Raw genomic sequence first — 113,185 nt, forward strand, 5'->3', positions numbered from 1 at the left:
CTGACCGGCGCCCTGCTCGACCGGCTGACACACCACGTCCACATTCTCGAGATGAATGGTGACAGCTTCCGTCTCGCCAGCAGCCGCAAGCGCCAGAAGGACAAGGGGGAGGATAAATGACCTAAGAACGGGCGGCCATCGGCAGCGGGAAATCGGCTTCCGCTCCGCTCCAGCCGCTTCCCCGCTGCCGATGCTGCCCAGCCTCAACCTTGGGGCTTTTTGTTCAAACCAACTGGCCCCATTTTAAACCGGTGCCTGGCCCGTTTTTATCCCGGCGTTGACACCGCGGCGCCGTTCCCGCCAATCCTGCGCCGCAAAGATGGGAGGAAGGTCGCAGCCATCCAGCGCTGGCCGACCCTCGCCCACGGCTGAATCCGGTCGGGCGTCCCACAGAGAGGAGGCATTATGTTCGAGCCGTTTCCCGGCAATTACATCTGGAGTCTGTCCGTCAACATCGCCTTGTCGATGGGAGGCGAGATCGGTGAGATCGATATCGCCAACCGCAAGGTCGCAGAGGCGGCCAAACAAGGGGCCGACCACGGCACAAAAGCCTTCTTCGAAGCCTGGCGCGACATGGCCGAGAAGGTCGCGGCGCTGGGCGAGGAGGATGAGGCCAATGGCAGGCCGCTGTCCGCCTCGCGGAAATATGCCCGCGCGGTTGCCTATTATATCGTCTGCGAGCGGATGCAGGATCGCGACCATGCGCCGCGCAAGGAAGCCTATCGCCGAATGCTGGAATTGCGCGACCGGATGATCGCCACCGGCGGGCTCAACTGCGAGGTCGTCTCCTTTTCCTATGAGGGCAGGACATTGTCGGGCCTATTCGTGCGCGCCGGAGGGGTGGACGGGCCCGCCCCCTGCATGATCCACTGCAACGGGCTCGATAGCATCAAGGAGATGCTCTACCTGTCCGAAACCGCCCAGGAGATGAGCCGCCGTGGCATTGCCAGCCTGCTCATCGACCAGCCCGGCGTGGGTGAGGCGCTGCGGCTCGAGGGCCTGACCGCGATCCACGACAGCGAGCGCTGGGCCGGAGCCGCGATCGATTATCTGGAGACCCGCCGCGAGGTCGATGCACGGCGGATCGGGATCGTCGGCATCTCGCTTGGCGGCTATTTCGCGCCGCGCGCCGCCGCTTTCGAGCCCCGGCTGTCGCTTTGCGTATCGTGGGGCGGCAACCACGACTGGGGCGAGATTCAGCGGCGGCGGATGCGCCGGGAAGGCGATCACCCCGTTCCGCATTACTGGAACCATGTATTGTGGGTCTGGGGTCAGCCCGATGTCGACAGTTTCATGAAATATGCCGAGAATGTCTGCCTCGACGGCGTTGTCGAAAAGATCCGTGCGCCCTATCTTGTCACCCACGGCGCCGGTGACCGCCAAATCCCGTTGGAATTCGCGCATAAGTCGCACGACCAGGCGGTGAACAGCGCGCACCGCGAGCTTCGCATCTTCACTGAGCGCGAGGGTGGCGTCGAGCATGTCGCCGCCGACAATATGGAGCCGTCGCGCAGCTTCATCTGCGATTGGGTGCGCGAGCAGTTCGCCGCCGGCGCGCGCAGTTGACGGTCGGCGATTAATGCTGCGCCTTCATCATATGAGCGAGTCCACCTGCTCGCAGCGGGTGAGGCTGGCGCTCGCCGAGAAACGCTTGGACTGGGAGAGCGTGCTCGTGCCGCCTGGCGGACTACGCGACCAGGCCTATCTTGCGCTGAATCCTGCGGGCGTCGTCCCCACCCTAATCCATCAGGACCATGTCCTCGTCGAGTCCCGCATAATCTGCGAATATCTCGAAGAGGCATTCCCGGCAGAACCGCTAATGCCGCTGCGCGCGTTCGAGCGCTATCGGGTTCGGCGCTGGACGAAACTGTTCGACGACAAACTTCATCTCGCGATCTTCGTGCTGAGCTTCGTCTGCTGGATGCGTGCGCGCTATCTCGCCCTACCCGACGCCCTGCGTGCTTCCGCGCTGCCTGGCATGACCGATCCGGTGAAGCGCCGGATCGCGGAAAATCTGCTCGAACGGGGATGGGATGCCGAGATACTCCGGGTGGCGCTGCGACAGCTCGTCAGCACGGCCGACGCACTGGAGACCGCATTGGCGGAGTCGCGCTGGCTGGGCGGTGATCACTTTTCCCTGGCGGATGTCGATCTGCTCACTGTCATCCAGCGGCTTGACGAACTGGGCGCGGGATCGCTGCTCGACGAGCGCGCGGCTGTCGCGGGTTGGCTGGACCGCAGTCGCCACCGGCTTTCCTTCGCGCTCGCCTTCGACACGTGGCGAAACGAGGAAACCGCCCGGCGCCATAGCCTGCTCGCCAACGAGGCCGCCGAGCGGTTCGCCGGCCTCATCGCGTCGCTCTGAGCACAACCGAACACAATATTCGCCAGACCGATCTTGCCCATCAGAACATGCAATTTGCCGCGCTCCGGCTCAGCCAATTACGGTCTGTTTCCATCAGCCAGATATAGGAGAAACCCATGATCACCGGACATGCGGGCCTGGTGCTGGGCGTTGCGGACATCCAGGAAGCTCGGCGCTTCGTCGACGATTTCGGCTTGCCGCTCCGGCACGCCGATGCGGAGACGGTAAGCTTTGAACTCGAGGAGGGCTCGACCGTCTTTCTGCGCCATCAGGACGATCCGTTACTGCCGCCGCCGCTGGGCGCGGCCGCCAGCGGGGTGCGCGAGATCATCTGGGGCGTCGACACGCGCGAGGCGCTCAACGCGCTCGCGGCCTCGATCAGCCAGGACGTCGCCGTTACCCGGGATGCGGACGGCAGCTTCGGCTTCGTCGATCCCAGCGGCATCGCCACGCGGCTCCGGCTGTTCCATCGCAAACCGGTGCTGAACGCGCCCGAACCGCTCAACGCGCCCGATGCGGTTCGGCGGCTCGGCAAACATCGCCGCTGGCGCAAGCGCTGTTATCCCAAGGTGATCCAGCATGTCGTCTATGTCGTGGATGACGCATTGGAGGCCGCCCGCTTCTACATCCACCGGTTGGGCTTCAAACTGTCCGACATTTCTGACGGTGTCGGCTATTTCCTGCGCGCGCCCGGAATCAGCGAGCATCACTCGATCTTCTTTTTGCAAAAAGGGGCCGTCCCCGGCGCCGACAGCCCGCGGCCCGATCATGTCTCCTTCGGCGTCGAGGATATCGACGAGATGATGGTCGGCGCGAATTATATGGATCGGCGCGGCTGGAAGAAATCCATGGGGCCCGGCCGCCACCGCATAGGATCCGCGCTTTTCTACTATTTCCACACGCCGTTCGGCATCGAGTTCGAATATGACACGGACAATGATCATCTCGACGAACATTGGCAGCCGCTGATCTGGGAACCGCGCTTCGGAATGCTCGCCTGGATAGCCGGCGACATGCCGCCCTTCTGGCGTCAGGAACCCGACTGGAACGTGCGCTATGTGCCAGCCGATCACCCCGTCTTCGTCCCTTATGAAACGGTCGCGCCCGCGTCCGATGCGCAGGGCTAGGCCGCATGAGCCGGAAATCGCGAATATTGATAGTGGGCGCGGGCATTGGCGGCCTGACTGCCGGTATCGCCCTGCTCCGCAATGGGGCCGAGATCGAGATCATCGAGAAGAAGGCGGACAATATCGTTTACGGCGTGGGGTTGAGCCAGCCCGGCAACGCGTTGCGCAGCCTGAAGTCGATCGGCCTGCTCGATCAATGCTACGCCGAGGGACTCGGCGCCGACTTCACCGAATGGTTGCGCGGCGACGGCGCGCTGATCGCCAGGACGCCGAGCCTGCGGCTCGCCGATCCGGATCGCCCCGCTTACAATAATATCGGCCGTCCCGCCCTGCAGCGCATCCTGCTGGCCGAACTCCGGCAGCTGGGCGCCGAACCCCGGCTCGGAGCCACCGCCGACGTCATCCAGACGGCCGGCGACGGCGTCGACGTCACCTTCAATGATGGGCGCGAGGCGCGCTACGACCTCGTGCTTGGCGTCGACGGCTTGCGCTCGCAGACCCGGCGTATGCTGTTCGGCGATGCTTTCGAGCCCGTCTATACCGGCCATGCGGTATGGCGCGTGCCGATGGAGCGGCCTTCCGGCATCGACTGCAACATGATCTTCTTCGGCACGGGCAAGAAGGCCGGGCTGATCCCGTTGAGCGGAAGCACCATGTATTTCTGGGTCGTCGTGAATGCGCCGGCTAACGAGCGCCTGCCGAGGGATCAGTTCCTGCCGCTGGCCCGGCGCGCCTTCAGTGGCTTTGGCGGCATTGTGGAGGATGTGGCGAGCACGCTGACCAGCCCCGATCGAATCGTATATTCGCCGATCGAGGAAGTTCGAATGCCGCTACCCTGGAGCATGGGCCGCACCGTCCTGATCGGCGATGCGGCGCACGCATCAGGCCCGCATCTCGGCCAGGGCGCGGCGATGGCCATGGAGGACGCCGTGCTGGCCGGTGAGATGTTCCATGACGCGGCTTCCCTACCGGAGGCGATCGCCGCCTTCCAGCAGCGGCGCTATCCCCGCGCCCGGTTCATTCAGGATCAGACGCGTCTGATGGGCGAGCGCGGACAGATGCAGGGCCGCGTCAGATGCTATGTGCGTAACCATTTCATCTTGCCCCGGGTGCTCCCGCGCGCGGCGGATGCCGTCGAGCGGATGATTGCTGAAAACCCCTGATCGGAAAGCCGGCGGACGTGCAGGGCGGCGGGCTCCATACCCCGACTTTCGGACCTCGCGACCCCGCCTGGTTTCAACGGAGAAGCGTACGATGATCCCGACAGTGGATGTGAACCTATATTCGCCCGACACGCTGGCCTATCCCTACGAAGCCTATCGGACGATCCGCGACGCGGGGCCGGTATGCCGGCTGGCGGGAAGCGATCTGCTGGCGATCGGCCGCCATGCCGACCTGCGCACCGCGTTGGCCGACTGGCAAAGCTTCAGTTCCGGCTCGGGCGTGGCGATGAACGCGCCGATGAACGCAGCGCTGCGTGGCACCATCCTGGGGGCCGATCCGCCCGAACATCAGCGTCTTCGCGACATCGTCGGACGGCCACTGACCCCAGCCCGGCTGGGTGCGTTGCGCCAGAGGATCTACCGCACCGCCGAGCAGCGCGTTGACGAGCTTGTGGCGCGAGGCACCTTCTGCGCAGCCACCGACCTCGCCCATTACCTGCCTATAACAGTCGTTTCGGAGCTGGTCGGGCTTCCGGAGGAAGGCCGTCAGCGCATGCTGGACTGGGCGGCCTCCGCCTTCGACGCCATGGCCCCGCTCGAAGCGGGCCGTTTCGAGGCAGCGATGCCCGTCATCGGAGACATGATCCGCTATGTGCGCGATCCCGCGCTGCCCGCCCGTCTGGTGGCGGACGGCTGGGCGGCCCAGCTCTATGCCGCGGTCGACGCCGGCGAGATCGACAAGCCCTTTTTCGAAAGCCTGATCCAGGCCTATCTCGCGCCATCGCTCGATACGACGATCTTCGCGACGTCCAACCTCATCTGGCTGTTTGCGCACCATCCCGACCAGTGGCAAAAGCTCCGCGAGCGCCCCGCCCTTATCCCGCGCGCGATCAACGAAGCGCTTCGGCTGGAAAGTCCCGCCTCGGGCTTTTCCCGTCTGGTCTCGCGCCCGGTCCGGGTCGATGGGATAGACGTTCCCGAAGGGAGCCGTGTGGTCATGCTATTCGCCTCGGGTAATCGTGACGAGCGGCGCTATCAGGATCCCGACCGGTTCGATATCGAGCGGGACAGTTCGGACCACCTGGCTTTCGGCCATGCGCTCCACCGGTGCGTCGGGATGAACCTGGCGCTACTCGAGATGACCGCGCTGCTGTCGGCCATGCTGCCCCGGGTTTCGGAGATCACACTGAACAGCGAGCGCCGCGCTGACAACGCCGTACTGCGCGGCTTCGCCGAGTTGAACATCACGGTCCGCTAAACCCCGTGGGGAGGGGCAAAGACTATAGCCAGTGGTGATCGCTTTAACAAAGCCGCCATCTTTTATCGATCCGCTACGGGCTTAGACCGACACGCGAGGCACCTCGCGCTCCTCCCAAAACGCCAAGAGGATATTATGACTGATTTCGATGTGTGCATCATCGGCTTCGGCCCCACCGGAGCGGTCGCGGCTGCCCGTCTCGCCGATGCCGGGCACAAGGTCGCGGTCGTCGATCGGCTGACCGATGTCTACGACAGGCCGCGTGCTATCGCGCTCGATCATGAGATCATGCGCCTGTTTCAGAATATGGGCGTAATCGAGGATATCCTGCCCCATGTGGCCGAATATCCTGCGTCTGAATATCGGGGCGTTGACGGCCGGATCATCAAGCGGCTGGATGCGGCCCCGCCGCCCTATCCCCAGGGTTGGGCACCCAACTATTCCTTCACCCAGCCGCCGGTCGAGAAGCGCCTGCGCGATCGAGCGGCCAGCGCTGGCGCTACGCTGTTGCTCGGCCATGAATTGATAGCGCTTACCGAGGGAAGCGATCATATTGAAGTGGAGCTGCGAGATAGCGACGGCGCGCCAGTCAAGCTGGATGCGCGCTATGTCATCGGTGCCGATGGAGCGAACAGCACCGTCCGGCGGTTGTCCGGCCTGACGCTGGAGGATCTCGATTTCGACGAACCCTGGCTGGTCGTTGACGTGAAGGTGAACGAGGACACCTTAGCTGGCCTTCCCTCCGTCAATGTCCAATATTGCGAACCGGCCCGACCAGCTACCTATGTGGTGGGGCCAGGCGCCCACCGGCGCTGGGAGATCATGCTCAACGAGGATGAGGACCCAACGGCGGTAATGGAGCCGGAGCGCGTATGGGAATTGCTGTCGCGTTGGGTGAACCCGGCCACCGCGACCTTATGGCGCAGCGCCACCTATCGATTCCATGCCGTGGTCGCGCCCGAATGGCGGAAGGGCCACATCATTCTGGCCGGCGATGCCGCACATCAGCAGCCCCCCTTCCTGGGTCAGGGCATGTGTCAGGGGCTTCGCGATGCCGACAACCTCGCCTGGAAACTCAATCTGGTGCTGCGCGGATTGGCGCCTGACACACTCCTCGACAGCTATGGCCAGGAGCGTCGTGATCATGTCACGCGCCTGATCTCTATCATCAAGACCTTGGGCCGTTTCGTCTGTGAGCGCGATATCGAACAAGCGTGCCGCCGTGATGAGATGCTTATCGCCGAAATGGGCGGCGGAGTGGTGACAACCTTCCGCCAGGACATCATGCCGAAACTGGAGACCGGCTTTATCGCTTCCGGAGCAAATTCAGGTCGTGGAACCTTGTTCCCTCAGCCGCGGATCGTCGATGGCAAGCTGCTCGATCAAACACTCACCCCCGGCTTCCGCCTGATAGTGTTAGGGGATGCCGCTCAGCTCCCATCCATTGCTCCTGCAGCGCTGCCCGGCATAACCATTGCTCGGATCAGCGGCGCGAAGAGCCAAGTGTTTGAAGAACCTGAAGCGCGTCTTTTCGTTGAGACAGATAATGTCGCTTCCTCTTGGTTCGAGCGCCACAACGCCGTGGCGGCGCTTCTTCGACCTGACAATTACGTGTACGGAACGGTGTCCGATATAACCTTGGTCCCCACGCTGCTAAAGGAATGCTCCGTCGCACTGTCCAGAGCCTGAAATGCGGCCGATACGGGTTGACGGCCTGAGCGGGCGAACCACCTAAAGCAGCATCCTTAAAAGCCAGATTTTTAAGCGCGTCGTTGCCCATCGATGGCAATTTGACCATCGGTAAGGCTAGTTAAGGTCGGGCGAGCAGTTAAAACCTCCGCTCACTCCGCACAGCTCTTGAAAGCGCCGTACGTTTGCGATCGGCCCGACGAAGACCACCTTCCCAAACGTCGCTACTGGGACCCGGCTTGACGAGTCCGCTGTGGCCAACCGTTTTCCCGAAGCGGACAGTCCGCTCCCGGCCGAGGAGCCGACATATATAGATCCTTATGCCGATGCTCGCTTTGGCCAAGTCTGTCGCCAATTCGGACAGTCCGGACTGTCCCCGATAGCGGACATCGCTCTCCTCCTTCGGCTGACCCACAAACTCTGTCCGCTCGAAGGCCACCGTTGACCGCCTAAGATCACTCATCAGGAAGCACGGCAGTCGCGATTGTCATGTCTGCCCGCTGATTGAATCACGTGCGGGCGGAGCCTCGCATGTCACCTACCAAAGTTCTCGTCGGACAGATTTTGGTCGTCTTCATTCTAGCTTTGCTGGGTGTCTGGACCGCAACGCAGTGGACAGCAGCCTCGTTCGCTTATCAACCCGAACTCGGCAAGCCGTGGACAACCATCGGAGCTTATCCGCTCTATTACCCATGGGCGTTATTCAGCTGGTGGTACCACTTCGAAGCATACGCCCCGCTCGTTTTCGACCAAGCCGGGTTTATTGCCGCCACCAGTGGTTTAGTTGCCTATGGCGCTGCAATCGCCGGATCGGTCTGGCGGGCACGGCAGAACGCCTCGGTCACCACCTACGGGTCGGCTCGCTGGGCCAATACGGTTGAGATCGAGGGCGCAGGCCTGACAGCCGATAAAGGCGTCTATCTCGGCCGAACCGAACGTCATTATCTCCGCCATGACGGCCCTGAACACGTCATGGCGTTCGCGCCCACGCGGAGCGGAAAAGGCGTCGGCCTTGTCGTTCCAAGCTTGCTTGGCTGGATGGGCTCGGTCGTTGTCCACGACATCAAAGGCGAGAACTGGCAGCTGACCGCCGGATGGCGCGCGCATTTCTCGCATAGCCTGCTGTTCAACCCCACCGATCCGCGATCGGCACGCTATAATCCGCTATTGGAGGTTCGCCGGGGCGCACAGGAAGTCCGCGACGTCCAGAATATCGCCGACATCTTGGTCGATCCCGAAGGCGCGCTCGACCGGCGCAACCACTGGGAAAAGACCAGCCACTCGCTGCTGGTCGGCGCCATCCTCCACATCCTCTACGCCGACGAGGACAAGACGCTCGCGCGGGTAGCCGCCTTCCTGTCCGATCCGAAGCGCCCGTTCGTCGCGACGCTACGGGCGATGATGACGACTAATCATCTGGGCTCGACCGAAACGCCCATGGTCCATCCGGTCGTCGCATCAGCAGCACGCGAGCTTCTCAATAAGTCCGAGAACGAGCGCTCGGGCGTGCTTTCGACCGCGATGTCGTTCCTGGGCCTCTATCGCGACCCGACCGTCGCCGCCGTGACGGCGGCCTGCGACTGGCGGATCGCCGACCTCGTCGAGGGCCGGCATCCCATCTCGCTCTATCTGGTAGTACCGCCGTCCGACATCAGCCGCACCAAGCCGCTGATCCGCCTGATCCTCAACCAGATCGGCCGCCGCCTCACCGAGCAGCTCCACGCCGAGGGCGCGCCCGGCCGCCATAAATTGCTGCTGATGCTTGACGAGTTTCCGGCGCTGGGGCGGCTCGACTTCTTCGAGACGAGCCTCGCCTTCCTCGCCGGCTATGGCGTCCGCGCCTTCCTGATCGCCCAAAGCCTCAACCAGATCGAGAAGGCCTATGGCGAGCACAACTCGATCCTCGACAACTGCCATATCCGCGTCGCCTTCGCGACCAACGACGAGCGGACCGCGAAGCGCCTGTCCGATGCGCTCGGCACTGCGACCGAACAGCGGTCCATGCGCAACTATGCCGGCCACCGGCTGGCTCCCTGGCTCGCCCATGTCATGGTGAGCCGCCAAGAGACGGCACGCGCGCTACTGACGCCGGGCGAGATCATGCAGCTGCCGCCCGTGGACGAGATCATCCTCGTCTCCGGTCACCCGCCGATCCGCGCGAAGAAGCTGCGCTATTTCGAGGACCGGAGCTTCACCGGCCGTGTCCTGCCGCCGCCCGCCCTCGCTTCGAACGGTTATCCCGATCGGCCGCCGACCCGGTCCGACGACTGGACCGGCATGGTCCGAGCCGCCGACCCGCGGCTCGCTCCGACCGCAGCCGACGAAGATGCAGCGGAGGCCGGCGGCCTCGAACAGGCCCCGCACCCGGCACATGAGATTGAGCTGCCTGCGCCGGAGCAGGTGCAGAGCGCCGACCCGCTCGGGCTTAATGAAGACGAGCCGGATGCCGCGATCGACAAGCGCGCGATGGATCAGGCGCGGGCACTGGGCACGGCGCGCAGCATCTACGCGATGGATGCCGGCACCACGCATCCCGGCAATCTCGAGCTGGACCTCTGACCGTGGTCGAGCGCGTCCGCTACCAGCTCTTCCTGCCAAAGCCGCTCAGCGATCGGTTGGAGGCGCTCGCCGCGAAGCCCGGGGCGACCAAGTCCGCGATCCTCACCGACGCGCTGACCGCCTGGCTCAATCGTCGCGGCGCGTCCGAGCTCGAAGAGCGCTTCGCGATCCGGCTCGACCGGCTGACCAACGCGATCGGGCGGGTCGAGCGCGACGGCCATGTCGTGCTCGAAACGCTGGCGCTATTCATCCGCTTCGAGCTTTCGATCCAGGCGCCGCTGGCGGAGAATGATCAGGCAGGCCGGGCTGTCGCCCGGCAGCGCTTCGAAGCCTTCGTCCAGCAGGTCGGACGGCAGGTTGCCGCCGGCAAGCGGACGCTCGGGCCCGAGGAGGGCGACCGGTGAACCCCGGCTTCTCTGCCGATCGCCGCCGCGCGATGCTCCGAACCGCCATGGGGCCCGCGATCGCGGACGCACTCGCCGATCCGCTCGTCACCGAGATCATGGTCAATCCCGACGGGGCTTTGCGGCTCGACCGGCTGGGAGAAGGTCGGATCGATACCGGCACCAAACTCGACGCCGCGACAACCGAGCGGATCATCCGCCTCGTCGCAAGCCAAGCAGGCGGCGAGGTTTTGCCGGACATACCGATCGTTTCAACCGAGCTGCCCGCCCATGTCGACGGCGGCGCCGGAGAGCGCTTCGAAGGCCTCCTGCCGCCGATTTCGACCGGGCCCTGTTTCTCGATTCGGAAGCCCGCGGGCCGCCTCTACAAGCTCGACGACTACGTTGCTGACGGGCTGATGGCCCCGGTCGCGGCAGACCAATTGCGCGCCGCCGTCGTCCAGCGGTCGAACATCTTGATCGCCGGCGGCACCAGCTCGGGGAAGACGACGCTCGCGAATGCGCTGCTCGCCGAACTGGCGTGGATCGACGCGCGGGTCATCCTCATCGAGGATACGCGCGAGCTACAGAGCCCGGCGCCCGATACGGTAGCGCTGCGCACCCGCCCCGGCAGCGTCTCGATGCGCGATCTGGTGCGGTCGACCCTGCGCCTGCGCCCCGATCGCATCATTGTCGGCGAAGTTCGCGGGCCGGAAGCGCTCGACATGCTCAAGGCGTGGAACACCGGCCATCCGGGCGGGATCGCGACTATCCATGCCAACAGCGCGACCGCTGCCCTCTACCGGGTCGAGCAGCTGATTCAGGAAGCGGTGCTCACCGTCCCGCGCGCGCTTGTGACCGAAGCGATCGACATCGTCGTCTTCATCGCGGGCCGCGGCGCCGACCGGCGAGTCGCCAGCGTCGCCCGCGTGATCGGTGTCGATCCCGATACCGGCGCCTACGCCCTCACCGAACTTCTTCCCCCAACCCAAGGAGACTGACCATGCGCGCCATCGCGATCATTCGCCCACTCATAGCGGCTCCGCTGCTCACGATCGCCGCGGCGGCGCATGCCGCCGGCTCAGGTATGCCTTGGGAAGAGCCGCTCGAACAGGTGCTCGAGTCCGTTCAGGGTCCGGTGGCCAAGATCATGGCGGTGATCATCATCATCGTCACCGGGCTGACCCTGGCGTTCGGGGAAACGGCAGGCGGCTTCCGCCGCCTCATCCAGATCATCTTCGGCCTCTCGATCGCCTTTGCCGCGTCGAGCTTCTTCCTGTCCTTCTTCAGCTTCGGCGGTGGGGCGCTGGTCGCGTGACCGACGCTACGCCCCATCTCGAAGGCTTCGAAGTGCCGATCCACGGATCACTCGGCAGCCCGATCCTGCTGGGCGGGGCGCCGCGCGGCGTCGCCATCATCAACGGCACGCTGGCGGCGGCGATTGGGCTCGGCCTCCAGCAATGGTTGCCCGGCCTGATCCTCTGGCTCGCCGGTCACAGCCTCGCCGTCATGGCGACGCGCCGCGATCCCGACTTCCTGCCCGTGCTGCTCCGGCATCTTCGCCAGAAAGCCTATCTCTCATGCTGAACCTTCGCGAATATCGCGGCACGGCCGACAGGCTCGCCGATCATCTCCCATGGGCCGCGCTGGTGGCGCCCGGCGTCATGCTCAACAAGGATGGCAGCTTCCAGCGCAGCTTCGCCTTTCGCGGGCCCGACCTCGAATCCTCGACCGAGGCCGAGCTGATCTCGATCTGTGCGCGGGCGAACAACGTGCTGAAGCGCTTCGGCACGGGCTGGGCCATGTTCTTCGATGCCGAGCGCCGCGAAGCGCCCGGCTATCCTGACAGCAGCTTTCCCGATGCCGCGAGCTGGCTGGTCGATGCCGAGCGCCGCGCCGGCTTCGAGGCCGAGGGCGTCCATTTTGAGAGCCGCTACCACCTGACTCTCGTCTGGCTGCCGCCGGCCGACAACAGCGAGACCGCCAGTCGCTCGCTGATCGACCGACCCGAGACCGAAGCCGGACGGGATTGGCGGGGCGCCCTGCAGCAATTCATCAGCGAGACGGCGCGCGTCTTCGACCTGCTCGCCAGCTTCCTGCCCGAGATGGCGGCGCTCGATGACGCCAAAACGCTGACCTTCCTGCACGATGCCATTTCCGACCGGCGCCATCCGATCGCCGTTCCGGCAACGCCTATCTATCTCGACGCGCTGCTCACCGATGCCGCCCTGACCGGCGGGCTCGAGCCGCGCTTGGGCGAACTTCATCTTCGTACGCTGACCGTGCGGGGCTTCCCCAGCCTCAGCCGCCCCGGCCTGCTCGACGCGCTCAATCACCAGGACTTCGCCTATCGCTGGTCGACGCGCTTCATTGCGCTCGACAAGGTTGATGCCACCAAGGCGCTGACCTCGCTGCGCCGGCAATGGTTCAACAAGCGCAAGTCGGTCGCGACCCTGTTGCGCGAGGTGCTCTACAACCAGCCCGCCCTGCTGCTCGACAGCGATGCCGACAACAAGGTCGTCGATGCCGACCAGGCCTTGCAGGCGCTCGGCGGCGATCATGTCGCCTTTGGCTATCTGACGATGACGATCACCGTCACCGATCGCGATCGGGACGCCGTCGAGGATAAGGTCCGGCGGGTCGAGCGCATCATCAACGGCCTTGGCTTCACCACCATCCGCGAGACCGTGAACGCGGTCGAAGCCTGGCTGTCGTCGCTGCCGGGACACGTATATGCCAATGTCCGGCAGCCGCTCGTCCACACGCTGAACCTCGCCCACCTAATGCCGCTGGCCGCGGTCTGGGCGGGGCCAAAGCGCAACAAGCATCTCGACGGACCGCCACTGCTCCTGGCGAAGACCGCTGGGGCAACGCCGTTCCGCTTGTCGACCCATTTCGGTGACGTCGGCCATATGATGGCGGTCGGTCCCACTGGCGCCGGCAAATCAGTATTGCTGGCGCTCATCGCGTTCCAGTTCCGGCGCTATCCCGGCGCCCAGATCTTCATCTTCGACAAGGGCTGGTCGGCCCGTGCGGCGGTGCTGGCGATGGGCGGCCGGCATCATGCGCTTGGAAGCGACGAGGTTGGGCGATCGCTCGCCTTCCAACCGCTGCGGGATATCGACGACGAGACCCAACGCAGCTGGGCAGCCGACTGGATCGCGGCTCTGTTCGAGCATGAACGGCTGATCGTCACGCCAGACATCAAATCTGCGCTTTGGACTGCCTTGTGCAGTCTCGCGTCGGCGCCACCCGAGGAGCGATCGCTCACGGGCCTGTCGTTGCTCCTGCCCACCAACGCACTGCGGCAGGCGCTGGCCCCCTATACGCTCGACGGACCGCACGGCCGGTTGCTCGATGCGGCCGAGGCACCTCTTTCGTTCGGGGACATCCAGTGCTTCGAGACCGAGGCGTTGATGGCGCAGCCCGCGGTGGTTGCCCCCGTGCTGAGTTATCTCTTCCACCGGCTCGAGGCGCGCTTCACTGGGCGACCAACGCTGCTGATCCTCGACGAGGCCTGGATCTTTCTCGACCATCCGCTGTTCGCGGCCCGGATCCGCGAATGGCTGAAGGTGCTGCGCAAGAAGAATGTCGCGGTGCTCTTCGCCACCCAGAGCCTGGCCGACATCTCCGCCTCATCCATCGCGCCAGCGATCATCGAGAGCTGCCCGCAACGCATATTGCTACCGAACGACCGCGCGATCGAGCCGCAGAGCAGGGAAGCCTATGCGCGCTTCGGGCTCAACAGCCGCCAGATCGACTTAATCGCGCGGGCGACGCCCAAACGGCACTACTACCTCCAGTCAGCTCGCGGGAACCGCCTGTTCGAGCTTGGGCTCGGACCCATCGCGCTCGCGCTCTGCGCCGCGAGTGATCCCGCCAGCCAGAAGCTGATCGACGCCATCCTCGACGAGCACGGCACCGCCGATTTCGCGCGCCGCTTCATCGACGCCGTCGGTCCCTATTGGGCCGCGCCGCTGCTCGATGACTTCCCATCCACCCCCGCCCCCCAAGAAGGAGATGTCCAGTGAACCGTCGCCGCATCATCATCGCCGCGCTCGCCAGCGCCGCTGCCGCCGGGACCGTCGCCGCCGTCGTGCTAGTGCCCGACACACCCGCCCGGGCCCAGCTCTCGGTCTTTGATCCTAGCAACTATGCCCAAAACATCCTGACCGCTGCGCGCACGCTACAGCAGGTCAACCAGCAGATCCGGCAGCTCCAGAACGAAGCCGACATGCTGACCAACATGGGCAAGAACCTGTCGAAGATCGACTTCCCGCAGCTGAACGCCCTCAAGCAGAAGCTCGCCGAGATTGATCGACTGATGGGGCAGGCCCAGGGCATCGACTTCAAAGTCGATCAGCTCGACGAGCGCTTTTCCCAGCTCTTCCCGCGCGACTTCGCCTCGGCGCTTCGCGGTGACCGCCGAATCGTCGATGCCCGCGCGCGGCTCGATGCGAGCTATGAGGCCTTCCGCCACACAATGGCGGTCCAGAACCGTGTGGTCGAGAATGTCCGCGACGATGCCCAGACCCTCGCTGAGATCGTCGATCGCAGCCAGGGCGCCGAGGGCTCGCTCCAGGCGCAGCAGGCGACCAACCAGCTGCTCGCGCTGACCGCCAAGCAGCAATTCCAGGTCCAGCAGATGATGGCCGCGCAGTTCCGCAGCGACGCGCTCGAACAGGCGCGCCGCGCCACGCAGGCGGCCGAGGCGCGCGCGGCCACCAAAAAGTTCCTCGGCTCCGGATCAGCCTACCCCCCGCCCGAATAGCCCCCCGCGGGCCGGTTAGGCCCTGATCCGGTCAGCGGTGACGGTTCGCCTCCCGTCACTGCCGTCGCGGGGCGCGGGCCCGCTCCCCGCTCGCGCCCCGCGACACCCTTCGAAGGACAGCCCAGTTGCAAGATCTCAGCGTCATCGACCGCTTTCTCCAAGCGTTCATCACCTACATCGACAGCGGCTTTGGCCTGCTTGGTTCCGATGTCGGCTTCCTGACGTCGACGCTTATCGCCATCGACATCACGCTAGCGGGGCTGTTCTGGGCACTCGGCGGCGAAGACAATGTCATTGGCCGGTTCCTGCGCAAGATCCTCTACGTCGGCGCGTTCGCGTTCATCCTTAACAGCTTCTCGACGCTGGCCGACATCATCTTCCGGTCCTTCGCGCAGGCGGGCCTCACCGCAGGCGGCGGGACGCTCTCGGCGGATGACCTGCTGAAACCTGGCCGGCTCGCTGGTGTCGGCTTCTCGGCCGCCTGGCCGCTGCTCGATCAGGCCAGCGACATGGTCGGCATCACGACCTTCTTCGATAATTTCCTGACGATCATGATCCTGCTGTTCGCCTGGATCATCGTCATCATCGCCTTCTTCATCCTCGCCGTGCAGATGTTCGTAACGATCGTCGAGTTCAAGCTGACGACGCTCGCCGGCTTCATCCTGGTACCCTTCTCGCTGTGGAATCGGACTGCCTTCCTCGCTGAGCGCGTGCTCGGCAATGTGGTGAGTTCCGGCATTAAGGTGATGGTGTTGGCCGTCATTGTCGGGATCGGCTCCAACTTCTTCGGCGAACTCCGTGACGCACTGCAGGGTCAGGAGCCCGACATCGGTCAGGCGATGAGCCTGGTGCTCGCTTCGCTCTCACTCTTTGGCCTCGGCATCTTCGGGCCCGCGATCGCGAGTGGTCTGGTCTCCGGCGCCCCCCAACTTGGAGCAGGCGCCGCGCTCGGTACGGTTGTCGGCGCGGGTAGCATCGTCGGGCTCGGTGGCGCGGCGGCAATCGGCGCCGCCCGCGGCATCGGCGGCGGGGCCGCGGATGCGGTTCGCGCTGGAACTTCGATGGGCACTGCGGCATCGACCGCCTACGGGCTCGGGCAGGCTGCGGCGGAAACCCCGTCGGTGGCGGCCGGTCTCGGTGGTGTCGCCCGGGCCGCTGGCAACGCCGTTCGGGCTCGGGCCTCGACAGTCCTCGGAGTCGATGAAGCCCGGGCCGCTGGCGCGGACAGTGGCCGCCGCGCCTTCGCAGGATCCGATGGCACTTCACCTGCATCGACTGGCGCCGATCGCGCGCCGGCTTGGGCGCAGGCACTGCGCTCGGAATCCAACGCCCGCCATCGCCGCCAACTCGCGGTCCATTCGCTGAGCCAGGGCGATCGCGGCGGCGGCTCCGCCAATCCCGACATCAAGGAAAGGAACGACTGACATGCTCTTCAAGCGTGCTGTGCAGCGCTATGGCCGAACGCCGCCGCCTGAAACACCCTACGCCCGCGCGGGCAAGGTCTGGGACGACCGCATAGGATCTGCGCGAGCCCAGGCTAGCAACTGGCGCTTCATGGCGATTGCGAGCCTCGGCCTAGCCGGGGGTCTGGCTGGGACGCTCGCCTGGCAGGCGACACAAAGCCGCGTTGTGCCCTACGTCGTCGAGGTCGACGCGCTCGGCGAAGCCCGAGCCGTTCGCCCGGCCGATGTCGAATATCGGCCGGGCGATCCTCAGATTGCGTGGCATCTCGGACGCTTCATCACTAATATCCGCTCGGTGTCGCTCGACCCCGTGCTGATGCGACGGGGATGGCTCGAAGCCTACGATTTCGCCACCAAGCGCGGCGCCGTCTTCCTCGGGGACTATGCGCGCGGCGCCAATCCCTTCGGGAAGATCGGCGAGAAGACCGTGTCGGTCACGATCACCAGCGTGGTGCGCGCGTCCGATCAATCCTTCCAGGTGAAATGGGTCGAGACCGCATATGAGCGCGGCAGCGAGGCCAGCTCGAGCCGGTGGACCGCGATCCTGACGGTCGTCACCAAGCCGCCGGCAACGGCCGACGTGCTCCGCCGAAACCCGCTCGGCATCTATGTTGATGCGATCGACTGGAGCCGGGAGCTTGAGACGTCCCTGCCGCAGCCGCGGCGACCTGTCGTACCACCCGCGAACATCCCGTCCGGATCGCCGCTGGATCCGACGCTCGCCGAGACGCCACCCCATATTCCTCAGGAGTTCGGAGCATGAAAAAGCTGTGTTTCATTGCCGCAAGCCTACTTGCAGCGCAGCCAGCCCTAGCCCTGCCATCGACCGGATCAGCTGTCCTGCAGGTGAGCAGCGCCATGCGTGCCGCAACGGTCGAACCGGCGCGGCAGGGCTACGTCAACGCCCTGCAGGTCTACGCATTCTCGGACGGCGCGATCTATCAGGTCTATACCGCGCCGGGCTCGATCACCGACATCGCGCTCCAGCCCGGCGAAGCGCTGATCGCCGTCGCCAGTGGAGACACCGTGCGCTGGGTGATCGGTGACACGACCAGCGGAACCGCTGAAACCAAGCGGGTGCATATCCTCGCAAAGCCAATATCGGCAGGGCTGAGCACCACGCTCGTCATCACGACTGATAGGCGGGCCTACCATCTTCGGCTGTCGAGCACCGCTATTTCGACGATGGCCGGGATCCGATGGTCCTACCCTCAGGACGAATTGCTGGCGCTGAAGCGCGCCGCCGTTGCGGCCGAGGCGGCGGCACCGATCGCGACCGGGCTGCAGATCGACCAGCTCAACTTCAATTATGCGATCAGCGGCGACAAGCCGAACTGGCGGCCGTTGCGCGCCTTCGACGATGGTCGGCAGACCTATATCGAGTTCCCGGCTTCGCTCGGTACCGGCGATGCGCCACCGCTGTTCGCGACCGGAGCAGACGGATCGGTCGAGCTGGTGAACTATCGCCAGCGCGGCCGCTTCTACATCGTCGACAGGATCCTCGACCGTGCAGAGCTTCGCTTCGGCCTCAGGAAGCAGCAGATCGTGCGCATCAGCCGCTATGCTGACGGGCGAGGTGGGGCGTGACGGGCGAGGCCACCCCGATGCCCGCGCCGAAGGTAGATCCTGAGACCTTGGTGCTTCGCAGTCGGCCGCCGCGCGCGATCCGCTTCCGTCGGGGGCTGATCGTCGGCGTCGCCGCGCTTGGTTCGGCGAGCCTGATCGGGCTGACCTGGGCAGCGCTAAAGCCGCAATTCCTCACGACCGCAGTGCAGGAAAGCGAGCTGTCCGCGCCGAGTCACCAAGCATCGGCTGATGCCCTCGCGGCGTTGCCTAACAACTATGGCGATGTGCCGAAGCTCGGGCCGCCGCTGCCAGGCGACCTTGGCCGGCCCATCCTGCGGGCCGAGCGCCGCGGTGATCTTGAAACAGCGTCATCGGTTCGGCAGCGGGAGGACAGTGAGCGGCAGGCCTATGCCGACGCCCTCAAGGCGGCTCGGCAGTCGCCGGTGCTGGTGCAGGCCGCCGGAGTGGCGACGGGCGCGCGCGGTGGCGACGCCGCAATAAGCATTCCGAGCTTGCGCGGTTCGGACGCGCTGCCGACCGCGGCTTCAGCTTTGGGCGAGCCGCTCGAAGGCCGCTCCGATGGGCGAGGTGCAATCAATCCGCACCGTCTGCTCCCGCCGTCATCGCCGTACATCCTGTCCGCCGGCAGTGTCATTGCAGCGAGCTTGTTAACGGCGCTCAATTCGGACGTGCCGGGCATTGTGGTCGCCCAGGTGACCCAGCCGGTATACGACAGCGCGACCGGAAGGCTGCTGCTCGTGCCGCAAGGTTCGCGGCTAATCGGGCGCTACGACGAAAAGCTGTCCTTCGGCGCGAATCGTCTCGCCATTGGCTGGCAGCGCTTGATTCTGCCTGATGGAAGCTCGCTCAGCCTCGACGATATGCCGGGAACCGACGCGGGCGGAACGGCCGGCCTCACCGATCAAGTGGATCGTCACATGGGTGCTCTCGTCAGCGCTGTGACTCTATCTACGGCGCTCAGCGTCGGCAGCGAGCTCGCGCTCGGCGGCGATGGGCGTCTGATCGATGCCATCCGGCAGGGATCGCAGCAGAGCGTCAACCGCGCTGGAGATCTGCTGGTGGGCAAGCAGCTGGACGTCCGGCCCTCGATCGTCGTCCGGCCAGGCGCAACTGTCCGCCTGCTCGTCCAACGCGACCTCATGCTGTCGCAGTGGAAAGGAAATGCACAATGACCGAGCTGAAACTCGCAAGGCTCCCGGATCGAAACCCCGTCAAGCTCGCGATCGCAGTCATGCCGGATCTGCACTCAGCCCTTCTCGACTATGCAGCGATCTACGCAGAACGATATGGCCAGCAGGAAGCACTGCCCGAGCTCATTCCGGCGATGCTCGAAACATTTATTGCCAGCGATCGCGGCTTCGCGAAGGCGCGCGAAGCCATGCGTTCAGACCAGTCTCGAAAATAAGGTCGACCGATGCCCAAATTGACGGAAACACCCGCAGGCGCCCCGTCTCCGTTCAGATCGAACGAGGAGGCCGCCCGCTACCTACGTCTCTCACCGCGAACCTTGGAAAAATATCGGGTTAGCGGCGAAGGACCGCGCTTTCGCAAGCTCGGCAGGAGGGTGGTCTACTCGGTGGTCGACCTCGAATCCTGGGCGGCGGCACGGGCTTGCTCATCTACCGCAACGCCGGCCGATTGAGCGGTCAGGCGGCAAGCGGGGACTGTTCGTCCGCGTAAAGCCACAGGATAGTATCATCGCCTTGCGCCGATCGCGTCGGAACACCGGGCTTGTTAGCCACGTGATCGCGCGCAGTCGGTCGTTCCAGATCGACCATACCCGCATCGGTTCTACCGCTGGACAACCACGCCAGCGTTTCGTTCCGCCGCTCCCCCGGCCCATTGGCAACCGCATTCAACATCAAATCCGATATCTTTTCCTGCTGGCGGCGAAGATGATCCGACATGATAACAGAGACCGTGATATACTCCTCGTTCACGCCGGGGAGCGCGTGGTTCATCAAAATCTTGGCATCGAGCGACGGTACTCGCGCAGCCTGAGCACAAGTCCGGAAGGTTTGCCGCAGATCATTGCCCCACTTACTAAGGATCGAACGGTCTTCCTGCGTTTCCTCGATATGACCCGATTTGCTAGCTGCCGCAAAAATCCAGGTTTCTGCCTGTTCTGGATATAGCCGGCGCGAGATCCTTATCGTGCGGATGAGGCAGCGGATCATCGCAGGCGACAGGACAATATCGAATGCCCGGTCGGCGCCGCCCTTGGGCATCGGAATGTGTAGCAAGCGACGATGCCAATTAATATGTTCAAGCGCCGAGCATTTGAGGGCGCCCGGACGGCAGCCCGAAAGCGCCGAGAAAAGATGGAATTCGCGCCGTACGGGATTCTCCAGGGCAACGAGCTCATCGAACCACTGAGGCAGCTGCCTCGGTCCCATCCCGGTCTTGCGACGGTGTTCCCGGTTCCAATCGACGGCATCGACCGGATTGCCGACCGGCAGGCTCCGGTCCTTTTTACGCGCGTGGTTATAGATCGCCCGTAGAGTCCTCATGGCGCCGTTGGCACCGTAGGGTCCATTCTCTTCGGTCAGCCGGTCATGGCGGCGAGCCACCATATCCGGATCATTGGAAAGCACCTTGATGGAGGTCTGCTTCCAGTCAGCGAAATACCGGTTCAGGTGGGTTTCGTAACCGGAGATGGTCCGCGGCGACCGGCTCTTGCGTTCGAGCGCGATCTTGAACCGCTCCCAAGCCTCCCACAGCGTCACCCCATCTTTGCGGGCCTCGACGGGGTCCTCGCCACGATCGACTGCCCGCTTGTCGGCTGCCGAGGTGATCTTGCTGTCGGAAATTCCCACCAGCGCTTTGCGAGCCTTAGTGCGTGCCTCACTGGCACTAACCTGGGGGGCTGAGCCAACCCGCACGCGTACCGTCTTACGGTGATCGCCCACGATGGTGTCCTGCTGGACACAGTAGGATTTGCGGCGCTTTCCGACGAGGACGAAGAAGTTGGTGACCTCGCTGTCACGGACAATGTAGCTCCCGCTATCGGCCAGTGGCAGCCGGCGCACGACATCATCGGTAAGCTTTATTCGATTAGCGCGCATCGTCGTCTCCAAGTCCGCAGACCCGTTCAGAAAACAATCTGAAAGGCCAAAAAGAACGGTTATTGAACGGTGGACTAGTCGAGGACATGGCACACCGATCAGCTACGATGAGATTATATGGCGACCTACTCACCCCACCAAATCAATGATTTAGGGGTAAAGGGATCGTGTCCGAGGGAAGCTCAGAGAAGCCTGTCGGACTCGCGTGGGCAGCTACGAATCTGAGGGTCGGACGTTCGAATCGTTCCGGGCGCGCCAAGTTCTTCCCGATATCGAGACATCCCAATTACTTAGATATCCCCGCGCGAGTTCGACATTTGGATGCGCTTGCTCGGCAAGGTGGGGGCAGCGTGCTGTGGCTGCTCCGCGCCAATGCCTGGGCCGACGCCAATCTGCTACGCGAAGCCAAGAGCCGGGGCGTCGATCCGGCCCGCGTCATTTTCGCCAACCCGATGCCGCATGAGTTGCACCTGGCCCGGCCGAAGCAGGCCGACCTGGTCCTCGACACCTTCAACGTCGACGCACACACCACCGCCACCGATGCGCTCTGGGGTGGGGTTGCCAGTCGTCACGCGGCCGGGGCGGCGGTTCGCCGCACGGGTGGGCTTCAGCTTGCTGACGGCGCTCGGCGTGCCGGAACTGGTGGCGCAATGTGATGCGGATTGTGAGGCATTTCACTTGATACTCGCCACCGATCCCAAACGGCCGGTCGCGGGCTGGGAGAAGGATCGCAGGTAATCGACCAACAGCGCCCTTGTTCGATACAGCGCGGTCGACGCGGCATTTCGAGGCCGTCTATCGGGCGCCTGTCAGCATCAGCTCAACGGACTGGCTCCCGCCGATATCGAAATCGAGTAGCTGGCGGGGCTATCTTGCTGTCCCCGCGCACGCTTACGCAGCTTCAGTCCGCGCTTCTGCGGGCGGAGGGGGAGGCTCCGCGCCTCCATGTCGCCCGGCCATTCGGGTGACCCGATCGGACGGCCGATGCCTTCGGCCTTGCGCAGGGCGGCATAGGTGAAGGCCTCGTCGAACGTCTCGCCGAGGAAGGCCGCGAAGTCGCCGACACGGCCGAGCGCGGGGGCGACGGTGACGAAGCGGCTGTCCCGGCCGGTGAGGTGCGCGCGTACACGTGACCAAGGCCAGTTCTCGGGGCGCTGTACCAGCCGGGCACGCACCGGATCAGTCGCTTTACCTCGGCCCCGTCGCCGATAAAGCGATCGCATTTCGGGATCGCTTTCGACCTCACCGCAGTAGCACGTCGGGCGCAGGCTCAGGGTGCGTCGCAACGGCCGGCGGAGCAATGACCCGCGCTTTCGGGACCTCTGCGGGTCCGCGACAGCGACAGCGAAGCCTTGCCCTTTCCGGCCGCTTCCACCCATAAGGGCGGCGGCCGCTCAATGGCGGTCGAGTAAAAATATGGATTATCCAGACGAATGACCGATGCGAGCTCAGTCGCCCTGATTCTCGCGCTTCCTTTCCTGGGCAGCCTGATCTCGGCCTTCCTGCCGGCCCGCGCGCGCAACTGGGCGGCGGGGCTCGCGGGCTCGGTCGCCCTGTTGGCGGCGGGGCTGCTGGCCGGCTTCTATTCCGAGATCTCGGCCGGTCGGGTTGTCCGCCATGCCGAGCCCTGGCTGCCCTCGCTCGGGCTGGACCTCACGCTCAGGATCAGCGGCTTCTCATGGCTGTTCGCCATGCTCATCGTCGGCATCGGCGCGCTGGTGGTGCTTTATGCCCGCTATTATATGTCGCCGCAGGATCCGGTTCCCCGGTTTTTCTCCTTCCTGCTGGCCTTCATGGGATCGATGCTGGGGATCGTTCTGTCCGGCAATCTCATCCAGATCATCTTCTTCTGGGAGCTGACCAGCCTCTTCTCCTTCCTGCTGATCGGCTATTGGCACCATAACCAGAGCGCGCGTGACGGCGCCCGGATCGCACTGATCGTCACGGGAACGGGCGGCGTGTGCATGCTGGTCGGCTTCCTGCTGCTCGGCAGGATTGCCGGCAGCTACGATATCGACCAGGTGCTGATGGCGGGGGACCTGATCCGCGGCCACCATCTCTATCTGCCGATGCTGATCCTCATCCTGATCGGCGCGTTCACGAAAAGTGCGCAATTCCCGTTCCACTTCTGGTTGCCGCACGCCATGGCGGCACCGACGCCGGTGTCGGCCTATCTGCATTCGGCCACGATGGTCAAAGCCGGCATCTTCATCCTCATCCTCCTCTGGCCCGTCCTCGCGGGCACGGAAAGCTGGTACCTGATCGTGGCGACGACCGGCCTGGCGACGCTTCTGGTCGGCGCCTGGGCGGCGATCTTCCAGCATGATCTTAAGGGTCTGCTGGCCTATTCGACGATCAGCCATCTCGGCCTCATCACCCTGCTCCTGGGCCTTGGCAGCCCGCTTGGCGCGGTGGCGGCGATCTTCCACACCCTGAACCACGCGACGTTCAAGGCGTCGCTGTTCATGGCGGCCGGCATCATCGACCACGAGACTGGAACCCGGGACCTGCGCCGGCTGAGCGGGCTCGCGCGCTTCATGCCGATCACCGCCACGCTCGCGATGGTCGCCGCCGCCGCGATGGCCGGCGTGCCGCTGCTCAACGGCTTCCTGTCGAAGGAAATGTTTCTCGCCGAAGCGCTGGAGGTGCACAGCGGCACCATTCTCGACCAGCTCCTGCCGGTGCTGGCGACGCTCGCCAGCATGTTCAGCGTGCTCTACTCGCTGCGCTTCATTCACCAGGCCTTCTTCGGACCGCCACCGGCCGACCTGCCACGCAACCCGGCCGAAGCGCCACCCTGGATGCGCCTGCCGATCGAAATCCTCGTGGTCCTCTGTCTGCTGGTCGGGATCATTCCGGCGGTGACCATCGGCCCCCTGCTGGACATCGCCGCGCGCTCGATCCTGCGCGACAGGACGCCTCTCTACGATCTCGCCGTCTGGCATGGCTTCAGCATGCCGCTGTTGATGAGCGCGATCGCGCTGGTGGGGGGCGTCCTGCTCTACGGGCTGCTCGGCGCGCGGCTGAACCGCACCGCGATATCCCCGCTCATCGGATGGATCAAAGGCCGGCGGACGTTCGAAACCGTGCTGGCAGCCACGATCCAGGGAGCGCGCAAGCTCTACGGCCTGGTCGGCACGCGACGGCTTCAGGTCCAGCTGCGCCTGTTGATCGTCACCGCCATCGTGGCCGGCGCGCTCCCCTTCATCAATCTCGGCTACAGCCTCGGATCACTTCCCGGCACGGTGATCGACCCTGTGTTCGCCGTCCTCTGGGGCCTGGGCGGCGTCGCCGCGATATGCGCGGCGGTCCGCGCGAAGTTTCACCGCCTGGCTGCGCTGATCATGGTCGGCATCGCAGGCCTGGCCACCTGCATAAGCTTCATCTGGCTGTCGGCGCCCGACCTCGGGCTGACCCAGCTGCTCGTCGAGACGGTGACGCTGGTCCTGTTGCTGCTTGGACTGCGCTGGCTCCCGCTGAGATCGCGGCACATTCCGGCCGATATCGGCACACCCTTCAGCGTCGGCTTCAGGCGGGGCGGCGATCTCCTCCTGGCGATATGCGGCGGCGCCGGTGCGGCCGCGATCGCCTATGCGATCATGACCCGCCCGGCGCCCGAGGGTATCTCCCGCTTCTTCATGGAACAGGCCTATCCCGGCGGCGGCGGCGCCAATGTCGTCAACGTCATTCTGGTCGATTTCCGCGGGTTCGACACGCTTGGCGAGATTACCGTGCTTTCGATCGTCGCGTTGACCGTGTTCACCCTGCTCAGGCGTTTCAGGCCCGCCGCGGAAAGCACGCAGATACCGGACCAGCAGAAGGTTCAGAACGCCTCCGATGGCGCGCGCGAAGGGAGCCAGCACGGCGACACCGCCAAACATTATCTCCTCGTGCCCCGGGTCATCATGGAGTGGCTGTTTCCGGTCATCCTGACCTGTGCTCTCTATCTGCTCGTGCGCGGCCATGACCTGCCCGGCGGCGGCTTTGCCGCGGGGCTCACGGCCTCGATCGCGATTATCCTGCTCTACATGGCCAACGGCACGCGCTGGGTGGAAGCCCGGCTCAACGTCCATCCGGTCCGCTGGATCAGCGTTGGCCTGCTCCTCGCCGCCACGACCGGCATGGCTGCCTGGCTGTTCGGCTTCCCCTTCCTGTCGACCTATTTCAGCTATTTCACGCTGCCGATCATCGGCGATGTCCCGATCGCCAGCGCGCTGCTGTTCGATATCGGCGTCTTCGCCGTCGTGGTGGGCACGACGGTGCTCATCCTCATCGCATTCGCGCACCAGTCGATCCGCACACCGAGAGCGGCCCCCAAGCCCGATGCCGTCGCTCCCGATCACGATATCGGGCAGATCGTCTGATGGAGGCCGTACTCGCACTGGGCATCGGCGTCCTGACGGCTTCCGGACTCTGGCTGCTGTTCCGCCCCCGCACCTTCCAGGTCGTGCTGGGATTGTCGCTGCTCTCCTATGCGGTCAACCTGTTCATCCTCGCCGCCGGGCGCCTGCGCAGCGATGCTCCGCCGATCGTCGGCAAGGGCGCCGTCGATCCCGCGCTCTACGCGGATCCGATCCCGCAGGCGTTGATCCTGACCGCCATCGTCATCTCCTTCGCCACCACGGCGCTGCTGCTCGTGGTGCTGCTCGCCGCCCGCGGGTTGACCGGCACCGACCATGTCGACGGCGAGGATGACGAGCGATGAACGGCTGGATGCACCATCTGATCGTGGCGCCGATCCTTCTTCCGATCGTGGTCAGCGCGCTGATGCTGGCCTTCGACGAACGGCGGCGGACGCTGAAGCGGGCGCTCAGCCTGGGCGCCACCGCTGCGCTGATCATCATCGCCGGACTGCTGCTCTGGCAGGCGGACGGGCGCCTCGATACCGGTATCGCGCGGCCACGGGCCTATCTGGTGGGCGACTGGCCGGCGCCGTTCGGGATCGTCCTGGTCGCCGACAGGCTGTCCGCCCTCATGCTGCTCCTCACCAGCGTCCTCGGCTTCACCGCACTCTTCTACTCGCTGGCCCGGTGGGACAGGTCCGGGCCACGCTTCCATGCCCTGTTCCTGCTGCTGTTCGCCGGACTGAACGGCGCCTTCCTGACCGGGGACATCTTCAACCTGTTCGTATTCTTCGAAGTGCTGCTGGCCGCTTCCTATGGCCTCATCCTGCACGGTGCGGGCGCGGAACGGACCAAGGCGAGCCTCCATTACATCACGATCAACATCGTCACCTCGCTGCTGTTTCTGATCGGCGTGGCGATGATCTACGCGGTGACCGGGACGCTCAACATGGCGGACCTCGCCAGCCGCGTCCCCGCCGTCCCGGCGGCAGACCTCATGCTGCTCGAAGCGGGCGCAGCGATCCTGGGCATCGCCTTCCTCGTCAAGTCCGGCACCTGGCCGCTCAGCTTCTGGCTGCCCCGCACCTATGCCGCCGCGGCCCCGCCCGTCGCGGCGGTGTTCGCGATCATGACGAAGGTCGGCATCTACATCGTCCTGCGACTGTCCTCGCTGCTGTTCGGCGCCACCTCGGGAAGTGCGGCCGATTTCACCGACCAGTGGCTGATCTGGTCCGGCTTCGCGACGATGCTGTTCGGCATCCTGGGAATATTGGCGACCAGAACCCTCTCCCGGGTCGCGGGCCATTATGTGCTGGTTTCCTCCGGCACGCTGCTCGCGGCGATTGGTATCGGCGGCGCCGCGCTGACGGCGGCGCTGATCTTCTACCTCGTCAGTTCGACGCTCGCGGTCGGCGCGCTGTACCTGATCATCGAGCCGGTGGAGCGCAATGCCGATGAGGATGACATGATCGCCGGCATCGCCGAGCCGGTGTTTGACGACGAATATACCGGCGCGGTCGAGGAGGAGGACAACGAGATCGGTATCGTCATCCCGGGCACCATCGCCGTGCTCGGGGGCGGCTTCATCTTCTGCACATTGCTGCTGGCCGGGCTGCCCCCGCTGTCGGGCTTCATCGCCAAGTTCGCCCTGATAGACGCGCTGTTCCGCGCCGATGCCATCGGGCCGACCGCCTGGATCCTGATCGGTCTCGTCATTCTGTCCGGTCTCGCCACGATGATCGCCCTGACGCGGGCAGGCATAGACCTGATATGGACCCCGGCCGAGGATTCGCCGGCCCGGCTCAGCGTGATCGAGGTCGTGCCGATCGGGATCCTGCTCTCCGTCTGCCTCGCGCTGATGATCTGGTCGGGGCCGCTCTTCCGCTACATGAAGGCGACCGCCGACGTGCTGAGCGATCCCGCAGTCTATATCGACGCCGTGAGGACGGCGCCTCGATCGGGCGGAAGCCCGGGATGAGGCGGCTCCTTCCCTTTCCGCTGCTCACCGCAGCGCTGTTCATCATGTGGATGCTGCTCTCCGGCTTTTCGCCGGGGCATATCCTGCTGGGCGCGGGCATCGCGCTGCTTGTGACAAGGGTCATGCTCTCGCTGGCACCGGAGCCGCCCCGCATCCGCTTCGGGCGGGCGTTCTGGAAGCTCGCGGGTATGGTGGTCGCCGATATCGTGCGGTCGAACATCGCCGTCGTCAGGATCGTCCTTTTCAACCCGGCCGCGCGGAAGTCGGGCTTCATCCAGCTGCCGACCGATCTGCGCAACCGATACGCGCTGGCGACACTGGCCATTATCATCACCGCGACGCCCGGCACATTGTGGCTGCAGCACGACCCCCGCCACGGCCGCATCCTCATCCATGTGCTGGATCTGGTCGACGAGGCAGCCTGGATCGAACTGATCAAGAATCGCTACGAGAAATTGCTGATGGAAATCTTCGAATGACCCAATTCCTGCTCGCAATGGCGATCACCACGTCACAGGTCATCCTCGGCGTCGCGATGGCTGGCGCCGCATTCCGGATTCTGAGCGGGCCGCGTGCGCAGGACCGGGTGCTGGGCCTCGACGCGCTGTACCTGGCGGGAATGCTGCTGCTGCTCACCTATGGCATCCAGACCGGACGCACCCTGTTCTTCGAAGCAGCGCTCGTCATTGCCCTGGTCGGCTTCGCCGGCACCGTTGCTCTCGCGAAGTTCCTCATGCGCGGAGAGGTGATCGAATGAGCCAGGCACCCGACCTGCCGGCCTGGGCCGCCCTGATCGTCGGGATTTTCGTTCTGCTCGGGGCATCGATCACCCTGATCGGGGTGATCGGACTGATCAGGCTCGGCAGCTTCTATGACAGGGTTCACCCCCCGACCCTGGGCCCGACCCTGGGGACGGCCTGCATCCTCGTCTCGTCGATAACCTGCTTCTCGGTGCTGCAGTCCCGGCCTGTCGTCCACGAGATCCTGATCGCGGTATTCGTGACGCTGACGACCCCCGTCACGCTCATGCTCCTCGCTCGCGCCGCTCTATATCGGGACCGCCGAGAGGATGTGCCGGACGTACCTCGCGATTAGGTCGGCAATGTCGGCGCGATGACGGAACAGCAGGAGAGCTAGGCCATCAGCGTGTTCCACATCATCCGTTCCAGCAACTCGCGATATTCCTGGGCGGGCATCAAACTACGCCGTTTGTAATGCCAGATGCCGTACAGAGTCAGTTGCTGCATGGAGAAGAATATCACGTTGAGCTCGCCATCGGTGACGGTGGGACGGAGAAGCTTCAGCATGGCCCCGCAGCGAGCCCTGTACTCCCGCTGCATGGCTACGATCTTCTCGCGAGCGGCGTCGGAAAGATGCGCCACCTGGCTTACAGACAGGATGTGGGATTGGCCGGAGGGTCCAAACAGATAATCGAGACGGACCTTCAAAAGCTGCCTGAGCTTTTCCTCCGGGGCCAGCGTCTCGTCATCGTCGATCGCCACGAGTTGGCCAAGTCCATACGCCATCGAATTGACGCAAATCGTATCCAGGATTTCCTGCTTGCTGGAAAAATGCCGATACAGGGCGGGGCCGGTAAGGCCTGCCTGCTTCAAGATGCTTTCGATGCCCGTCTCTTTATAACCTTGCTCGGCAAAGATCTTCGCCGCGATTTCCAGCAATTCCGCCTGACGTGACGCCGTCTTTTTTCGCTTTCGCACGTTCTCAGCCAAATTCTTCCTCCAGGCATCCCGATGCAATATCGTCGGCCATATGGCGCGATCCGACGCGAAAGCTCAACATCCCCGGCGCCGCGTCGGAAAGCGGCCTCACTCCTCTCCGATACCGGCATATTCGGCGCGACCGCTCGTCAGGGCCAGGACGCCCCGCCCGGCATTGAAGCGCGGCCACTTCGTAGGTGCACAATCCGTGCAAAGCCATGCCGCCTCGCCCCGGCCGGCCTTGCATGTCACGTCACGACATTCCACGCCACCCCCTCATCATCCATGAACACCAAATAACTATATACCAATCCATGCAACCGCAGCTTTTGGCCACATCTCCAAAACCTGCCGGAAGTGGCACCTGAAACTCCGTCTGTCAGGCGATATCACTGATATGATGCAGTCCGTCCCGGAAATTCTTGATTCTCGCACACCGCCCGTGAATAACAATAACGGTCAATAACTTTTGGCTGCTCGCCAAATTTTATCTGAATCCCAAGATCGCGAGGACAGTTTGAACATAGACACTCCGAGTTCCGCCCCGGCGACGCTGATCGATCTGCTGACGACGCGCGCCTCCGCCATCAAGCTGGTGGAGCCTGGGCCATCCGAGGAACAGCTTGCCTCGATCCTGAAGGCAGCGGTCAGTGCGGCCGACCATGGACGGCTTCGGCCGTGGCGCTTCGTCGTGATCCGGGGCGACGGACGAAGGCGGTTCGGCGACCTGCTCGCCAGAGTGCAGCAGGACGCCGACCCGGCGGCGTCCGAAACGCAACTCGAGAGCGCACGGGCGAAGGCCATGCGCGCACCCGTCATCATAGCCTTGCTCTGCGAAGCCGACCCCGCGAGCAAGGTACCCGTGATCGAGCAGCAATTTGCCGCGGCGGCAGCGGGGGCCCATCTCATGCTGTCGGCAAAGGCGCTCGGCTTCGGCTCGAACTGGAAGACCGGATCGGCCGCCTATCATCCCATCGTTCGCGAAGGCCTGGGCTGCGGCAGGGACGGCTCCATCATCGGATTCTTCTATATCGGCACCGAACCCAAGCCTTCACCGCTGGCCCGCGCGCCGATCGAGTCGGTCGTCCGGCATTGGTCCGACTGAGGGGCTGCCCGACGGGTCGGAACTCCCACGCCGGCCGCTGCGCGTCCGCTCCGGCTCGCGATGATGTCAGGCGGGAAGGTTCCGGCCCGGCGCGGCGGCATAGTGCCTCGCCAATACGGCGCAGACGACGAGCTGGATCTGGTGAAACAGCATCAACGGCAGCAGGATCAGGCTCAGCTGCGGCCCTGGGAACAGCAGGCTCGCGATCGGCAATCCGCTCGCCAGCGACTTCTTCGATCCACAGAACTGCAGGACGATCTCATCCTCGATCGACAGCGACATGAGCCGCCGGCCGATGAAGCGGGTGAGGAGAAGCACGACGCCGAGCAGCACGGTCAGCAGGACGAGCAGGATCACCAGGTCGACGGCTGCCACCTCGCCCCAGACATTCTGCACCATGCCCTTCGAGAAGGCGACGTAGATGATCAGCAGGATCGAGCCACGATCCGCATATCCCAGCACGCGCTTGTGACGCTGTATCCAACCACTCAGCCAGGGACGAAGAAGCTGCCCCATCAGAAACGGCGCCAGCAGCTGCAGCGTGATGTCGCGGAAGACATCGAAGGACAGCACCACGCCACTGGACTGAAGGAGCCACCCCACGAGCAGCGGACTGAGGAAGACACCCAGGAAATTGGACAGCGAAGCCGCGCACAACGCCGCCGCGACATTGCCGTGGGCGATGGACGTGAACGCGATCGATGACTGTACCGTGGACGGCATCAGGCAAAGCAGCACCACGCCGGCCAGCAGCGTCGGCGGCAGCAGCCCCGACGCCAGATGGCTGGTACCCAGTCCGAGAATGGGGAACAGGGCGAAAGTGCATAGCAGGACCGCGAGATGCAGCCGCCAGTGAACGAGGCCGGCCAGCGCTGCCTGAGGCGAAAGCCGCGTGCCATAGAGGAAGAACAGGAAGCCGATCGCAACATCCGCCGTCGTCGCCGCGATAGCCGCCCCCTGACCATGGACGGGCAGGACGGCCGCGAGCGCGATCATCAGCAGCATCAGGCCGACATAGGGATCGAAGAATTGCAGGATCTTTTTCATGACTTCAGATCGCGCAGAACCCTGCAATTGTAAATCCGGATAACCGTGATTACTGTTATCGCATATGGAAATATCCCGCCCCATGCTCGACCCTTCATGGCTGAAGAGCTTCGCCGCCGTCGCCCGCACGCTCAGCTTCACTGCGGCGGCGGCGAGCCTGAATCTGCGGCAATCGACGGTGAGCGAGCATGTACGCAAGCTCGAAGCCGCCGTCGGCGCACGCCTCTTCATCAGGGACACGCATTCGGTCAGGCTCACCGCCGATGGCGAGGCCATGCTCGGCTTCGCCGGTTCGATCCTCGACGCCAATGAACGGGCATTGCGCCATTTCGCGAAGGCGGACCTGAGCGGATCGGTCCGGCTCGGCGTAACCGAGGACGTCGTTCTCGCCGGATTGCCGGAACTGTTGCGACGATTCACCGCCGATCATCCCCGCATCGCCCTGGAGCTGGTCGTCGAGTTGAGCGAGACGGTGCGCGAGAAGCTCGAGCTCGGGATGCTTGATCTCGCCTTCATCAAGCGAGCGGCCGGCGACACCACCGGCGATCTGGTTTGGCGGGAGCCGCTTGTCTGGATCGCCGCCCCCGATTTCGTCCTGGACGGCAAGGCGCCCATTCCCCTCATCGTCCTGTCTCCACCAGCGATCACCCGTACGGCGGCCCTGGCGGCACTCGAGAATATCGGCGGCAGCTGGCACATCGTCTGCACCAGCGGAACCCAGAGCGGCGTCCACGCCACCGTCGCGGCCGGCCTGGGCGTCGCTCCCCATGCCCGGTCGCTCGTTCCGCCAGGCCTCAAGGAGGTCCATTCGCCGGACCTCCCGGCGCTCGGCGATGTCGAGTTCGTCGTGCTCGCGGGCCGGCAGGGACGCCGGGGTCCGGCGCTCGCGCTGGTCGAGGCGATCAAGACGCACGGCTCGCTGCTCCGCCGGCGAAATTTCCGGAACTGATCGGTGACGGATTTCGCCTTCTTCGGCTCGCCTGCATTTCCCTCCATCGAGCAACGGGAAAACGCCGTTGAACGACTTCGCCGTCTTGCTTCCTGACCCGCGGCTATTGGGGGCGGCCGGCTTCCCGTAACGGCCAGGGCTCAGCCGCGACTATTTCACAAATTTGGCGAAATCGGGCCGACGCTTCTCCACGAAGGCATTGCGTCCCTCCATGGCCTCATCGGTATCGTAGTAGAGCGCCAGGGCGGAGGACGCGAACGCCTCCACGCCGCGGAACTTCTCGGATGCCATGTTGAAAGACTGCTTGGCGAGCTTGATGGCGGTCGGGCTGAGCTGGGCAATTTCCCTTGCCCAGGCGCGCGCCTCCTCGATCAGCCTTTCCTGGGGGACGACGGCATTGACCAACCCCATTTCACGCGCCTCGGCCGCGCTGTACTGGCGACACAGGAACCAGATTTCGCGCGCCTTCTTTTCGCCCACCAACTGGGCGAGATAGCCCGTACCGAAGCCGGCATCGACGCTGCCGACCTTCGGGCCGATCTGGCCGAACCGCGCCTGATCCGAGGCGATCGTCAGGTCGCAGATCACATGCAGGACATGGCCCCCGCCGATCGCATAGCCATTCACCGCCGCGATCACCGGCTTGGGAATGTCGCGGATCACCGAATGCAGCGCCTCGATATCTATGCCCAGGTCCGAACGCGCCTCGCGCTGGCCCGCATAGCCGCCATGCTCCCGTCTGGACTGGTCGCCGCCCGCGCAAAACGCCTTGTCGCCGGCGCCGGTGAGGATGACGCTGCGCACCGACCGATCGGACCAGGCGAGCATGAACGCCTGGGTCAGTTCATGCACGGTGTGTCCCGTGAAGGCGTTGAGCACCTTCGGACGGTTGATCGTGATCGTCGCGAAGCTTTCGGACACTTCATAGATGATGTCGTCGAAGTTCATCAATCGTTATCCGTCGTGATGAGTTGGTTGCGAATGACGAACCGCTGGATCTTGCCGCTGGCGGTACGGGGCAGATCGTCAGCCACCGTCAGATATTCGGGCCAATATTGCTTGGTCACGCCCAGTGCCTCGAGATGACGGACCACCTCCTTCAAGCTTATTTCCTGCCCCGGGACGCGTGGCACGAGCACCGCGTGGCAACGTTCGCCCAGCCGGGCGTCGGGAACACCGACGATCGCCACCTCCTTCACTGCAGGGATGTCGCGGATGAGGTTCTCGATCTCGATGATGGGAATATTCTCGCCACCGCGAATCACGATGTCCTTGGAGCGCCCGACGATCCGGACGTAGCCCTCCTCGTCGATCTCGCCGATGTCGCCGGTGTTGAACCAGCCATCCTGAAACGAAGCGGCGTAAAGCTCGTCGTTCATGAACAACCCGACATGCTGGCCGGTGGCGCGAAGCTGGAGGTGGCCTGACGTACAAAGCGGCAGGGGGTCGCCCGCACCGTCGACCACGCGTACCTCCACCCCGTCGACGGGCTTGCCCGCGCTCGATGCGCGCCTCTCGGGGCTGTCGGTGAAGCGGCCGATCGTGGTGATCCCGGCCTCGGTCATGCCCCAGCTGGGAATCAGCTGCGCACCTAGCAACCGGCTGGTCCTCCCGACCAGCTTGGGCGGGATCGGCGCGCCGCCGCACACGAAGCAGCGAAACGACGAGGTATCATATGTGATCCGCTCGGCCGCATCGCAGGCATCCTCGGCAAAGGAAGCCGTGCCCATCGTCCAGGTCACCCGCTCGCGCTCGATGATGCGCAGCATCTCTTCCGGGTTCCACATATCCTGGAACACCATCCTGCACCCGCAGATCAGGGGCATCTCCAGGCCGAAATAGAAGCCGGTCGCATGCCCCAGCGGCGAGGACATGAGGACCACGTCCCGGCTACTCATCCCCATCGCGCCGAACGAGTTGGCCGTCGCCCGGTAGATCGAGTTGAAGCTGTGGAGGATGGCCTTCGGCTCGCCCGTTGTCCCCGAGCTGAACAGGATTGCCTCGACATCGTCGGGATGCGGCCGGAGCCGATCCAGGTCCGTGCGCGCGGCTTTCTGGACGGTGACGCCCGCCAGCTGGCTTTCCAGCGACAGCCCGGGTTCGTCATCGTCGATCAGGATCAGATGTTCGAGCGTTGCGAGCTCATCCCGCAACTCGGCCAGCATCTTGCCCGGCTCCGTCCTTGGCGTTCGCTTCAGCGCGATGCAGACGCGGCTTTTCGTCCGCTCCAGCATGAAGCGGACCTCGCGCCTGCCATAGATCGGCATGATCGCGTTCGAGATCGCCCCGATCCGGATGGTCGCCAGATGGGCAATGGCGAATTCCCAGCGATTGGGAAGTTGAAAGGATACGAACTCCCTCGGTCTGACCCCGAGCTCGATGAGCCTCAGCGCCAGCCTGTCGACCAGTTCGGCCATCCTGCCATAGGTGAGGGTCGCGGGTTCCGGCCTGCCGGCCAGATAGCTGACCAGCGCGATGTCATCCGGCCGGCTGCCGGCGAGGTCCAGAAAGTCGTCCAGGGTCGTCGAAGCCCGCCCTTCGCGCTTCGGATAGTTACGCGCCTTGATGGCCGTCATCGCATCCATTTGGCGGCTTTCATTGACAGGAGCGGGAGGGACGGTCGATCCGCCCCGCGGCCTCCCATCCTTCGCACCGGGCTCCAATGATCCGGACAGTTCAGACATGAGCGGTGCCGGCATTGCCGACCCTCTCCGCTTCCGCATCCTTTACCAGGCCGCCGACCTGATCGAGCTTCATCCGGCGCTTTTCGAGATTGGGCCGCACCCCGAAGCGCGCCGCCAGATCGAGACGAAGGCGGCCCCACAGCAGCTTGTTGCGGACATACCATTTGCCGTCGATCTTGACGTCGTCGTCATGCTCCTCTTGCAGCGCGACGATCTCGCCCCAGAAATCGACTTCCTCCTGGGGCGGCGTGAAGACCCGGTTGACGATATCGATATAGGTGGGTTCAGGGCTGCACAACGATCCGAAATAGCCGATCTGGCGGTTCTGGATCAGGAAGCTCTCCAGCCCCTCCAGATCGTCCATCGCGTTCCAGTTGCTGCAGACCGGCCACTGCATTCCTGCTGACCGGGCATCGAGAACGATCTTCTGGCGGATATACAGGGTCTCGGTACACTCGCGGGTCCACTGATAGCCGATCGACCGTGCCGGGTCGCCGTTCGTGTTCGTGCCCGAAATCATATATTCGACGCGGTCGGACGCGCTGGCGATTTCGTACGCGACCCGGTGTCCGTTCGCCGTCTCGAGCAAGGGCAGGATGCAGATGGCACCCTGCCGCAGGCCCGCGCGCGCCTCCATCAGGTTCAGCAGATAATCGCACTTCCGGAGGTCCTCGTCATTGCGGACCTTTGGAACCATCACGCCATAGAGATTGGGCGATACGATCGCTTCCAGATCGTCCAGAAACGCCGGATCGTCGACCGTGCTGGTCCGCACGAAGGTCGGCTTCTCCTTGCCGCGCTCATCGATGACCTGGCGGATATTGCTGCGCGCGATATCCTTGAAGCGGGCCGGGCAATGATCTTCCAGTTCATGGGTGACCGCATCCGCCTTGCTCAGATAGGCCGTCCGCAGCTCGTCGATGTCATTCCCTTCCTTGAGGTTCAGACATATCGACCTCAGAGGGCGGCGGTTTCTAGCCATGCCGGTTCGTCCACTTCATCACCACTCGGTTCCCGTCTGGCGGCGGTACGCCTCCACCTGTTCAAGCGTCCGGAAGACCACCGCCCTTCCCCTGGTATAATCCTCGCGCAGGGGCAGGATGGGGACCGTCACCTCGGCCTTGCCACTTGCGACCGCCTCCACTTCCTTCCGGAAGTCCCGATCGAAATTGGCCTGGTCACGCTCGTCCTCGAAAGTCGGGACCATTCCCGACCGGTTGTCGAACATGAAGAAGACGGTCGCCCCTTCCAAACCGAAGACGAGATTACCGCTGACCTCGTTCGGCGGGGAGACATAGAAATCACCGGCCGACATCCACCTGTCGTCGTGCATGACGGTGCCCGACAGCACCACCATCATCGTGGTGGTATCGAACGAGCGCCTGCCCGCCACCCGATCGCCGATTTCCCGATCCGCCTTGATGGCGATGCCGACTGGCGAGTCGGGGCTGTGCGACTTTCCGATGAAGATGCACCGGGACCAGAGGCCTCCCGTCCGCACCCAGCTGTCGTCGATCTCGTTGAACCTCGCGATATCCACCGATCGCCGATCTGACATTATCCTCTCCTGAAATTCCGGGTGCGAACTGCGTTGACGCCTGTCTGCGGCCTAGAAGCCGTACAGGTCGGCGGCGGTCTGGTAGACGATCTTGTCCCGGACGGCGGTGTCGACACCGGCGAACATGTCGTCACACATCTGGCGGGAGTTCGGATAGGTGCTGATGCCATGCGGGAAATCGGTCTGGAACATCAGCGTGTCGGTTCCGAGTAGGTCATGCGTGCGGATGGCGACCGTGTCGCGCAGGAAAGTAAGCTTGATGTTACGCTTGAAATAATCGCTGGGCTTTTCCGGAATGCGACCTTCGAAGTCCTTCACCGCGACATTCTGATAACGCAGCCACTCGAAGTCTGCACGTTCGAGAACATGCGTCGCCCAGCCTGCTTCGTTCTCCGCCGAGATGAACTTGAGCTTCGGATGACGTACGAACACGCCGCCGAAGATCATGTTCAGCATGGGTCGTACGAAGACCTCGTATTTGAGTGGCGACTTGGTCGGGTTGCGCCCGCCCGATACCTGGATAAGGCTGGTCTTCTTGTTCCGCTCGCGCGCGGTGCCGGCATGGATGTTGATCGACATGTCGTTGGCGACCGCGGCCTCCCACAGCACGTCCATCCCGCGTTCATGATATTGGGGCACACCCTCGCCCGCGACAGTCGGGATCATGATGCCGACATGTCCGAGCTTCTTGGCCCGCTCCAGTTCCTCGACCGCGAGCGCCGGATCGTCGTTCGCGAGCATCGCAATGCCCTTGAACCGGTTCGGGTGAGCGCTGCAGAAGTCGGCGAGCCAGTCATTATAGGCGCGGAGCAAGGCCCATTTGAACTCGGCGTCATCGATTCCATAGAAGCCCAGCCCGAAGGTGGGATACATCACCTCGCCCCAGATCGTGTCGCGATCGATCTCCTTGATCCTGGCATCGGGATCATAGGCCGATGGAGGGATGTCCTCCTCCCACCGTCCGGTCTGGCGAACCTCGCTGTTGCCGCGGAAAACGCCGGCCGCGGTACCGATCGGCGGCATCTCGATATCCTCGCAGACGAGCTTGTCGCCATCGTCGCCATGGAGCAGGCGGGGCGCGCGGTCGCGGAACTTCGCCGGCAGGCGCTCCTGCCACAGGAACCAGGGCTCGATCACATGGGAGTCGGATGAAATGATCTTGTAATCGCTGCTCATAACTTTCCTTCCATTGGTCTGCGGTGGTCTGCGGCCCCTGTCGGCCAGCTCATACCGCTTTGAATATTTGGCCCGGACACGGTCGCGGAGGCGTGCTTCGCCTCAGTCCCGCGTCGCGCGCGAGGCGCCGGCTTCACCGGTCCAGCACATTCCCATGAACCTCGTTCCAGTAAGCCATCTCTTCCGGTTCGTCGTAGACGGGCCGGGCGCCGTGATGATCGCCGAAAATCTCGAGGAATATGCAGCCCTCGCCGGTGACGGTCGCGTCGCCATAGTTGGTATCCGCCGGCACGATCTTCGCCTGGCCAGGGCGCAGCCATATCCCGTCCATGTACATGCCGCCCTCGACGACGAGATTGATCGCGTCGCACGAATGGGAATGTCGCCCACGCAAAGGATCTCCCGGGCCGCTGTTCAGCCATATGATCGCCGCAACCGGCGCATCCTGGTCCCCGTCCGGTCCGAGCGAGATGGTGCATGTGCGGGCGTTCAGTCCCCGCTTGGACCATTTCAGGTGCGGGTCGCGGACATTGGAATAGAACCCGCGACCCTCTTGCTTGGCTTTGACGATGTCGCTCACCCCGACCTCTCCGGTTGTTAATCATTATGTTCGCAATCGTTCCGCGAATCAATGCCTGCTCTTCATACATGGCTTGGCACCATCTGGGATACCAGGTGCGATGAAATTACAAATATGATCCACCCTCAATTGGCTTTTCGCTTCCCTATTTTCAGTACAAATTACTGATTTTATCTGATAAAATTTGGAAGAATAGGAATTTGGAATGAGATATGGCTGCCTCCGCCGGATTCCTAGGAGCAGCTGATGGCCACCTTTCCCCGATCACCACCCCGACGGAGTTCACCATTATGTTATTGGATATTTACACCCTGTGAGTCGTTCTTACCATGTCCCGTCAGACCGTTCGGATATGCGCTCCAGACGGTTCGGATTGCCGAGAAGGGAGAACAGACGCGAACGCCGCAGGTCATCGAGCCTGCTCTTCGTGCATTCGTCGAATTTCAGGTACAATCTGGACTGGCCGACAGGATTGCTGGCGTGCCCAAGGGCGAAGCGAACGCTCCCGAGCGGACTCAATGCCGGTCATGTCATCGCCGACAAGGCCTGCGACACTTACGCGATCCTCGATGTCGTCGAGGCCTCCAGCACTCGGCCGATCATTCCACAGCGCGTCGGCATGCCGCGAAAACGTGCGTCGGTGGAGGCGCGAAGCGCTTCCTCTACCGATCCTGCTCCAGCCTCGATGCTACGAAGGTCGAGCCAGCTGGCTCCGATAGAAGCCGTCATTGTTGCGAGCTTCGGCCATCTGCGGTGCGTGATCGAGCAAGCCGCCGTCCACCTGTAACAGCTGGGCAGTGATGTAGAAGGCGTCGTCCGAAGCCAGGAAGGCGACCGCCTTCGCGATGTCCTCGGGTACGCCGAGCCGCGGCAGCATGCAATGTTCGGCGAGGTTCTTCAGCGAGTGCGCCGCCGTTCGCGCGACGGCGTCCTCGCCCAGATGGATGCCGGGCAGCACAGCGTTGCAGCGGATATTCTGCTTGCCATATTGGGTGGCGATGTACTTGGTCAGCACGTTCACGCCGCCCTTCGACGCCGCGTAGGCGTTGGACATCAGATAGCCGGCCACGGAAGCTGCGGACGAAATGTTGATGATCGAGCCACCGCCCCGCTCGATGAGGTGCGGAATGGTGAATTTGCTCGTGAGAAAGACGCTCCTGAGGTTGACGTTCATGGTGCGGTCCCACAGCGCCGGGTCAAGGTCCGCGAGCTGGATCTGATGTTCCTGGCCGAGCAGGCCGGCGTTGTTGACCAGCACGTCGATCCCCCCCTTCTCCCTGACCGTAAAGGCCGCCAGGTCGCGAACCTGCTCCTCCTGGGTAACGTCGGTCACATGGGCGATCGCGTCGCCGCCGCTCGCGGCGATTTCGTCGCACCGCCGCTCGACCCCCGCCGCATCGATGTCGGACAGCACCAGTTCCGCACCGCGCTCGGCCAGCAGCTTCGCCATGCAGCCGCCCAGATTGCCGGCGGCACCCGTCACGATGATCACTTTTCCAGATAGGTTGGTCATGCTGTGTCTCTCCTCGATTGATGAAGCCGCGACCACGCGGCCGATATTGGTCTTTGAATATTGGCCGGTGAGCCGGGCCGATCCCCGCCAGGCCGAAGCATCCCGGAAGGGCTGGAGGCGTCTCGCCCCCTGTCCCAACACCGTCACGCGGCTAGCTCACCGCCTTTTTCAGGAGCTCGACGAAACGCTCGCAATCATTCTCGATCCGGTCGATCGGCGCTCCGATGCCGATGGCGAAGGGCGGCTCATCCACCAATGTGCCGATCGGCACGGCGACGACGCCCGCACCGGGCGTTGCCGATCCCTTGGTGACGAAATAGCCAAGCCTGCGCCCCTCGTTCACACCGTCGAGAACCTGGGCCTCCGAGAGCAGCGGGCTGCCCTCTTCGCGTTCCGCGTTCAGCCGGCGGACGATCGCACGGATCTCGCGATCCGTCTTGCTGGACAACAGTGACCGCCCGATCGCGGTGGTGCATATCGGCCGCCGCGCGCCCTGCTTCATATGGAAGCGCACCGGGTTGGTCGCGGGCAGGACCTTCGCGTAAACAGCCTCCAGCTTGTGCATGGCGCCCAGAATGATCATGTCACCTGTGGCCGCGCTCAAGCTGCGCATCGCCTGCGTCGGGTTTCGCCCGCCATCGGTTTCCTCGACCAGCCATGCGCCGAGCAGTGCGATACGAATGGTCGGCCGGAACCTGCGATTATACGCGTCGTAGGTCAGATATCCGAGCGACGCGAGCGAACGAAGCAGGACGGAAGTGCTCGACTGCGGATAGCCAAGCGCCTGCCGCACCTCGTCGGCGGATGCCGCGCTCTGCCGCTCCGCAAAATATTCGAGAACCTCGAACACTCTCGCTGCTGATTTGACAACGTTGTCCATGGTCCTGTTCCACTAAGCCAGCAATCAGATGCCGACCGCTATTGGCCGGGGATCAAACCCGCCATAGCGGTCCGTTCCAGAATACCCTTGGCATCCTGATCGAGATCGAGATCACCGATGTGAAGCGCAACGTAGGTGATCTCCATGAGTACAGCGTAGATGGTCGCCAGAAGCTCGCGCGTGGAGGTCTGCGGCCGGATCTGCGCGAGGCACCTGAGCCACTCCGACAGGCTTATCTCGCTGGCAGTGTCGATCTGCCGGGCGGCCGCGGGAGACAGATATTTATATTCGGCCAAGGTGATCGGGGCCTGCGCGCCCCACGCGCCGAAAGCGAAATTTATCCGCACCCTCACCAGTTTCCGCAAAGTGGCATGGGGATCGCCATGATGGTGGTCGATCGACTCCTGTATGGCCTGCAACCGCATCTCCATGCCGGTCAGGCAAAGCTGGTCGAGAATATCCTGTTTGCTGTCGAATATCCTGTAGAGTGCCGGGCCGGTCGTCCCCGCGGCCTCGGCGATCTCGTCAATGGACGTGGCGGAATAGCCCTTGGTCAGGAAGAAGCGGGCGGCAATGAGCAGAAGCTTCTCGCGCCGATCGAGGCCCGGCTCCCTGCCGGCTTCGGCGTCCAATGGTTTCAGAGTGTTGCGCGGCACGGCATGGAACCTCGATGGACGGCATGGCAGGATCGCCGGTTATACGGCCATAAACGCACTCGGTAATCCGCTTTCGTTCGCATCACGCGCACTCGATCGTCAGCCTCGGCGGCGCGGCGCCCCGGCGACACGGGTGGGCGAGGCGGCCGATCCACCGCTATGCCCGCCTCTCTGAGGACGCTATTCCGCCTGCACCGAGCGCTCGAGCTCCCTCATGGTGACGCGCGGATATTTGAGAACCGAGCGCATGAAGCGCGTCATGGCGCGATCCGACGGCACCATGAGGAGGTCCTCGAGCCGCATATTGTTCAGGATCGGGGTGTCCTCGTCGAGGATCTGGGTGTGCATCGCCGCCTGCCGGTCGAGGAACTCCACGGCTCCCGCTTCCTTGGTCGTGATGATGGTCAGGAAAAACCGGGTCCCCAAACGCACCGAAGGGACGCTCGCGGCGATATACCATTTGAGCCGCCCGCCCTGATCGCCCTTGGTGCGCAGCGAATTCACGCCATAGACATAGATTTCCAGGCGCAGCCCGCCGGCCGCCTTGTCGCCCATGTCGGCCTCCCACGACATGCGGCGCCGATAGGGATCGATTTCCTCGACTTCGGAATTGGTGATGTTGACCTTGTGGAGGAACCGCAGGTGCACGATGTCGAAGACGTTCGTCGTGGACATCCAGGGCTCGGATACCAGCTTGTCGCTGAGCTGCACCTCGTAGGAGCGCGCGACGTGCTTTTCCTCGTCGAAATCCTCGAAGGTCTGGAGCTCGTAAAGGGGCGCCTTTCCGAAGAAGACCCAGATCAGCCCGAATTGCTCCCGCGAAGGGAAATGAAACAGATTGGCGCGCCTCGGAATCTCGTCGCCCGCGGGTATATGCTTGCACCGGCCGTCATCGCCATAGGTCCAATGGTGGAACGGGCAGCGAATGCCGTTGCCGACGACCTCGCCTCCCACGCTCAGGTCCGCGCCCATATGCTTGCAGAAGGCCGACATCGCCCTGATCACGCCGTCGTCCCCGCGATAGAGGACGATCCGGCCGTCGCCGATCTCGCAGCCCAGGACCTTGCCCTCCGGCACGCTCGACGACAGGGCCACGGGATACCAGCACTGATGTGCGCCAGGGCCTAAATTCCACACCGGTTCCCGCCCCGCAGAATCTTCGGCCGGGTCAGCCACCGCAGGCACAGCCATTTCCCTCTCCCTCAACCAGCCACATGGGGAACCACGCGCCGGCGTTACCGCCATGCCCCGCCAGTCCAATTTATGTTATTCAACGTTTTCAGATTTGCAACAGATATATCCGGAGAATATACTATATAAATACAGCTATTTAATCTGTTAACGTCAAAATGGTTTATTATCGTTATCGTATTTCTCGAATCGGCGGCCAGTAGGAGCCAAGCGGGTGCATGTACGGCATCGGCTAAAGCGAGCGACCAATGATCATCCGGCAGATTTCCGAGGAACCCCCGAAAATGCGACGGACCCGGCTGTCGACGTACAGGCGCGAAATGGGATATTCGGTCATGTAGCCATAACCGCCGAACAGCTGGAGGCACTTGTCCATGACCTTGCTGTTGTTCTCGGTGGCCCACAGCTTGATCATGGCCGCCTCCTCGACCGTCAGCGTGCCGTCCTCGATCTTGGCGAGGCACTGGTCGTGGAATGCCCAGCCGAGCGCCAGGCTCGTCTTGATATCCGCCAGGGTGAACTGGCTGTTCTGGAAATCGATGATGCGCTGTCCGAAGGCCTGCCGCTCCTTGGCATAATCGACGGTAAGCTCGAACGCCCGCTGGCTTTCCCCCAACGCGCGCGAGGCGATCGTCAGCCGCTCGCGCGGGAGTTCCTCCATCATGATCGCGAAGCCGCACCCCTCTTCCCCCAGCAGATTGCCGGCGGGAACACGGACATCGCTGAAGAACAGCTCCGACGTATCGGCCGATTTCTGCCCAATCTTGTCGAGGTTACGGCCACGCTGAAACCCGGGCCGGTCGGCCTCGACGAGGATCAGGCTGATTCCCTTGGCGCCCTTGGCCGGATCGGTCTTGCAGGCCAGCACGACGAAATCGCAATTCTGGCCATTGGTGATGAAGGTCTTCTGGCCATTGATGACATACTCCCCTCCTTCGCGGCGGGCTGTCGTCCGGAGCGCCTTGAGGTCGCTGCCGCAGCTCGGCTCCGTCATGCCGAGCGCACCGATCGCGTCGCCGGAAACCATGGGCGGCAACCACCGCCGCTTCAGCTCCTCAGATGCGTGCTTCAGAAGATAATAGGCGACGATATCCGACTGCATGAAGATGCCGAGGCTCGACGCGCCGATGCCATAGCCGCCCTCTTCCGACAAAATTATGTTGTAGAAGAAATCGGCGCCCGGGCCGCCATATTCCTCCGGAATGCCGCAACAGAGCAGCCCTTGAGCACCGGCTTTCTTCCAGAAGGCGCGCGGGACGATGCCGTCCTGCTCCCACTGCGTGATGTTGCTCTCTACTTCCTCCCGGAAGAAGCGCCTCGCGCTGTCGCGGAACATCTCATGATCGCTGCTGTAAATCTTACGGTCGTGCATATGTGTCACCTGACCCGGGGAAAAGGGGCTCGCGTCGCCATGTCGATGAAAAAAGGCCATGAGGGTGCGCGACGATCTCGCGCGTCCCGCGCCATCCCGAATATCGTCGTCGCGCTCAATTGCGGTGCCGCTTGCGGAATTCGCTCACCCGCAGGCCTTCGCCATCCGGCGGGCCGACGACGATATTGGTCTTGCCGATCCGCTCGAACAGTTCGGCGTGCCGGATCGCGTGATAGGGATCGCGTGCCCAGACCGATGTGGCGCCGATGCCATCGAACCGAATGATATAGGACATCTCACTGATCCTCCGAAGGATCGCCACTGGAAGCCGATTGCCGCCCCAGGGCGCCGGTGAAGTTTCCGCGCCGCTTTTCCAACACCGCGGCGACCGCTTCGAGGTGGTCTGGCTGCTGGTGCAGGGCCGCCTGCATCGCCGTGGCCTCGTCGAGTCCCCGGCCGAAACTCGCCTCATCCATCCTGCGCAGGAGCTGCTTGGTGCCGCGCAGCGCATTGGGCGGAAGCGCGGCGATCCGCTCCGCCACCTGCATCGCCGTCTCCATCAGCCGGCCTTCCTCCGCGAGGACGTTCACGAGCCCCCAGTCGAGCGCCTTGCGCGCGGCAACGGGCTCGGCCGTCAGCATCATCTCCTTCGCGCGCGCATGACCGATGACGCGCGGAAGGAACCATGCCCCGCCGTCGCCGGACACCAGCCCGACGCGCACGAAGCTCTCGGCAAAGGAAGCGTCCGGTGCGGCGACGCGGATGTCGCACATCGCGGCGAGGTCGCATCCGGCCCCGATGGCATGGCCATGGACGGCCGCGATCGTGACGACGTCGAGGTCGTAGAACGCCCGCGGGATCTGCTGGATGCCCTCCCGGTACCAGGCCTCGAGCTGCGACTGGGTCAACTCCTGGCCGACCGTCAGATCGCGAAGCTCATGCAGGTTGCCGCCCGAACAGAAGCTCTCGCCGGCGCCGACAATGACGACGCAGCTTACAGAGCTGTCGGCGTCCGCCTTCCTGGCACCGGCGACCAATGCCTCGACCACATCACCCGACAGGGCATTTCGCATCTCGGGACGGTTCAGCGTCAAGGTGACGATGCGTCCGGATCGTTCGTACAGTACAGCTGTCACCCCAGGCCTCCGTCGGCGATACGCGGCCAGAGCCGGCCGGGGCCGGCAAGCGCCGCCTGCCCCAGCATATTGGCCCAGAAGCTTTCGCCTCCGAAATCCTCCCGCCATCGCCACAGCCGGCGCGTCAGGCGCGCCAGCCCATATTCATCGGTGTAGCCAATGGCGCCATGCACCTGATGCGCATGTTCCGCGACGATCCCCGCCGCGACACCCGCGCGATATTTCGCCGCCGCGGTCGTCGTCAGGTCCGGCGCCGCTCCCCTGCGGACGCTCAGTATCGCCGCATCGACGATGCCGGTGGCCGCAGCCGCTTCGGCCCCCATTTCGGAGAGGAGATGCTGGATCGCCTGATTTTTCGACAAGGGGCGCCCGAACTGCTCGCGCTGCCCCGCGAATGCGATGGTCATGGCCAGCACTGCCTCGATCGCGCCGCAGATCTGCGCTGCCCGCGCCAGGGCCGCGAATGCCAGCCCTCCATCGGCCTGCATCTCCCCCTCGGCGACAGGCGCATCACGGAGCCGCGGCACCGAGATCAGCGCATCCTTGCCGATGCTCGTAAGAGCACAACCCTGCCAGGGCCCGCGGTGGAGCGAAACCGATCGATCGCGGATGCAGACGACATGCTCCACGACATCGCCGAAGGCGACGCCGCGCTGCCAACCGTCGATGAAGATGCCCATCCGCCCCGACGGCACCGGCAAGCCGGCCTCGCTCAGCAACCAGGCAGCCGCCAACGTGTCCGCCAGCGGCACCGCAGCGGCATGCGCGCCGGCCAGCCAGATCAGCCCGAAGCCCTCCTCGGGCGCCATGTCGAAGCCGCCATCGGCTTCGCCGGCCCACAGCCGGGTCAGGCCATTCTCCTCCAACGCCCTCCAGAGCGCATCGGGCGCATCCGCGAAATCGGACAGGATCCGCGTCGCCGTTTGTTCGAGCAGCACGTCCATCAGCGCGCACCCAACTGGCGAGCGATGACACCCCGCAAAATCTCCGTCGTTCCACCACGCAGGGAATGCGACGGAAGACGCAATTGGGTCTCGTCCCTAAGCGAAAGCAGATCGGCAGGAATTTCCGTTTCGGGCTTCGAGGCGATGGCGTCGCGGATCGCCGAGAAGAGGCGCTTTTCGAAGGCATTGCCCAGTTGCTTGACGATGACGGCCTCGGTGCCGGGATCCTCGCCGTTCTGGAGGCGCAGGGCTATGCCGCGCGACATGGCGCGCAAGGCCACCAGCCGCGCGATCAGATCGCCCAGGACGATCGGCGAGATTCGATCGCGGATGGTGTCCAGCGCCGCTTCGAGCATGATGAAAGTCGTCAGGAAACGCTCGGGCCCCGAACGCTCCATCGCCAGCTCCCCCATGCATTGCGCCCATCCTTCACCCTCGGCGCCGAGCAGCGCGTCGGCGGGAAGTTCGACGCCGTCAAAGACGACTTCGTTGAAATGGACCGCTCCGGCGATATCGCGGATGCCGGACACATCGACCCCGGGCCGCGACAACTCGACCAGGAATTGGGAAAGGCCGACGTGGCGGTTCCTGCCTTCGGGCGGCGAGGTTCGCGCAAGGACGATCATGTAACGGGCGATGTGCGCTCCGGTCGACCAGATCTTCCTCCCCTGCAGCACCCAGCCGCCCTGCGTGCTCGTCGCCTTCGTCTGGATCGCCGCAAGATCGGACCCCGCTTGGGGTTCGCTCATGCCCACACTGAAATAGCATTCCCCCGACGCTATCTGCGGCAGGATCGAAAGCTTCTGCTCCTCGGTTCCATATCTGAGGATCTGCCCGGCGGACTGGCGGTCGGCGATCCAGTGCGCCGCAACCGGCGCACCGGCAGCAAGCAACTCTTCGGTCACCACGAAACGGTCGAGCGCTGGCCGCCCATGTCCGCCATAGGCCTTCGGCCACGTCATGCCGATCCAGCCCTCGCGGCCCAGCTTGCGACTGAACTCGGGTGAAGCGCGACTGACCCAGCAATCGGCACCGGGGACAAAGCCTCCGATCTCCCGTTCCCGCTCCAGGAAAGCACGAACACGACCTCGCAAAGCGCCCTCGGCGGCCGGTTCCGCCACCATCGGAAAATGGAAGCGCCTCATCCCCTTCCACCCTCGGCGAAAGGGAAATTCCCTGCCCGCACACCGTTCCAAATGTTAGTGAACGTTTTCATTATGTGTTCGCACATAAATGTAGACCCTATGGGGTGCAAACATATTTTTATTATCGATCGTTCAGAACGATCATGAAGACGCAGGGAAGACGTCGTTTGCCAATTACCCCACGCTGGAAAATGGCTGCGGGGCACGCGCTTGGCCGCATCCGCACAGCATCGACCGCCATCTGGCCGATCATGCCCTTGCGGCCCGCGTCCAAGAATATGTTGATGATCGAGCCGCTCTCCAACGGCCCGTCGCGGGCATGGCGCGCACGGTGTGCGAATTTTCGACGTCCCAGGGCCCGGCCAGACACGAAATGCCGATGCAAAATCGAGCAATTGGACAGCCAGATATTGCCTGCTATTTTATCTCTCGCTCCACTCCGCCGACAGCCGGCCTCACATCGGCCGGACGAATATTTCGCGGGGGCCGCGCTCCTTGGGTACACCGACGATGTCGGGCTCCACGCCCGGATCGGACAGGAGCAGCCCGGGGAATCTCTCTATCGCGGCCTGCACCGAGATCCGTGCCGTCATCCGCGCGAGAGAAGCGCCGATGCAATGGTGGATGCCATAGCCGAATGCCATCATGTCGCGGCTGTCGATGTTGCGCCGGATATCGAAGCGCAGGGGATTCTCGAACCGTCCGGGATCATAGCCGGGCGCGGAGCAGATCACGTGGATCGGCATGCCCTCGAACAGGTGCAGCCCTTCGAAATCGAAATCGCCCGTCGCGTAGCGGAGCGCGGTGTAGACGCTGGGGCTCATCCGCAGCGATTCCACAATCGCGCCTTCGACGAGCGACGGGTCCCCCAATAGCAGGTCCCGCTGATCGGGATGCCGGCACAGCAGGTAGAGTGTCCAGGCGGTGTAGTTGATAATGCCGCCGATGCCCGCCGAGTACAGCACCATCAGCGTCGCGAACAGTTGTTCGGTGGTGATGCGGCCTTCGACGTCGTGGGCGGCGATGATCGCACTGGCGAGATCCTCGCCGGGCGCGGCGCGGCGCTTCTCGATCAGGTCCGCGCAATAGCTCCGCGCGGCCTCCCACGCCGCCTCATATTCGGCGACATGCTCCGGTCCCGGATCCAGCGTCGAAAAAGCGGCCTTCTGCGCATCGGAAAGGCGCGTGAAGATCGACCACTCGCCCTCGGGAAAGCCGAACAGCAGTTCGAACAGGACATGTACCGACAAGGGGTGGGCATAATCGGCGACAAGGTCGAACGGCCTGCCCTCCCGCTGCAACGCATCAAGCTGCGTCGCGACGAAGGAGCGGACGCCCGCCTCGACCGAGGCCAGCTTGCGCGGCGAGAAGGCCGGCGCCATGAGGCGGCGGAGATTGGCGTGATCGGGCGGATCGTTGTCGGTCACCACCGGCAGCGAGTTGTAGTAATAGAAGCCGCCCGTCCCGCCCCAGGGGCGCTTGCGGCTCGAAAATCTCGCGGGTTCGGACAAGACGATCTTCACGTCCTCGTGCCGCGAGACGACGGCCTGCGGGACGCCACCCGCCTCGATATAGAAGGGCGATCGCTGCGCGAGATCGACAAAGCAACGCCCGGGGCTGCGCTTGACCGCTCCATATAGGTCGATATCGACCAGCTTCGCGCGATCGATTACCGGAATGTCCACCATCGCCAACCCCTGATCAGAAACTCTCGAATTGAGCATTACCCACCTGCGCCGATCGGCAGCCGATCAGCGATCAGGTCTGGCGGTTCGGCGTCGTCACGATGATCCCGTCGAGTTCCTCGGTCAGCTCGATCTGGCAGCTCAACCGGCTCGTCGGCAGCCGTTCGGCAACCGTGCCGTCGAGAAGCTCGTCCTCATGCTGGGACATCGGCGGCAGTTTGGTCGACCATTGCGCGTCGATGTAGACATGGCAGGTCGCGCAATTGCAGAAGCCGCCACATTCGGCCTCGATCTCGGGAACGCCATGCCCGGTCGCGGCATGCATCAGCGTATCGCCGATACTTCCCTCGACCTCGGTCCGGGCCCCGTCACTATGCTGGAAAATAACCTTCGGCATCCGATACCAACCTCACATCGCAGACATTCTCGAAGTCGCATAAGCCCGGCGCTCATGGATTTTCCCGGCGCCGCCCGCCGATCGCTGCCGGTGCGTTTCCTGCCTGGATGAAGGGTCATAGCCGAAGAGACTCTGGCGGCATGGGGAAAAAAACGCCAAAGCCATCGAAATTTTCTCAAGCAACAGGATATCGCGGGCACCGATTAAAGCTGGTCGCCACAGCCATGACGATAAGCAATTCCGGCATGCGATATTGTCCCTCCATCAATCCTGATCCTGAATTATCCTGGCACGGGGAAGCAGCACTACTGGCCATGATGAAGGTAAACCGATGTTCGCTCTGATTTCTTCGATCCGCGTTGCTCCGGAAGATGCGGCGACGCTGGAACAGGCGTTCGCCAAGGTCGCCGCTCATGTTCGCGCCAATGAACCCGGTACCCTGGCATATTACATGGCGCATGCCGACCGCGCGGGAGCCTATCGCGTGATCGAGGTCTATCGCGACGAGGAGGCGTTCAGCGACCATAAGGCCTCCGATGCCTTCCAGGATTTCCGCCCCCGGCTGGGCGCGATGCTGCTGGGCGCGCCAGAGGTGGAGAAGATGGACGTCGCCGTCTGAACGGCCCGGCGCCAACGAAATCAGGGCGATTCAGGCGGAAATCTCGAACGAAGGGGCGACCGCCGTTGCGCAGTCGATGAACTGGCGGACCACCAGGCTTTTGTCGTCCTTCCTTCGCAACAGGCACACCGGAAAGCCGCTTGAGTCGATCGGCCGATAGACAACCCCCGGCGTCCCCAGCATCGCGACGCTTTCCGGCAGGATCGAGACGCCCATGCCCGATCCGACCATGGAGATGGCGGTCTGCCAGCCATGGACTTCGACGACATTCGGCACGAAACCCGCCTGTTCGCAAAGCCGCAATGTCCGCGTCAGATATTCCGAAGCGCGATCCCGTGGAAACAGCACGAACTGCTCTTCGGCCAGTTCGGCGAGACTGAACGGAGCGGAAGGGCTTGCCATGTCGTGCCCTTCCGGCAGCACCGCGACGAAGCGCTCGATCATCAGGGTCACCGCTTCGAGATCGGCCATGATCTGCGGCCCCCGCACAAGCGCGACGTCGATCTGCTCGGCGAGCAGCGCTCCGCGCATCTGTCCCGGCAGAAGCTCGATCAGTTCGATCTGGGTATCGCGGTGCTCCGAACGGAAACTCCGGACGATCGCGGGCAATATCCGCAGCGATGTCGTGGCGGTGAAGCCGACCGCGATGCGGCTGGCGCCCTCCATCGCCAGATGGTCTATCCGATCGAGCCCGATCGCCAGTTGAACCAGCAGCGTACGCGCGGTTTCGAGCAGTTCCGCGCCGATCGGCGTGAGGGACACCTTGCGCGTGCTGCGGTGGAAAAGCTCATGGCCGACCGCGGCTTCCAGCCGCTTGATCTGCTGGCTGAGAGGCGGCTGGGCGATGCCGAGCCTGTGCGCCGCATGGCCGAAATGCAGTTCTTCGGCCAACATCATGAAGGCGTAGAGCTGCCGAAGTTCGATCGGAGGGGGCGGCTTGAGGGGTTCGATGGGTGCCTCCTCGGTTCAGCTCTGACGATCGCGCACCGGGTTCTCCCGGGCGTGCCAGGGAGGGGGCGAAAACAGCTTGGCGCCCAAGGGGCGGGGCCCGCCCTTTCCCGCGCAGCGATCCGCTGGTCTGGCGGCATCCGCCATCTCGCCCAAGCTCCTCGATCCCACCGTTGTTCAGCGGATCGTATCGGTGCGCCCATTTACCGTCCACCGATATGTGCTCTCGCTCCATCGGCGTGGGATGCACCTCGCGGTATTTCGCAGGACAATGCGCACCGAGACGAGAACAGAATCCGTTTCACCTTTTAATTCTGAATAATGGAATGTTATTCGTTTTTCAGTCAGCATATGGATGGAAAGCGGGGCAATGACCAATCTCACCGGAAAAACGGCCTTCATTACCGGTGCGGGCATCGGAATCGGCCGCGCGGCGGCCCTGCTGTTCGCCGAAAGGGGCGCGCGCGTGATCATCGCCGATGTCGACACGAACAATGGCGGCGAGACCGAAGCCCTGATACGCGATGCCGGCGGCGACGCCCTGTTCATCCCGACCGACGTTTCCGATGAAGCCAGCGTGCAACAGGCCCTCGATCTCACCATGGCGCGCCACGGCCGGCTGGACATCCTCTACAATAATGCGGGCGGCTCATCCTCGCGCGACGGCAAAGTCACCGATGTATCGATCGACGAGTTCTGGCGGACGATGCGCGTCGACCTGTTCGGAACCTTCCTGTGCTGCCGCCTCGCCATCCCGCACATGATCGCCGACGGCGGCGGAGCGATCGTGAACACCACCTCGACGGTGGCGCTGCGCGGGATCGCGAACACCGATGCCTATACCTGCGCCAAGGGCGGCGTGCTGGCGCTGACCCAGTCGATGGCGGTCAACTATGCCGATGACAATATCAGGGTGAACGCGATCGCGCCCGGCGGCATCCGCACCGAACGGGTGCTCAAGAAGCTGGAGGCCGTCCCGCATCTCGCCCAGGGCAAGAGCGGGCACCTGCTCGGCCTCGGCACCTCGCGCGATCCTGCTGCGGCGGCGCTATTCCTGGCCTCTGACGATGCCGCCTATATCACCGGGATCGTCCTCGCGGTGGATGGCGGATGGACGACCGTGGGCCCCGCGATCTGATCCGCGACAGGAAGCGGGCGATCAGATCGCCGGCTGGGGGCACTTCGGCGTCACGCGCACCGGCATCCGCTTATAGCCGGGGAACTGGTGCGAGGCGACGCGCTCGACCGGCCCGACCAGTTCGATATCCTCCACATGATCAAGGAAGGCCTGCACGATGCGCCGGATCTGCAGCCGCGCGACCACCGCACCCAGGCAGAAATGGTCGCCGCCGCCAAAGCCCAGGTGCAGATTGGGCTGTCGCCCCAGGTCGAACCTGTCGGGATCGGGGAAGGCGCTCTCATCCCGATTGGCCGATCCGTTCCACAACACCACCCAGTCGCCTTCGCGAATATCCTTGCCGCCCAGGCTGGTATCCGCGGTGGCGGTGCGCAACACATGGGTGACGGGGCTTACCCAGCGCACGAACTCATCGGGCAGCGTCTCGATCAGGCCGGGATTCGCGCGCAACCGCTGCATCTCTTCGGGCTGGGACATAAGCTCATATATGCCGCCGGCGATCGTGTTGCGCGTCGTCTCCTGCCCCGCCGCGACGAACATGAAGCCGTTATAGCCGATCTCATTGTCGGTGAACGGAACGCCGTCGATCTCGACCCGGCCGAGGATGCTGAGCAGGTCCGTACCGCCCTTGCCCCGGCGCTGCTTCACCAGATCGAGTATATAGTCGAAAATGGTGCGTAGCGCCTTGGTCCGCATCTCCAGCGCGCTGCCGCCGCCATAGTCCGCATCGGCCGGGGCGATCCCCATATTGGCCATGCGGAACAGCATCGGCCAGTCCTCGCGCGGAATCTCCATGATCTCGAAGATCACCGCGGCCGGCAGTCGCGCCGCTATATCGTCGACGAAGTTGCACTCGCCGAAACGGATGAGATCGCCGATCAGGTCGGTCGCCAGCGACTGGACGAACCCATCAAGTTCGGCCACTGCCTTCGGCAGAAAGCGATCGTGCAGTGCGCGTCGCATCTTGTTGTGCCGTGGCGGGTCGTTCGACGGCAGCATCGCGCCCTCCATCGCGAGCTTCAGGCTCGGCGACCGTTCCGGATCGGCGAATTCCGCACTCAGCGGCAGCGTCGCGCCCGAACGCTGCGCGCTGAACAAATTGGGCTCCAGATAGACCTTGCGCACATCGCGATATCGCGTGACCGACCAGAAACCCCGATCGTATCGCGTCCGCGTCCAGTGGACGGGGTCCTCCGTCCGCAATCGCCGCCACAGCGCATGCGTATCGCCGGTGGCGAAGAAAGCCGGATCGGTCAGATGAAAATCCAGGTCCGAGATCGACTCCGCCATTGCCACATTCCTTTGCCTTTTCCATCTCGATCATATCGCCGATCGATTAAAATTCGAAATCAGTCGATATCGAACAAGATATTAATCTTATACTAGAAACATCACTTCAGCATTCATCTATATGCACGAGGATTTTTCTAAATCTGCATGAGAGAATTTGATGATCAATATCTGATAAAGTGGCTTGAACGTCTTCCCAACAACATGATGATACCGGATCGAAAACAAGAATTGTCGCAGCGGAGCGAGATTGTCTCCGCAAAGCGCAGAGAATCTCGGATTTCGGAGGGGAACCCAGATGAGAAATAAGCGCACCCACCTCTATTCGCGTGCCATATGCCTGGCGACGATAGCCGCGCTCGCGCCGGTCATGCCGGCCATCGCGGCCGAAGAAACCGGCGCTGCGACCACGGGCGGGCTGGAGGAGATCGTCGTCACCGCCCAGCGGCGCAGCGAGAACCTTCAGGAAGTTCCGATCTCGGTGACGGCGGTTTCCGAATCCATGCTCACATCGGCCGGCATCCAGGGCACGGCCGGCCTGCAACAGTTGACCCCGGGCCTGGTCACCTATCAGGTTGCCGCGGCCTTCCTGCCTTATATTCGCGGCATCGGCTCGTCGCTGTCGCAAAATGGCTTCGACAGTTCGATCGCGATCTACATCGACGGCATCTACCAGGCGAACAAGGCGTCCAACATCTTCGACCTCAACAGCATCGAGCGGATCGAGGTGCTGAAGGGGCCGCAGGGCACGCTGTTCGGCCGCAACGCCACCGGCGGTGCGATCAACGTCATCACCAAGGATCCCGGCCAGCGCGCGGAATTCAGGATCGAGGCGGGCTACGGCCGTTTCGACGAGAGGCGGCTGCGGGCCTATGCCAGCGCGCCGATCACCGAGACGCTGGGCGCGAATGTCGGCATCGCGCTCCGCAAGGACGACGGCTATGTCAAGGATCGCGCCCTCGGCCGCAACATCGCCATAACCGATCGTTTCGCACTGTCGGCCAAGATGCGCTGGTCACCGAGCGACAGGTTCGATGCGCGGCTGTCCTTCCTGTACAACGATGACTCGGACAACTCGTCGCTTTCGGTCCACGTGCTGCCGGGCACGCTGTCCACCGCCGCGTCGCGCGGCATCCCCACCACCTCGAACAATTATGAATCCCGCCTCAGCGGCGTGCCGACAATCACCAACAAATCACACGGCATCACCCTCAACATGCGATATGATGCGGGCTTCGCCGATCTGGTCTCGATCAGCGGCTATCGCAAGGGCCGGGCCCTTTCCTTCTCCGACGGCGATCTGTCCCCGGCCAATCTCGCCTATTCGGCCGCGCCGCAGAGCGGCCGGCAGGCTTCCCAGGAATTGCAGCTCGTCTCGAACAAGGGCGGCCCGCTGCAGTGGATCACCGGGCTCTACTATATCTGGGACAATCAGGGCTATGCGAACAACGCCAACCAGCGCGGCCTGAACAGCGCCAGCAACGTGCCGCCGCCGCCGGTGACGCCGGCTGATCTGCTCGTGCCGGGCGCGTCGGTGGTCGGTTTCACGACGCGGGCCACCACACGCAGCAAGGCCGCCTTCGCCCAGGCATCCTATCACCTGACCGACGCCGACCAGATCACCGTCGGCCTGCGCTACAGCCATGAGAGCAAGGCGCTGAAGGGCATCCAGTACCGGCGGACCGGCGTGGCGGGCGTGGGTGGTGCCCCGGCATCCTTCCTCGACACGCAGCTCGCGGCGGTCGATACGTCCAAGAGCTTCTCGCGCGTGACGTGGCGCGCCGCCTATGATCATCAGTTCAACGATGATCTGATGGGCTACATCAGCTACAATCGGGGCTTCAAGAGCGGCGGCTTCAACCCCACCGTGGTCAATGCCAACCCTCCGGCCGTCGATCCCGAAACGCTGGACGCCTATGAGATCGGCCTCAAGAGCGAGTTCTTCGACCGCAGGCTCCGCTTCAACATCGCGGCATTCTATTATGATTATCGGGATATCCAGGTGCAGCTCATTTCCGCTGCCAACAGCCTGACGACCACCGAAAATGCCGGTGCTGCCGAGACCTACGGCCTCGATATCGACCTCGAAGCGGTGCCGAGCGACGTGCTCAAGATCCGCGCCGGCCTCAACCTGCTGCACTCGAAATACACCAAATATCCGGCCGCCTCGGTCTTCGTACCGCGCGTCGTCGCGGGAACCAGCACGCCCACCGGCGGCAATGTGCAGGTCGGCCTCAACGCGAAGGGCTTCGACACCGTCTTCGCGCCGAAGATCACCGCCAATATCGGCTTCGATTATGACATCCCGGTCGGCAACTCGCGGATCACCCTGTCCGGGTCGGCCTATTACAACGATGGCTATGATGTGTCGCCCGGCGGGATAAACGCCCATGTCGAGGCGTTTGAGACGGTCAACGGCTCGATCACCTATTACGGCCCCGATGACCGCTATTTCGTGCGGCTATGGGGTGAGAACCTCACCAAGGACGTCCATCCCATCTATCTGTCGCCCCAGTCGCTTGCCTATCAGGTCGCGAACAACCGGCCCATCAGCTACGGGGTAACCGTTGGATTTTCCTTGAACTGAATGATGATTTTCTCAGAAATTGAGGCTGTCCAGATGATTACGCTTGATCCATCCAAGATTCGGGATGTCGATATCTATGGATCGATCAAGCAGCAGCCTTATGAATATTATGTGAAATGGGCCACGGAGCCGCCCTTCTACATCATGGTGGAGGGCGCTCCGCAGCTGGTGTGCACGCGGATGGCCGACACCCGCGCGGTGCTGGAAGATCATGCCCGCTTCTCCAGCGTGAAGCGGCCCTATCCAGGCACCCAGGGCTTCTACTTTTTCAATTCGATGCCCAGCGTCACCGATTCCGATCCGCCCACCCATACGAGGCGGCGGCGGCTGATGGCGCCGGCCTTCTCGCCGCGCAAGCTGGTCGAGCTCGAACAGAGCGTTGCCGCCCAGGTCGATCGCGTGCTGGACGAGGTCGATGCGATCGACGGCCCGTTCGACGCCGTGTCGGACTTCGCCGTGCCGATCGCCATGCACACCCTGCTCGGCCAGGTCTGCGACATTCCGTCCGAGGACTGGCCGATTTTTACCGGGCTGATCTCCGCCCAGCGCGCCGCCTTCAGCCAGTTGGAAGGCAATGCCGCGGAGAAGCATGCCTATCACGCGGCATGGGATCGCGCCTGGCGCTATTGCGAAGACGCGATCGCGCGCCGCCGGGCCGCGCCTACCGACGATCTGGTGAGCAACATGATCCAGGCCCAGGAGCGGGGCAGCGAGCTCACCGCGGAGGAATTGTTCGCCACGCTGGTCATCCTCTATTCGGCGGGTATCGGCGGGCTGATCAACTATCCCGCCTGGACGCTGTGGCGGCTGGGCCGGCATCCCGACCAGCTTGCCCTGCTCCGGCAGGACCCGGCACTGATCGCGGGCACCATCACCGAATCGCTGCGCATGGACCCCTCATCCTATGCGTCGCTGCGGTATGCGGCCGGCGACTTCGAGTTCGAGGGCGCGCAGGTGACCGAGGGGATGCCCGTGCACACGCTGAGCGCGAGCGGCAATTACGATCCAGAGCGTTTCCCGGACCCGCTGCGCTTCGACATCACCCGGCCCACCGACTGGAAGACGCTCACCAGCTTCGGCCATGGCGTCCACCACTGCATCGGCAATGGCCTCGCCCGCATGGTCACCCGCACCGCCGTCGCGAGGATCGTCCAGCGCTATCCGGGACTGCGGCTGGAGACACCGGACTTCGTGCCACGGGTCGAGGGCGTGCTGAAGCAGCGTGCCCCGGTTTCCGTGCCCATGCTGCTTCGCTGACGGTGGCCGACCTGTTCCACATCGGCCTGACGGTCGGCGATATCGGGCGATCGATCCGCTTCTACGTCGATGTCGCCGGGCTGAAGGAAGCGACGCCGGTGGACCATGCCAGCGCGGCATTCGATCGGCTGACCGACAATCCGGGTTCGCGGCTGCTGTCGGTGATGCTGTCGGGCAACGGCTTCCTGCTGCAGCTCAACCAGTATCTCAGCGGCGGTGGGGAGCGGCTCGATCTGCGCCACAACAATATCGGAAGCCCACATCTGGCATTCTTCGTGCCCGATGTGGACGCACGATATACCGAACTGAAGCAGCGCCACGACGTCACGATCACGTCGCCCCTGATCGACAATGCCAGCGGCACGCTGCGCAGCTTCTACGTCGCCGATCCCGACGGCGTCCCGGTCGAGTTCCTGCAGCGCCTTCGCGAGGTCGACTATCATGCCAGAGTGATCGAATGAGCAGCAGCCCACGGCGCCGCACCGCACTGATTACCGGCGGGAGCCGTGGCATCGGCCAGGCGATCGCGACGAGGCTCGCGATCGATCATGATCTGGTGATCGGCTATCGCACACGGAGCGACACCGCCGAGGAGACCGCCGCGACCTGCCGGTCGCTGGGTGCGCAGGCGATGATCCATGTCTGCGACATCACTGATCCTGCATCTCTGGCGCAGTTGGCCGATGTCGCCATCGATCGCTTCGGGCGGATCGATAGCCTGGTCACCAATGCCGCGACCGGGCTGCATTGGCCGATCAGCGTCTCGGGCTGGCAGCAGGTCCACGACGCCGTACAGGTCATCGCCGGCAGCCTCGCCGAACTGGTCTCGCGGCTGGCGCCCCATATGGAGCAGGGCGGCCGCATCGTCGCGATCAGCGGGCTCGACAGCAGGCTCGCGGTCGCCGACCATGGCCTGATCGGCGCCGGCAAGGCCGCGATCGAGGCGATGATCCGCAATCTGGCGATGGAGCTGGGCCCGCGCGGGATCACCGCCAATGCGGTCATTCCCGGCGCGACCCGCACCGAATCGCTCGAACGCGCGCTCGAACGCAAGCCGGGATCCGAACAGCCGCTGATCGACTGCATTCCGGCCGGCCGTCTCGCCACCCCTGCCGATGTCGCGCATGTGGTCGCGTTCCTGTGCTCGGCCGGCGCAGCTTATGTGAACGGCACCTCCATCCTCGTCGATGGCGGCTTCAGCGCGGGCAATTTCTGGACCCGCCATCAACGGACGTCGCTCGAAAAGGGCGGCTGGTCCGCCAGACCCCTGGGACAATGAGAGCACACCATGGCATCCGATCATGATCTTATCCCGGCGCTGCTTGCCGCCCAGTCGAAGGGAGACTGGGACGCGATGTTCGCCGTGATGCATGAGGATGGCGTCTTCGAGCTGCCCTTTCTCAAGCAGCGCTTCGAAGGCCGCGCCGAGATCGAACAGCGCATGGCCCCGTCGATAGACCGCATGATCGGCCTCACCTTCTCGGATATCGAGGTGCGCGACATGGCCGAGCCCGGCTGGATGATCGCCCATTTCAAGGGGAATGCGACAGTCCGCCCGACCGGGCGCCCCTATCGGCAGACCTATGTCGGGATATTCCGGGTCGTCGACGGCAAGATCGCGCTTTTCCAGGAATATTTCGACACGCTGGAACTCGCCATCGCCTGCGCGCGGGTCGAGCCCGTGGCATGAGCGGGGCGCCGGAGCTTGCAGGACGCACCGCGCTCGTCGTCGGCGGAGGGTCGGGAATAGGCAGGGCCAGCGCGCTGGCGCTGGCTCGGCACGGCGCCGCCATCGCCGTGGCCGATCTGGACCTTGCCGCGGCGGCGGCCGTCGCCGCGGAGATAGAGGCGACCGGCGCCTCCGCCTGCGCCCTGCCGGTCGACGTCACCGACCTCGCCTCGGTCGAGGAGGCACATCGTACCGCCATGACCCGGCTGGGCCCGGTCGATATCCTGATCAACAGCGCCGGCGCGAACGAGCGCGGCAACAGCGGACATGCGGTGGCCGAGATCGATCTGGAACGCTGGGACGCGATACTCCGGCTGAACCTCTACGGCACCCTGCATTGCTGCCGCGTGGCCGCCCGATCCATGATTGGGCGCGGATGGGGCCGGATCGTCAATATCGGCTCGGCGGCGGGCTATCGGCTCGAAGCCGGCGGGGGTGCCTATGCCGTGTCCAAGGCCGCCATCCCCGCCCTCACAAAGATTCTCGCGAAGGAGGTTGGGCGGCACGGCGTGACGGCGAATGTGGTCGTGCCCTTCTTCACCGACACGCCGATGCTGCGCCGCCGCTTTCCGGACCGGCAATCGATGGACGCCGCGCTGCAATCCGGGGCCCTCGCCAGCCCGATGGGCGTGGTGCTCGACGCCGAGGATCAGGCGGCGGCGGTGCTGTATCTCTGCCTTGAATCCGGCCGCTACGTCACCGGCCAGTCGATCCACGTCAATGGCGGCTCATGGATGCCCTGAGCCCGAAGGCCGCCCGACGACCATCATGTGAAAGGAGTTCCCCATGCAGTGTCGACATGATCTGGTGATCAGGGGCGGCACGATCGCGGACGGATCGGGCGGCGCGCTGTTCGAGGCCGACGTCGCGGTGCAGGGCGGCCGCATCGTCGAGATCGGGCGGGTGGCCGGGACGGGCGCCGAGGAGATCGACGCCAAGGGCCTGCTCGTCACCCCCGGCTTCGTCGACATCCACACCCATTATGACGGCCAGATCACCTGGGAGGACAGGCTGGCCTCCTCCTCGCTGCACGGCGTCACGACGATCCTCGCCGGGAACTGCGGCGTGGGATTCGCGCCGTGCCGGCCCGATCACCGCGACCTGCTGGTGAAGGTGATGGAGGGTGTCGAGGACATACCCGAAATCGTCATGACCGAGGGGCTTCCCTGGAACTGGGAAAGCTTTCCCGAATATCTGGACAGCCTGGAGAGCCGCAGGAGCGATATCGATTTCGCCGTGCAGGTTCCCCATTCGGCGGTTCGTGTCTTCGTGATGGGGAAACGCGGCGCCGATCTGGAGCCGCCGACCCATGACGATCTCGCCCAGATGCGCAGGATCGTCACCGAGGGGATTCGCGCGGGCGCGCTGGGGGTGTCGACCTCGCGCTGCCTCAGCCACCGGACCCGCGCCGGCGCGCTCGCGCCGAGCGTGCTGACCGAGGAGGAGGAACTCATCGCGCTCGCCCATGGCCTGCGCGATGCCGGGGCCGGCGTGTTCCAGATCATTCCCCGCACGGCGGCCGACGATACCGATCCGGTGCAGGAAATGGCGATGATGCGCCGCCTGATGGTCGCATCGGGCAGGCCGCTGTCGTTCACCCTGCTGCACAAGAGCGAACGTCCGCAGCAGCTGAATATCATCCTGGGCGAACTGGAGGCGATCCGGGCCGAAGGGCTGCCGATGCTGGCCCAGGTCTGCCCGCGTCCGCTCGGCGTGTTGTTCGGCCTCGATCTGTCCTTCCATCCATTTCGCTTCCGGCCCAGCTACGCGGCGATCGAGCATCTGCCGTTGGCCGAGCGCGTCGCGGCGATGCGCGATCCGGCGCTCCGCGCCCGGCTGCTGGCCGAACGACCGGAGCACAGCAACCCGGCCTTCGTGCGCATCACCGGCGCGATCGACACTCTGTGCGAGCTCGGCGATCCTCCGAATTACGAGCCCGGCCCCGAAGACACGCTCGCCGCCCGCGCCCGGACCATGGGGATCAGCGCGGCCGAACTCGCCTATGACATATTGATCTCGGACGGCGGCACCAAACTCCTGCTCTGGCCGGCCGCCAACTATGTCGGGCACAGCCTCGACGAGGTCCGTCCGCTGCTCACGCGCAATGATACGCTGATCGCGCTGGGCGATGGCGGCGCGCATTACGGCATGATCTGCGACAGCAGCTACACCACCACGCTGCTGGCCTATTGGACCCGCGATCGTGGCCGCGACCTGATCGCCCTGCCCCAGGCCGTGAAGTCGCTGTCGCACGACACCGCCCGCGCGGTCGGCCTCAGTGATCGCGGCCGCATCGCCGTCGGCCTGAGGGGCGATCTCAACCTGATCGACTATGATCGGCTCGGGCTCCAGCTTCCGTACATCCGCCGCGACCTTCCAGCGGGCGGCCGCCGCCTGCACCAGGGCGCGACCGGATATCGGGCGACGATCGTCAACGGCGTGCCGGCCTATCGCGATGGAGCGGCAACCGGCGCCCTGCCCGGCCGACTGATCCGCGGCCCGCGCTGAGATCGAAAGGCGCGTTCGTCAGGCTCGCCTGCGCGGATCGTCGTTGGGCAAGCTCCAGGCCGCCAGGCCGCAGACGATGCAGATCAACAGGATGAACAGGAAGCCCAGCCGGAAGCTCAGCACCGACGGGACCGGCGCATCCATGCCCGCCGCCTGCTGGTTCGCGGTGGCGAGGAGCAGCATCACGAGCTGCGCCCCGATCGCCGAGAAGGCGGCGCGGAACACGGTGGACAGGCCGGTGATCTCCCCCGCCCGCTCGGGCGGGGAGGCCGCCAGCAGGATATTGGGTATCGCGACATAGCATACCAGATAGCCGGCACCTTCCAGCAGCATCCCCACCATCACCACGGGCAACCGATCGTGGAAGAACAGGATCAGCGTCCAGCCGGTGGCTGCCATGACCGCCCCGCTCAACAGGCCGAACCGCCCGCCGCGCCGCGCGATGACCCGCCCGCACCAGGCGCTGGACAACACGCCCACCAGCCGCACCGGCATCAGCAGCGATCCGGCCACCCCCGCCGCCAGGCCGAAGCCGACCGCGGCGCCCTTCTGCTGAAGCAGCATCGCCATGATGAGCGTGTGCTGGGTCATGCCCGCGCCCACCATCGCCATGCAGAAATAGGCGGTGGCGATACGCCGGTCGGCCAGCGCGCGGAGGTGGATCAGCGGATAGGCCTGCCGCAGTTGGTGGCGCGCCCAATAGCCGAGCAGCAGCAGCGATCCCGCCAGCATCGCCAGCACCAGGGGATCGCCCCATCCCCGGTCCTTGCCCAGGGTCAGCGCGAGCAGGAAGCCGGTGATGGCCGGCACGAACAGCACGCCCTGCACCATGTCGACCCGGTTGGCCTGGCCGGTGGCGCTCGCTCTCCTCGGCACCCAGGCCCAGACGACAGCCGCGCTCAGGACTGCCCACGCCCCGCTGGCGACGAAGATGCTGTTCCAGCCGGCCGTGTCGACCAGCAGACCGCCCACCGCCAGGCCGATGGCGGCGGATCCGGTCGCCGCCGCCAATACGATGCCCACCGTCATCGGCACGCGATCGGCTGGCATGTTCTGGCGGATCAAGGCCAGGCAGAGCGGCAGGATCGCACCACTGGCGCCCTGCAGCGCGGCACCGACGACGATGCCGATCAGGTTCCGCGACAAGGCACTGATGCTGGATCCCGCGATCGTGATCGTCAGCACGATCAGGAGCAGCCGGCGATGCCCGTAAAGGTCGCCGAGCCGGCCGCACAGCGCCGCCGCCGCCGCCGAGACCAGCAGGCATGCGGTGATGATCCACCCCACGCCCGCCGGATCATGGAAGACGCGGGTCAGCGACGGCAGCGCCGTATAGACCATCGTCACTTCCAGCGAACTGCAGATCTCGGCGATGACGAGCGCGACGATGAACAGCCGGCTGGTCGCCGGGCTCATGGCGGGCGCGGTCACCTGCCGATCGTCACGCTATAGGTATCGCGGCCGGATCGCAGCATCGTCCCGGCTAGTTCCCCGTTCGGCACGCCGTCGCGTGCCACCTCGCGACCGTTGACCAGCACATGGCTGACGCCGATCGGATCGCAATAGAGGCGGTTCCCGCCGGCCGGCAGGTCGAAGCGCATGCTGGTCGGCCCGCACCCGATTCTGTCGGGATCGAAGATGACGATGTCGGCGAACGCGCCCTCGCGCAGACAGCCCCTGTCACGGATGCCGATCAACTCGGCCGGCACCTGCGTCAGGCGATGGACCGCTTCTTCCAGTGAGAGCAGCTTGCGGCGACGCACCCCTTCGCCCAGCACCTTCGACGAGAAGGCGAAGGTATCGATCATGTCGAGATGCGCCCCCGCGTCGGAAGCGCCGATCACCACCCGGTCGTCGGTCCACACCTCGCCCCGCATCGCCCAGCTCGCATCGTCGTCGGCGATCGAGCGGAGCAGGAAATTGGTACGCAACTCATCGGCCAGGGCAACGTCGAGTATCGCGTCGAGGGGCGAAACCCCGCGCTCCGCCGCGACCTCGCCGATCATCCTTCCGAGCCAGCGGCGGTTCTCCTCGCTGAACACCTCGACGATCTCATAATCCTGCCACTGCGCATATTTGCGCGCATGGCCCGCCTGCCCGGCCGCGCGCTCCCCGATCCGGCGGCGGACCTCGGGATCGGCGAAGGCCCTGCACCGATCGTCGAGCGGCAGGCGGAAATATTCCGCGATCCCCTCGACCGAATCGATCAGCACGCCGCCCAGCATGTTGAGCCGGAGGTGCGGCGCATCGGCCATCACCAGGCCCACCACGCGCGCGCCGCGCGCCGCCGCATAATCGGACGCCGCGATCTGCGAGCGGTGGATTTCGGGCGCATGGGCGTTGGGGATGATCGCGTTCCAGTTGAGCGGCCGCTGCGCGGCGAGCGACAGGCGCGTCAGCAGATCATAGGTCTGCTCACCGAAGAGACCCGGGATCGGCAGGAATTCCAGCGTGGTCCCGGGGAATTCCGAAACCACGCTCGCCAGCGCGATCAGCTCTTCCTCGGCGGCGTGGCGCGAAGGCACGGGCTGGCCCTCCGCGTCGAGATGCGTCGTCGATATCGTCGATGAGAAACCCAGTCCGCCGGCCCGTATCGAAGCGCGCAACAGCTCCTGCATCGCCGCGATCTCGTCGGCGCTGGCATGATGGCCGATCGCGCGCTCGCCCATCACGGTACGGCGCAGCGCCGAATGGCCGACCATGAAGCCGGTGTTGATCGCCAGCGTGCCGTCCAGCCGGTCGAGATATTCGCCGAAGCCGGTCCAATCCATCGGCACCGCCGCGCGCAGGCTTTCGAGCGGCATGCCCTCGACCCGGGCGAGCATCCGCACCAGATAATCGGCATCTTCGGGCCGGCCGCTCAACGGTGCGATGGTGAAGCCGCAATTTCCGCCAATCACGGTGGTGACGCCATGGTTGATCGACGGGGTGACCAGCGGGTCCCAGAAGACCTGCGCGTCATAATGGGTATGCACGTCGACGAAGCCGGGTGCCACGATCTGGCCGCCCGCGTCGATCTCGCGCCGGGCAGGCCCGTCGACGTCGCCGATCCCCACGATCCGCTCCCCGCTGATCGCGACCGCGCCGCTCCTGGCGGGAGCGCCCGTCCCGTCGACGATGCGTCCATTCCGGATGATGATATCGTACATGTCGCTGCCTCTGTCAGGCCTGGCTCATATAGCCGCCGTCGACCGGGATGATCGCCCCGGTGATGAAATCGGATGCCGCCGAAGCCAGGAAGACGGCGATGCCGCCAAAGTCCTCCGGCCTGCCCAGCCGCCGTGCCGGGGTACGGGCGACGACGCGGTCGTGCAGGTCGGGCCGCTCGCGCATCGCGGCGGTCGTAAGCGCGGTTGCGACATAACCCGGCAGGATCGCGTTGACCTGGATATTGTCGACCGCCCAGGACACCGCGAGCGCCTTGGTCAGCTGGCCGATGCCCCCCTTGCTCGCGCCATAGGCCGCGGCCACGGCACTGCCGAACAGCGTGGTGATCGAACCGACATTGATGATCTTGCCCCCGCCACGGCGGCACATTTCCGGATAGGCGCGCTGGCTGAGCAGGAAGGCGCCGGTCAGATTGACGTCCATGATCTGCCGCCATTCGTCCAGCGAGAGGTCCTGGGGCGGCTTGCCGATCGACATGCCCGCATTGTTGACGAGGATGTCGATCCCGCCGCAGCCCGCGACGACGGCGTCCAGCGCGGCGGCGCAGGAATCAGGATCGGCTGTGTCCAGTTGCTGATAGCGGGCCCCGCCGCCTATCAGCGCCGCTGCCGCCTCCCCCCTCGCGCGGTCGCGGCCGGCGATCGCGACCGTGGCGCCCGCGCCCGCCATGGCCTGAGCCATCGCGAAGCCGATCCCCGAGCCTCCGCCCGTGACCAGCGCAACCTTTCCGGACAGATCGAATTCAGCCACATCCCGCTCCGTTCAGATACCCGGCGTGGGCCGCGGCGCATCGGCGGGCGCCCCTTCGCCGGACAGGTTGAGCAGCAGCGCCAGCAGCGCATAGACGCCGCTCACCGCCGCCAGATCGACCAGCTGCTCCTCATTCAGATGGCGGCGCGCCTCGGCCAGCGTCTCGGGCCGCACCCGATGTTCGTCCAGCAGCTCGCGGCACAGCGCATGGACCGCCGCTTCGTCTTCCGCCATGTTCTCCGGGAAACGCCCTTCGTGGATGGCGGCCGTGACGGCCGGCGCCAGGCCGGCGTCATGGGCGATCCTCTCATGCGCCCACCACTCATAGTCCTGGTCCCAGAAGCGCGCCTGGATCAGTATCGCGAGTTCCTTCAGCCGTGCAGGCAGGGTCGACCGGGTCGCGAAATAGCTGATCAGCGGACGGAGCCGCAGCCCCATGGCGGGGCTTCGCAACAGCAGCGGAATGGGGCCGCCCGCATAGCCTCCGGACGCACGGAGCAGCTGATCCGCCAGCGCCCGCTGGTCGGCATTGTCGGGATCGAGCGGAACGGGCGGAAAAGCCTGCGATGCCATCAACGGATCCATGCAACCCTCCCTGACGCGACCGCCCTGGAGGCCCAACCTCCGGTCGGAACGATCCTAGAGGGTGCTCATGGTCTGCAAATGCGAGATTTACTGCTTTCGACATGACGGAATATCATCGGCGCGATTTCAAATTATAGGCGGCCGTCTCTGGCTATTTGTCGCTGACTTGCACGACATCTGCTATGCCATTGCGATCAACGTGAATGAGACCCTCATCCCGTGCCGATGAACTCTGGTCGATGCGGCCATTCATTCTCCTGAAGAACAGCTATATTTTATTTTTTACGCCTACCGAAAGATCGGGGCCGGCTATATCAGGGAGAGGAAAGGGGCGGACGATGTCGTTAGTCATGCCGGAGCCGGACGCCAGCGTCCTCGCGCGCCGCGCGGATATCGTCCGGGCGTTGCGCTCGATCGTCCCCGGGGAAGCGGTGATCGACGATCCGGACGGCCTGCGCCCCTATGAATCCGACGGACTGACCGCCTATCGCCAGCCACCGATGGTCGTCGTGCTGCCGGAGACGACGGAGCAGGTGTCGAGGATCCTCGCCTGGTGCCATGCCGAGGGCGTGAAGATCGTGCCGCGCGGTTCCGGCACATCATTGTCGGGCGGCGCGCTGCCGCTGGCGGATGCTGTGCTGGTCGGCATGGCCAGGTTCAACCGCGTGCTCGATATCGATTATGAGGACCGGCTGGCCGTGGTCCAGCCCGGTGTCACCAATCTCGCCGTCACCCGCGCGGTCGAGGATCGCGGCTTCTATTACGCGCCCGACCCGTCCAGCCAGATCGCCTGCTCGATCGGCGGCAATGTCGCGGAGAATTCCGGCGGTGTGCACTGCCTGAAATACGGGCTGACCACCAACAATGTGCTTGGCGTCGAGATCGTGCTGATGGACGGCGAGGTCGTCCGCCTCGGCGGCCGCCAGCTCGATCCCGCCGGGCTCGACCTGCTCGGCGTCGTGGTCGGCTCCGAGGGACTGCTCGGCATCGTCACGGAAGTGACGGTCCGCATCCTGCCCCGGCCGGAGGGGGCTCGCGCGCTGCTGATCGGCTTCCCCACCGTCGAGGGTGCCGGGCTATGCGTCGCCGATGTGATCGCCGCCGGCATCATCCCGGCCGGCATGGAGATGATGGACCGGCCCGCCATCCATGCCGCTGAGGCTTTCGTCCAGGTGGGCTATCCGCTGGATGTCGAGGCGCTGCTGATCGTCGAACTGGATGGTGTTGCCGCCGAATGCGACCATCTGATCGACGAGGTCGCCGCCATCGCCCGCGCCAACGGGTCGACCACCCTGCGCCTTTCCGCCGACGATGACGAGCGCATGGGCTTCTGGGCGGGCCGCAAGGCCGCCTTTCCCGCAGTCGGCCGCCTGTCGCCCGATTATTATTGCATGGACGGAACGATCCCGCGCCGCCGCCTGCCCGACGTGCTGGAGAAGATGCGCGAACTGTCAGATCATTATGGTCTGGGCGTCGCCAATGTCTTCCATGCGGGCGACGGCAATCTCCATCCGCTGATCATGTACGATGCGAACATTCCCGGCCAGCTCGAGCGCGCCGAGGCCTTTGGCAACGACATATTGCGGCAGTGCGTCGCGGTCGGCGGCGTGCTTACCGGCGAGCATGGCGTCGGCGTCGAGAAGCGCGACCTGATGCCCGAGATGTTCTCGGAGACCGACCTCAAGCAGCAGCAGCGCCTCAAATGCGCCTTCGATCCGAAGCTGCTGCTCAATCCCGGCAAGGTCTTCCCGACATTGCACCGCTGCGCGGAACTCGGGCGCATGCATGTCCATCATGGCGCACTGCCCTTTCCGGACCTGCCGCGCTTCTGATGGCCACGCCGCTTCCCATCCGTCCGGCCTCCGCCGAAGAACTGGTCGATGTCGTCCTGACGGCGCAGCGCGATGGCCGCACCCTGGCGATCGGCGGCGGGCTCAGCAAGGCCGGGACCGGCCGGCCGGCGCGCGATGCGACGCCGCTCGACATGGGCGGCTTCGCCGGCATCGTCGATTATGATCCCGCCGAACTGGTGCTGACGGTGGGCGCCGGAACGCCGCTGTCGCAGATCGAGGCGCTGGTACGTGCCGAGGGGCAGATGCTCGCCTTCGATCCCTTCGATCATGGTCCCGTCTTCGGCCAGCCTGCTGGAAGCGCGACGATCGGCGGCGTGGTAGCGGCGGGCGTCGCCGGGTCGCGGCGGCTGTCCGCCGGGGCAGTGCGCGATCACCTGCTCGGCTTCCGCGCGGCCTCGGGCCGGGGCGAGATGCTGCTGGCTGGCGCGCGGGTGGTGAAGAACGTCACCGGCTATGATCTGCCCAAGCTCGCGGCGGGCAGCTGGGGCCGGCTGTTCGCGATGACCGAGCTGACGCTCAAGGTGCTGCCGCGTCCTCCGGTCAGCGCGACGCGCGCCGTCACCGGCCTCGATGCCCGGCAGGCTGTGGCGGCGATGGCCGCGGCGATGGGCTCGCAGGCCGAGGTCGCGGCGGCGGCCCATATCCCCGCCGCCCGACAGGGCGACATCGCCCTGACCCTGCTCCAGGTCCAGGGCTTCGCTCCGTCGGTGCAGGCGCGATGCGCGATCCTCGACAGGGCGCTCGCCCCGCACGGCCCGGTCGAGGCGCTCGGCGATAGCGACGCCGATGCCCTCTGGGCCAGCCTGCGCACGCTTGCGCCGCTGGCCCGCGATCGTCCCCTGTGGCGTGTCAACGTGGCCCCCAGCCAGGGCCCCGCGATCGTCGCCGCCCTCGAACCGCACGGCGCGTCCTGGCTGTTCGACTGGGCCGGCGGGCTGGTCTGGCTGGCCTTTGATGGCGATCCCGCCCTCGTCCGCGCCGCCGCCGAGGCCGCCGGCGGACACGCCACGCTGGTCCGGGCGCCGGCGGCGCTGCGCGAGGCGGTGGCCACCCTGCATCCCGCCGCCCCGGGCGTGGCCGCGCTGGAGGCGCGCATCCGCCGCGCCTTCGATCCGATGGGCGTGTTCGAGACCGGCCGTTTTGGAGAGCGCCCATGAAGACCGAGTTCACGGCCGAGGCGCTGGCCGATCCGGCGATGGCCAGTTCCGAGGCGGTGATCCGCAAATGCGTCCATTGCGGCTTCTGCACCGCGACCTGCCCCACCTATGTACTGCTCGGCGACGAACTGGATTCCCCGCGCGGCCGCATCTACCTGATCAAGGACATGCTCGAGCGGGAGCGGGAGCCGACCCCCGAGATCGTCAAGCATGTCGATCGCTGCCTCTCCTGCCTGTCGTGCATGACGACCTGCCCGTCGGGCGTGAACTACATGCATCTGGTCGATCATGCCCGCGCCTATATCCAGGACCGCTACCGCCGCCCGCTGCGGGAGCGGCTGATCCGCGGCCTGCTCGCGCTCGTCCTTCCCCATCCGCGCCGCTTCCGCGCGGCGCTCGGCCTCGCCCGCCTGGCCCGGCCCGCCGAGCCGTTGCTGCGGCGGATCGCAGCACTCCGTCCGCTCGCCGCGATGCTCGCCCTCGCGCCGGCGCGCGTGCCGCCGCGTGCCGAACGCCGCGACGCCCTCGTCGCCGGATCGAAGGGGCGCGTCGCCATGCTGCGGGGCTGCGCCGAGCCGGTGCTGCGTCCCGAGTTCGGCAGCGCCGCGATCCGCCTGCTCAACCGCGCCGGCTATGACGTGCTGTTCGCGCCCGGCGAAGCGTGCTGCGGCGCGCTGGTCCACCATATGGGGCGCGAGCATGACGGCCTCGCCCATGCCCGGCGCAACGTCGATGCCTGGCAGCGGCTGATCGACGATGGCGGCCTTGCCGCGATCCTGGTGACGGCATCGGGCTGCGGCACCACGATCAAGGATTATGGCTTCATGCTGCGCAACGATCCCGCTTATGCCGAAAAGGCGGCGGCGGTCTCGGCGCTCGCCAGGGACATCACCGAATTCCTGCAGGATGCGGAGCTTCCCGCCGGGGACGGCCGCGGCCTCACCGTCGCCTATCATGCCGCCTGCTCGCTGCAGCACGGCCAGAAGGTGACCGAGGCGCCAAAGCGGCTGCTCGCCCAGGCCGGCTACATCGTCCGCACCCCGATCGAGGCGCATCTGTGCTGCGGGTCGGCGGGCACCTACAACATCCTCCAGCCTGAAATCGCGGGGCAGCTCGGCGACCGCAAGGCCGCGAACATCGAGCGGCTCGGCGCGGATGTCATCGCCACCGGCAATATCGGCTGCGCCACCCAGATCGGCGCCCGCACCGCGCTGCCCATCGTCCACACGGTCGAGCTGCTCGACTGGGCGACCGGCGGCCCGGCGCCCGCCGCCCTTTCTTCCCTCCCCAGGACAGGAACGCAAAAAAAATGGCTTACATCACGCTTGAACAGGCAAATGCGATCATCACCGGCGCCTTCGCGAAGGGCGCGGAACTCGGGCTGAAACCCCTGGGCATCGCCGTGCTCGACGCCGGGGGGCATCTGATCGCCTTCCAGCGCCAGGACGGCACCTCGACGCTGCGCCCGCAGATCGCCACGGCCAAGGCATCGGGTGCCCTGGCGCTCGGCATATCGAGCCGCAAGATCGCCGACATGGCGGCCGAAAGGCCCAGCTTCGTCGCCTCGCTCGGGCCGATCGCATCGCATGGCGTCCTGCCGGCGGCAGGCGGCGTCATCGTGGTCGGCGCGGACGGCCGGGCGATCGGCGCGGTCGGCGTCACTGGCGACACCTCGGACAATGACGAGCTCTGCGCCCTCGCCGGCATCTCCGCCGCCGCGCTGACCGCCCAGGCCTAAGATCAGAAGGTCGCCGGCCCGGGCATAATGGAAGCCCCCGCTCGGTCCAACGGAGCGAAATTGCTCTAGGCGCCCGATCCGTCGGCGGCGGAATTGATTGCGATTTGCGACATTGCCTGCTGAAAGACTTGGGAAGGACGGGGGAAATCATCCCCATCCTTTCCAGCCATCTTCGACGGGCTTCGCATGATCACCTCCGCCGCCCGCGCCGCCGATCGTCACGTCATGATCGTCGGCGCGGGCTTTTCCGGCACCCTCCAGGCGATCAACCTGCTGCGCCACGAAGGCCCGCACGCGACGCTGATCGAGCGGCAGCCCCATGCCGGACGCGGCATCGCCTATTCGGCGGCGCATCCCGATCATCTGCTCAACGTGCGTGCCGGCAATATGAGCGCGCTGCCCGACGATCCCGATCATTTCCTGCGCTGGCTCGCCCGGCACCGGCCCGAGCTGGGCGGCTTCGTGCCGCGCATCGTCTATGGCGATTATCTGGCCGATCTGCTGCGCGCCGCGATGGAACGGGCCGAGGGCCGCCTTACCCTGATCCGGGGCGAAGCGGTCGACGCCGAACGGAGCGGCGGCGGCTATGCGGTGACGCTGGACGACGGGCGTCGCCTCGCTGCGGATACGCTGGTCCTCGCGCCGGGCAACCTGCCCCCGCACGAGCCGCCGGCGCTCGCCGGTGCCGGGCTCGATCCCGACCTCTACGCGCCCGATCCGTGGAGCGGCAACGTCGCCGACGGGCTGGCGGCCGACGACAGGGTGCTGATCGTCGGCACCGGACTGACCATGGTGGACGTCGCGCTGCTGCTCGACGCGCGCGGCTTCCGGGGCAGGATCATCGCCATGTCCCGGCGCGGCCTGCTGCCTCACGCCCATGCCGACCAGACGATGGGCGCGCCTCTGCAACAGCGCCCGCCGCTCCGGCCATCGGAACTGCTGCGATCGGTGCGGGCAAGGACGGGGGCAACCGGCTGGCGGCCGGCTGTCGATGCGCTCAGGCCCTTCACCCAGGATCTCTGGCTCGGCGCCGATGCCGAGGGCCGCCGCCGCTTCCTGCGCCATCTGCGCCCCTGGTGGGATATCCACCGCCATCGGCTGGCACCGCGCGTCGCCGAGCGGATCGCCGCGATGCGCGCCGATGGAAGGCTCGACATCGTCGCCGGCAAGCTGGCGGGCGCCGATGTGCGCGATGGCCAGGTCGACATCAGCTGGCGTCCACGCGGCGCGGATACGCTGCGGACATTGCGGGTCCGGCGGATCGTCAATGCCAGCGGACCGCAGGGTGATCTGGCCCGAACCGGCGAACCGCTGCTGCGCCGCCTGCTCGAACGCGGCCTGATCCGCCCCGATGCCCTGCATCTTGGCATCGACGTCAATCCGCAGTCGGAAGCGATCGGCGCCTCCGGCCAGGCCGATTCCGGCCTGCTGGTCATCGGCCCGATGACGCGCGGCACCTTCTGGGAGATTGTCGCCGTGCCCGACATCCGCGTCCAGACCTGGTCGGTCGCGCGGCGCCTGTCGAACGCGCACTGGGTCGAAGGCGAAGGGCTCTAGCCGGGAAGCGCCGCCAACGGGCCAGCCTGACGACAATCGTCCTGACCTGGATCAAGTCGGCGCAACATGCGGGAACCGGGGCGATCGGCTGCGGTTCAGCATGGGCGGCCTCACGCCGCCAGCGAAAAGCCGGATGATGCCCGGGTCAGGATGCAGATGCGCGCTAACGATCTCGAATATTACCGCCGGCGACTGGTCGAGGAGCTTGAGCGGTCGTTCGACGCGGAGAGCGAGGTGGCGCGCACCGCGCATCGGACGCTGGCCGAACTGTATCGCGCCCGGCTGAACGAGCCGGCGCCGACGGGATATCGTGCCATGTCGGCGCGGGTCCGGGCGGCCTAGCCCGTGGCCGAGCCGTTCGCCTACCGCCACGACGATATCGAGCTTGTCGGCGAACTCCACCGCCCCGATCCCGGCGCGCATGGCCGCCCAGTCCTGGTCGTCCATGAGGCGGACGGGATCGGCGGCAATGTCCGCCGCCGCTGCGCGATGCTGGCCGGGCTCGGCTATGTCGCGGCGGCGGCCGATCTCCATGGCGACGGCCGCGTTCTCGGCGACGATGAGATCGGCCCCGCGATGGACCGTTTCCGCGGCGATCCACCGCTGCTGCGCGGCCGCATCGCCGCCGCGCTCGACGCGCTGGTCGCGACGACAGGCGCGCCGCCGGAACGGATCGCCGCGATCGGCTATTGCTTCGGCGGTTTCGCAGTGCTCGAACTCGCCCGGTCGGGCGCGCCGATCGGTGCCGTGGCGAGCTTCCACGGCCTGCTCACCACCAACGCACCAGCCGCGCCCGGCGCCATCCGCGCCCGGATATTCGCCAGCACCGGCGCCCTCGATCCGCTCGTCCCGCCCGACCATGTCGGGGCCTTCCAGGCGGAGATGATGGCGGCCCGGGCGGACTGGCAGCTGATCGTCCATGGCCGCGCGCTGCACAGCTTCACCAACAGCGGCGTCGATGCGCTCGGCGATCCGCGCATGGCCTATGATCCGGCGGCCGACCGGCAGAGCTGGGCCGCGCTGCTGGAATTCCTGGCCGACGGCACGGACGCCGCGCGGGCATGAGCAAGTGAGTACGGAAAGTCTACAACCGAGGAGTTCAGCATGGGCCGCACATCGGACGACGATTTCCTCCCCGAGGAGAATGACGAGCAGCGCGATGGCGATCAGGCGCAGGACGTGGCCGACGATGCGCTGACCTTGCCGGCCGATCCCTATGAGGAGAGCGAACATGGCGGTTCGTCGGATCCCGCGTCGCTGATCCCCGCCGACACGCCGGACCTCGTCGATACGATGAACCAGATGGTCCGCTCGGGCCGGATCGACAATGGCGCCTTCGCCGGCGAACCGATGCACGACGATGAAGAGGATATCCGCGGCATCACCGATCAGGACGACGACGACCTCACGGGATCATGATCGGCGCCGGTCCGGGCTCCCGCTCAGGCGAAGACCTGTTTTGGAATATGCGTGATCCGGCAGGCGAGATCGGCTTCGCCCGACGCGACGATATAATGGCCGGGCGCGCTCCCCCCCTCGTCGCCGTCGGCGATGCCGGTCGTGAACACCACGTCGCGGACATAGAGCTGATGCTCGATCGGGCGGGTGAGGTCGGCCGAGGCTTCGAGCAGCGGCCGGTGCTCGGTCGCGATGGTCCGCGAGGGGTCGTCCCGGTCGAGAATCGACCAGTAGGTTCGATATATGCCGACGATCTCCTTGGGCTCCACTCCATGCCACAGGCTCAGCCAGCCGCGATCGGTCAGGATCGGCGGGGTGCCTCCGCCGATCCGCGCGGTGGCGACGGTATTGGCGTGGGGGCGGATGCCGGGCGCGGGCCAGGGCTTCCAATGCCGGGCGTCGGGTGAGGTTGCCAGGTTGATCGACGGCCCCGCGCGCCATTCGCTGCCGGGCGGATAGGCGAAATAAAGGTCCCCCAGCGGCCGGGTCTGGGCCCAATATTGCCCGCCGACCAGCCCCTCGAAGATCAGCATGTCCTTGTTCTGGTGATCCAGCACGATGTCGGCGAAGCGCCAGTCGAGGCCATCGGACGATGTGTAGAGCGTGGTCGAATGGCGCTCGGGGCTGACCGAGCAGGTCGTCATCAGCCATTGGTCGCCCACCCGGCTGATCCGCGCATCCTCCACACCATAGCATTGGAAGCTCGCTGTCGGCGCGATCGCCCGGTCATAATGCACCTCCTCGATCCGCAGCCCGTCGGGCGACAGTTCGACCGGCAGCAGCCAGGACAGCGAGGTCAGCGCCATGATCCGCCAGCCGCCGCCGCGTAGCAGGAATTTGCGGGGATCGGCGGTGTCGGCCAGATCGAGCGGCCAGGCGTCGAGCCGATACTGTCCGCTGCCCCGCGCCGCGACATGGCCCGCCGGCGGATTGCCCTCGGCTTCCCAGCGGATCGCATGGACCCGCCCGTCGCGGATCGGCTCGCGCAGGGCCTCGGCGATCCGCACCATCGCCAGCAGGTTGCCGTTCGGCAGCCGCGTCAGCCCGGGGTTGAAGGCGCCGAGGATATAGGTTTCGGCATCGAGATGCCCGGCCAGCGGCGAGCGGGCGAGATCGACATCGTCGGGTGCGAATATCAGCCGGTCGACTGGATAGCTGCTCATCATCGATCCGGTCCGCTGTCTGGCGTCGCGCCTATGGTGTCGAGCATCATCGTCATCCCCTGATCTGCCCGGCGACAACCTGCGGCCTGGAGCGATGTTCCCCGCTGCGCCCAGAACGCGAAGCCCTTAACCCATGTTAAAATACTGATTTTATTGGCTTCGCTTTCCGAAACGACCGGAACTGCCTTGGGTTTCACGGGGTTGGGGCTCGGATTTCAAAGGAGGTTCCGGTGAGCGAAAGGCATGACGCCACGCCGCGCGACGATGCGCCCTTGTCCACGTCCAAGGATTCCGATGCCGCCGAAGCGGCCGGCGAGACGATCGTCGATGCCAGGGGATCGTCCCTGATCGGCCGTACCGTCACGATCAACCGGCCGCGCGCCGAACTGTTCGCCTATTGGCGCGATTTCTCCAACCTGCCCCGCTTCATGGACAATATCGTCAGGATCGACATCCTCGACGAATGCCGATCGCACTGGGTGATCAAGGCCCCCGGCGGCCGGACGGTCGAATGGGACTCGGTCGTCACCGAGGAGGCAGATGGCGAATATATCGCCTGGGCATCGGCCGAAGGGGCGGATGTCCCCAACAGCGGCCGGATCGACTTCCGCGACGCCAGCGGCGGGCGCGGCACAGTCGTCACCGCGACGATCCTCTACGATCCGCCGGCCGGCATGGTCGGCAGGCTGATCGCCAAGATGTTCCAGCGCGAGCCGGCGATCCAGGCGCGCCGGGATCTGCGCCGCTTCAAGCAGTTGATGGAAACCGGCGAGATCGCCACCGCCGCGCGCACGCGCGCCGAACTGGAGGAGGAGAAGGACTGATGCGCGCACTCACCTGGCACGGCAAGCATGACGTGCGCGTCGATACGGTGGACGATCCCGAGATTCTCAATCCGCGCGATGCGATCATCCGCATCACCTCGACCGCGATCTGCGGCTCGGACCTGCATCTTTACGACGGCTACATCCCGACCATGCAGAAGGGCGACATCCTCGGCCATGAGTTCATGGGCGAGGTGGTCGAGACCGGCTCCGCCTCGACGCTGAAGAAAGGGCAGCGCGTCGTCGTCCCCTTCACCATCTCCTGCGGCGGCTGCTTCCATTGCGGCAAGCATCAATATTCGGCCTGCGACAACGGCAATCCGGCCGACAACCAGGACATCGCCATGGAGCTGTACGGCCAGCCCATGTCCGGCCTGTTCGGCTACAGCCATATGACCGGCGGCTATGCCGGCGGCCAGGCCGAATATGTGCGCGTGCCCTTCTCCGATGTCGGCCCGATCGTGATCCCCGACGGCATCGAGGATGACAAGGTGCTGTTCCTCTCCGATATCCTGCCTACCGGCTGGATGGCGGCGGAGAATGCCGACATCGAGCCCGGCGACACGGTGGCCGTCTGGGGCTGCGGGCCGGTCGGCCTGTTCGCGGTGCAGTCGGCCTTCCTGATGGGCGCCGAGCGGGTGATCGCGATCGATCATTTCCCCCACCGGCTGGAGCTGGCGCGGCGGTTCGGCGCGGAGACGGTCAATTTCGAGGAGAGCAAGACCTATGAGGCGCTGATGGAGATGACCGGCGGGATCGGGCCCGACGCGGTGATCGACGCTGTCGGCCTCGAGGCGCACGGCTTCTTCGTCGACAATGTGATCGACCAGATCAAGGCCTCGACCTTCCTCGGCACCGACCGTCCCCACGCGATCCGCCAGGCGATCATCGCTTGCCGCAAGGGCGGCCGGGTGTCGATGCCCGCCGTCTATGGGGGGTTCGTCGACAAATTCCCGCTGGGCGCCTTCATGCAGAAGGGGCTGACGCTCAAGACCGGCCAGACCCATGTCCAGCACTATATGCCCGGACTGCTCAACGCGATCCTTGAGGACAAGATCGATACCACCTTCCTGATCAGCCACCGCATGCCGCTGGAGCAGGCCGCCGAGGGCTACAGGATGTTCCACGACAAGCAGGATGAAGTGACCAAGATCGTGCTGAAGCCCGGCATGACGACGACCCATTGAGGAGAGGAAGATGGCTGGCAGACTGGCACTCGTCACCGGCGCCTCGACCGGCATCGGTTTCGAACTGGCGAGCGTCGCGGCCGAGCAGGGCTATGACCTGCTGGTCGCAGCGGACGAGCCGCTGATCGAAGCCGCGGCGCGGGACTTCCGCCGTCACGGTGTCGAGGTGAACGCGGTCCAGGCCGATCTCGCGACGATCGAGGGCGTCGATACCCTCCTCGCCGCGGCGAGCGGGCGCGCGATCGAGATATTATGTGCCAATGCCGGGCGCGGGCTCGGGCGCGCCTTCATCGACCAGGACGTCGCCGAATGGCGCCGGGTGATCGACACCAATGTCACCGGCACCGTCTATCTGCTGCAGAAGGTTCTGCGCGACATGGTGGCGCGCGGCGAGGGCCGGATCCTCGTTACCGGCTCGATCGCCGGCTATATGCCCGGCAGCTTCAACGCGGTGTACAACGGCACCAAGGCCTTCATCGACAATTTCACCGACGCGATCCGCAACGAGATCAGGGAGAGCAAGGGCGTCACCATCACCACGCTGATGCCCGGCCCGACCGAAACCGAGTTCTTCGAGCGCGCCGACCTGATGGACACCAAGGTTGGCCAGCAGGAGAAGGACGACGCCGGCAAGGTCGCCCGCGACGGCTGGGACGCGATGATGAAGGGCGAGAAGCACATCGTCTCGGGCTGGAAGAACAAAATCCAGAAGACGATCGCGAACGTCACCCCCGCATCGGCTCTGGCCGAGATGCATCGGGGCATGACGGAGCCCGGAACGGCGCGCGACGCCTGAGGGCGCTTCCGCCCCGGGCGATCCCGCTCTAAGGCGGGCCGATGACCGCCGCGCTCTTCTTCGCTCCCGACGCCTATGTCCTTGATGGCAACCAGATCATGGGTCGCCGCGTCGCCGGCGCGGTGTTCCTGCGGGCCGTGGTCGAAGGGCGCGGGGACGACCCGGTCGTCGGCTATTCGATCGGCCAGCAGAACATGGACTCCTTCCGGCAGGCGGTGCGGTCGATCGACCCGGCGGCACCTACCGAATGGATCCGGACCGGGCGCCACGATCTGCTTGCCGAGCGCGGCACGCTGCACCGCGCCGATCCAGCGATCTGCGCGGAGGCTCGGCTGCGCCTGCGGACGGGATCCGCCAGCTTCAGCCTGACCGGCGTCACCCACACGCTATCGACCTCCGGCACGCTGGACCTGATTGCCTCCTACCTGTCCGAGCCGGTGATGCCATGGGACGCGCTGATCTGCACCTCGGCGGTGGCGGTGGACGTGGTGCGCGCCACCTTCGACGAAGCGGCCGCCTATCTGCGCTGGCGCTTCGGCGGCGACCTGCGCCTCACCCTTCCGCAACTGCCCGTCATTCCGCTGGGCGTGCACGGCGCCGACTGGGCGGTCTCCGATGCGGCCCGGCAGGCGGCCCGCCAGCGCCTCGTCATCGCGGAAGACGAGGTGGCCGTGCTGTTCTCGGGCCGGCTTTCCTATGCCGCCAAGGCCCATCCCTTCCAGATGTTCGAGGCGCTGCGCGCCGCCGCCGATCGCAGTGACCGGCCGGTGCGGCTCCTGCTCGCCGGGCAGTTCTTCAACAAGGGGATCGGGGAGGATTTCCTCAGCACCGCGCGGACCTACTGCCCCAATGTCCGCTGCCAGCATGTCGATGGCGAGGATGCCGGTCTCTATGCCGCCGCCTATGCCGGGGCAGACATCTTCCTCTCGCTCGCCGACAATATCCAGGAGACCTTCGGCATCACCCCCGTCGAGGCGATGGCCGCCGGCCTGCCGGTGGTGGTCAGCGACTGGAACGGCTATCGCGACACGGTGCGCGACGGGATTGACGGTTTTCGCATCCCCAGCCGGGCGCCAGCCCCCGGCGCCGGCGACAATGTCGCCCATGGCTATGAGATATTGGGCAATTACGACGTCTATTCGTCCCGCACCAGCACGACCGTCTCGGTCGACATGGCGGTCCTCGTCGAACGGCTGGTGACGCTGATCGGCGATCCCGAGCTGCGGCGGCGCATGGGGGCCGCTGGGCGGCAGCGCGTCGCCACCGAGTTCGACTGGCGGGTGATCTATCCGCGCTATCGCGAGCTGTGGGAAGAGCTTGGCCGCATCCGCACCCATCAATCCGCCCAGGCGGAGACGGCGGCGTGGCTTGCCAGCGCCCCGCACGCCCACCACGCTCATGACGATCCGTTCCGGCGCTTCGCCAGCTACCCCACCCGCTTCCTTTCGACCGATACCGTGCTGGGCGCGGCGCCCGGTGCCGGGCGCGCTGCCTATGAGGCACTGACCGGGCGGCCGATCTTCGCCCCCTGGCGGATCGCGCCAGACCTTGCCGAACGCATCATCGCGGCGGCCGGGAAAGGCCCCGCCTCCATCGCCGACATCGCCCGCCAGGTAGGGCTGGCGCCCGAGGCCGCGATCGAGCCGATCGCCCGGCTCGTGAAGATGAACCTGCTGCTGCCTGAAGAAGACTGAGCCGTCAGGCGGCGGGCCGCACCGGCTTCACCGCCTGGAGCTGGAACTGCAGTTCGCGGACGACGCCCCAGTCGGTCTCGGCGCGGCGGCGCACCTCCTCCTTGGTCATCCGCCCCTCGTTCATCGCGACGATATAGGCCTGGTCGTAGGACTGCACCGCCTGCTTCAATTCGAAGTCGACGTCCATCAGATAGGCCAGCATCGTGTAATTGGCCCGCGCCGCGATCCACTCGTCATTCTGCCGCTTCGACATCATCCGGAAGGTCAGCGGCGTGAAGGCGCGGACATGGGTCGGATCGGACCAATAGGTCTCGTGGCGATAATGCGGGACGTGGATCTCCAATATGCCGCCGGGGCTCAGGATGCGGTGCAGGTTGCGCATGATCCGCGCGAACACGTCGAAATCCTTGCCGACATGTTCCAGCACATGCTTCATCAGCACATAGTCGAAACGATCGTCCTCGAACGGCCAGTCGGGCTGCTCGACGTCCAGCAGCAGGTCCGGATTGCATTCGGGGAAGCTGTCCGCGTTGACGAAATCCGGGCGGATGTCGAAGCCGCAGCCGAGATTGAGCTTGCGGATGGCTGGATCGATCATGTGCGGCGTTCCCCTGCGTGGCGGCCATCGCTAGAGGGCGCGTGCGCGACGGGCAAGACCCGCCGGGGTGTGGATCAGGCGGCGCGCAGCTGGCCGACGATGCGTTCCAGCTCGGCATCGAGCCGCCGCGCATGGTCGCGGACCTGGGCGCCGATCGATCGAGTGCCGTCGGCGCTGTCGCGCAGCGCCGCGATCGAGCGGACGATGGTCTCGACCGATTCATGGGTGTCGTCGGCATGGCGGCCGACAAGCTGGCTCGCCTCCAGGATCGCCGCCGCGGTCGACTGCTGCTGCACCACCGCGGTCGCCGTGCTGGTCACCGTCTGGTTGAGATTCTGGAGCAGGCCATGGACCTTGTCGACGAGCGACGTCGTCGCATGGGCGGCCTGTCCGACGCCCGCGACGCGGTCGTGGATATCGCTGGTGGTGCGGTGAGTCTGCGAGGCGAGGCCCTTCACCTCGCTCGCCACCACCGCGAAGCCGCGCCCGGCCTCGCCCGCGCGCGCCGCCTCGATCGTCGCGTTGAGCGCGAGCAGGTTGGTCTGCGCGGCGATCGCCTCGATCAGCCGGGCGGCCGCGCCGATCGAATCGATCTGGTTCAGCAGATCGCCATTGGCGCCGGTCGCCGCCTGCGATTCGGCATCGGCCAGCCGCATCGCCTCGGCCATCCGGCCCGATTGTTCGTGGATATGGCGGGTCGCCTGCTCGAGCTCCTGGAGGTTGCCCTCGATCTGCTGGAGCGCGGAGGCGGAGGCCGCGCTGCGGGTCTGCGCGAGTTCGGATGCCCGCCGCTGGGTCTCGACCGCATCGAGTGTGACGGCGGCGCTCCGGTCGAGTTCGTCGGCGCTTGCCACCAGCCGTTCGATCATGGTTCCGATCGAGGCGGCCAACCCATCCGCGACGGTCTGCGAATAGGCGCTGCGCTGGCGGGCCCGTTCGGCCTGCTGCTCGGCCTCGTCCTGCGCCATCGCCTGGATCCGGCGATGGGCCTCTTCGGCCCGGACCAGCGCCTCCTCGGCACTGCGGCGAGCCGCATCGGTCTCGGCCAGCGCGGCCTCGCGCTCGAGCTGGCGGCTGTCGGCGAGCCGACGCTGTTCACGGAGTGCAACCTGCGCCGCGCGGATCGAGCGGATCAGCCAGGCGGAAAGCAGCCCGAACAGGAGGCCGGCCAGCAGGATCGGCGCGGCAAGATCGGTGATCGCGCGCGCGCCAGCGCTCTGCATCTTCCATGCGACATGCCCGATCGGCTTGCCCGACGCATCGGGCACCGGCATCGTCTCCGCGTCATCGACATGCGCCGCCCCGCCATGCCAGCGCATGCCATCGAGCCCGAAGCCCTGCTGCCATTGTGCGATCAGCTTCGCGTCGATCGGCCGGACGATGACGACATAGCGCAACGCGCCCGTGGGCGCCGGCCCGGCAGCGTTGAAAGGCAGCACGGCGGTTGCCGTGAACAGCGCCGGCATACCGTGAAGATAGCCCGCCGTGGCGACGGTGCGCGCCGCGTTGGCATCATAGCCATGGTCGGGAAGCTGGCGGAGAAGCTGCGCGACGGCGCGCGGCGCGTCCGCTTCGATACGCGGGCCGAAGCGCGCATCGGGCCGCGCCGCATAGAGGGTGCGGCCATCGCCGTCGATCACATAGACCGGAATGGTCCCATAATAGTTGGTCGCAAGCCAGGCATGATCGGGGGTGCCGTAGATGTGGGTGACGGCATCGTCCCAATGGCCATATTCTCCGGCGGTCTCGATCAGCCGGGCGCGCTCATGGCCGATCGCGTTGCGCACCATCTGCCGCTTCTCGGCCGCGACATTGGCGTCGATCCGCAGTACCAGCGAGCCGATCAGCCCCGCCGTGGTCAGCAGGGCGAGCAACGCCAGCGCCAGCAATGCGCCAAGACCCGAACCGGCCTTGCCGAGCCGGCCGATGCGCGCCTTCAGCCTGTCTGCGGTCAGCGAGGTCATGGAAACCGCCATGACGCGTCATGGTAATCATCGGGTTAACCATGCGACCAAAAGCCCGCCGATCAGACCATCGTCTTATAGACCATACCAGTGATGGTCGCGGTCGCGCGGCCGGTAATGGGGCGCGCGCTTCTCCAGGAAGGCGGCCAGCGCCTCCTTGGCATCGGGATGGCCGCTCATCCGTTCGGTCGCCCCCTGCTCGTGCCGATAGCCCTGGCGCAGCTCCATCGTCTCGACCCGGTCGAGCGTGCGCTTGGCGACCCGGACCGCGGTGGGGCTGAACGCGGCGATCCGCTCGGCCAGCCGCGTCGCCTCCGCCATCAGCCGATCGGCCTCGACGATCGTCACCGCAGCGCCCGCCGCCGCGAATTCGGCACCCGACAGCGGCTCTCCGGTGAAGAACATCCGCCGCACCAGCGGCTGCGGCGCGATCCGGGCAAGATGGCGGGCGCCGCCCATCACCCCCACGGTCAGCTCGGGCAGGCCGAAGCGCGAATCGGGCGTCGCGACGACGAAGTCGCACGATGCCGCAAGCGCGATCCCGGCCCCCAGCGCCGCGCCGTGGATCGCGCCGATCACCGGCACCGGGCAGTCGGTGATGGCGAAGAAGGTCTCGCGCACCCGCCACATCCGCTCGGCGGCGTTGCCGGGCGTCATCGTCCTGAACTCGTCGAGATCGTTGCCCGCGCAGAAATGCCGCCCCTCGGCGCTCAGCACCACCGCGCGGACATTGCCGCCGATCCGGTCGATATCGCCGAACAGATCCGCCAGCTCGCGATACATCGCGTCGTTCACGGCGTTGGCCGGGCCGCGCGCCATCACCACATGGGCGACGCCGCTCTCCGCCAGCCGCACCCTGAGAAACTCCATCCTTCCCTCCTCGCCGGCGGCGATGCGCGCCCGTCGAAGCAAGGCTAGGCCCGGGGCCGGCAATTTGGGATGAGCGGAAAGAGCAGGTTTTGCTGCCGCCCGTCCGCATCGGGCTGTGCTGGGGATCCTCGGGAAGGAAAATGGTCGGGGCGACAGGATTCGAACCTGCGACCCCTTGACCCCCAGTCAAGTGCGCTACCAGGCTGCGCCACGCCCCGACCAAGGCTGCGCGCTTTAGGGGGCTCTTCGCCGCTTGGCAAGCGCCCGGTTGCCTCCAATATGCGTAACGTGATAGGCGCGCGCCACTTCATGGCCTGAAACGGCCTAGCTCTTTTTCCGGGATGCCAGACGAATGTTCGCTTCTCCTGCTTATGCCCAGGCTGCCGGCGCAGCGCCCGCAGGTGGCGGTGGTGCCGCGATGCTGATGCAGTTCGCCCCGCTCGTCTTCATCTTCGTGATCTTCTATTTCCTGCTGATCCGTCCGCAGCAGAAGCGGATGAAGGAGCATCGCCGGGCGATCGACGCGGTCCAGAAGAACGACCAGATCGTCACCGCGGGCGGCCTTGTCGCCAAGGTGACCAAGGTCGAGGAGCATGAGGTCGAGGCCGAGATCGCCCCCAATGTCCGGGTGAAGGTGGTCAAGGGCACGATCGCCGAAATCCGCCGGGCGGGCGCCGGCAAGCCCGCCAACGACTGATCCCCATGCTCGATTTTCCGCGCTGGAAGGTCCTGTCGATCGTCATTTCGCTGGCGATCGGCGTCCTGCTGTCGGTTCCCAGCTTCATCCCCGAATCGGTCACCGCGCGCTGGGGGCTGACCGGCCTGCCGCGCGTCAACCTCGGCCTCGATCTGTCGGGCGGCAGCCATCTTATGCTGGAGGCCGACACCGCCGACCTCGCCAAGCAGAATGTCGAGCGGATGGAGGAGCTGGTCCGCACCGAGATGCGCCGCGCCAGCCCGCCGATCGCGATCGGCGACATCTCGACGACCGGCGGCCGCCTTTCCTTCTTCGTGCGCGACAGCGGCCAGATCGACGCGGCGGTCGAGCGGATTCGCACCCTCACCCAGCCTTCGGGCATGTCGGGCCAGCGCGACTGGAACGTCGCCGTGGTCGATTCCACCCGGATCGTGCTGACGCCGACCGATGCCGGCACCAAGGCGTCCGTCGACAGCGCGATGGAGGTCGCGAAGGAAGTCGTCCGCAAGCGCATCGACGAGATGGGCACCCGCGAGCCGAACATCGTCCGCCAGGGCAGCGAGCGCATCCTGGTCCAGGTGCCCGGCCTCCAGGATCCCGCCGCGCTCAAGGCGCTGATCGGCCGCACCGCCAAGCTCGAGTTCAAGCTGGTCGACCTGACCGCCGATCCCGCCGAGGTGGCGCGTGGCCGCGCGCCGGTGGGCAGCGAGGTCGTGCCCTATCCCGACAATCCCGGCGGGGTTCCCTTCATCGCGGTGAAGCGCCGCGCGATGCTGACCGGCGACGAGCTGGTCAACGCTCAGCTCAGCTATAACAGCCAGACCAACGAGCCTGTCGTCTCGATCACCTTCAACAGCGACGGCGGCCGCAAGTTCGCGCGGGTGACGCAGGAAAACGTCAACAAGCCCTTCGCGATGATCCTCGACGGCAAGGTGCTGTCGGCCCCGAACATCAACGAGCCGATCCTGGGCGGCCAAGCGCAGATTTCCGGCCGCTTCACCACCGACAGCGCCACCCAGCTCGCCATCGCGCTGCGCTCGGGCAAGCTGCCGGTCGCGCTCAAGGTGGTCGAGGAACGCACCGTCGGGCCGGAACTGGGCGCCGATTCGATCCGCGCCGGCACCCTCGCCAGCGCGATCGCGGTCCTCGCGGTCGTGCTGTTCATGCTGGTGACCTATGGCCGCTTCGGCATCTATGCCAACCTCGCCGTGATCATCAACGTGTTCGTCATCATCGGCGTGATGGCGCTGCTCAACGCGACGCTCACTTTGCCCGGCATCGCCGGCTTCGTGCTCACCATCGGCGCGGCGGTCGACGCCAACGTGCTGATCAACGAGCGCATGCGCGAGGAGCTACGCCGTGGCCGCTCGATCACCCAGGCGGTGGAGCATGGCTATAAGGAAGCCAGCCGCACCATCTTCGAGGCGAACGTCACCCATGCCATCGCGGGCGGCATCATGTTCCTGCTGGGCTCGGCCCAGGTGAAGGGCTTCGCGGTCGTGCTGCTGATCGGCATCGCCACCTCGGTCTTCACCGCCGTGGTCTTCACCCGCATGCTGGTTTCGCAGTGGCTGCGTCGCAACCGGCCCACCCACATCAATATCTGATCGGAACGGCCCCATGCGCCTGCTGAAACTCGTTCCCGACCATACCAATATCGGTTTCGTCCGGATCCGCTTCATCTGCTTCCTGGTGACCGCGCTGCTCACGCTCGCGGCGCTGGGCGCCACGGCGACCCGCGGCCTCAATCTCGGCGTCGATTTCGTCGGCGGCCTGATGATCGAGGCGCAGTTCCCCGAGGCGCCGCCGCTCGACAGGATGCGCAGCACCATCGACGGGCTCGGCGTGGGCACCAGCTCGCTCCAGCAGTTCGGCGATCCCCGCACCGTTTCGATCCGCCTGCCGGTCGAGGAAGGCGCGGACCAGGGCGCCACCAACGCGGTGGTCGGCAAGGTCTCGGCGGCGCTCAAGGAGCAGTTTCCGGGCGTCCGCTTCACCCGCACCGACACTGTCTCGGGCAAGGTCTCGGGCGAACTGATCCGCAACGGCGTGCTGGCGGTGGTCCTCGCGGTGCTCGGCATCGCGATCTTCTCCTGGCTGCGCTACGAATGGCAGTTCGGCGTCTCCACCTTCGTCGCGATCGTCCACGACGTGATCATGACGCTGGGCTTCTTCGCGGTCACCCAGATGGAGTTCGACCTGAACATCGTCGCCGCGGTGCTGACGATCGTTGGCTACTCGATCAACGACAAGATGGTGATCGACGACCGTATCCGGGAGAATATGCGCAAATTCCGGCAGATGGACATGAAGGCGCTGATCGACCTCTCGGTCAACGAGACGCTGCCGCGCACCGTCATGACCTCGATCACCGTCGGCCTGGCGCTGCTGTCGCTGCTGCTGTTCGGCGGCCATGTGCTGCGCGGCTTCTCGGCGGCGATGCTGCTTGGCGTCGTGGTCGGCACCTATTCGTCGATCTACGTCTCCTCGTCGCTGCTGATCAGCCTCGGCCTCGAGCCGGCCAAGTTCGGGGAGAGGGCCAAGACCGCCCGTCCCGAGGCCGAACGGATCGGCCCAAAGAGCTAGGGCATGGTCAGCTTTGACCGGGAGGAGGCGCCGGCCGGCCCGGTGATCCGCGGTTTCGCCGGCAACGCCTTCCGCATCCAGGACCGGATCGTCCCCGGCGGCCTCTGGCTGACCCCGGACGATGCCCGCGACTGGACGCCGCCCGCGCTGGAGGCGCTTACCGCCGACCATCTCGCCGGGCTGCTGTCGATTCAGCCGCCGCCCGAATTCCTGCTGCTCGGCACCGGCCCGTCGATGCGCCGCCCCTCCCCCGCCTTCGCAGCGGCGGTCGAGGCGCTGGGCTTCGGGATCGAACCGATGGACAGCCGCACCGCCGCCCGCGCCTGGAACGTGCTGCGCGGCGAGGACCGCTGGATCGTCGCCGCGCTGATGCCGCTGTAAAGCATCGTCGCCCCGGCGGAGGCCGGGGCCGTCAGAACCTCTTGCGGCCCCGGCCTCCGCCGGGGCGACCGCTATCCGACCAACCCCCGCAGGTGCGCGTACAGCGCCTCTGTATTCCGCTCCCAGGTGAAGCGCTTCGTCGCCTCTGCCACCTCCGCCTGCGGCCTCGGATCGGCCAGCACCGCCCGTATCCCTCCGGCGATCGCCCCCGGCGTCCGCTCCACCAGCCGTCCCGCCGCCGGCCGGTCGACCAGCTCGCGCGCGCCGCCGACGTCGCTGATCACGATCGGCGTCCCGCAGGCCAGCGCCTCGACCCAGGCATTCGCCAGCCCCTCGCGCTCCGACGGCAACGCCATCACGTCCGCCGCCGCGAGCAGCGCCGGCAGCTGGTCATGCGGCAGCGCGCCGAGCAGCCTCACCCGGTCGCCCAGGCCCAACGCCACGATTCGGGCCGCCAGTGCCTCCCGCTCGGGCCCGCGCCCGGCGATCAGCAGGGTGACGCCGGGCAGGGCCGCCATCGCCTCGATCAGCAGCGCCTGCCCCTTGATCGGAATCAGGTTGCCGATACAGGCGACCAGCGGCCCCTCCACGCTGAGCGCCGCCTTCGCCGCCGCCCGGTCCTGCGGGCGGAACATGCCCTGGTCGACCCCGGTGTGATGGACGCTGATCTTTTCGCCGGGCAGGCCCAGCCCGATCATATCGTCGCGCAGCGCCGCCGATACCGCCAGCAGCCCGTCCGCCGCCCGTCCCGCATTGACGATCTTCGCGCGACAGGCCGGGATCGCGCCCCACAGATGGATGTCGCTGCCCCGCGCCTTGATCGACACCGGCACGCCATAGCGCCGTCCCAGCGCCACCGCCGCCGGCCCGTCGGGATAGAAGAATTCGGCGTCGATCACGTCGAACGCGAATTCGCCGCGCAGCCGGTCGAGGACCGGGACCAGCCCCCGTTCCAGGCTCCACGGGTTGATCCGCCCACCCAGCATAGGCAGCGTCGCGAAGGGCACGCGCAGCACGTCGATCCCGTTCCACTCCTCGCGCGCGGGCAAGGCGATCAGGTCGCGATAGCGCGGGTGGAAGCGCCCCAGCCCCAGCGCGGGCACCGCGAAACCGGCGGCGACCTTCAGCTCGATATCGGAATGCGCCGCCAGTCGGGCGGTCTGCCGCTCGACGAAGGCGCCGAAGCCCGGCCGGGTCCGATCCGGATAGAGCGTCGACAGGGTCAGCACGCGCAGCATCGCCACATCTTAGAGTCGGTTCCACCAAGGTGGAAGCGCGGTGCCGGCCCGCTTCAGCTTTGCTGAACCACAATGAACACGCGCAGCCCCTTCTCTTGCCAGCCATTGCGGCGGCCCCAATTGAGCCCTAAGAAGGCGCCCTATGCTGCGTAAAGCCACCCGTCCGATCGCCTTGATGATCGCCGCCGCCCTCGTCGTTCCGCTGGCCGGCTGCGCCACCGGCAAGAACAAGGGTGACACCAAGTACGTCGCCCGCGACGTGGACACGCTCTACAATGCCGCCAGGGAACGGCTTGACCGGCACCAGTACAAGCTGGCCGCCGCGCTGTTCGACGAGGTCGAGCGCCAGCATCCCTATTCGGTCTGGGCCCGCCGGGCGCAGCTGATGAGCGCCTTTTCCTATTATCTCGCGCGCCAGTACACCGAATCGATCTCCTCGGCGCAGCGCTTCATCTCGATCCACCCGGGCAACCGCGACGCGCCCTATGCGCTCTATCTGATCGCGGTCAGCTATTATGAGCAGATCCAGGACGTCACCCGCGACCAGAAGCTCACTCAGCAGGCGCTCGACGCGCTCAACGAACTGATCCGCCGCTATCCCGAATCGCGCTACGCCGCCGATGCGCGGGTGAAGGTCGATCTGGTCAACGATCACCTCGCCGGCAAGGAGATGGAGATCGGCCGCTTCTACCAGCGGCGCGGCGACTGGCTGGCCTCGGTGGTGCGCTTCCGCACCGTGATCGACAAATATCAGCAGACCAGCCACACGCCCGAGGCGCTGATGCGGCTGACCGAAAGCTATCTGGAGCTCGGCATTCCGGCCGAAGCCGAGCGTTCGGCGGCGGTGCTCGGGCATAATTACCCCGGCAGCAAATGGTATGAGCATGCCTATTCGCTCATCCAGAAGAAGGGCGCCGCCAACGCGGGCTGACGTATCGATCCTCCCTATCGCGCAGCGATGGGGAGGGGGACCGCGCCAAAGGCGCGGTGGAGGGGTCTGCAACCTCTCCTTCGTCGACAATCTCGATGTGAGCTACCCCTCCACCACCCTTCGGGTGGTCCCCCTCCCCACGCTTCGCGCGGGGAGGATCATCGGTCGATCCGACCAAGCATCAATTCATTAACCACCTTCAGCGTATAGCGAATCTGCCGGGCGAGGTCCGGTTTGGCCGGTTCGGGGTTTTCGCTGATTCGATGACGCGTGCAGCTTCCAGTCTTTCGGGCGATGAGGTCGCCGCGCTGATGGATGAGCTCAGCGACATCTCGTTCGACGAGACCGTCGCCGAAGAAGAGCCCAAGGTCCGTCAGGCGCGCGCGATCGAGCCCTATGCGCTCGGCCAGCGCAAGGACCGTCCGGTCGCCCAGCTCGCCCATCTCGAGCGGATGAACGACCGGATCGCGCGGCGCCTGCGCGACGTGATCGAGCCGATCGCCCAGACCCGCACCAAGGTCGACGCCATCCCGCTGGAGACCCGCCGCTTCGACGAGTGGCAGCGCAACCAGGCCAATTATGTCAGCCTCAACCTTTTCCGGGTCCGCCCGGTCAAGGGGATGATGATGATCGCGATCGAGCCGGGCTTCATCACCAACATGGTCGACGCCTTCTACGGCGGCACCGGCAACGGCCTCGCCACCAAGGGCGGTGAGTTCACCCCGTCCGAGCAGCGGCTGCGCAAGCGGCTCGCCGACGCGGTGACCGACGTGCTGACCAGAAGCTGGGGTGATACCTATCCGCTCCAGTTCGAATATTCGACCCACGAGACAAACGCCGATTTCGCCAACATGGTCCGCCCCGACGAGGCCGTGGTGGTGCAGAGCTTCACGATCAAGCCCGGCATGTCGCGCTCGACCCGGATCGAGATTCTCTATCCGCTGGCGATGCTCCAGCCGATCGAGGACGAGATCGCCGCGCGCGCCCAGGCCGGGATCGGTGGCGAGGACGTCGACTGGAAGGGCCGCCTCGCCTCCGCGCTCGACAATGTCGCCCTGCCCGTCCGTTCGGTGCTGGCGCGGCCGGAAATGACGGTGGCGCAGCTGCTGGCGCTCAAGCCCGGCGACGTGATCCCGATCACGCTGTCCCAGACGGTTCCCCTCCTCGTCGGCAACCGCCGCTTCGCCGAAGGCACGATCGGGGAGCAGGACGGCCGCGCGGCGATGATGATCGAAAGCCTCAACAAGGATGCCTTGAAATGACCGATATGTCCGACGTTCCCGTCGTCCCCGGCGCGATGGAGCTTCCGGCCGGCGCCAATTACAAGCTGCTCGCCGATATCCCGCTGCGGCTGTCGGTCGAGGTCGGCAGCACCTCGCTGCGCCTCGCCGAGCTGATGGACCTCAATTCGGGCAGCGTGGTCGAGCTCGACCGCCAGGCCAATGAGCTGCTCGACATCATGGTCAACGGCACCCTCGTCGCGAAGGGCGAGGTAGTGACAGTGAACGGAAAGTTCGGCATCAGGGTGGTCGACGTGGTCGCCGCCGATACGCGGCTAACGGGAATCGAACGCCGCCAATGACCGATTATCTGTTGCGATTGCTGCTGCTGGTCCCGCTGGTCGCGGGGCTCGCCTATGGATCGCTGTGGCTCTGGCGCAAGCTCCAGCCCGGCATCGCGATCGGCAACAGGCAAAGGGCGCTCAAGATCGTCGATGCGATCCCGATGGGCGCCACCGGCCGGCTCGCCGTGGTCGAATTCGCCAACCGCCACATCCTCGTCTCCGTCTCGCGCGGCCGGATCGAGAAGCTGGCGGAGGCGCCAGCCGACGGGGCGTTCGTCCTGCCGGACGAGGATGGTTGACGCGCCTCTGCTCCGAAACCTGATTGAGCGCTTCATCGCTTGGAACCACAAGCCACGCTTTCGCTCGGCTGACGAGGTATCGAACTTTCTCCACGATGTAGCGCGAGGGTCGGCTTCCTATGGAAGCGTGGACAGCTTCATCTGCATCGCAATCATTGATCCAGACCTGGAGCAGATACGAGGCGAGTTCGGAGCTCTGTACGGTCCAAGCTTTGATCCGGCAGATCCAAAATTCGTTCAACTTGTTCAACGGGCCGATGCACTCGCCCGCGGTTGATTTCGCCAACCGCTGCAGCCTCGGTCTCGCGCGGCCGGATCAAGAAAGCTGGCGAGGTGCTGGCGGATGGGGCGTTCATACTTCCGGACGAGGATGGAGTAGCCCCTAAAGATCCTCCCTATGCGCAGCATGGGGAGGGGGACCGCCCGCGCAGCGGGTGGTGGAGGGGTCTCTGCCCTCCAAGCACACGACTCGCTCGATCGTCGGAAACCCCTCCACCATCCTTCGGATGGTCCCCCTCCCCACGCTTCGCGTAGGGAGGACCTTGGGTCAGGCGCTTTCCACCTGCCCCTTATTGTTCCGGTGCAGCGCCGCCAGCACCGTGCCGACGATCGACTCGGCATCCAGCCCCGCCTCGGCATATTGCTTCTCGGGCTTGTCATGCTCCTGGAAGATATCGGGCAGGCGCATGGTGCGCAGCTTCAGACCGTTGTCGATCAGTCCATGGTCGGAGGCGAGCGTCAGCACATGCGCGCCGAGGCCGCCTATCGCGCCCTCCTCGATCGTCACCGCCACGTCGTGCGACGTCAGCAGCTTCTCGATCAGCGCCTCGTCGAGCGGCTTGGCGAAGCGCAGGTCGGCGACGGTCGTCGACAGGCCCAGCGCCTCCAGCTGGTCGGCGGCGCGCTCGGCTTCGGCCAGCCGGGTGCCGAGCGAGAGGATGGCTACGGTCTTGCCCTCGCGCACCAGCCGGCCCTTGCCGATCTCCAGCCGCTCGGGAACCGTCGGCAGTGCCACGCCGGTGCCGTTGCCGCGCGGATAGCGCAGCGCGATAGGGCCGCTGTCGTGCAGCGCGGCGGTGTGGACCATATGGACCAGTTCGGCCTCATCGGCCGCCGCCATCACCACCATGTTCGGCAGCGTCGCCAGATAGGTGACGTCGAAGCTGCCGGCATGGGTCGATCCGTCGGCGCCGACCAGGCCCGCGCGGTCGATCGCAAAGCGGACGGGCAGATTCTGGATCGCCACGTCATGGACGACCTGGTCATAGGCGCGCTGCAGGAAGGTCGAATAGATCGCGCAGAACGGCCGATAGCCCTGCGCCGCCAGCCCCGCCGCGAAGGTCACCGCATGCTGCTCGGCGATGCCGACGTCGAAATGCCGGTCGGGGAAGGCCGCCTCGAACTTGTCGAGCCCGGTGCCCGAGGGCATCGCGGCGGTGATCGCACAGATCCGGTCGTCGCGTGTCGCCTCGGCGACCAGCGCCTTGGCGAAGACGCCGGTATAGCTCGGCGGCCCGGGCGGTGCCTTGGCCTGCTCGCCCGAGACGACATCGAACTTCTGGACGCCATGATATTTGTCGGCGGCCGCCTCGGCCGGGGCATAGCCCTTGCCCTTGTTGGTGACGACATGGATCAGAATCGGGCCATGGTCGCTGTCGCGGACATTTTCCAGCACGGGCAGCAGATGGTCCAGATTATGGCCGTCGACCGGGCCGACATAATAGAAGCCGAGTTCCTCGAAGAGCGTCCCGCCAGTCGCCATGCCGCGCGCATATTCCTCGGAACGCTTGGCGAAATCGTGGATCGGCCGGGGCAGCTTCTGCGCCACCCGCTTGGCGAAGCCGCGCATCGACAGGAAGGGTCCCGACGACACGATCTTGGCGAGATAGGCCGACAGCGCTCCCACCGGCGGCGCGATCGACATGTCGTTGTCGTTCAGGATCACGATCAGCCGGTTGCCCGCCTGCTTGGCGTTGTTCATCGCCTCATAGGCCATGCCCGCCGACATCGCGCCGTCGCCGATCACCGCGATGGCGCGGCCCGGCTCGCCGGCCAGCTTGTTGGCGACCGCGAAGCCCAGCGCCGCCGAGATCGAGGTGGAGCTGTGCGCCGCCCCGAACGGATCATATTCGCTCTCGGAGCGCTTGGTGAAGCCCGACAGCCCGCCCGGCTGGCGCAGCGTTCGGATGCGGTCGCGCCGGCCGGTCAGGATCTTGTGCGGATAGGCCTGGTGGCCGACGTCCCAGATCAGCACGTCGCGCGGCGTATCGAACACATAGTGGATCGCGGCGGTCAGCTCGACCACGCCGAGCCCCGCGCCGAGATGCCCGCCCGTCACCGACACCGCCGAGATCATCTCGGCGCGCAGTTCGTCCGCCAACTGGCGCAGATCCGCGTGCTTCAGGCGCCGCAGATCTTCGGGCGTATTCACAGTGTCGAGAAGCGGGGTTACGGGACGGTCACTCATCGGCCCCGCCTTAGACCTATTCGAGGCCGGTTCCTAGCCTTGGCGATTCCCAAAACGGTCGCCCCGGCGGAGGCCGGGGCCGCAATCGGCTCTTGTGACGCGCTACAGGCAGGAGCCGCTTACGGCCCCGGCCTCCGCCGGGGCGACGGCAGTGTCAGGCGGCGTCACCCTCGGAACATTCCGCGCAACTACCCTTCACCTCGATCACCGGGCGCAGGTTCGAAAAGCCCGCCTTTTCCGCCGCCCTGCGCACCGCGCCCGAGAGCTGGTCGTCGTCGACATGGCCCACCTTGCCGCAGCTGTCGCAGACCAGGAAGATGCAGTCATGCTCGCAGTCGGGATGGGCGTTGACGATATAGGCGTTGGCGCTTTCCACCCGGCGGGCGAGATTGGCGGCCACGAACACATCGAGGATACGATAGACGCTGTTGGCCGCGACCCGCCGCCCGGTCGACTTCGACACCGCCTCCGCCAGGTCATAGGCGGAAGCCGGCCTGCGCGCCTCGCTCAGCGCGGCGAAGATCTCGGCGCGCATCGGCGTCCACTGCTCGCCCGCCCGCTCGAAGGCGCGCTGCGCGGCGTCGGCAAGCGAATCGCCGTGGTGGAGCTTGTGGTCGTGCGCGGTGGCCATGGCACTAATCTAGGTTTTACCACCGGGGCGGGCAACCCTCGGAGATAATGGCCTCAGAGGATGTTGGCGCGCCGGTTGAGCATATGGGCGATCGCGACGCAGCTGACGCCCAGCATGGTGAAGGCCGCCTCGCCCACGCCGTGCGGCACGCTGAGCGCGGCCGCCATCAGCGCGATGCCGAGCGTGCCGAGCACCATCGGCACCCGCTTGCGATGCTGCACAAAACCGCGGCCGAGCCCGATGATCGCCAGCAGGATCGCGAAGCCCAGACCGACCTCGTGGATCGCCGGATGGAGCAGCGCGCCACCCGCGGTCGCGAGCAGCGTGACCAGCACCACGCTTGCCGCGCAATGCACGAAGCACAGCGCCGACAGGCCGATGGCCAGCCGGTCGAACAGGTCGCGTGCAGATGTCGAACGAGTCACCACCATCGATCCTCTCGCCGCGCATGTGGCATGCGCGGATCGAAGATACAATATATCATTCATAGGGAAGCCGAATTTAATCGCGCAATGCCCTCTGCAAGTTCGGCATGACGCGTTTCTAGGAACGCGCTGGCGTCCCGAGCCGCCCCTCGGCGTGCATCCTGCGCAGCGTCACCTTGTCGAGCTTGCCGGTGGCGGTGTGCGGCAGCGAGTCGACGAATATGATCTGCTCGGGCAGCCACCAGCGGGCGATACGGGGGCGCAGCCAGTCGCGCAGGCGCTCGGCGCAGAGATCGCTGCCCGGCGTCCTGATGGCCGCGACCAGCGGGCGCTCGCCCCATTTGTCGTCGGGGATACCGATCGCGGCGGCCTCCACCACCTCCTCATGGCCGGACGCCTGATTTTCGAGATCGACCGACGATATCCACTCGCCGCCCGACTTGATCACGTCCTTGGTCCGGTCGGTGACCTGCATATAGCCATAGTCGTCGATGGTCGCGAGGTCGCCGGTATCGAACCAGCCTTCGGCATCGAGGATATCGCCGCCCGCGCCCTTGAAATATTCACGCACCACCGAACAGCCGCGCACCTGGAGCCGCCCGGCGGACACCCCGTCCCACGGGAGTTCGCGTCCTTCCGGATCGAGGATCCGCATCTCGACACCGTAGAAAGCCGCGCCCTGCTTCAGTTGAAGTTTGCGCCGCGCGGCGGCGTCGAGCGCTGCCATGCCGGGCTTGTGAAGCCCGAACGACCCCACCGGGCTCATCTCGGTCATTCCCCACGCATGGACGACGTCCAGGCCGAATTCCCGCTCCAGCGATTCCATCATCCACTCCGGGCAGGCCGATCCGCCGACGATGATTCGCTCCAGCGTCTCGGAACGGAAGGCGCGACGGCGCATCTCGTCGATCAGGCCGATCCAGACGGTGGGCACCCCGGCGGTGCAGGTGACGCCCTCCTGCTCGATCAGGTCGCACAGACTGGGGCCGTCCAGGCGCTGGCCCGGCATCACCAGCTTGGCGCCCGCCATCGGCGCGGAAAAGGCGATCGCCCAGGCATTGGCATGGAACATCGGCACCACCGGCATGATCACGCTGCGGGAGCGGAAGCCCAGCACGTCGGCGGCCGATGTGGTAAGCGAATGGAGCACGTTCGAGCGATGGGTGTAGAGCACCCCCTTGGGCGCGCCCGTCGTGCCCGAGGTGTAGCAGAGCCCGACCGGCGCGGTTTCAGGCACCTCGATCCAGGCGAAGCCCGGCTCCTCGGCGGCGATGAGCTCCTCGTAGCAGAGCAGGTCGAGCGGCGAGTCGGGCATGTTCGCCCGATCGGTCAGGACCACCACCGGCCTGTCGCCCCCCACCCGGTCGTGCAGCTTTTCCAGCAGCGGCACGAAGCACAGGTCGGTGAAGATCATCCGGTCTTCGGCGTCGTTGACGATCCACGCGATCTGATCTTCGGAGAGGCGCGGATTGACGGTGTGATAGACGGCCCCCGCGCCGGCAATGCCGTACCACAGCTCGATATGGCGGTAGGTGTTCCAGGCGAGCGTCGCGATCCGGTCGCCGATCCCGACCCCCATCCGCTGAAGCGCGGCCGAGACACGCCGCGCCCGCCCGGCGATGGTGGCATAGTCGGTGCGGTGGATCGGTCCTTCGACGGTGCGGGTGACCACCTCCTGCCGGCCATAGGCGGTCGCGGCATGATCGATGATCGTCGAGACCCTGAGCGGCCAGTCCTGCATCCCACCCAGCAGCATGTCCCCTCCTCGCCATAGCATCTTGTCGAGGCGGATGATGGATCATCACCGAACGGCTGTCGAGCGGAGCCCTCCCCACCACCGTCATTCCCGCGAAAGCGGGAATCCACGGCAACGTCCGTTCAAGGCTCTTGCGGGCCGCCATCCATGGATTCCCGCTTTCGCGGGAATGACGTGGATGGGAGCGCGGCCAGATCCCCGGGCTCGTTGATATTGGCCAGGCCCGGCCAGTCGATCGCCTCCGCCCCCGCCAGCGCCGCCCAGGCGCGGATCGCATGCTTGGCGTCGCTGGCGAGGAAGCCGTCGAGCCCCGTGGCGAGGTAGGTCGGCCAGCAACCGATCAGTGGCAGCTGCGCGACATAGGCGGGTCCGCCGGCTGCGATCAGCCGCTCGAACAGCGCGGCGGGCAGCAGCGGCGTGTCGCACCCCACGGTCAGGACGATGCCATCGCCCCGCTCCCGCCCATGGTGGAGCGCCGCATTGATCCCGCCAAGCGGTCCCATATCGGGGGCCGGACGGTCGGCAAGCACCGGCAGCCCGCCATGCGCGCGCCCGCAGACCACGATCTCGTCGACGAACGGGCGCAGCGCGTCGATCGCATGGTCGATCAGCGGCCGGCCCTGCCACAGCGCCTCGGCCTTGTCCGTTCCGAAGCGGCTCGACCGGCCGCCGGCGATCACCGCGCCCAGCCGGCTCATCGCGCCAGCAACATCGCGTCGCGCCGGGCAAGCGCGATCAGCCGAAGCCCGGCCTCGCGCGCCCGGTCAACCGCGAGCGCGGTCGGCGCCGAGACCGTGACCAGCGTCGGGCAACCCGCCAGTGCCGCCTTCTCGACCAGCTCATAGGAGCAGCGCGACGACAGCAGCGCGAAGCCGCCGTCCCAGCCGAGGCCCGCGCGCAGCATCGCGCCGTTGAGCTTGTCGAAGGCGTTGTGGCGGCCGACATCCTCGCGCACCAGCCGGATCGCGCCGTCCCTGCCGCACAGCGCGGCGGCATGGGCCGCGCCGGTGGCGGCGTTGAGCGGCTGGAGCGCCTCCAGCGCGTCGAGCGCCGCGAACACCGCCGCATCGGCGGGCGCCTCGCCGGCCTCAACGCGTGGCAACGGCCGCAGCGCCTGTTCCAGATTCTCGATCCCGCACAGCCCGCAGGAGGATTCGGAGACGCGGTGGCGGACCCGGTCGGCGACCCGGTCGATCCGGTCGGGCGGCAGGGTGATGCGCAGGATCACACCGCGCTCGGCTTGATGCGCCTCGACCTCGACGATCTGGGCGGCCGCCTCGATCAACCGCTCGGCCCGGCTGAAGCCATGGGCCAGGTCCTCCAGATCGGCGGCGCTCGCCATGAGTACCGCATAGCCCAGGCCATTATATTCGATCGCGATGGGCGTCTCGTCGGCCAGCACGCGCTCGATCTCGCCGCCGGTTCCGTCGCGCGCGATCCGGTGGAAGGGCTGGCGGCGGACCGCCGCGCCGTCCATGCTCAGCCGGCGCTCGGCGCCAGCCGGGCGACCGCCGCCGCCGCGATCGGGGTCAGTTCCCCGCCGCGTTCCCCGGCCAGCGTCCGGATCCGCGCCTTCATGCGCGGATCCCAGAAGTCGATCAGATGCCTGGCCGTCGCGGCCATCGCCTCATCCTGTCCCAGCACCGCGAAATTGCGGGCGATCTGGTTGGCCATATAGACCAGCTTGTCGTCGGTCGACATCCCAGTCTCTTGGCCCGTCTCGTGGCCCAGTTCGTGATGGCTCATTCGGCGGCTTCCACATGCAGGATGCGGCGGCTGTGCCGGGCCTGCTCGGCATAATCCTCCTGCCAGTCGGACGGGCCGTTGGACAGGCCCACCTGCACCGCCGTCACCTTATATTCGGGGCAATTGGTGGCCCAGTCCGAATAGTCGGTGGTGATGACGTTGGCCTGCGTCTCCGGATGGTGGAAGGTGGTGTAGACCACCCCAGGCGCGACCCGGTCGGTGACATGGGCGCGCAGGGTCGTCTCGCCCGCGCGGCTGCGCAGATAGACCCAGTCGCGGTCCTTGATCCCGCGATTCTCGGCGTCGAGCGGGTGGAGTTCCAGCAGGTCCTCGGGATGCCAGGCGACATTCGCGGTCCGCCGCGTCTGCGCGCCGACATTATAGTGGCTCAATATGCGGCCGGTGGTCAGCAGCAGCGGATAGCGCGGGCCCGTCTTCTCGTCGGTCGCGACATAATCGGTGACGACGAACTTGCCCTTGCCGCGCGCGAAGCCGCCGATGTGCATCGTCGGGGTGCCGAGCGGCGCCGCCTCGTTGGCCGGCCACTGCACCGATCCCTCCCGCTCGATCAGCCCGTAGGAAACGCCCGCGAAGGTCGGCGTCAGCCGGGCGATCTCGTCCATGATCTGCGACGGATGCGTGTAATTCCAGTCGAGCCCCATCTCCCTCGCCACCAGCTGGACGATCTCCCAGTCGGCATGGCCGTTGAGCGGCGCCATCACCTTGCGGACCAGCTGGATGCGGCGCTCGGCATTGGTGAAGGTGCCGTCCTTCTCCAGGAAGGTCGATCCCGGCAGGAAGACATGCGCGTAATTGGCGGTCTCGTTCAGGAACAGGTCCTGCACCACCACGCATTCCATTGCCGCCAGCCCGGCGGCGACGTGATGGGTATTGGGATCGGACTGGAGGATGTCCTCGCCCTGCACGAACAGGCCCTTGAAGACGCCATCGGTCGCCGCGTCGAGCATATTGGGGATGCGCAGCCCCGGCTCCGGGTCCAGCGCCACGCCCCATGCATGCTCGAACAGTTCGCGGGTGGCTGTGTCGGAGACATGCCGATAGCCCGAGAATTCGTGGGGGAAGCTGCCCATGTCGCAGGCGCCCTGGACATTGTTCTGGCCCCTGAGCGGATTCACGCCGACGCCCTCGCGGCCGATATTGCCGGTCGCCATGGCGAGGTTGGCGATCGCCATCACCGTCGACGATCCCTGGCTGTGCTCGGTGACGCCCAGCCCATAATAGATCGCGGCATTGCCGCCGGTCGCATAGAGCCGCGCGGCGGCGCGCAGGGTCTCGGCGGGCACACCGGTCAGCGCCTCGGTCGCCTCGGGCGATCGGCCGGGCTCGCTGACGAACGCCGCCCAGTCCTGATACTCGTCCCAGTCGCAGCGCTCGCGGATATAGGCCTCGTTCGCCAGCCCCTCCTTGACGATGACATGCGCCATCGCGGTCAGCACCGCGACATTGGTGCCGGGCTTCAGCGGCAGGTGATGGTCGGCCTCGATCCGGGCGCTGCGCACCAGATCGGTGCGGCGCGGATCGATCACGATCAGCTTCGCCCCCTGGCGCAGCCGCCGCTTCATCCGGCTGGCGAACACCGGGTGGCCATCGGTCGGGTTGGCGCCGATCACCATCATCACATCGGCATATTGGACGCTGTCGAAATCCTGGGTGCCGGCCGATGTGCCGAAGGTGGTCTTCAGCCCATAGCCGGTCGGCGAATGGCAGACCCGCGCGCAGGTATCGACATTGTTGTTGCCGAAGCCCTGGCGGATCAATTTCTGGACGAGGAAGGTCTCCTCATTGGTGCAGCGGCTGGAGGTGATGCCGCCCACCGAACGGGTGCCGTACTTCGCCTGGATGCGGCGGAACTCGGCGGCGGTGTGGGCGATCGCCTCCTCCCAGCTCACCTCGCGCCACGGCTCCTCGATCGAGGCGCGGATCATCGGGTTGAGGATGCGTTCCTTGTGGTTGGCATAGCCCCAGGCGAACCGCCCTTTCACGCAGCTATGGCCGCGATTGGCCTTGCCGTCCTTCCACGGCACCATCCGGATCAGCTCCTCGCCGCGCATCTCGGCGCGGAAGGTGCAGCCGACCCCGCAATAGGCGCAGGTGGTGACGACCGCACGATCGGGGGTGCCCTTCTCGATCACGCTCTTCTCGTTGAGCGCGGCGGTCGGGCAGGCCTGCACGCAGGCGCCGCAGCTCACGCATTCGGACGACAGGAAATCCTGGTCCTGGCTCGCCGCGATATGGCTTTCGAAGCCGCGCCCATCGACGGTCAGCGCGATCGTCCCCTGCACCTCGTCGCAGGCGCGCACGCAGCGCGAGCAGACGATGCACTTGGTGCTGTCGAAGGTGAAATAGGGGTTGGACTCGTCCTTATCGGCGACGAGGTGATTGGCGCCCTCATAGCCATAGCGCACCTCGCGCAGGCCGACCGCGCCCGCCTGCTCCTGCAATTCGCAATCGCCATTGGCCGAACAGGTCAGGCAGTCGAGCGGATGGTCCGAGATATAGAGTTCCATCACCCCGCGGCGGAGCGACTTGAGCTTCTCGGTCTGGGTGCGCACCACCATGCCCGGCGTGACCGGCGTGGTGCAGGAGGCGGGATAGCCCGCCCGCCCGTCGATCTCGACCAGGCAGAGCCGGCACGATCCGAAGCTCTCCAGCGTGTCGGTGGCGCACAGCTTGGGGATGCTCGTCCCCATCAGCGCCGCCGCGCGCATGACCGAAGTCCCCTCGGGCACGTCGATGCGCTGGTCGTCGATGGTGAGCGACACCATCGGCGCCGTCACGGGCGCCGCCTTGGTGCCAAGGTCGATTTCGCCGATCCACGCCATGGGCTTACTCCGCCGCCTCGTGCAGTGCAGGCGCACCGCCGAAATCCTCAGGGAAATGGTCGAGCGCGCTCAGCACCGGATAGGGCGTGAACCCGCCCAGCGCGCACAGCGATCCATATTTCATCGTGTCGCACAGATCGCGGAGCAGCCCGATATCCTTGTCCCGCGCCCGATCGAGCCGAAGCGGCGACCGCGAACCCAGCGCCGCCTCCACCCCGTCGCCCCGGCGGAGGCCGGGGCCGTAAGAGGCAAGAGCGCCACCCGGCCCCATGACGGCCCCGGCCTCCGCCGGGGCGACGGGGAGAGCACGCGCCTCTATGATGCGGTCGATCGTCTCTACCCCGCGCGTCGATCCGATCCGGCACGGCGTGCACTTGCCGCAGCTCTCGACCGCGCAGAACTCCATCGCGAAGCGCGCCATCCTCGCCATGTCGACGCTGTCGTCGAACACGGTGATCCCGGCATGGCCGATCAGCCCCCCGGCGGCCGCGAACGCCTCATAGTCGAACGGCAGGTGGAACATCGATGGCGGCATATAGGCGCCCAGCGGTCCGCCGACCTGCACCGCGCGGACCGGGCGGCCCGAAGCGGTGCCGCCGCCGATCTCCTCCACCAGCTCGCCCAGCGTGATGCCGAAGCCGATCTCGAACAGCCCGCCATTCTTCACATTGCCGGCGATCTGCACCGGCATCGTGCCCCGCGATCGGCCGAAGCCGACCGCCGCATAGGCATCGGCCCCCTCGGCGAGGATGAACGGCACCGCCGCGAGGCTCAGCACATTGTTGATGACGGTCGGCTTGCCGAACAGGCCCTGGATCGCGGGCAGCGGCGGCTTGGCGCGCACCTGGCCGCGCTTGCCCTCGATGCTGTCGAGCAGCGCGGTCTCCTCGCCGCAGACATAGGCGCCCGCGCCGACCCGCACCTCCAGCGTGAACGGCGCGATCTTCGATGCAGCAAGCTCGATCGCCCTGCGCATCGTGTCGATCGCATAGGGATATTCGGAGCGGATATAGACATAGCCATGGCCCGCACCCACCGCATGGCCCGCGATCGCCATGCCCTCGATCAGGCAGAAGGGGTCGCCCTCCATCAGCATCCGGTCGGCGAAGGTGCCGCTGTCGCCCTCGTCGGCATTGCAGACGATGAACTTCTCGTCCGCGGCCGTCGCCAGCACAGTCTGCCATTTGATCCCGGTCGGGAAGCCCGCCCCGCCGCGCCCGCGCAGGCCCGACGCCTTGACCGCGTCGACCACCGCCTGCGGCGCCATCGCCCGCGCCGCCTTCAGGCCGCGCCAGTCATAGGAGGCGATGTCGAGCGGATCGGCGACCCCGCAGCGCGCGAAGGTGAAGCGCTGCTGCTTCGCGAAGAAGGGCAGCGCCTCCACCTTTCCGAGCCGATGGCCATGGCTGCCGTCGAGGATCGCCGCCACGTCATCGGGCCCCACCGGCCCATAACCGATCCGCCCCTCGGCCGTCTCGACCTCGACCAGCGGCTCGATCGCGAACAGGCCCCGGCTGCCGGTGCGCACCACCTCGCAGCCCGCCCTGGCAAACGCCTCCGCCACCGCATCGCTGCCGAGCGCGACCGAGGCCATGTCGCGGCTGATATAGACGCGGGTCATGCCGCCACCGTCGCCGCGATCCGCTCGATCGCCGCCGTGCCGTCGATTCGCGCGACCGGCGCGCCGTCGACCAGCGCATTGGGCCCGATCGCGCAGAGGCCGAGGCAATAGACAGGCTCCAGCGTCACCTGCCCGTCGGCGCGGGTCTCGCCCATCGCCACCCGCAGCCGCTCGGCCAGCGCCGCCTCGATCACCGCCCCGCCACGCGACTGGCAGCTTTCGGCGCGGCAATATTGGACATGATGGCGGCCGGCGGGGCGCTCGCGGAAATCATGGTAGAAGCTGACCACGCCATGAACCTCGGCCCGGCTCAGGTTCAGTTCGGCCGCGACCGCGGCGACCGCCGCCCCGTCGACCCGCCCCAGTTCATGCTGGATGTCGTGCAGCAGCGGCAGCAGCGCCCCGCGCTCGCCCTTGCGGGCAGCGGCGAGCCGAGCGACCAGCGCCTCCACCGCCTCTTCCTTCTCGATGCTCATCGCGCGGATTTGATCCGGAGCGGGGGCAGGGTCAAATCACTAATCCCCATCACTGATAGACGATGTCTATCAAATTCCCCCTCCTCCAGCCTAAGGAACCGTGGCAAACCCGTCCGGCAGCTTCACCCGCCGCGCCACCGCCAGCGCGGCGCCCGCCAGCGGTCCGATCGGGGTGCGGTTCGGTACGATCAGGCCGATCCGGCTGGCGGCGGCGGGATCGTCGAAGGGCAGCACCCGCGCCCAGCTCAGCCCCGGCAACAACGCCAGATAGCTGTCGGGCATGATCGTCGCGAAGCCGCCCGCCTGCACCATCGCCAGCAGCGCGACATAGCTGTCGGCGGTGGCGCGCGGGCTGAGCGCCAGCCCCCGTTCGGCGATGCGGGCGTCGAGGATGCGGCGGTTCTGCATCGACTGGTGGAGCAGGCAGAGGTCCGCCGCCGCCGCCTCGCCCCAGCCGATCGTCTTCCGCCCGTCGAAACCGCCGCCGGCGCGGGCGAGGAAGATATAGCGTTCGGCGTAGATCGGCGCGGTCAGCATGTCGACCGGCGGTTCATGGTCGAGATAGGTGAGCCCGGCGTCGAGCTCGAACCCCGCCAGCCCGCGCTCGATCTCGCGCGAGGTGAGCGAGCGCGCCGACAGGGTCAGCTGGGGGTGGAGATCGAGCAGCGCGCGGGCGACATAGCCGATCACCGGCATCGCGGCGGGGATCACGCCCAGCCGGAATTCGCCATGGATCGGCCCAGCCATCGCCTCCATCGCATGCGCCATCCCCTCGAACACCGCGACGAGCTGCTGCGCCCAGGGCAACATCGCCTGCCCCTCGGCGGTCAGGCCGATATAGCGCCGCTCACGCTGAACGAGGCGGCGGCCGAACTGCTCCTCCAGCGCGACGATCCCGGCCGACAGGGTCGGCTGGGTGACCCCGCAGGCCTCGGCGGCGCGGGCGAAATGCCCCTCGCGCGCCAGAGTGGTGAAATAGCGCAACAGGCGTAGCTGCATCGACTCCTCTTTCGATAGAGAAGCCCTATCACGTGCAGACCGGGCTGGCCACAGATCCTCCCTATGCGAAGCATGGGGAGGGGGACCGCTCGCGCAGCGAGTGGTGGAGGGGTGACGGCGCAAGGCGCCGGCTTCGCCGTCGCCCCCTCCACCACGCCTTCGGCGCGGTCCCCCTCCCCACCGCTACGCGGCAGGGAGGATCGGGGAGGAACTAGCGCAATGCCATCCGCAGCGGCCGGGCCTCGTCGTCGGCGGCGACCATCGCCACCATCGCCGTCACCGCCGCGTCGAAGCGCAGCCCGAAGCCGAAGCATTCGTCCCCGCTGCACATCCGCCCGACATGGAGCCCGACCACCGCGCCGCCGCGTGCCAGATACAGGCCACCCGACGATCCGGGAGCCGAGGCCGCGCTGCTCGCGAACAACCGCCCGGGATCGGAGACGTGCAGCCCGCCCGCCGCGTCGCGCACCGGCCCGAGCGGAAAGGCCCGCGCCTCTCCCGTCGTCGCGGAGGGGCCGTCGCCGCCGCCCGCCGGGAAGGAAAGCAGCCGTACTGGCTGGACGGCGCCCCCCCGCGCCCGCGCGGCGAGGGCGATCGGCGTCACCGGCATCGGCCGGTCGAGCTTGAGCACCGCGACATCCTGCGCGCTGTCGTCGCGGCGGGCGGTATCGGACCAGGGCGATCGGGCATAGGCCACCCGCGCCGCCGCGCGAACGCTGCCGTCGGGCCCATAGAGCCGGAAGGTGCAGGCGCGCGGATCGACCGGCCCGCCCGCCGGAAACAGGATATGGGCGGCGGTGACCACGGTGTCGGCGGCACCGACCACCCAGCCGCTGCCGTCCTCCACCGCGGCGCGCCCACCGGGCGCGGCACAGACGAGACGGCCGACTCCGTCGGGGCCGGGCGCCCCGTTTCCGCCATCGCCATGGGCGGGTGCCGCCAGCGCCAGCAGGGCAGACAGCCCCGGCGCCAGGACACGCGATACGCAACGCAACACCATCACCGCATCCAGCCAGTGTCCGCGCCTGCCACGCCCCTCCGGGGGGACAACGGGCGAAGAACGACTTCGATGCAGCCCAGGCTAGGGCGCAAATTTCTAGATCAGGCTAATCTTCATGGTGTGGAAACGCTTGCGAAACAGGGTTAATTGTCGACGAGGGGGCGATGCCAATCCTTTTGAAACCTCATCGCGCCCATGGGGATCGCGCGGCCCATGCCGTCGATCGGAGGAGGCGCCGCTCGCATGGCGCTTGTATGATGCCGCGCGGGGCGGCACATCGGGATCAGGGGGACCACGCCATGCGCGGCGATTGCGAGGACGAACGGGGGAGATGGGGAATGACGGCGTGACGCACGGCCCCAGCCTGTCGCCGACATGACCGAGATGCAGCCGATCGCGCCGATCGGCGAAGCGCCGCCGTCGGCGCGCGCCCTGTTCTGGCGGCTGATGTGGCTCTACCAGGGCGGCTGCGCGGCGGCGATCGTCATCACCATGTCGCTCGGCCTGTTCGGGCTCGAACTCGCGCTCCGGCAATGGATCATCCTGATCGGCCTGACGCCGATCGTCGTCGCGGTCTACAACCTGTCCGACTGCTATCTGATCGTCCGCCATTACCGGCCGATCGACAAGGCGTTGAGAGCGCTCGATGCCGGCACCGTCCCGTCGCAGGAGGTGCTTGCCGAAGCGGTCGTCCGCGCGCTCAATCTGCCCTTCTACAGCTTCATGCGGGTCACATTCCTGCATGGCCCGCTGGTCGGCGTGATGGTCTGCATCGTCCTGCCCGCCGGCAATTACTTCTTCGACGCCGGCATGGCCCCCTGGCAGATCATCGTGTTCGCCGCGACCTGCCTGTTCTTCGCCTCGCCCACCCACGCCATCTTCGAATATTTCGGGGTCAGCCGCGCGTTGGTGCCGACGATCATCCGCCTGTCGAAGGAGCTGGGCCCGCTGCCCGCCGAATATCAGCAGGGCCTCGTCGCCATCCGGCTCAAGAGCAAGCTGCTCTACCTGACGATCTTCGTCGCCGCCCTGCCACTGATCTTCTTCGCCGCCTCGATCGTGTTCAAGGTGCAGCGGATGTTCCTGCTCCAGGGCATCGATCCGACCGCGTCGATGATGATGCCGCTCTATATCTGGATCACCGGCGTCGTCCTCGTCTGCATGCTCGGATCGGTGCTGATGGCGCTGCTCACCGCGCATGAGGTGTCGCGCTCGGCGTCGCAGCTGATCGACAATATGCGGATGGTGGAGCGCGGCGATCTCGAGCAGGTCAAGCTCGAGGTCATCTCCACCGACGAATATGCCGACATCTACCGTGGCTTCCAGCTGATGGTCGAGGCGCTGCGCGAGGAACAGCTGATCCTGGAGGTCAGCAACGATCTGGCCGGCGAGCTCAAGCTGGAGCTGCTGATCGCCCGGATCATGCGCACCACCGCCGACCTGCTCAACGCCGAGCGATCGACCCTGTTCGTCTATGATCGCAAGACCGACGAATTGTTCTCGCTGTTCGCCGATGGCGACATGGTCCGCGAGATCCGCCTGCCCTCGAACCGCGGCATCGCCGGCGCGGTGTTCACCAGCGGCATCGCGGAGAATATCGCCGATCCCTATGCGGATCCGCGCTTCAACCAGGAGGTCGACAAGGCGACCGGCTTCGTCACCCGCTCGATCCTGTGCCAGCCGATCTTCGATAAGAGCGGCGCCCGGATCGGCGTCACCCAGATCCTCAACAAGCGCGACGCGGCGGCCTTCACCGCGAAGGACGAGGCCCGCCTGCGCGCCTTCTCCGCCCAGATCGCGGTATGCCTGGAGAATGCCCGGCTGTTCGACGACGTGCTCTACATGAAGAACTATAACGAGAGCATCCTGAAGAGCACCTCGAACGCGGTCATCACCTTCGACGAGGAGCACCGGATCGTCACCGCCAACGAGGCCGCCCGCAAGCTGATGAACGCATCGGACGCGCTGATCGGCACCCCCGCCAACGACGCCTTCACCGGCCGGAACGGCTGGATCGCCGAGCGGCTGGAACGTACCGACCGCGACCGCGAGGCCTATATCGCGGTCGATGCGGAGCTGGTCGGCCAGGACGGCGCCGCCTCCTCGATCAACCTCACCGCCGCGCCGCTGGTCGACGCCAATGACGCGGTGATCGGATCGATGCTGGTGATGGAGGACATCACCAGTGAGAAGCGCGTCCGCTCCACCATGGCACGCTACATGTCCAAGGAGGTCGCCGACCAGCTATTGGAGGCCGGCGAGGACCAGCTGACCGGCAAGGCGCAGACCGTCTCGATCCTGTTCTCCGACGTGCGCGGCTTCACCACGATCGCCGAGAAGATCGGCGCGCGCGAGACGGTGACGATGCTCAACAGCTATTTCACCGAGATGGTCGACGTCATCTTCGAGCATAAGGGGATACTCGACAAATATATCGGCGACGCGATCATGGCGCTGTTCGGCGCGCCCTTCGCCGGCCCCAACGACGCCGACAACGCGATCGCCACCGCGAACCAGATGCTGGTCGAGCTCAAGGCGCTCAACCTCAAGCGGGTGGAGATGGGCGAGGCGCCGATCGACATCGGCCTGGGCATCAGCACCGGCGACGTGATCGTCGGCAATATCGGCTCGATCAAGCGCATGGAGTACACCGTCATCGGCGACAGCGTGAACCTCGCCTCGCGGCTGGAGGGCGCGAACAAGGCCTATGGCTCGAAGATCCTCTTCTCCGAATTCACCCATGCCCGGCTGGCCGATCCGAAGCTGGTGCGCGAGATCGACCTGATCCGGGTGAAGGGCAAGGATTTCCCGGTCGGCGTCCATGAATCGCTCGGCTACCGCGCCGACGAGGTCGATCGCGGCCTGGGTGCGATGCTCGAACATTATGCCGAAGGGCTGGCCGCCTATCGCGCCATGCAATGGGCCGATGCCGAGCAGGCCTTCCTCACCGCGCTCAAGGCGATGCCGGGCGACGGCCCCTCGGCCATGTATGTCGAGCGCTGCCGCGCCTTCATGAAGACCCCCCCCGCCCCGGACTGGGATGGCGTCTGGACGCTCACCAGCAAATAGAACGCAGCACGGCTTCGTCAGCACGTCGTCAGGCCGGGCCTGATCCGGGGCCCCGCTTCTCGCCGGGTCGGGGGCCAGGGCCAGCATGATGGGGCGTCGCTCGCCGATCCGGTAATGGACCACATAGCCGATATGGTCGGACAGCATGCCGCCATCGGCCTCACGGCCGAACGGAGCCTCCACCCCGCTGGCGCTCAGCGCGACGCCGCCGCCCGGCACCGCGATCTGCCAGTCCTTGTTGTGGCGCAGCGCCCGGGCGGCATCGTCGCCGGGTTCGATCCAGCAATTCGCCGAGGCGGCAAGGCAGCGGGCCAGCGCCCCGCCTCCACCTTCGGCCTCGCCGCTCCAGCGCGCGGCGAACGCCCGCATCCATGTGACGCGCGGCCGCGACTTGCCGACGTTCAGGTCCCCCGCGACGATCGCCGGAACCCGCATCGCCTGCGCCGTCCGGACCAGGCCGTCGAGCGTCTCGACCTGCCAGCGCCAGGCCTGGTCGGCACGGGCGACATCGGTGCCGGCGGCCTTGCGGGCATTCAGATGGGTGGCGATCACCGCGACCGGCCGGTCGACGCCGGGCACGCGGACCAGCGCCATCACCATCCCCTTGTTGGCTAGGCAGTCGAAACCCGCGCAGGCATGGGCGGGAAAGGGCACCCGCTTCACCGCCAGCACCGGATAATCGGACAGGATGAGGAGCCCGCTGTCGAGCCGGCGGCCCAGGCCCTCGCCAGTCAGCATCGATCCGGCGCGCACGAAGGCCCGCTGCACGGGGTTCGCGGGCGGCATCGGCATCGCCTCGCGCGCCGGGCCGTTCACGACATGCGGATAGCCCGAAATCGCCGCGATCCGCTTGGCGCTGTCAGTGAAGGCTTCCTGCAGCACCACGACCGATGGCTGGCGGCCGGTGCGGCGATAGGCGGCCAGCCGCTCGCCGATCCGCTCCAGATCGGCGTCGCGGCCGATCGCGACCGGCCAGGGCAGGCCCTTCACATTATAGGTGAGCACCGAGAGATCCGATCCACCGCCGGGCGCGGCGGGCGCCGGCAGCGGCCGGACGCCGGTGGGGGTCGAGGCGGACAGCATCGCCACGCCGATCCCCATCGCCACGCCCAGGGCACCCCCGGCGAGGATCAGCCGCCGGCCATGATCGCGCATTGTCATGCCCGGTCCGATAGCGCCGGCTCCGGTCGGGCCGGTTACGGCTCATGGGCGGCTTTGCGTCGCCGCGATGACGCGGCTGTCATAATCGGCGGGGATCATCCAACCGTCATCATGGCCTGCTAGCGGACCGGCGATGATCGATCTGCTCCTTGCCGCCGCGCTGGCCGCCACTGCTCCCGCCACCGAAATCGAACGCTTCCCCGCAGCGGAGGCCCACCAGGGCGTCGTCGCCGACGCGCGCTTCGTCTACGCCATTTCGAATGCGGCCATCGGCAAATATGACCGCCGCACCCATCGGCGCGTGGCGGAATGGCGCGGCGATCCCGCCCGCTTCGTCCATATGAACAGTTGCTCGCTGCGGGGCCGGCGGCTCGTCTGCGCGCTTTCCAACTATCCTGCGGTGCCGATGGAAAGCTCGGTCGAGTGGTTCGATCTCGACCGGATGGAGCATCTGCGCACGCACCGCCTGGGCCGGGCGCGTGGTTCGCTCACCTGGATCAGCTGGCATGCCGGAAGCTGGTGGGCCTGCTTCGCCCATTATGACGGCAGGGGCGGCGAGCCTGGGCGCGATCACAGGTCGACGGTGCTGGTGCGCTATGACCGACACTTCGCCGAACAGGGCGTATTCCGCTTCCCCGATGCGCTGCTCGGCCGCTTCGCGCCCTATAGTTCGTCGGGTGGCGCCTGGGGGCGGGACGGGCTGCTCTATGTGACCGGCCACGACCGGCCCGAGCTCTATGCGCTGCGCCTGCCGGAAAGCGGCGATGTGCTCGAACAGGTCGCGACGATCGCGACGCCGACCGGCGGGCAGGCGATTGCCTGGGATAGCAAGGGCGGCCGCACCCTCTGGTCGATCGATCGGGCGAAGGCCGAGGTGGTGGCGTCGAAGGTGCCGGCGGTGGCGGGCAGGCGCCACCCCTGAAACGCCCTCACCCGATCTGCGCGCGGGCGATCGCGGCCAGTTCCGGGAACAGCTTCGCCCGCGCTGCCGCCTGGGCGGAAGCGGCGGTGCCGCGGATCACGCGGCCCTTGATGCCGTGGAAGATCGCAGCCAGCCGGAAGAAATTGAAGGCGGTATAGAAGCGATAGTTGGGGATCGAGTTCCGTCCCGTCCGCGCGCAATAGGCGGCGATATAATCTTCTTCCGACGGGATGTTCAGCGCCTTGAGGTCGGCCCCCGCCAGCCCCGCCACGATGTGCGGCGGCATATCGTACATCATCGCATGATAGGCGAAGTCGGCCAGCGGATGGCCCAGCGTCGACAGCTCCCAGTCGAGCACCGCCAGCACCCTGGGCTCGGTGGGATGGAAAATCATGTTGTCGATGCGGAAATCGCCATGGACGATGGCGGTCTCGTCGCCGGGCGGGATGTTCGCCTGCAGCCAGTCGATCACCCTGTCCATGTTCGCATCGCGCCCGGCCTCGGCATCGTCGCGATACTGCTGCGACCAGCGGCCGATCTGACGCTCGAAATAATTGCCGGGCCTGCCATAGTCGCCCAGGCCGACCGCCTCGTAATCGACATTGTGGAGCGCGGCGATCGTCGCGTTCATCGCGTCGAAATAGGCCGGACGATCGGCGGCCGACACCTCGGGAATGGTCGCGTCCCAGAAGATGCGCCCCTCCACCATGTCCATGATGTAGAACCAGGTACCGATCACCGCATCGTCGGTGCACAGCGCGTGGACATGCGCCACCGGGAATCCGGCCTTGCCCAGCCCGATCAGCACCTTCGCCTCGCGCTCGACCGCATGGGCGCCCTTCAGCAGCTGGCCCGGCGGCTTGCGGCGCAGCACATAGGCCTTGCCCGGCGTCACCAGCTTGTAGGTGGGGTTGGACTGGCCGCCCTTGAACTGCTCGACGGTCAGCGGGCCGGCGAAGCCCGGCACATGCGCCTCCATCCAGCGCGCCAGCGACGCCTCGTCGAAGGCGAAGCCGGCGCGAACCGCCGTCGTGCCCTCATTCTCGCTCTGGCCCGCGCCTGCGCTCATGCCGCGTGGGCCTGGCTCTGGGCAGCCTTGGCATGGTCGCGCTTGATCTTCTTGGCGAGCGACCATTTGTGCACCTCGGTCGGGCCGTCATAGATGCGGAAGGCGCGGATCTCGCGGAACACCTGCTCCACCACGGTGTCGCCCGAGACCCCGGTGCCGCCCATCACCTGCACGCAGCGGTCGGCGACGCGATAGAGCGCCTCCGACACCGCGACCTTGGCCATCGAGCTTTCGACCGTTCCCAGCGAACCGCTGTCGAGCACGCCCGCGCACCAGTCGATCATCAGTTCGCACTGCTGCAGGTCGATCATGTTCTCGGCCAGCATGAAGCCGACGCCCTCATGGTCGATCAGTTTCTTGCCGAAGGCGTCGCGCCGGCACGCATAGTCGCTGGCGATCTCCTGCGCGCGGATCGCGCAGCCCAGCCAGCGCATGCAGTGCGACAGCCGCGCCGGGCTCAGCCGCACCTGCGCATATTTGAAGCCCTCGCCGCTTGCGCCCAGCATCTGGCTGGCGGGCACGCGCAGATTGTCGATCGCCACCACCGAATGGCCGCCGGGCATCGAGCTGTCGATGGTGTCCAGCACCCGCTCGATCCGGATCGCCGGATCGGGCAGGTCGACCAGGAACATGCAGGCGCCGTCTTCCGACTTGGCCATGACGATCCCCACCTTCGCGCCCGCGGCGCCGGTGATGAACGCCTTGCGCCCGTTGATCACCCAATGGTCGCCATCGAGCCGGCAGAGGGTCTGCATCATCGACGGGTCGGAGCCCGCGCCGCCCTCGGCCGCCGGCTCGGTCATGAAGAAGGCCGAACGGCTGTCCCCCGCGACGAGCTGGTCGAGGAAACGCGCCTTCTGCTCGGCCGAACCGACCTTGCCGATCAGGTACATATTGCCCTCGTCGGGCGCCATGGTGTTCACCGCCAGCGGCCCCAGCGGCGACAGGCCAGACTTGATCAGCACGATTGCGGTTTCGCGCTGGCTGAGGTGCGATCCGTCGGGCAGGATGTGCGGGGTGAGCACCCCCGCCGCGCGGGCCTTGCCGCGCATCTCCTGCACCAGCTCATCGGTCGGGCCGTGCGATGTCGCGCGCGGGTCCTTCTCATAGGGGATCACGGTTTCGCGGACGAAGGCTTCGACCTTGGCCGCGATCGCGCGGGCGCGTTCGGTCATTCCATTTCTCCGTTCAAAGGGTGCTGGTCAGGTGGCCGCCATCGGCGACGATCACCGATCCGGTCATGTAGGCGGACGCGTCCGAGGCGAGCAGCAGCAGCGGCCCGTCCAGGTCGCTGGGCTGGCCGAGGCGGCGTTGCGGGATACGCCGGATCATCGCCTTGCCCGGCTCGGTCTCCCAGAAGTCGCGGTTCAGGTCGGTCGAGATGTAGCCCGGGCAGATGCAGTTCACGCGGATGCCCGAGCGGGCCAGTTCCAGCGCCGCCACCTTGGTGATCTGTATGACGGCGGCCTTGGACGCCGCATAGGTCGAGACATGGGCGCCCTGCCGCAGGCCCAGGATCGAGGCGATGTTGATGATCGATCCGCCCTGCCCCCGCGCCTGCATCGCCCGCGCGGCCGCCTGGGTGAGCAGGAACATGCCCTTGGCGTTGGTGTCGACCACCCGGTCCCAGTCTTCCCCGCTCTGCTCGAGAAAGGGTTTCTCGACCACGACGCCGGCATTGTTGACCAGGATGTCGACCTCCGCGAGGCGCGCTTCGAGGCCGGCGATGCTGGTGGGGCTGCTGACGTCGAGCGAGACCTCCTCGGCGCGCCCCCCCGCCGCGCGGATGCGCCCCGCCACCTCGGCCAATGCCTCGGCGCGACGCGCCGCGAGGATCACCGCCGCCCCGGCCCGCGCCAGCGTTTCGGCGAAATGGGCGCCCAGCCCCGCCGAAGCGCCGGTAACGAGGGCGGTCTTGCCCGCCAGGTTGAACAGTTCGGCCATATGGCTCCTCCCGCGAATCTATCGCTCGACTATGGAACAGGATTGTGGAACAATCAATCGACATGGCGGCACTCTCATCCTCCGGCCCTGCCGAGCCCTGGCCCGGCCCCGAGCCTTCGGGATCGGCGCGGCGCGTCTATCTGGGCATCCTCGGCGATCTGGAGGCGGGGCGGATGGTGCCGGGCCAGCGGCTCGTCGAGACCGAACTGGCGCAGCGTTTCGAGGTCGGCCGCAATGCGGTGCGGGAGGCGATGCAGCACCTCGCCGGACGCGGCGTGGTCGATCTCAGCCCGAACCGCTCGCCGGCCATCCGGCGGCTCGACCTCGCCGAATGCTTCGAGGTGCTCGACGTCGCCGAGACGATGACCCGCCTGGTCGCGCGCAGCGCCGCGCGGCGCTTCGGCCCGGATCATGCCGATGCGCTGGAGCGCGCGA

108 protein-coding genes, 1 tRNA gene and 1 pseudogene (2 of these 110 only partly in view) are annotated in these 113,185 nt (G+C 65.9%); 61 read left to right on the plus strand and 49 right to left on the minus strand.

From position 1 onward, the window contains the following. The 20 genes from istB to CMV14_RS19825 all read left to right on the plus strand — a co-directional run. On the plus strand, positions 1 to 120 hold the final stretch of the coding sequence (gene istB, locus CMV14_RS19730) for an IS21-like element helper ATPase IstB (RefSeq protein ID WP_066970386.1). The gene continues 681 nt to the left of window position 1, outside the view; 120 of the gene's 801 nt are visible here — the last part of the coding sequence; the start codon falls outside the window, past its left edge; it ends in the stop codon at positions 118 to 120. 285 nt (positions 121 to 405) lie between these two features. Further along, entirely contained in the window at positions 406 to 1,566 is a 1,161-nt protein-coding gene (locus tag CMV14_RS19735; protein ID WP_066966095.1) for an alpha/beta hydrolase family protein, read from the plus strand. A 31-nt stretch (positions 1,567 to 1,597) separates the two neighbouring features. Then, positions 1,598 to 2,365, plus strand: coding sequence for a glutathione S-transferase family protein (locus tag CMV14_RS19740; protein WP_176489126.1), 768 nt, complete (start codon positions 1,598 to 1,600; stop codon positions 2,363 to 2,365). A 116-nt stretch (positions 2,366 to 2,481) separates the two neighbouring features. Next, positions 2,482 to 3,492: a VOC family protein gene (locus CMV14_RS19745; RefSeq protein ID WP_066966101.1), complete on the plus strand. Its 1,011-nt coding sequence runs from the start codon at positions 2,482 to 2,484 to the stop codon at positions 3,490 to 3,492. A 5-nt stretch (positions 3,493 to 3,497) separates the two neighbouring features. Next, positions 3,498 to 4,655, plus strand: coding sequence for an FAD-dependent monooxygenase (locus tag CMV14_RS19750; RefSeq protein ID WP_083215971.1), 1,158 nt, complete (start codon positions 3,498 to 3,500; stop codon positions 4,653 to 4,655). 91 nt (positions 4,656 to 4,746) lie between these two features. Beyond that, entirely contained in the window at positions 4,747 to 5,913 is a 1,167-nt protein-coding gene (locus tag CMV14_RS19755; RefSeq protein WP_066966106.1) for a cytochrome P450, read from the plus strand. Between the two features lie 135 nt (positions 5,914 to 6,048). Next, positions 6,049 to 7,602 carry a bifunctional 3-(3-hydroxy-phenyl)propionate/3-hydroxycinnamic acid hydroxylase gene (locus CMV14_RS19760; protein WP_066966109.1) on the plus strand — a complete coding sequence of 518 codons (1,554 nt, stop codon included), beginning with the start codon at positions 6,049 to 6,051 and terminating at the stop codon, positions 7,600 to 7,602. A gap of 531 nt (positions 7,603 to 8,133) precedes the next feature. Beyond that, entirely contained in the window at positions 8,134 to 10,161 is a 2,028-nt protein-coding gene (locus CMV14_RS19765) for a conjugal transfer protein TraG (RefSeq protein ID WP_066966111.1), read from the plus strand. A 2-nt stretch (positions 10,162 to 10,163) separates the two neighbouring features. Continuing rightward, complete coding sequence (locus CMV14_RS19770; protein ID WP_066966114.1) at positions 10,164 to 10,565, plus strand: YlcI/YnfO family protein; 402 nt, start codon at positions 10,164 to 10,166, stop codon at positions 10,563 to 10,565. A 32-nt stretch (positions 10,566 to 10,597) separates the two neighbouring features. Continuing rightward, positions 10,598 to 11,545, plus strand: coding sequence for a P-type conjugative transfer ATPase TrbB (gene trbB / locus CMV14_RS19775; protein WP_066966117.1), 948 nt, complete (start codon positions 10,598 to 10,600; stop codon positions 11,543 to 11,545). 2 nt (positions 11,546 to 11,547) lie between these two features. Continuing rightward, positions 11,548 to 11,862 (plus strand): TrbC/VirB2 family type IV secretion system protein, encoded by a 315-nt coding sequence (locus CMV14_RS19780; RefSeq protein WP_066966119.1) that lies wholly within the window; start codon positions 11,548 to 11,550, stop codon positions 11,860 to 11,862. After that, positions 11,859 to 12,131: a VirB3 family type IV secretion system protein gene (locus tag CMV14_RS19785; RefSeq protein WP_066966122.1), complete on the plus strand. Its 273-nt coding sequence runs from the start codon at positions 11,859 to 11,861 to the stop codon at positions 12,129 to 12,131. The genes CMV14_RS19780 and CMV14_RS19785 overlap by 4 nt, the downstream gene beginning before the upstream one ends. Beyond that, a complete protein-coding gene (gene trbE / locus CMV14_RS19790; RefSeq protein ID WP_066966123.1) occupies positions 12,125 to 14,575 on the plus strand; it encodes a conjugal transfer protein TrbE in 2,451 nt (816 codons plus the stop codon). The genes CMV14_RS19785 and trbE overlap by 7 nt, the downstream gene beginning before the upstream one ends. After that, a complete protein-coding gene (trbJ, locus tag CMV14_RS19795; protein ID WP_096367796.1) occupies positions 14,572 to 15,315 on the plus strand; it encodes a P-type conjugative transfer protein TrbJ in 744 nt (247 codons plus the stop codon). Before trbE ends, trbJ begins: the two co-directional genes overlap by 4 nt. 125 nt (positions 15,316 to 15,440) lie before the next feature. Then, positions 15,441 to 16,739, plus strand: coding sequence for a P-type conjugative transfer protein TrbL (trbL, locus tag CMV14_RS19800; RefSeq protein ID WP_066966126.1), 1,299 nt, complete (start codon positions 15,441 to 15,443; stop codon positions 16,737 to 16,739). 1 nt (position 16,740) lies between these two features. Then, positions 16,741 to 17,541: a conjugal transfer protein TrbF gene (gene trbF, locus CMV14_RS19805; RefSeq protein WP_066966129.1), complete on the plus strand. Its 801-nt coding sequence runs from the start codon at positions 16,741 to 16,743 to the stop codon at positions 17,539 to 17,541. Beyond that, entirely contained in the window at positions 17,538 to 18,365 is an 828-nt protein-coding gene (gene trbG / locus CMV14_RS19810) for a P-type conjugative transfer protein TrbG (RefSeq protein WP_066966132.1), read from the plus strand. Before trbF ends, trbG begins: the two co-directional genes overlap by 4 nt. Then, complete coding sequence (locus CMV14_RS19815; protein WP_238147100.1) at positions 18,362 to 19,537, plus strand: TraB/TrbI/VirB10 family type IV secretion system protein; 1,176 nt, start codon at positions 18,362 to 18,364, stop codon at positions 19,535 to 19,537. Before trbG ends, CMV14_RS19815 begins: the two co-directional genes overlap by 4 nt. After that, entirely contained in the window at positions 19,534 to 19,770 is a 237-nt protein-coding gene (locus CMV14_RS19820; protein WP_066966135.1) for a DUF2274 domain-containing protein, read from the plus strand. The genes CMV14_RS19815 and CMV14_RS19820 overlap by 4 nt, the downstream gene beginning before the upstream one ends. 9 nt (positions 19,771 to 19,779) lie before the next feature. Continuing rightward, positions 19,780 to 20,007, plus strand: coding sequence for a helix-turn-helix transcriptional regulator (locus tag CMV14_RS19825; RefSeq protein WP_083215972.1), 228 nt, complete (start codon positions 19,780 to 19,782; stop codon positions 20,005 to 20,007). Positions 20,008 to 20,011: 4 nt separating this feature from the next. Here the strand turns inward: CMV14_RS19825 and CMV14_RS19830 are convergent, their stop codons facing one another. Then, positions 20,012 to 21,430, minus strand: coding sequence for a site-specific integrase (locus tag CMV14_RS19830; RefSeq protein WP_066966138.1), 1,419 nt, complete (start codon positions 21,428 to 21,430; stop codon positions 20,012 to 20,014). A 317-nt stretch (positions 21,431 to 21,747) separates the two neighbouring features. On the opposite strand from CMV14_RS19830, the gene CMV14_RS19835 reads away from it, so the two are divergent. Continuing rightward, complete coding sequence (locus CMV14_RS19835) at positions 21,748 to 22,086, plus strand: O-linked N-acetylglucosamine transferase family protein (RefSeq protein ID WP_176489125.1); 339 nt, start codon at positions 21,748 to 21,750, stop codon at positions 22,084 to 22,086. Between the two features lie 159 nt (positions 22,087 to 22,245). Here the strand turns inward: CMV14_RS19835 and CMV14_RS19840 are convergent, their stop codons facing one another. After that, entirely contained in the window at positions 22,246 to 22,605 is a 360-nt protein-coding gene (locus CMV14_RS19840; protein ID WP_066966144.1) for a hypothetical protein, read from the minus strand. Between the two features lie 258 nt (positions 22,606 to 22,863). On the opposite strand from CMV14_RS19840, the gene CMV14_RS19845 reads away from it, so the two are divergent. The 6 genes from CMV14_RS19845 to mnhG are packed head-to-tail and all read left to right on the plus strand — an operon-like array spanning position 22,864 to position 28,846. Beyond that, positions 22,864 to 25,794, plus strand: a complete 2,931-nt coding sequence (locus CMV14_RS19845; protein WP_066966147.1) for a monovalent cation/H+ antiporter subunit A — start codon at positions 22,864 to 22,866, stop codon at positions 25,792 to 25,794. Then, the gene (locus tag CMV14_RS19850; RefSeq protein ID WP_066966149.1) at positions 25,794 to 26,135 is read left to right on the plus strand and encodes a Na+/H+ antiporter subunit C; all 342 of its coding nucleotides are present in this window, start codon (positions 25,794 to 25,796) and stop codon (positions 26,133 to 26,135) included. The genes CMV14_RS19845 and CMV14_RS19850 overlap by 1 nt, the downstream gene beginning before the upstream one ends. Next, positions 26,132 to 27,751: a monovalent cation/H+ antiporter subunit D gene (locus tag CMV14_RS19855; protein WP_066966154.1), complete on the plus strand. Its 1,620-nt coding sequence runs from the start codon at positions 26,132 to 26,134 to the stop codon at positions 27,749 to 27,751. The genes CMV14_RS19850 and CMV14_RS19855 overlap by 4 nt, the downstream gene beginning before the upstream one ends. Further along, positions 27,748 to 28,230, plus strand: coding sequence for a Na+/H+ antiporter subunit E (locus CMV14_RS19860; protein WP_066966157.1), 483 nt, complete (start codon positions 27,748 to 27,750; stop codon positions 28,228 to 28,230). Before CMV14_RS19855 ends, CMV14_RS19860 begins: the two co-directional genes overlap by 4 nt. Continuing rightward, complete coding sequence (locus tag CMV14_RS19865; protein WP_066966160.1) at positions 28,227 to 28,508, plus strand: K+/H+ antiporter subunit F; 282 nt, start codon at positions 28,227 to 28,229, stop codon at positions 28,506 to 28,508. Before CMV14_RS19860 ends, CMV14_RS19865 begins: the two co-directional genes overlap by 4 nt. Next, positions 28,505 to 28,846 (plus strand): monovalent cation/H(+) antiporter subunit G, encoded by a 342-nt coding sequence (gene mnhG / locus CMV14_RS19870; RefSeq protein ID WP_066966163.1) that lies wholly within the window; start codon positions 28,505 to 28,507, stop codon positions 28,844 to 28,846. Before CMV14_RS19865 ends, mnhG begins: the two co-directional genes overlap by 4 nt. Before the next feature lie 38 nt (positions 28,847 to 28,884). Here the strand turns inward: mnhG and CMV14_RS19875 are convergent, their stop codons facing one another. Beyond that, complete coding sequence (locus CMV14_RS19875) at positions 28,885 to 29,481, minus strand: TetR/AcrR family transcriptional regulator (RefSeq protein WP_066966166.1); 597 nt, start codon at positions 29,479 to 29,481, stop codon at positions 28,885 to 28,887. Positions 29,482 to 29,938: 457 nt separating this feature from the next. Between CMV14_RS19875 and CMV14_RS19880 the strand changes: the two genes are divergently transcribed. Further along, complete coding sequence (locus CMV14_RS19880; RefSeq protein ID WP_083215975.1) at positions 29,939 to 30,574, plus strand: nitroreductase family protein; 636 nt, start codon at positions 29,939 to 29,941, stop codon at positions 30,572 to 30,574. A gap of 66 nt (positions 30,575 to 30,640) precedes the next feature. Here the strand turns inward: CMV14_RS19880 and CMV14_RS19885 are convergent, their stop codons facing one another. Further along, positions 30,641 to 31,621: a bile acid:sodium symporter family protein gene (locus CMV14_RS19885; RefSeq protein ID WP_066966168.1), complete on the minus strand. Its 981-nt coding sequence runs from the start codon at positions 31,619 to 31,621 to the stop codon at positions 30,641 to 30,643. An 82-nt stretch (positions 31,622 to 31,703) separates the two neighbouring features. On the opposite strand from CMV14_RS19885, the gene CMV14_RS19890 reads away from it, so the two are divergent. Beyond that, a complete protein-coding gene (locus tag CMV14_RS19890) occupies positions 31,704 to 32,570 on the plus strand; it encodes a LysR substrate-binding domain-containing protein (RefSeq protein WP_066966299.1) in 867 nt (288 codons plus the stop codon). A 150-nt stretch (positions 32,571 to 32,720) separates the two neighbouring features. Here CMV14_RS19890 and CMV14_RS19895 read toward each other — a convergent pair whose 3' ends face one another. The 17 genes from CMV14_RS19895 to CMV14_RS19980 form a co-directional block, all read right to left on the minus strand. Next, positions 32,721 to 33,518 carry an enoyl-CoA hydratase-related protein gene (locus CMV14_RS19895; RefSeq protein ID WP_066966171.1) on the minus strand — a complete coding sequence of 266 codons (798 nt, stop codon included), beginning with the start codon at positions 33,516 to 33,518 and terminating at the stop codon, positions 32,721 to 32,723. Then, the gene (locus CMV14_RS19900; RefSeq protein ID WP_176489123.1) at positions 33,518 to 35,146 is read right to left on the minus strand and encodes an AMP-binding protein; all 1,629 of its coding nucleotides are present in this window, start codon (positions 35,144 to 35,146) and stop codon (positions 33,518 to 33,520) included. The genes CMV14_RS19895 and CMV14_RS19900 overlap by 1 nt, the downstream gene beginning before the upstream one ends. 100 nt (positions 35,147 to 35,246) lie before the next feature. Beyond that, positions 35,247 to 36,236 (minus strand): HpcH/HpaI aldolase/citrate lyase family protein, encoded by a 990-nt coding sequence (locus CMV14_RS19905; RefSeq protein ID WP_066966177.1) that lies wholly within the window; start codon positions 36,234 to 36,236, stop codon positions 35,247 to 35,249. Between the two features lie 18 nt (positions 36,237 to 36,254). Beyond that, positions 36,255 to 36,812: a hypothetical protein gene (locus CMV14_RS19910; RefSeq protein ID WP_066966180.1), complete on the minus strand. Its 558-nt coding sequence runs from the start codon at positions 36,810 to 36,812 to the stop codon at positions 36,255 to 36,257. A gap of 51 nt (positions 36,813 to 36,863) precedes the next feature. After that, positions 36,864 to 37,988: an amidohydrolase family protein gene (locus CMV14_RS19915; protein ID WP_066966182.1), complete on the minus strand. Its 1,125-nt coding sequence runs from the start codon at positions 37,986 to 37,988 to the stop codon at positions 36,864 to 36,866. Between the two features lie 133 nt (positions 37,989 to 38,121). Beyond that, on the minus strand, positions 38,122 to 38,568 hold the full coding sequence (locus CMV14_RS19920) for a hypothetical protein (RefSeq protein WP_066966185.1): 447 nt from the start codon (positions 38,566 to 38,568) through the stop codon (positions 38,122 to 38,124). 688 nt (positions 38,569 to 39,256) lie between these two features. Continuing rightward, positions 39,257 to 40,081 carry an SDR family NAD(P)-dependent oxidoreductase gene (locus CMV14_RS19925; RefSeq protein WP_066966188.1) on the minus strand — a complete coding sequence of 275 codons (825 nt, stop codon included), beginning with the start codon at positions 40,079 to 40,081 and terminating at the stop codon, positions 39,257 to 39,259. A 151-nt stretch (positions 40,082 to 40,232) separates the two neighbouring features. Then, positions 40,233 to 40,961, minus strand: a complete 729-nt coding sequence (locus tag CMV14_RS19930) for an IclR family transcriptional regulator (RefSeq protein WP_083215977.1) — start codon at positions 40,959 to 40,961, stop codon at positions 40,233 to 40,235. Between the two features lie 38 nt (positions 40,962 to 40,999). Beyond that, positions 41,000 to 41,617 (minus strand): TetR/AcrR family transcriptional regulator, encoded by a 618-nt coding sequence (locus CMV14_RS19935; protein ID WP_192876299.1) that lies wholly within the window; start codon positions 41,615 to 41,617, stop codon positions 41,000 to 41,002. A 180-nt stretch (positions 41,618 to 41,797) separates the two neighbouring features. Beyond that, the gene (locus CMV14_RS19940) at positions 41,798 to 42,712 is read right to left on the minus strand and encodes an aromatic ring-hydroxylating oxygenase subunit alpha (protein ID WP_066966197.1); all 915 of its coding nucleotides are present in this window, start codon (positions 42,710 to 42,712) and stop codon (positions 41,798 to 41,800) included. 328 nt (positions 42,713 to 43,040) lie between these two features. Further along, positions 43,041 to 44,180, minus strand: coding sequence for an acyl-CoA dehydrogenase family protein (locus CMV14_RS19945; RefSeq protein ID WP_066966200.1), 1,140 nt, complete (start codon positions 44,178 to 44,180; stop codon positions 43,041 to 43,043). A gap of 115 nt (positions 44,181 to 44,295) precedes the next feature. Next, positions 44,296 to 44,475: a hypothetical protein gene (locus tag CMV14_RS19950; RefSeq protein WP_066966203.1), complete on the minus strand. Its 180-nt coding sequence runs from the start codon at positions 44,473 to 44,475 to the stop codon at positions 44,296 to 44,298. Position 44,476: 1 nt separating this feature from the next. Next, a complete protein-coding gene (locus CMV14_RS19955) occupies positions 44,477 to 45,316 on the minus strand; it encodes an enoyl-CoA hydratase-related protein (RefSeq protein WP_066966205.1) in 840 nt (279 codons plus the stop codon). Further along, positions 45,313 to 46,260, minus strand: coding sequence for an acyl-CoA dehydrogenase family protein (locus tag CMV14_RS19960; protein ID WP_066966208.1), 948 nt, complete (start codon positions 46,258 to 46,260; stop codon positions 45,313 to 45,315). The genes CMV14_RS19955 and CMV14_RS19960 overlap by 4 nt, the downstream gene beginning before the upstream one ends. Continuing rightward, positions 46,260 to 47,405, minus strand: a complete 1,146-nt coding sequence (locus CMV14_RS19965; protein WP_066966211.1) for an acyl-CoA dehydrogenase family protein — start codon at positions 47,403 to 47,405, stop codon at positions 46,260 to 46,262. Before CMV14_RS19965 ends, CMV14_RS19960 begins: the two co-directional genes overlap by 1 nt. Positions 47,406 to 47,860: 455 nt before the next feature. Then, a complete protein-coding gene (locus tag CMV14_RS19975; protein ID WP_066966218.1) occupies positions 47,861 to 49,093 on the minus strand; it encodes a cytochrome P450 in 1,233 nt (410 codons plus the stop codon). A 70-nt stretch (positions 49,094 to 49,163) separates the two neighbouring features. Further along, positions 49,164 to 49,487, minus strand: a complete 324-nt coding sequence (locus CMV14_RS19980) for a 2Fe-2S iron-sulfur cluster-binding protein (protein WP_066966220.1) — start codon at positions 49,485 to 49,487, stop codon at positions 49,164 to 49,166. 331 nt (positions 49,488 to 49,818) lie between these two features. On the opposite strand from CMV14_RS19980, the gene CMV14_RS19985 reads away from it, so the two are divergent. Further along, positions 49,819 to 50,106: a putative quinol monooxygenase gene (locus CMV14_RS19985; RefSeq protein ID WP_066966222.1), complete on the plus strand. Its 288-nt coding sequence runs from the start codon at positions 49,819 to 49,821 to the stop codon at positions 50,104 to 50,106. Between the two features lie 30 nt (positions 50,107 to 50,136). On the opposite strand, the gene CMV14_RS19990 is transcribed toward CMV14_RS19985, so the two are convergent. After that, positions 50,137 to 51,003 (minus strand): LysR family transcriptional regulator, encoded by an 867-nt coding sequence (locus tag CMV14_RS19990; protein ID WP_066966225.1) that lies wholly within the window; start codon positions 51,001 to 51,003, stop codon positions 50,137 to 50,139. Between the two features lie 421 nt (positions 51,004 to 51,424). On the opposite strand from CMV14_RS19990, the gene CMV14_RS19995 reads away from it, so the two are divergent. Then, complete coding sequence (locus CMV14_RS19995; protein ID WP_066966228.1) at positions 51,425 to 52,192, plus strand: SDR family NAD(P)-dependent oxidoreductase; 768 nt, start codon at positions 51,425 to 51,427, stop codon at positions 52,190 to 52,192. 21 nt (positions 52,193 to 52,213) lie between these two features. Here CMV14_RS19995 and CMV14_RS20000 read toward each other — a convergent pair whose 3' ends face one another. Further along, positions 52,214 to 53,482, minus strand: a complete 1,269-nt coding sequence (locus tag CMV14_RS20000; protein WP_083215982.1) for a cytochrome P450 — start codon at positions 53,480 to 53,482, stop codon at positions 52,214 to 52,216. Between the two features lie 298 nt (positions 53,483 to 53,780). Here CMV14_RS20000 and CMV14_RS20005 point away from each other — a divergent pair, with 298 nt between their 5' ends. Genes CMV14_RS20005 through CMV14_RS20035 form a run of 7 tightly spaced genes read left to right on the plus strand, consistent with a single transcriptional unit; the run spans position 53,781 to position 61,563 of the window. After that, on the plus strand, positions 53,781 to 56,069 hold the full coding sequence (locus CMV14_RS20005; protein WP_066966231.1) for a TonB-dependent receptor: 2,289 nt from the start codon (positions 53,781 to 53,783) through the stop codon (positions 56,067 to 56,069). 33 nt (positions 56,070 to 56,102) lie between these two features. Beyond that, positions 56,103 to 57,326, plus strand: coding sequence for a cytochrome P450 (locus CMV14_RS20010; protein ID WP_192876300.1), 1,224 nt, complete (start codon positions 56,103 to 56,105; stop codon positions 57,324 to 57,326). Between the two features lie 2 nt (positions 57,327 to 57,328). Then, on the plus strand, positions 57,329 to 57,787 hold the full coding sequence (locus CMV14_RS20015; RefSeq protein WP_066966238.1) for a VOC family protein: 459 nt from the start codon (positions 57,329 to 57,331) through the stop codon (positions 57,785 to 57,787). Then, complete coding sequence (locus CMV14_RS20020) at positions 57,784 to 58,605, plus strand: SDR family NAD(P)-dependent oxidoreductase (protein ID WP_066966241.1); 822 nt, start codon at positions 57,784 to 57,786, stop codon at positions 58,603 to 58,605. The genes CMV14_RS20015 and CMV14_RS20020 overlap by 4 nt, the downstream gene beginning before the upstream one ends. A 9-nt stretch (positions 58,606 to 58,614) precedes the next feature. Next, on the plus strand, positions 58,615 to 59,016 hold the full coding sequence (locus CMV14_RS20025) for a nuclear transport factor 2 family protein (protein ID WP_066966243.1): 402 nt from the start codon (positions 58,615 to 58,617) through the stop codon (positions 59,014 to 59,016). Beyond that, entirely contained in the window at positions 59,013 to 59,798 is a 786-nt protein-coding gene (locus CMV14_RS20030) for an SDR family NAD(P)-dependent oxidoreductase (protein ID WP_066966245.1), read from the plus strand. The genes CMV14_RS20025 and CMV14_RS20030 overlap by 4 nt, the downstream gene beginning before the upstream one ends. Before the next feature lie 43 nt (positions 59,799 to 59,841). Then, complete coding sequence (locus tag CMV14_RS20035) at positions 59,842 to 61,563, plus strand: N-acyl-D-amino-acid deacylase family protein (RefSeq protein WP_066966248.1); 1,722 nt, start codon at positions 59,842 to 59,844, stop codon at positions 61,561 to 61,563. An 18-nt stretch (positions 61,564 to 61,581) separates the two neighbouring features. On the opposite strand, the gene CMV14_RS20040 is transcribed toward CMV14_RS20035, so the two are convergent. From CMV14_RS20040 to CMV14_RS20055, 4 genes are read right to left on the minus strand one after another with little or no spacing between them, the layout of a single operon-like run. Further along, positions 61,582 to 62,994 (minus strand): MFS transporter, encoded by a 1,413-nt coding sequence (locus CMV14_RS20040; protein ID WP_096367797.1) that lies wholly within the window; start codon positions 62,992 to 62,994, stop codon positions 61,582 to 61,584. Then, complete coding sequence (locus CMV14_RS20045) at positions 62,991 to 64,712, minus strand: N-acyl-D-amino-acid deacylase family protein (RefSeq protein ID WP_066966255.1); 1,722 nt, start codon at positions 64,710 to 64,712, stop codon at positions 62,991 to 62,993. Before CMV14_RS20045 ends, CMV14_RS20040 begins: the two co-directional genes overlap by 4 nt. A 13-nt stretch (positions 64,713 to 64,725) precedes the next feature. Next, the gene (locus CMV14_RS20050; RefSeq protein WP_066966257.1) at positions 64,726 to 65,481 is read right to left on the minus strand and encodes an SDR family NAD(P)-dependent oxidoreductase; all 756 of its coding nucleotides are present in this window, start codon (positions 65,479 to 65,481) and stop codon (positions 64,726 to 64,728) included. Between the two features lie 12 nt (positions 65,482 to 65,493). Continuing rightward, positions 65,494 to 66,066 (minus strand): carboxymuconolactone decarboxylase family protein, encoded by a 573-nt coding sequence (locus tag CMV14_RS20055; protein WP_066966260.1) that lies wholly within the window; start codon positions 66,064 to 66,066, stop codon positions 65,494 to 65,496. 338 nt (positions 66,067 to 66,404) lie between these two features. Here CMV14_RS20055 and CMV14_RS20060 point away from each other — a divergent pair, with 338 nt between their 5' ends. From CMV14_RS20060 to CMV14_RS20095, 8 genes are all read left to right on the plus strand, one after another. After that, on the plus strand, positions 66,405 to 67,898 hold the full coding sequence (locus CMV14_RS20060) for an FAD-linked oxidase C-terminal domain-containing protein (protein WP_066966263.1): 1,494 nt from the start codon (positions 66,405 to 66,407) through the stop codon (positions 67,896 to 67,898). Next, positions 67,898 to 69,076, plus strand: a complete 1,179-nt coding sequence (locus tag CMV14_RS20065) for an FAD-binding protein (protein WP_066966266.1) — start codon at positions 67,898 to 67,900, stop codon at positions 69,074 to 69,076. The genes CMV14_RS20060 and CMV14_RS20065 overlap by 1 nt, the downstream gene beginning before the upstream one ends. After that, on the plus strand, positions 69,073 to 70,461 hold the full coding sequence (gene glcF / locus CMV14_RS20070) for a glycolate oxidase subunit GlcF (protein WP_083215983.1): 1,389 nt from the start codon (positions 69,073 to 69,075) through the stop codon (positions 70,459 to 70,461). The genes CMV14_RS20065 and glcF overlap by 4 nt, the downstream gene beginning before the upstream one ends. After that, the gene (locus CMV14_RS20075) at positions 70,386 to 70,814 is read left to right on the plus strand and encodes a GlcG/HbpS family heme-binding protein (protein WP_066966307.1); all 429 of its coding nucleotides are present in this window, start codon (positions 70,386 to 70,388) and stop codon (positions 70,812 to 70,814) included. The genes glcF and CMV14_RS20075 overlap by 76 nt, the downstream gene beginning before the upstream one ends. A gap of 186 nt (positions 70,815 to 71,000) precedes the next feature. Further along, positions 71,001 to 72,371: an FAD/NAD(P)-binding protein gene (locus CMV14_RS20080; RefSeq protein WP_066966268.1), complete on the plus strand. Its 1,371-nt coding sequence runs from the start codon at positions 71,001 to 71,003 to the stop codon at positions 72,369 to 72,371. Positions 72,372 to 72,527: 156 nt separating this feature from the next. Further along, complete coding sequence (locus tag CMV14_RS20085; RefSeq protein ID WP_139114740.1) at positions 72,528 to 72,713, plus strand: hypothetical protein; 186 nt, start codon at positions 72,528 to 72,530, stop codon at positions 72,711 to 72,713. Positions 72,714 to 72,716: 3 nt separating this feature from the next. Next, the gene (locus CMV14_RS20090) at positions 72,717 to 73,436 is read left to right on the plus strand and encodes a dienelactone hydrolase family protein (RefSeq protein ID WP_083215985.1); all 720 of its coding nucleotides are present in this window, start codon (positions 72,717 to 72,719) and stop codon (positions 73,434 to 73,436) included. Between the two features lie 39 nt (positions 73,437 to 73,475). Beyond that, positions 73,476 to 73,790 (plus strand): hypothetical protein, encoded by a 315-nt coding sequence (locus CMV14_RS20095; protein WP_066966272.1) that lies wholly within the window; start codon positions 73,476 to 73,478, stop codon positions 73,788 to 73,790. Between the two features lie 23 nt (positions 73,791 to 73,813). Here the strand turns inward: CMV14_RS20095 and CMV14_RS20100 are convergent, their stop codons facing one another. Continuing rightward, the gene (locus tag CMV14_RS20100; protein ID WP_066966275.1) at positions 73,814 to 74,992 is read right to left on the minus strand and encodes a glycoside hydrolase family 130 protein; all 1,179 of its coding nucleotides are present in this window, start codon (positions 74,990 to 74,992) and stop codon (positions 73,814 to 73,816) included. A 230-nt stretch (positions 74,993 to 75,222) separates the two neighbouring features. Between CMV14_RS20100 and CMV14_RS20105 the strand changes: the two genes are divergently transcribed. From CMV14_RS20105 to CMV14_RS20120, 4 genes are read left to right on the plus strand one after another with little or no spacing between them, the layout of a single operon-like run. Continuing rightward, the gene (locus CMV14_RS20105) at positions 75,223 to 75,816 is read left to right on the plus strand and encodes an SRPBCC family protein (protein WP_066966279.1); all 594 of its coding nucleotides are present in this window, start codon (positions 75,223 to 75,225) and stop codon (positions 75,814 to 75,816) included. Continuing rightward, a complete protein-coding gene (locus CMV14_RS20110; protein ID WP_066966282.1) occupies positions 75,816 to 77,003 on the plus strand; it encodes a zinc-dependent alcohol dehydrogenase in 1,188 nt (395 codons plus the stop codon). The genes CMV14_RS20105 and CMV14_RS20110 overlap by 1 nt, the downstream gene beginning before the upstream one ends. Before the next feature lie 10 nt (positions 77,004 to 77,013). Then, positions 77,014 to 77,799 carry an SDR family NAD(P)-dependent oxidoreductase gene (locus CMV14_RS20115; protein WP_066966286.1) on the plus strand — a complete coding sequence of 262 codons (786 nt, stop codon included), beginning with the start codon at positions 77,014 to 77,016 and terminating at the stop codon, positions 77,797 to 77,799. A 41-nt stretch (positions 77,800 to 77,840) separates the two neighbouring features. Further along, positions 77,841 to 79,493, plus strand: a complete 1,653-nt coding sequence (locus CMV14_RS20120; protein ID WP_096367799.1) for a glycosyltransferase family 4 protein — start codon at positions 77,841 to 77,843, stop codon at positions 79,491 to 79,493. A gap of 4 nt (positions 79,494 to 79,497) precedes the next feature. On the opposite strand, the gene CMV14_RS20125 is transcribed toward CMV14_RS20120, so the two are convergent. The 4 genes from CMV14_RS20125 to CMV14_RS20140 all read right to left on the minus strand — a co-directional run bounded on the left by CMV14_RS20125 (position 79,498) and on the right by CMV14_RS20140 (position 83,143). After that, positions 79,498 to 80,091 carry a class I SAM-dependent methyltransferase gene (locus CMV14_RS20125; protein ID WP_066966828.1) on the minus strand — a complete coding sequence of 198 codons (594 nt, stop codon included), beginning with the start codon at positions 80,089 to 80,091 and terminating at the stop codon, positions 79,498 to 79,500. Positions 80,092 to 80,165: 74 nt separating this feature from the next. Further along, positions 80,166 to 82,055 carry a methyl-accepting chemotaxis protein gene (locus tag CMV14_RS20130; protein ID WP_176489088.1) on the minus strand — a complete coding sequence of 630 codons (1,890 nt, stop codon included), beginning with the start codon at positions 82,053 to 82,055 and terminating at the stop codon, positions 80,166 to 80,168. Positions 82,056 to 82,130: 75 nt separating this feature from the next. Next, positions 82,131 to 82,925, minus strand: a complete 795-nt coding sequence (locus CMV14_RS20135; protein ID WP_066966833.1) for an enoyl-CoA hydratase-related protein — start codon at positions 82,923 to 82,925, stop codon at positions 82,131 to 82,133. Positions 82,926 to 83,066: 141 nt separating this feature from the next. Continuing rightward, a tRNA-Pro gene (locus CMV14_RS20140) sits at positions 83,067 to 83,143 on the minus strand. A 134-nt stretch (positions 83,144 to 83,277) separates the two neighbouring features. Between CMV14_RS20140 and yajC the strand changes: the two genes are divergently transcribed. From yajC to CMV14_RS20160, 4 genes are read left to right on the plus strand one after another with little or no spacing between them, the layout of a single operon-like run. Next, on the plus strand, positions 83,278 to 83,622 hold the full coding sequence (gene yajC / locus CMV14_RS20145; RefSeq protein ID WP_066966836.1) for a preprotein translocase subunit YajC: 345 nt from the start codon (positions 83,278 to 83,280) through the stop codon (positions 83,620 to 83,622). A gap of 5 nt (positions 83,623 to 83,627) precedes the next feature. Next, positions 83,628 to 85,229, plus strand: coding sequence for a protein translocase subunit SecD (gene secD, locus CMV14_RS20150; RefSeq protein WP_066966839.1), 1,602 nt, complete (start codon positions 83,628 to 83,630; stop codon positions 85,227 to 85,229). Positions 85,230 to 85,242: 13 nt separating this feature from the next. Next, positions 85,243 to 86,208: a protein translocase subunit SecF gene (secF, locus tag CMV14_RS20155; protein ID WP_066966842.1), complete on the plus strand. Its 966-nt coding sequence runs from the start codon at positions 85,243 to 85,245 to the stop codon at positions 86,206 to 86,208. Between the two features lie 3 nt (positions 86,209 to 86,211). Further along, positions 86,212 to 86,589 carry an MTH938/NDUFAF3 family protein gene (locus CMV14_RS20160; RefSeq protein ID WP_066966845.1) on the plus strand — a complete coding sequence of 126 codons (378 nt, stop codon included), beginning with the start codon at positions 86,212 to 86,214 and terminating at the stop codon, positions 86,587 to 86,589. A 71-nt stretch (positions 86,590 to 86,660) separates the two neighbouring features. Here CMV14_RS20160 and CMV14_RS20165 read toward each other — a convergent pair whose 3' ends face one another. Next, positions 86,661 to 87,827, minus strand: coding sequence for a glycosyltransferase (locus tag CMV14_RS20165; protein WP_066966848.1), 1,167 nt, complete (start codon positions 87,825 to 87,827; stop codon positions 86,661 to 86,663). 142 nt (positions 87,828 to 87,969) lie between these two features. On the opposite strand from CMV14_RS20165, the gene bamD reads away from it, so the two are divergent. The 4 genes from bamD to CMV14_RS20185 all read left to right on the plus strand — a co-directional run bounded on the left by bamD (position 87,970) and on the right by CMV14_RS20185 (position 90,621). Beyond that, positions 87,970 to 88,758, plus strand: coding sequence for an outer membrane protein assembly factor BamD (gene bamD, locus CMV14_RS20170; RefSeq protein ID WP_066966851.1), 789 nt, complete (start codon positions 87,970 to 87,972; stop codon positions 88,756 to 88,758). A gap of 263 nt (positions 88,759 to 89,021) precedes the next feature. After that, positions 89,022 to 90,020 carry a flagellar motor switch protein FliM gene (gene fliM, locus CMV14_RS20175; protein WP_066966853.1) on the plus strand — a complete coding sequence of 333 codons (999 nt, stop codon included), beginning with the start codon at positions 89,022 to 89,024 and terminating at the stop codon, positions 90,018 to 90,020. Then, the gene (gene fliN, locus CMV14_RS20180) at positions 90,017 to 90,340 is read left to right on the plus strand and encodes a flagellar motor switch protein FliN (RefSeq protein ID WP_066966857.1); all 324 of its coding nucleotides are present in this window, start codon (positions 90,017 to 90,019) and stop codon (positions 90,338 to 90,340) included. The genes fliM and fliN overlap by 4 nt, the downstream gene beginning before the upstream one ends. Beyond that, the gene (locus CMV14_RS20185) at positions 90,337 to 90,621 is read left to right on the plus strand and encodes a flagellar biosynthetic protein FliO (protein WP_066966860.1); all 285 of its coding nucleotides are present in this window, start codon (positions 90,337 to 90,339) and stop codon (positions 90,619 to 90,621) included. The genes fliN and CMV14_RS20185 overlap by 4 nt, the downstream gene beginning before the upstream one ends. 547 nt (positions 90,622 to 91,168) lie before the next feature. Here the strand turns inward: CMV14_RS20185 and dxs are convergent. The 12 genes from dxs to CMV14_RS20245 all read right to left on the minus strand — a co-directional run bounded on the left by dxs (position 91,169) and on the right by CMV14_RS20245 (position 104,585). Beyond that, positions 91,169 to 93,088, minus strand: a complete 1,920-nt coding sequence (gene dxs / locus CMV14_RS20190) for a 1-deoxy-D-xylulose-5-phosphate synthase (protein WP_066966863.1) — start codon at positions 93,086 to 93,088, stop codon at positions 91,169 to 91,171. Between the two features lie 154 nt (positions 93,089 to 93,242). Then, entirely contained in the window at positions 93,243 to 93,719 is a 477-nt protein-coding gene (locus tag CMV14_RS20195) for a Fur family transcriptional regulator (RefSeq protein WP_066966866.1), read from the minus strand. 53 nt (positions 93,720 to 93,772) lie between these two features. After that, positions 93,773 to 94,150, minus strand: a complete 378-nt coding sequence (locus CMV14_RS20200) for a MerC domain-containing protein (RefSeq protein WP_066966869.1) — start codon at positions 94,148 to 94,150, stop codon at positions 93,773 to 93,775. 112 nt (positions 94,151 to 94,262) lie between these two features. Continuing rightward, a complete protein-coding gene (locus CMV14_RS20205) occupies positions 94,263 to 95,900 on the minus strand; it encodes a long-chain fatty acid--CoA ligase (RefSeq protein ID WP_238147101.1) in 1,638 nt (545 codons plus the stop codon). 122 nt (positions 95,901 to 96,022) lie between these two features. Continuing rightward, positions 96,023 to 96,598, minus strand: a complete 576-nt coding sequence (gene mobA, locus CMV14_RS20210; protein WP_066966872.1) for a molybdenum cofactor guanylyltransferase — start codon at positions 96,596 to 96,598, stop codon at positions 96,023 to 96,025. After that, complete coding sequence (gene fdhD / locus CMV14_RS20215; protein ID WP_066966874.1) at positions 96,595 to 97,377, minus strand: formate dehydrogenase accessory sulfurtransferase FdhD; 783 nt, start codon at positions 97,375 to 97,377, stop codon at positions 96,595 to 96,597. The genes mobA and fdhD overlap by 4 nt, the downstream gene beginning before the upstream one ends. Positions 97,378 to 97,379: 2 nt before the next feature. After that, positions 97,380 to 97,601 (minus strand): formate dehydrogenase subunit delta, encoded by a 222-nt coding sequence (locus CMV14_RS20220; RefSeq protein WP_066967002.1) that lies wholly within the window; start codon positions 97,599 to 97,601, stop codon positions 97,380 to 97,382. A 41-nt stretch (positions 97,602 to 97,642) separates the two neighbouring features. Beyond that, positions 97,643 to 100,489: a formate dehydrogenase subunit alpha gene (gene fdhF / locus CMV14_RS20225; RefSeq protein WP_066966877.1), complete on the minus strand. Its 2,847-nt coding sequence runs from the start codon at positions 100,487 to 100,489 to the stop codon at positions 97,643 to 97,645. A 4-nt stretch (positions 100,490 to 100,493) separates the two neighbouring features. After that, positions 100,494 to 102,110 carry an NADH-ubiquinone oxidoreductase-F iron-sulfur binding region domain-containing protein gene (locus CMV14_RS20230; protein ID WP_066966880.1) on the minus strand — a complete coding sequence of 539 codons (1,617 nt, stop codon included), beginning with the start codon at positions 102,108 to 102,110 and terminating at the stop codon, positions 100,494 to 100,496. Next, positions 102,107 to 102,586 (minus strand): NAD(P)H-dependent oxidoreductase subunit E, encoded by a 480-nt coding sequence (locus tag CMV14_RS20235; RefSeq protein WP_083216009.1) that lies wholly within the window; start codon positions 102,584 to 102,586, stop codon positions 102,107 to 102,109. The genes CMV14_RS20230 and CMV14_RS20235 overlap by 4 nt, the downstream gene beginning before the upstream one ends. A 90-nt stretch (positions 102,587 to 102,676) precedes the next feature. Continuing rightward, positions 102,677 to 103,585: a LysR family transcriptional regulator gene (locus CMV14_RS20240; RefSeq protein WP_066966883.1), complete on the minus strand. Its 909-nt coding sequence runs from the start codon at positions 103,583 to 103,585 to the stop codon at positions 102,677 to 102,679. A gap of 211 nt (positions 103,586 to 103,796) precedes the next feature. Continuing rightward, entirely contained in the window at positions 103,797 to 104,585 is a 789-nt protein-coding gene (locus tag CMV14_RS20245) for a trypsin-like peptidase domain-containing protein (RefSeq protein ID WP_066966886.1), read from the minus strand. 375 nt (positions 104,586 to 104,960) lie between these two features. Between CMV14_RS20245 and CMV14_RS20250 the strand changes: the two genes are divergently transcribed. After that, entirely contained in the window at positions 104,961 to 107,654 is a 2,694-nt protein-coding gene (locus CMV14_RS20250; RefSeq protein WP_066966890.1) for an adenylate/guanylate cyclase domain-containing protein, read from the plus strand. 405 nt (positions 107,655 to 108,059) lie between these two features. On the opposite strand, the pseudogene CMV14_RS27635 reads toward CMV14_RS20250, so the two are convergent. After that, a pseudogene (locus CMV14_RS27635) lies at positions 108,060 to 108,815 on the minus strand (endonuclease/exonuclease/phosphatase family protein); the annotation flags it as partial. A gap of 133 nt (positions 108,816 to 108,948) precedes the next feature. Here CMV14_RS27635 and CMV14_RS20265 point away from each other — a divergent pair. Continuing rightward, positions 108,949 to 109,737, plus strand: a complete 789-nt coding sequence (locus CMV14_RS20265) for a hypothetical protein (RefSeq protein ID WP_066966899.1) — start codon at positions 108,949 to 108,951, stop codon at positions 109,735 to 109,737. Between the two features lie 7 nt (positions 109,738 to 109,744). Here the strand turns inward: CMV14_RS20265 and CMV14_RS20270 are convergent, their stop codons facing one another. From CMV14_RS20270 to CMV14_RS20280, 3 genes are read right to left on the minus strand one after another with little or no spacing between them, the layout of a single operon-like run. Continuing rightward, positions 109,745 to 110,806 (minus strand): phosphotransferase, encoded by a 1,062-nt coding sequence (locus CMV14_RS20270; protein WP_066966902.1) that lies wholly within the window; start codon positions 110,804 to 110,806, stop codon positions 109,745 to 109,747. Continuing rightward, the gene (locus CMV14_RS20275) at positions 110,803 to 111,981 is read right to left on the minus strand and encodes an acyl-CoA dehydrogenase family protein (protein ID WP_066966904.1); all 1,179 of its coding nucleotides are present in this window, start codon (positions 111,979 to 111,981) and stop codon (positions 110,803 to 110,805) included. Before CMV14_RS20275 ends, CMV14_RS20270 begins: the two co-directional genes overlap by 4 nt. Before the next feature lie 13 nt (positions 111,982 to 111,994). Beyond that, complete coding sequence (locus CMV14_RS20280) at positions 111,995 to 112,750, minus strand: SDR family NAD(P)-dependent oxidoreductase (RefSeq protein WP_066966908.1); 756 nt, start codon at positions 112,748 to 112,750, stop codon at positions 111,995 to 111,997. A gap of 44 nt (positions 112,751 to 112,794) precedes the next feature. Between CMV14_RS20280 and CMV14_RS20285 the strand changes: the two genes are divergently transcribed. Next, positions 112,795 to 113,185, plus strand: the 5' portion of a protein-coding gene (locus CMV14_RS20285) for a GntR family transcriptional regulator (RefSeq protein WP_238147102.1). It continues 302 nt past the right edge of the window; the window shows 391 of its 693 coding nt (coding positions 1-391); the start codon lies at positions 112,795 to 112,797; its stop codon lies off the right edge, out of view.

Origin of the sequence: Rhizorhabdus dicambivorans, from assembly GCF_002355275.1 — a bacterium.
GTDB classification, from domain to species: domain Bacteria; phylum Pseudomonadota; class Alphaproteobacteria; order Sphingomonadales; family Sphingomonadaceae; genus Rhizorhabdus; species Rhizorhabdus dicambivorans.

Bases quoted from the DNA above. Each gene is read 5' to 3' on its own strand.
- CMV14_RS19735 (WP_066966095.1), top strand. From the start codon at position 406: ATGTTCGAGCCGTTTCCCGGCAATTACATCTGGAGTCTGTCCGTCAAC.
- CMV14_RS19740 (WP_176489126.1), top strand. From the start codon at position 1,598: ATGAGCGAGTCCACCTGCTCGCAGCGGGTGAGGCTGGCGCTCGCCGAG.
- CMV14_RS19745 (WP_066966101.1), top strand. From the start codon at position 2,482: ATGATCACCGGACATGCGGGCCTGGTGCTGGGCGTTGCGGACATCCAG.
- CMV14_RS19750 (WP_083215971.1), top strand. From the start codon at position 3,498: ATGAGCCGGAAATCGCGAATATTGATAGTGGGCGCGGGCATTGGCGGC.
- CMV14_RS19755 (WP_066966106.1), top strand. From the start codon at position 4,747: ATGATCCCGACAGTGGATGTGAACCTATATTCGCCCGACACGCTGGCC.
- CMV14_RS19760 (WP_066966109.1), top strand. From the start codon at position 6,049: ATGACTGATTTCGATGTGTGCATCATCGGCTTCGGCCCCACCGGAGCG.
- CMV14_RS19765 (WP_066966111.1), top strand. From the start codon at position 8,134: ATGTCACCTACCAAAGTTCTCGTCGGACAGATTTTGGTCGTCTTCATT.
- trbB (WP_066966117.1), top strand. From the start codon at position 10,598: ATGCTCCGAACCGCCATGGGGCCCGCGATCGCGGACGCACTCGCCGAT.
- CMV14_RS19780 (WP_066966119.1), top strand. From the start codon at position 11,548: ATGCGCGCCATCGCGATCATTCGCCCACTCATAGCGGCTCCGCTGCTC.
- trbE (WP_066966123.1), top strand. From the start codon at position 12,125: ATGCTGAACCTTCGCGAATATCGCGGCACGGCCGACAGGCTCGCCGAT.
- trbF (WP_066966129.1), top strand. From the start codon at position 16,741: ATGCTCTTCAAGCGTGCTGTGCAGCGCTATGGCCGAACGCCGCCGCCT.
- trbG (WP_066966132.1), top strand. From the start codon at position 17,538: ATGAAAAAGCTGTGTTTCATTGCCGCAAGCCTACTTGCAGCGCAGCCA.
- CMV14_RS19820 (WP_066966135.1), top strand. From the start codon at position 19,534: ATGACCGAGCTGAAACTCGCAAGGCTCCCGGATCGAAACCCCGTCAAG.
- CMV14_RS19825 (WP_083215972.1), top strand. From the start codon at position 19,780: ATGCCCAAATTGACGGAAACACCCGCAGGCGCCCCGTCTCCGTTCAGA.
- CMV14_RS19830 (WP_066966138.1), bottom strand. From the start codon at position 21,430: ATGCGCGCTAATCGAATAAAGCTTACCGATGATGTCGTGCGCCGGCTG.
- CMV14_RS19845 (WP_066966147.1), top strand. From the start codon at position 22,864: ATGACCGATGCGAGCTCAGTCGCCCTGATTCTCGCGCTTCCTTTCCTG.
- CMV14_RS19850 (WP_066966149.1), top strand. From the start codon at position 25,794: ATGGAGGCCGTACTCGCACTGGGCATCGGCGTCCTGACGGCTTCCGGA.
- CMV14_RS19855 (WP_066966154.1), top strand. From the start codon at position 26,132: ATGAACGGCTGGATGCACCATCTGATCGTGGCGCCGATCCTTCTTCCG.
- CMV14_RS19860 (WP_066966157.1), top strand. From the start codon at position 27,748: ATGAGGCGGCTCCTTCCCTTTCCGCTGCTCACCGCAGCGCTGTTCATC.
- CMV14_RS19865 (WP_066966160.1), top strand. From the start codon at position 28,227: ATGACCCAATTCCTGCTCGCAATGGCGATCACCACGTCACAGGTCATC.
- mnhG (WP_066966163.1), top strand. From the start codon at position 28,505: ATGAGCCAGGCACCCGACCTGCCGGCCTGGGCCGCCCTGATCGTCGGG.
- CMV14_RS19885 (WP_066966168.1), bottom strand. From the start codon at position 31,621: ATGAAAAAGATCCTGCAATTCTTCGATCCCTATGTCGGCCTGATGCTG.
- CMV14_RS19890 (WP_066966299.1), top strand. From the start codon at position 31,704: ATGCTCGACCCTTCATGGCTGAAGAGCTTCGCCGCCGTCGCCCGCACG.
- CMV14_RS19895 (WP_066966171.1), bottom strand. From the start codon at position 33,518: ATGAACTTCGACGACATCATCTATGAAGTGTCCGAAAGCTTCGCGACG.
- CMV14_RS19900 (WP_176489123.1), bottom strand. From the start codon at position 35,146: ATGACGGCCATCAAGGCGCGTAACTATCCGAAGCGCGAAGGGCGGGCT.
- CMV14_RS19905 (WP_066966177.1), bottom strand. From the start codon at position 36,236: ATGGCTAGAAACCGCCGCCCTCTGAGGTCGATATGTCTGAACCTCAAG.
- CMV14_RS19910 (WP_066966180.1), bottom strand. From the start codon at position 36,812: ATGTCAGATCGGCGATCGGTGGATATCGCGAGGTTCAACGAGATCGAC.
- CMV14_RS19915 (WP_066966182.1), bottom strand. From the start codon at position 37,988: ATGAGCAGCGATTACAAGATCATTTCATCCGACTCCCATGTGATCGAG.
- CMV14_RS19925 (WP_066966188.1), bottom strand. From the start codon at position 40,081: ATGACCAACCTATCTGGAAAAGTGATCATCGTGACGGGTGCCGCCGGC.
- CMV14_RS19930 (WP_083215977.1), bottom strand. From the start codon at position 40,961: ATGGACAACGTTGTCAAATCAGCAGCGAGAGTGTTCGAGGTTCTCGAA.
- CMV14_RS19945 (WP_066966200.1), bottom strand. From the start codon at position 44,180: ATGCACGACCGTAAGATTTACAGCAGCGATCATGAGATGTTCCGCGAC.
- CMV14_RS19950 (WP_066966203.1), bottom strand. From the start codon at position 44,475: ATGTCCTATATCATTCGGTTCGATGGCATCGGCGCCACATCGGTCTGG.
- CMV14_RS19960 (WP_066966208.1), bottom strand. From the start codon at position 46,260: ATGGACGTGCTGCTCGAACAAACGGCGACGCGGATCCTGTCCGATTTC.
- CMV14_RS19965 (WP_066966211.1), bottom strand. From the start codon at position 47,405: ATGAGGCGCTTCCATTTTCCGATGGTGGCGGAACCGGCCGCCGAGGGC.
- CMV14_RS19975 (WP_066966218.1), bottom strand. From the start codon at position 49,093: ATGGTGGACATTCCGGTAATCGATCGCGCGAAGCTGGTCGATATCGAC.
- CMV14_RS19980 (WP_066966220.1), bottom strand. From the start codon at position 49,487: ATGCCGAAGGTTATTTTCCAGCATAGTGACGGGGCCCGGACCGAGGTC.
- CMV14_RS19985 (WP_066966222.1), top strand. From the start codon at position 49,819: ATGTTCGCTCTGATTTCTTCGATCCGCGTTGCTCCGGAAGATGCGGCG.
- CMV14_RS19990 (WP_066966225.1), bottom strand. From the start codon at position 51,003: ATGATGTTGGCCGAAGAACTGCATTTCGGCCATGCGGCGCACAGGCTC.
- CMV14_RS19995 (WP_066966228.1), top strand. From the start codon at position 51,425: ATGACCAATCTCACCGGAAAAACGGCCTTCATTACCGGTGCGGGCATC.
- CMV14_RS20000 (WP_083215982.1), bottom strand. From the start codon at position 53,482: ATGGCGGAGTCGATCTCGGACCTGGATTTTCATCTGACCGATCCGGCT.
- CMV14_RS20005 (WP_066966231.1), top strand. From the start codon at position 53,781: ATGAGAAATAAGCGCACCCACCTCTATTCGCGTGCCATATGCCTGGCG.
- CMV14_RS20010 (WP_192876300.1), top strand. From the start codon at position 56,103: ATGATTACGCTTGATCCATCCAAGATTCGGGATGTCGATATCTATGGA.
- CMV14_RS20020 (WP_066966241.1), top strand. From the start codon at position 57,784: ATGAGCAGCAGCCCACGGCGCCGCACCGCACTGATTACCGGCGGGAGC.
- CMV14_RS20025 (WP_066966243.1), top strand. From the start codon at position 58,615: ATGGCATCCGATCATGATCTTATCCCGGCGCTGCTTGCCGCCCAGTCG.
- CMV14_RS20030 (WP_066966245.1), top strand. From the start codon at position 59,013: ATGAGCGGGGCGCCGGAGCTTGCAGGACGCACCGCGCTCGTCGTCGGC.
- CMV14_RS20035 (WP_066966248.1), top strand. From the start codon at position 59,842: ATGCAGTGTCGACATGATCTGGTGATCAGGGGCGGCACGATCGCGGAC.
- CMV14_RS20045 (WP_066966255.1), bottom strand. From the start codon at position 64,712: ATGTACGATATCATCATCCGGAATGGACGCATCGTCGACGGGACGGGC.
- CMV14_RS20055 (WP_066966260.1), bottom strand. From the start codon at position 66,066: ATGGATCCGTTGATGGCATCGCAGGCTTTTCCGCCCGTTCCGCTCGAT.
- CMV14_RS20060 (WP_066966263.1), top strand. From the start codon at position 66,405: ATGTCGTTAGTCATGCCGGAGCCGGACGCCAGCGTCCTCGCGCGCCGC.
- CMV14_RS20065 (WP_066966266.1), top strand. From the start codon at position 67,898: ATGGCCACGCCGCTTCCCATCCGTCCGGCCTCCGCCGAAGAACTGGTC.
- glcF (WP_083215983.1), top strand. From the start codon at position 69,073: ATGAAGACCGAGTTCACGGCCGAGGCGCTGGCCGATCCGGCGATGGCC.
- CMV14_RS20075 (WP_066966307.1), top strand. From the start codon at position 70,386: ATGGCTTACATCACGCTTGAACAGGCAAATGCGATCATCACCGGCGCC.
- CMV14_RS20080 (WP_066966268.1), top strand. From the start codon at position 71,001: ATGATCACCTCCGCCGCCCGCGCCGCCGATCGTCACGTCATGATCGTC.
- CMV14_RS20085 (WP_139114740.1), top strand. From the start codon at position 72,528: ATGCGCGCTAACGATCTCGAATATTACCGCCGGCGACTGGTCGAGGAG.
- CMV14_RS20095 (WP_066966272.1), top strand. From the start codon at position 73,476: ATGGGCCGCACATCGGACGACGATTTCCTCCCCGAGGAGAATGACGAG.
- CMV14_RS20100 (WP_066966275.1), bottom strand. From the start codon at position 74,992: ATGAGCAGCTATCCAGTCGACCGGCTGATATTCGCACCCGACGATGTC.
- CMV14_RS20110 (WP_066966282.1), top strand. From the start codon at position 75,816: ATGCGCGCACTCACCTGGCACGGCAAGCATGACGTGCGCGTCGATACG.
- CMV14_RS20115 (WP_066966286.1), top strand. From the start codon at position 77,014: ATGGCTGGCAGACTGGCACTCGTCACCGGCGCCTCGACCGGCATCGGT.
- CMV14_RS20120 (WP_096367799.1), top strand. From the start codon at position 77,841: ATGACCGCCGCGCTCTTCTTCGCTCCCGACGCCTATGTCCTTGATGGC.
- CMV14_RS20125 (WP_066966828.1), bottom strand. From the start codon at position 80,091: ATGATCGATCCAGCCATCCGCAAGCTCAATCTCGGCTGCGGCTTCGAC.
- CMV14_RS20130 (WP_176489088.1), bottom strand. From the start codon at position 82,055: ATGACCTCGCTGACCGCAGACAGGCTGAAGGCGCGCATCGGCCGGCTC.
- CMV14_RS20135 (WP_066966833.1), bottom strand. From the start codon at position 82,925: ATGGAGTTTCTCAGGGTGCGGCTGGCGGAGAGCGGCGTCGCCCATGTG.
- yajC (WP_066966836.1), top strand. From the start codon at position 83,278: ATGTTCGCTTCTCCTGCTTATGCCCAGGCTGCCGGCGCAGCGCCCGCA.
- secD (WP_066966839.1), top strand. From the start codon at position 83,628: ATGCTCGATTTTCCGCGCTGGAAGGTCCTGTCGATCGTCATTTCGCTG.
- secF (WP_066966842.1), top strand. From the start codon at position 85,243: ATGCGCCTGCTGAAACTCGTTCCCGACCATACCAATATCGGTTTCGTC.
- CMV14_RS20160 (WP_066966845.1), top strand. From the start codon at position 86,212: ATGGTCAGCTTTGACCGGGAGGAGGCGCCGGCCGGCCCGGTGATCCGC.
- CMV14_RS20165 (WP_066966848.1), bottom strand. From the start codon at position 87,827: ATGCTGCGCGTGCTGACCCTGTCGACGCTCTATCCGGATCGGACCCGG.
- bamD (WP_066966851.1), top strand. From the start codon at position 87,970: ATGCTGCGTAAAGCCACCCGTCCGATCGCCTTGATGATCGCCGCCGCC.
- fliM (WP_066966853.1), top strand. From the start codon at position 89,022: ATGACGCGTGCAGCTTCCAGTCTTTCGGGCGATGAGGTCGCCGCGCTG.
- fliN (WP_066966857.1), top strand. From the start codon at position 90,017: ATGACCGATATGTCCGACGTTCCCGTCGTCCCCGGCGCGATGGAGCTT.
- CMV14_RS20185 (WP_066966860.1), top strand. From the start codon at position 90,337: ATGACCGATTATCTGTTGCGATTGCTGCTGCTGGTCCCGCTGGTCGCG.
- dxs (WP_066966863.1), bottom strand. From the start codon at position 93,088: ATGAGTGACCGTCCCGTAACCCCGCTTCTCGACACTGTGAATACGCCC.
- CMV14_RS20195 (WP_066966866.1), bottom strand. From the start codon at position 93,719: ATGGCCACCGCGCACGACCACAAGCTCCACCACGGCGATTCGCTTGCC.
- CMV14_RS20200 (WP_066966869.1), bottom strand. From the start codon at position 94,150: ATGGTGGTGACTCGTTCGACATCTGCACGCGACCTGTTCGACCGGCTG.
- CMV14_RS20205 (WP_238147101.1), bottom strand. From the start codon at position 95,900: ATGCTGCTGGGTGGGATGCAGGACTGGCCGCTCAGGGTCTCGACGATC.
- mobA (WP_066966872.1), bottom strand. From the start codon at position 96,598: ATGAGCCGGCTGGGCGCGGTGATCGCCGGCGGCCGGTCGAGCCGCTTC.
- fdhD (WP_066966874.1), bottom strand. From the start codon at position 97,377: ATGGACGGCGCGGCGGTCCGCCGCCAGCCCTTCCACCGGATCGCGCGC.
- CMV14_RS20220 (WP_066967002.1), bottom strand. From the start codon at position 97,601: ATGTCGACCGACGACAAGCTGGTCTATATGGCCAACCAGATCGCCCGC.
- fdhF (WP_066966877.1), bottom strand. From the start codon at position 100,489: ATGGCGTGGATCGGCGAAATCGACCTTGGCACCAAGGCGGCGCCCGTG.
- CMV14_RS20230 (WP_066966880.1), bottom strand. From the start codon at position 102,110: ATGACCCGCGTCTATATCAGCCGCGACATGGCCTCGGTCGCGCTCGGC.
- CMV14_RS20235 (WP_083216009.1), bottom strand. From the start codon at position 102,586: ATGAGCATCGAGAAGGAAGAGGCGGTGGAGGCGCTGGTCGCTCGGCTC.
- CMV14_RS20240 (WP_066966883.1), bottom strand. From the start codon at position 103,585: ATGCAGCTACGCCTGTTGCGCTATTTCACCACTCTGGCGCGCGAGGGG.
- CMV14_RS20245 (WP_066966886.1), bottom strand. From the start codon at position 104,585: ATGGTGTTGCGTTGCGTATCGCGTGTCCTGGCGCCGGGGCTGTCTGCC.
- CMV14_RS20250 (WP_066966890.1), top strand. From the start codon at position 104,961: ATGACCGAGATGCAGCCGATCGCGCCGATCGGCGAAGCGCCGCCGTCG.
- CMV14_RS20265 (WP_066966899.1), top strand. From the start codon at position 108,949: ATGATCGATCTGCTCCTTGCCGCCGCGCTGGCCGCCACTGCTCCCGCC.
- CMV14_RS20270 (WP_066966902.1), bottom strand. From the start codon at position 110,806: ATGAGCGCAGGCGCGGGCCAGAGCGAGAATGAGGGCACGACGGCGGTT.
- CMV14_RS20275 (WP_066966904.1), bottom strand. From the start codon at position 111,981: ATGACCGAACGCGCCCGCGCGATCGCGGCCAAGGTCGAAGCCTTCGTC.
- CMV14_RS20280 (WP_066966908.1), bottom strand. From the start codon at position 112,750: ATGGCCGAACTGTTCAACCTGGCGGGCAAGACCGCCCTCGTTACCGGC.